The sequence below is a fragment of the Actinoplanes sp. NPDC049681 genome, assembly GCF_044465265.1.
Lineage (GTDB): Bacteria > Actinomycetota > Actinomycetes > Mycobacteriales > Micromonosporaceae > Actinoplanes.
Map to the genome: position 1 here is coordinate 718166 of NZ_JBITLP010000004.1, position 102870 is coordinate 821035.

At 71.7% G+C, this 102870-nt stretch carries 104 protein-coding genes, 1 pseudogene and 1 riboswitch; of the genes and pseudogenes, 76 read left to right on the forward strand and 29 right to left on the reverse strand.

Features of this window, described 5'->3' with window-relative positions; genetic code table 11:
* Positions 1-1382: 1382 nt before the first annotated feature.
* From ACIBO8_RS17765 to ACIBO8_RS17800, 8 genes are all read left to right on the forward strand, one after another.
* On the forward strand, positions 1383-1622 hold the full coding sequence (locus ACIBO8_RS17765) for a hypothetical protein (RefSeq protein ID WP_396116297.1): 240 nt from the start codon (positions 1383-1385) through the stop codon (positions 1620-1622).
* Positions 1623-2809: 1187 nt separating this feature from the next.
* Positions 2810-3709 carry a hypothetical protein gene (locus ACIBO8_RS17770; protein WP_396116298.1) on the forward strand — a complete coding sequence of 300 codons (900 nt, stop codon included), beginning with the start codon at positions 2810-2812 and terminating at the stop codon, positions 3707-3709.
* A gap of 76 nt (positions 3710-3785) precedes the next feature.
* Complete coding sequence (locus tag ACIBO8_RS17775) at positions 3786-4244, forward strand: DUF948 domain-containing protein (RefSeq protein WP_396116299.1); 459 nt, start codon at positions 3786-3788, stop codon at positions 4242-4244.
* A gap of 45 nt (positions 4245-4289) precedes the next feature.
* Positions 4290-4595: a hypothetical protein gene (locus tag ACIBO8_RS17780; protein ID WP_396116300.1), complete on the forward strand. Its 306-nt coding sequence runs from the start codon at positions 4290-4292 to the stop codon at positions 4593-4595.
* Positions 4592-7276 (forward strand): alanine--tRNA ligase, encoded by a 2685-nt coding sequence (gene alaS / locus ACIBO8_RS17785; RefSeq protein WP_396116301.1) that lies wholly within the window; start codon positions 4592-4594, stop codon positions 7274-7276. The genes ACIBO8_RS17780 and alaS overlap by 4 nt, the downstream gene beginning before the upstream one ends.
* A 16-nt stretch (positions 7277-7292) precedes the next feature.
* The gene (gene ruvX / locus ACIBO8_RS17790; RefSeq protein ID WP_396116302.1) at positions 7293-7754 is read left to right on the forward strand and encodes a Holliday junction resolvase RuvX; all 462 of its coding nucleotides are present in this window, start codon (positions 7293-7295) and stop codon (positions 7752-7754) included.
* Complete coding sequence (gene mltG, locus ACIBO8_RS17795; protein ID WP_396116303.1) at positions 7751-8932, forward strand: endolytic transglycosylase MltG; 1182 nt, start codon at positions 7751-7753, stop codon at positions 8930-8932. The genes ruvX and mltG overlap by 4 nt, the downstream gene beginning before the upstream one ends.
* Positions 8933-9016: 84 nt before the next feature.
* A complete protein-coding gene (locus tag ACIBO8_RS17800; RefSeq protein ID WP_396116304.1) occupies positions 9017-9847 on the forward strand; it encodes a shikimate dehydrogenase in 831 nt (276 codons plus the stop codon).
* On the opposite strand, the gene ACIBO8_RS17805 is transcribed toward ACIBO8_RS17800, so the two are convergent.
* Positions 9822-10973: a multidrug effflux MFS transporter gene (locus ACIBO8_RS17805; protein ID WP_396116401.1), complete on the reverse strand. Its 1152-nt coding sequence runs from the start codon at positions 10971-10973 to the stop codon at positions 9822-9824. The genes ACIBO8_RS17800 and ACIBO8_RS17805 overlap by 26 nt on opposite strands.
* Before the next feature lie 202 nt (positions 10974-11175).
* On the opposite strand from ACIBO8_RS17805, the gene aroC reads away from it, so the two are divergent.
* Both aroC and ACIBO8_RS17815 read left to right on the forward strand, forming a co-directional pair.
* On the forward strand, positions 11176-12354 hold the full coding sequence (gene aroC, locus ACIBO8_RS17810; protein ID WP_396116305.1) for a chorismate synthase: 1179 nt from the start codon (positions 11176-11178) through the stop codon (positions 12352-12354).
* Positions 12354-12860, forward strand: a complete 507-nt coding sequence (locus ACIBO8_RS17815; protein WP_396116306.1) for a shikimate kinase — start codon at positions 12354-12356, stop codon at positions 12858-12860. Before aroC ends, ACIBO8_RS17815 begins: the two co-directional genes overlap by 1 nt.
* Here ACIBO8_RS17815 and ACIBO8_RS17820 read toward each other — a convergent pair.
* Complete coding sequence (locus tag ACIBO8_RS17820) at positions 12847-12990, reverse strand: hypothetical protein (protein ID WP_396116307.1); 144 nt, start codon at positions 12988-12990, stop codon at positions 12847-12849. The two genes, ACIBO8_RS17815 and ACIBO8_RS17820, sit on opposite strands and share 14 nt — an antisense overlap.
* 20 nt (positions 12991-13010) lie before the next feature.
* On the opposite strand from ACIBO8_RS17820, the gene aroB reads away from it, so the two are divergent.
* The 4 genes from aroB to nusB all read left to right on the forward strand — a co-directional run bounded on the left by aroB (position 13011) and on the right by nusB (position 15597).
* Positions 13011-14087, forward strand: coding sequence for a 3-dehydroquinate synthase (gene aroB, locus ACIBO8_RS17825; protein WP_396116308.1), 1077 nt, complete (start codon positions 13011-13013; stop codon positions 14085-14087).
* Complete coding sequence (aroQ, locus tag ACIBO8_RS17830; RefSeq protein WP_396116309.1) at positions 14084-14515, forward strand: type II 3-dehydroquinate dehydratase; 432 nt, start codon at positions 14084-14086, stop codon at positions 14513-14515. The genes aroB and aroQ overlap by 4 nt, the downstream gene beginning before the upstream one ends.
* 90 nt (positions 14516-14605) lie before the next feature.
* Positions 14606-15163 carry an elongation factor P gene (efp, locus tag ACIBO8_RS17835; protein WP_249612403.1) on the forward strand — a complete coding sequence of 186 codons (558 nt, stop codon included), beginning with the start codon at positions 14606-14608 and terminating at the stop codon, positions 15161-15163.
* 23 nt (positions 15164-15186) lie between these two features.
* Positions 15187-15597 (forward strand): transcription antitermination factor NusB, encoded by a 411-nt coding sequence (gene nusB / locus ACIBO8_RS17840; protein WP_396116402.1) that lies wholly within the window; start codon positions 15187-15189, stop codon positions 15595-15597.
* A gap of 224 nt (positions 15598-15821) precedes the next feature.
* On the opposite strand, the gene ACIBO8_RS17845 is transcribed toward nusB, so the two are convergent.
* A complete protein-coding gene (locus tag ACIBO8_RS17845) occupies positions 15822-16310 on the reverse strand; it encodes a transcriptional regulator (RefSeq protein WP_071807762.1) in 489 nt (162 codons plus the stop codon).
* Positions 16311-16599: 289 nt separating this feature from the next.
* Here ACIBO8_RS17845 and pyrR point away from each other — a divergent pair, with 289 nt between their 5' ends.
* From pyrR to ACIBO8_RS17940, 19 genes and pseudogenes are all read left to right on the forward strand, one after another.
* A complete protein-coding gene (gene pyrR / locus ACIBO8_RS17850; RefSeq protein WP_396116310.1) occupies positions 16600-17166 on the forward strand; it encodes a bifunctional pyr operon transcriptional regulator/uracil phosphoribosyltransferase PyrR in 567 nt (188 codons plus the stop codon).
* Positions 17163-18125 (forward strand): aspartate carbamoyltransferase catalytic subunit, encoded by a 963-nt coding sequence (locus ACIBO8_RS17855; RefSeq protein WP_396116311.1) that lies wholly within the window; start codon positions 17163-17165, stop codon positions 18123-18125. Before pyrR ends, ACIBO8_RS17855 begins: the two co-directional genes overlap by 4 nt.
* Positions 18122-19402: a dihydroorotase gene (locus tag ACIBO8_RS17860; RefSeq protein WP_396116312.1), complete on the forward strand. Its 1281-nt coding sequence runs from the start codon at positions 18122-18124 to the stop codon at positions 19400-19402. The genes ACIBO8_RS17855 and ACIBO8_RS17860 overlap by 4 nt, the downstream gene beginning before the upstream one ends.
* Positions 19399-20508, forward strand: coding sequence for a glutamine-hydrolyzing carbamoyl-phosphate synthase small subunit (gene carA / locus ACIBO8_RS17865; protein WP_396116313.1), 1110 nt, complete (start codon positions 19399-19401; stop codon positions 20506-20508). The genes ACIBO8_RS17860 and carA overlap by 4 nt, the downstream gene beginning before the upstream one ends.
* A complete protein-coding gene (carB, locus tag ACIBO8_RS17870) occupies positions 20508-23816 on the forward strand; it encodes a carbamoyl-phosphate synthase large subunit (RefSeq protein ID WP_396116314.1) in 3309 nt (1102 codons plus the stop codon). Before carA ends, carB begins: the two co-directional genes overlap by 1 nt.
* Entirely contained in the window at positions 23813-24817 is a 1005-nt protein-coding gene (locus tag ACIBO8_RS17875; protein WP_396116315.1) for a quinone-dependent dihydroorotate dehydrogenase, read from the forward strand. Before carB ends, ACIBO8_RS17875 begins: the two co-directional genes overlap by 4 nt.
* On the forward strand, positions 24814-26073 hold the full coding sequence (locus ACIBO8_RS17880; RefSeq protein ID WP_396116316.1) for an adenosylmethionine--8-amino-7-oxononanoate transaminase: 1260 nt from the start codon (positions 24814-24816) through the stop codon (positions 26071-26073). Before ACIBO8_RS17875 ends, ACIBO8_RS17880 begins: the two co-directional genes overlap by 4 nt.
* A 20-nt stretch (positions 26074-26093) precedes the next feature.
* Positions 26094-26924 (forward strand): orotidine-5'-phosphate decarboxylase, encoded by an 831-nt coding sequence (gene pyrF / locus ACIBO8_RS17885; protein ID WP_396116317.1) that lies wholly within the window; start codon positions 26094-26096, stop codon positions 26922-26924.
* Positions 26925-27108: 184 nt separating this feature from the next.
* On the forward strand, positions 27109-27426 hold the full coding sequence (mihF, locus tag ACIBO8_RS17890; RefSeq protein ID WP_071807771.1) for an integration host factor, actinobacterial type: 318 nt from the start codon (positions 27109-27111) through the stop codon (positions 27424-27426).
* Positions 27427-27458: 32 nt separating this feature from the next.
* On the forward strand, positions 27459-28058 hold the full coding sequence (gmk, locus tag ACIBO8_RS17895; RefSeq protein WP_396116318.1) for a guanylate kinase: 600 nt from the start codon (positions 27459-27461) through the stop codon (positions 28056-28058).
* Between the two features lie 51 nt (positions 28059-28109).
* Positions 28110-28373, forward strand: a complete 264-nt coding sequence (rpoZ, locus tag ACIBO8_RS17900) for a DNA-directed RNA polymerase subunit omega (RefSeq protein WP_071807772.1) — start codon at positions 28110-28112, stop codon at positions 28371-28373.
* A 74-nt stretch (positions 28374-28447) separates the two neighbouring features.
* Positions 28448-29638 (forward strand): annotated as a pseudogene (coaBC, locus tag ACIBO8_RS17905) (bifunctional phosphopantothenoylcysteine decarboxylase/phosphopantothenate--cysteine ligase CoaBC); the annotation flags it as partial.
* A 110-nt stretch (positions 29639-29748) separates the two neighbouring features.
* A complete protein-coding gene (gene metK / locus ACIBO8_RS17910; protein WP_396116319.1) occupies positions 29749-30939 on the forward strand; it encodes a methionine adenosyltransferase in 1191 nt (396 codons plus the stop codon).
* 136 nt (positions 30940-31075) lie between these two features.
* Positions 31076-33553, forward strand: coding sequence for a primosomal protein N' (locus tag ACIBO8_RS17915; protein ID WP_396116320.1), 2478 nt, complete (start codon positions 31076-31078; stop codon positions 33551-33553).
* 131 nt (positions 33554-33684) lie between these two features.
* Positions 33685-34902 (forward strand): cytochrome P450, encoded by a 1218-nt coding sequence (locus tag ACIBO8_RS17920; protein ID WP_396116321.1) that lies wholly within the window; start codon positions 33685-33687, stop codon positions 34900-34902.
* Between the two features lie 40 nt (positions 34903-34942).
* Entirely contained in the window at positions 34943-35500 is a 558-nt protein-coding gene (def, locus tag ACIBO8_RS17925; RefSeq protein WP_396116322.1) for a peptide deformylase, read from the forward strand.
* A gap of 2 nt (positions 35501-35502) precedes the next feature.
* Positions 35503-36429, forward strand: a complete 927-nt coding sequence (gene fmt, locus ACIBO8_RS17930) for a methionyl-tRNA formyltransferase (RefSeq protein WP_396116323.1) — start codon at positions 35503-35505, stop codon at positions 36427-36429.
* Complete coding sequence (locus ACIBO8_RS17935) at positions 36426-37913, forward strand: RsmB/NOP family class I SAM-dependent RNA methyltransferase (protein ID WP_396116324.1); 1488 nt, start codon at positions 36426-36428, stop codon at positions 37911-37913. Before fmt ends, ACIBO8_RS17935 begins: the two co-directional genes overlap by 4 nt.
* Positions 37914-37956: 43 nt before the next feature.
* On the forward strand, positions 37957-38637 hold the full coding sequence (locus ACIBO8_RS17940; protein WP_396116325.1) for a sulfotransferase family protein: 681 nt from the start codon (positions 37957-37959) through the stop codon (positions 38635-38637).
* Here the strand turns inward: ACIBO8_RS17940 and ACIBO8_RS17945 are convergent.
* Positions 38568-39437, reverse strand: coding sequence for a septum formation family protein (locus ACIBO8_RS17945; protein ID WP_396116326.1), 870 nt, complete (start codon positions 39435-39437; stop codon positions 38568-38570). The genes ACIBO8_RS17940 and ACIBO8_RS17945 overlap by 70 nt on opposite strands.
* A gap of 66 nt (positions 39438-39503) precedes the next feature.
* On the opposite strand from ACIBO8_RS17945, the gene rpe reads away from it, so the two are divergent.
* The 6 genes from rpe (at position 39504) to ribH (ending at position 44944) form a co-directional block, all read left to right on the forward strand.
* On the forward strand, positions 39504-40181 hold the full coding sequence (gene rpe, locus ACIBO8_RS17950; RefSeq protein WP_396116327.1) for a ribulose-phosphate 3-epimerase: 678 nt from the start codon (positions 39504-39506) through the stop codon (positions 40179-40181).
* Positions 40178-41179: a response regulator gene (locus ACIBO8_RS17955; protein ID WP_396116328.1), complete on the forward strand. Its 1002-nt coding sequence runs from the start codon at positions 40178-40180 to the stop codon at positions 41177-41179. The genes rpe and ACIBO8_RS17955 overlap by 4 nt, the downstream gene beginning before the upstream one ends.
* A 74-nt stretch (positions 41180-41253) precedes the next feature.
* Positions 41254-41434: riboswitch (FMN riboswitch) on the forward strand.
* A 133-nt stretch (positions 41435-41567) separates the two neighbouring features.
* Positions 41568-42626, forward strand: a complete 1059-nt coding sequence (gene ribD, locus ACIBO8_RS17960; protein WP_396116329.1) for a bifunctional diaminohydroxyphosphoribosylaminopyrimidine deaminase/5-amino-6-(5-phosphoribosylamino)uracil reductase RibD — start codon at positions 41568-41570, stop codon at positions 42624-42626.
* Positions 42626-43228: a riboflavin synthase gene (locus tag ACIBO8_RS17965; protein ID WP_396116330.1), complete on the forward strand. Its 603-nt coding sequence runs from the start codon at positions 42626-42628 to the stop codon at positions 43226-43228. Before ribD ends, ACIBO8_RS17965 begins: the two co-directional genes overlap by 1 nt.
* The gene (locus ACIBO8_RS17970; protein ID WP_396116331.1) at positions 43218-44423 is read left to right on the forward strand and encodes a bifunctional 3,4-dihydroxy-2-butanone-4-phosphate synthase/GTP cyclohydrolase II; all 1206 of its coding nucleotides are present in this window, start codon (positions 43218-43220) and stop codon (positions 44421-44423) included. The genes ACIBO8_RS17965 and ACIBO8_RS17970 overlap by 11 nt, the downstream gene beginning before the upstream one ends.
* A 44-nt stretch (positions 44424-44467) precedes the next feature.
* Entirely contained in the window at positions 44468-44944 is a 477-nt protein-coding gene (gene ribH, locus ACIBO8_RS17975; RefSeq protein WP_396116332.1) for a 6,7-dimethyl-8-ribityllumazine synthase, read from the forward strand.
* A 4-nt stretch (positions 44945-44948) separates the two neighbouring features.
* Here the strand turns inward: ribH and ACIBO8_RS17980 are convergent, their stop codons facing one another.
* A complete protein-coding gene (locus ACIBO8_RS17980) occupies positions 44949-45830 on the reverse strand; it encodes an SMP-30/gluconolactonase/LRE family protein (protein WP_396116333.1) in 882 nt (293 codons plus the stop codon).
* A gap of 91 nt (positions 45831-45921) precedes the next feature.
* On the opposite strand from ACIBO8_RS17980, the gene ACIBO8_RS17985 reads away from it, so the two are divergent.
* Positions 45922-46392, forward strand: coding sequence for a hypothetical protein (locus ACIBO8_RS17985; protein WP_396116334.1), 471 nt, complete (start codon positions 45922-45924; stop codon positions 46390-46392).
* A gap of 3 nt (positions 46393-46395) precedes the next feature.
* Here ACIBO8_RS17985 and ACIBO8_RS17990 read toward each other — a convergent pair whose 3' ends face one another.
* Genes ACIBO8_RS17990 through ACIBO8_RS18000 form a run of 3 tightly spaced genes read right to left on the reverse strand, consistent with a single transcriptional unit; the run spans position 46396 to position 48858 of the window.
* Positions 46396-47136: an amino acid ABC transporter ATP-binding protein gene (locus tag ACIBO8_RS17990; protein ID WP_396116335.1), complete on the reverse strand. Its 741-nt coding sequence runs from the start codon at positions 47134-47136 to the stop codon at positions 46396-46398.
* A 1-nt stretch (position 47137) separates the two neighbouring features.
* Positions 47138-47986, reverse strand: coding sequence for an amino acid ABC transporter permease (locus tag ACIBO8_RS17995; RefSeq protein WP_396116336.1), 849 nt, complete (start codon positions 47984-47986; stop codon positions 47138-47140).
* Positions 47983-48858, reverse strand: a complete 876-nt coding sequence (locus tag ACIBO8_RS18000; RefSeq protein ID WP_396116337.1) for an ABC transporter substrate-binding protein — start codon at positions 48856-48858, stop codon at positions 47983-47985. Before ACIBO8_RS18000 ends, ACIBO8_RS17995 begins: the two co-directional genes overlap by 4 nt.
* A 78-nt stretch (positions 48859-48936) precedes the next feature.
* Here ACIBO8_RS18000 and ACIBO8_RS18005 point away from each other — a divergent pair, with 78 nt between their 5' ends.
* The 11 genes from ACIBO8_RS18005 to ACIBO8_RS18055 all read left to right on the forward strand — a co-directional run bounded on the left by ACIBO8_RS18005 (position 48937) and on the right by ACIBO8_RS18055 (position 57771).
* Complete coding sequence (locus ACIBO8_RS18005) at positions 48937-49200, forward strand: phosphoribosyl-ATP diphosphatase (RefSeq protein WP_366154246.1); 264 nt, start codon at positions 48937-48939, stop codon at positions 49198-49200.
* A gap of 44 nt (positions 49201-49244) precedes the next feature.
* Entirely contained in the window at positions 49245-50087 is an 843-nt protein-coding gene (gene hisG / locus ACIBO8_RS18010) for an ATP phosphoribosyltransferase (RefSeq protein ID WP_396116338.1), read from the forward strand.
* A gap of 8 nt (positions 50088-50095) precedes the next feature.
* Positions 50096-50557 carry a PH domain-containing protein gene (locus ACIBO8_RS18015; RefSeq protein ID WP_396116403.1) on the forward strand — a complete coding sequence of 154 codons (462 nt, stop codon included), beginning with the start codon at positions 50096-50098 and terminating at the stop codon, positions 50555-50557.
* A 343-nt stretch (positions 50558-50900) separates the two neighbouring features.
* Positions 50901-51530 carry a translation initiation factor IF-3 gene (gene infC, locus ACIBO8_RS18020; protein WP_396116404.1) on the forward strand — a complete coding sequence of 210 codons (630 nt, stop codon included), beginning with the start codon at positions 50901-50903 and terminating at the stop codon, positions 51528-51530.
* 43 nt (positions 51531-51573) lie between these two features.
* A complete protein-coding gene (gene rpmI, locus ACIBO8_RS18025) occupies positions 51574-51768 on the forward strand; it encodes a 50S ribosomal protein L35 (protein ID WP_071807036.1) in 195 nt (64 codons plus the stop codon).
* A gap of 39 nt (positions 51769-51807) precedes the next feature.
* A complete protein-coding gene (rplT, locus tag ACIBO8_RS18030; protein ID WP_015623965.1) occupies positions 51808-52200 on the forward strand; it encodes a 50S ribosomal protein L20 in 393 nt (130 codons plus the stop codon).
* Positions 52201-52263: 63 nt separating this feature from the next.
* Entirely contained in the window at positions 52264-53079 is an 816-nt protein-coding gene (locus ACIBO8_RS18035) for a TrmH family RNA methyltransferase (RefSeq protein WP_396116339.1), read from the forward strand.
* Between the two features lie 142 nt (positions 53080-53221).
* Positions 53222-54283 carry a phenylalanine--tRNA ligase subunit alpha gene (gene pheS, locus ACIBO8_RS18040; protein ID WP_396116340.1) on the forward strand — a complete coding sequence of 354 codons (1062 nt, stop codon included), beginning with the start codon at positions 53222-53224 and terminating at the stop codon, positions 54281-54283.
* A 2-nt stretch (positions 54284-54285) separates the two neighbouring features.
* Positions 54286-56763, forward strand: a complete 2478-nt coding sequence (pheT, locus tag ACIBO8_RS18045; protein WP_396116341.1) for a phenylalanine--tRNA ligase subunit beta — start codon at positions 54286-54288, stop codon at positions 56761-56763.
* Positions 56764-56926: 163 nt separating this feature from the next.
* Positions 56927-57538 (forward strand): FIMAH domain-containing protein, encoded by a 612-nt coding sequence (locus tag ACIBO8_RS18050; protein WP_396116342.1) that lies wholly within the window; start codon positions 56927-56929, stop codon positions 57536-57538.
* Positions 57535-57771, forward strand: a complete 237-nt coding sequence (locus ACIBO8_RS18055; protein ID WP_396116343.1) for a nuclear transport factor 2 family protein — start codon at positions 57535-57537, stop codon at positions 57769-57771. The genes ACIBO8_RS18050 and ACIBO8_RS18055 overlap by 4 nt, the downstream gene beginning before the upstream one ends.
* Here ACIBO8_RS18055 and ACIBO8_RS18060 read toward each other — a convergent pair.
* The 3 genes from ACIBO8_RS18060 to ACIBO8_RS18070 form a co-directional block, all read right to left on the reverse strand.
* Positions 57732-58502 carry a hypothetical protein gene (locus ACIBO8_RS18060; protein WP_396116344.1) on the reverse strand — a complete coding sequence of 257 codons (771 nt, stop codon included), beginning with the start codon at positions 58500-58502 and terminating at the stop codon, positions 57732-57734. The genes ACIBO8_RS18055 and ACIBO8_RS18060 overlap by 40 nt on opposite strands.
* A gap of 342 nt (positions 58503-58844) precedes the next feature.
* Positions 58845-60161, reverse strand: coding sequence for a M20/M25/M40 family metallo-hydrolase (locus ACIBO8_RS18065; RefSeq protein WP_396116405.1), 1317 nt, complete (start codon positions 60159-60161; stop codon positions 58845-58847).
* A 240-nt stretch (positions 60162-60401) separates the two neighbouring features.
* Positions 60402-61097, reverse strand: a complete 696-nt coding sequence (locus tag ACIBO8_RS18070) for a vancomycin high temperature exclusion protein (RefSeq protein WP_396116345.1) — start codon at positions 61095-61097, stop codon at positions 60402-60404.
* A gap of 17 nt (positions 61098-61114) precedes the next feature.
* On the opposite strand from ACIBO8_RS18070, the gene ACIBO8_RS18075 reads away from it, so the two are divergent.
* Positions 61115-61789: a GNAT family N-acetyltransferase gene (locus ACIBO8_RS18075; protein WP_396116346.1), complete on the forward strand. Its 675-nt coding sequence runs from the start codon at positions 61115-61117 to the stop codon at positions 61787-61789.
* Here the strand turns inward: ACIBO8_RS18075 and ACIBO8_RS18080 are convergent.
* Together ACIBO8_RS18080 and ACIBO8_RS18085 are read right to left on the reverse strand one after the other, a co-directional pair.
* Positions 61747-62664 (reverse strand): phosphotransferase family protein, encoded by a 918-nt coding sequence (locus ACIBO8_RS18080; protein ID WP_396116347.1) that lies wholly within the window; start codon positions 62662-62664, stop codon positions 61747-61749. The genes ACIBO8_RS18075 and ACIBO8_RS18080 overlap by 43 nt on opposite strands.
* A complete protein-coding gene (locus tag ACIBO8_RS18085) occupies positions 62658-64901 on the reverse strand; it encodes a glycoside hydrolase family 3 N-terminal domain-containing protein (RefSeq protein ID WP_396116348.1) in 2244 nt (747 codons plus the stop codon). Before ACIBO8_RS18085 ends, ACIBO8_RS18080 begins: the two co-directional genes overlap by 7 nt.
* Positions 64902-65246: 345 nt before the next feature.
* On the opposite strand from ACIBO8_RS18085, the gene ACIBO8_RS18090 reads away from it, so the two are divergent.
* Positions 65247-65528 (forward strand): hypothetical protein, encoded by a 282-nt coding sequence (locus tag ACIBO8_RS18090; RefSeq protein WP_396116349.1) that lies wholly within the window; start codon positions 65247-65249, stop codon positions 65526-65528.
* Between the two features lie 352 nt (positions 65529-65880).
* Here ACIBO8_RS18090 and ACIBO8_RS18095 read toward each other — a convergent pair whose 3' ends face one another.
* Both ACIBO8_RS18095 and ACIBO8_RS18100 read right to left on the reverse strand, forming a co-directional pair.
* The gene (locus tag ACIBO8_RS18095; protein WP_396116350.1) at positions 65881-66372 is read right to left on the reverse strand and encodes a hypothetical protein; all 492 of its coding nucleotides are present in this window, start codon (positions 66370-66372) and stop codon (positions 65881-65883) included.
* A gap of 16 nt (positions 66373-66388) precedes the next feature.
* The gene (locus tag ACIBO8_RS18100) at positions 66389-66751 is read right to left on the reverse strand and encodes a YciI family protein (protein WP_396116351.1); all 363 of its coding nucleotides are present in this window, start codon (positions 66749-66751) and stop codon (positions 66389-66391) included.
* A 183-nt stretch (positions 66752-66934) separates the two neighbouring features.
* Here ACIBO8_RS18100 and ACIBO8_RS18105 point away from each other — a divergent pair, with 183 nt between their 5' ends.
* Positions 66935-68197, forward strand: coding sequence for a M48 family metalloprotease (locus ACIBO8_RS18105; protein ID WP_396116352.1), 1263 nt, complete (start codon positions 66935-66937; stop codon positions 68195-68197).
* 6 nt (positions 68198-68203) lie between these two features.
* On the opposite strand, the gene ACIBO8_RS18110 is transcribed toward ACIBO8_RS18105, so the two are convergent.
* From ACIBO8_RS18110 to ACIBO8_RS18130, 5 genes are all read right to left on the reverse strand, one after another.
* Positions 68204-68743 carry a hypothetical protein gene (locus ACIBO8_RS18110; protein WP_396116353.1) on the reverse strand — a complete coding sequence of 180 codons (540 nt, stop codon included), beginning with the start codon at positions 68741-68743 and terminating at the stop codon, positions 68204-68206.
* Entirely contained in the window at positions 68740-69198 is a 459-nt protein-coding gene (locus ACIBO8_RS18115; protein ID WP_396116354.1) for a hypothetical protein, read from the reverse strand. Before ACIBO8_RS18115 ends, ACIBO8_RS18110 begins: the two co-directional genes overlap by 4 nt.
* A gap of 34 nt (positions 69199-69232) precedes the next feature.
* Entirely contained in the window at positions 69233-70186 is a 954-nt protein-coding gene (locus ACIBO8_RS18120; protein WP_396116406.1) for a beta-ketoacyl-ACP synthase 3, read from the reverse strand.
* A 141-nt stretch (positions 70187-70327) separates the two neighbouring features.
* Positions 70328-70561 carry a hypothetical protein gene (locus ACIBO8_RS18125; RefSeq protein WP_396116355.1) on the reverse strand — a complete coding sequence of 78 codons (234 nt, stop codon included), beginning with the start codon at positions 70559-70561 and terminating at the stop codon, positions 70328-70330.
* Between the two features lie 10 nt (positions 70562-70571).
* The gene (locus ACIBO8_RS18130; protein ID WP_396116356.1) at positions 70572-71090 is read right to left on the reverse strand and encodes a maleylpyruvate isomerase family mycothiol-dependent enzyme; all 519 of its coding nucleotides are present in this window, start codon (positions 71088-71090) and stop codon (positions 70572-70574) included.
* Between the two features lie 101 nt (positions 71091-71191).
* Between ACIBO8_RS18130 and argC the strand changes: the two genes are divergently transcribed.
* From argC to argG, 8 genes are read left to right on the forward strand one after another with little or no spacing between them, the layout of a single operon-like run.
* The gene (argC, locus tag ACIBO8_RS18135) at positions 71192-72193 is read left to right on the forward strand and encodes an N-acetyl-gamma-glutamyl-phosphate reductase (protein WP_396116357.1); all 1002 of its coding nucleotides are present in this window, start codon (positions 71192-71194) and stop codon (positions 72191-72193) included.
* A complete protein-coding gene (gene argJ / locus ACIBO8_RS18140) occupies positions 72190-73365 on the forward strand; it encodes a bifunctional glutamate N-acetyltransferase/amino-acid acetyltransferase ArgJ (protein WP_396116358.1) in 1176 nt (391 codons plus the stop codon). The genes argC and argJ overlap by 4 nt, the downstream gene beginning before the upstream one ends.
* Positions 73362-74228, forward strand: coding sequence for an acetylglutamate kinase (argB, locus tag ACIBO8_RS18145; RefSeq protein ID WP_396116359.1), 867 nt, complete (start codon positions 73362-73364; stop codon positions 74226-74228). The genes argJ and argB overlap by 4 nt, the downstream gene beginning before the upstream one ends.
* On the forward strand, positions 74225-75382 hold the full coding sequence (locus ACIBO8_RS18150) for an acetylornithine transaminase (protein WP_396116360.1): 1158 nt from the start codon (positions 74225-74227) through the stop codon (positions 75380-75382). Before argB ends, ACIBO8_RS18150 begins: the two co-directional genes overlap by 4 nt.
* Positions 75379-76308 (forward strand): ornithine carbamoyltransferase, encoded by a 930-nt coding sequence (gene argF, locus ACIBO8_RS18155; RefSeq protein WP_396116361.1) that lies wholly within the window; start codon positions 75379-75381, stop codon positions 76306-76308. The genes ACIBO8_RS18150 and argF overlap by 4 nt, the downstream gene beginning before the upstream one ends.
* A complete protein-coding gene (locus ACIBO8_RS18160; RefSeq protein ID WP_396116362.1) occupies positions 76305-76808 on the forward strand; it encodes an arginine repressor in 504 nt (167 codons plus the stop codon). Before argF ends, ACIBO8_RS18160 begins: the two co-directional genes overlap by 4 nt.
* Positions 76805-77707: a hypothetical protein gene (locus ACIBO8_RS18165; protein ID WP_396116363.1), complete on the forward strand. Its 903-nt coding sequence runs from the start codon at positions 76805-76807 to the stop codon at positions 77705-77707. Before ACIBO8_RS18160 ends, ACIBO8_RS18165 begins: the two co-directional genes overlap by 4 nt.
* Positions 77707-78939: an argininosuccinate synthase gene (gene argG / locus ACIBO8_RS18170; RefSeq protein WP_396116364.1), complete on the forward strand. Its 1233-nt coding sequence runs from the start codon at positions 77707-77709 to the stop codon at positions 78937-78939. The genes ACIBO8_RS18165 and argG overlap by 1 nt, the downstream gene beginning before the upstream one ends.
* 93 nt (positions 78940-79032) lie before the next feature.
* Here argG and dapE read toward each other — a convergent pair whose 3' ends face one another.
* Complete coding sequence (dapE, locus tag ACIBO8_RS18175) at positions 79033-80100, reverse strand: succinyl-diaminopimelate desuccinylase (RefSeq protein ID WP_396116365.1); 1068 nt, start codon at positions 80098-80100, stop codon at positions 79033-79035.
* Between the two features lie 52 nt (positions 80101-80152).
* On the opposite strand from dapE, the gene argH reads away from it, so the two are divergent.
* Complete coding sequence (gene argH, locus ACIBO8_RS18180) at positions 80153-81583, forward strand: argininosuccinate lyase (RefSeq protein WP_396116366.1); 1431 nt, start codon at positions 80153-80155, stop codon at positions 81581-81583.
* Between the two features lie 15 nt (positions 81584-81598).
* Here the strand turns inward: argH and ACIBO8_RS18185 are convergent, their stop codons facing one another.
* A complete protein-coding gene (locus ACIBO8_RS18185; protein WP_396116367.1) occupies positions 81599-82516 on the reverse strand; it encodes a sulfite exporter TauE/SafE family protein in 918 nt (305 codons plus the stop codon).
* A 134-nt stretch (positions 82517-82650) separates the two neighbouring features.
* Here ACIBO8_RS18185 and ACIBO8_RS18190 point away from each other — a divergent pair, with 134 nt between their 5' ends.
* The 4 genes from ACIBO8_RS18190 to ACIBO8_RS18205 all read left to right on the forward strand — a co-directional run bounded on the left by ACIBO8_RS18190 (position 82651) and on the right by ACIBO8_RS18205 (position 86412).
* Positions 82651-83379, forward strand: a complete 729-nt coding sequence (locus tag ACIBO8_RS18190; RefSeq protein ID WP_396116368.1) for a histidine phosphatase family protein — start codon at positions 82651-82653, stop codon at positions 83377-83379.
* On the forward strand, positions 83363-84232 hold the full coding sequence (locus tag ACIBO8_RS18195) for an NAD(P)H-hydrate dehydratase (RefSeq protein WP_396116369.1): 870 nt from the start codon (positions 83363-83365) through the stop codon (positions 84230-84232). Before ACIBO8_RS18190 ends, ACIBO8_RS18195 begins: the two co-directional genes overlap by 17 nt.
* Positions 84233-84276: 44 nt before the next feature.
* On the forward strand, positions 84277-84690 hold the full coding sequence (locus ACIBO8_RS18200; protein ID WP_396116370.1) for a CBS domain-containing protein: 414 nt from the start codon (positions 84277-84279) through the stop codon (positions 84688-84690).
* 75 nt (positions 84691-84765) lie between these two features.
* Complete coding sequence (locus tag ACIBO8_RS18205) at positions 84766-86412, forward strand: alkaline phosphatase D family protein (RefSeq protein WP_396116371.1); 1647 nt, start codon at positions 84766-84768, stop codon at positions 86410-86412.
* A gap of 56 nt (positions 86413-86468) precedes the next feature.
* Here the strand turns inward: ACIBO8_RS18205 and ACIBO8_RS18210 are convergent, their stop codons facing one another.
* From ACIBO8_RS18210 to ACIBO8_RS18230, 5 genes are all read right to left on the reverse strand, one after another.
* Positions 86469-89567 (reverse strand): GH92 family glycosyl hydrolase, encoded by a 3099-nt coding sequence (locus tag ACIBO8_RS18210; RefSeq protein WP_396116372.1) that lies wholly within the window; start codon positions 89565-89567, stop codon positions 86469-86471.
* A 91-nt stretch (positions 89568-89658) separates the two neighbouring features.
* Positions 89659-90087, reverse strand: a complete 429-nt coding sequence (locus ACIBO8_RS18215) for a hypothetical protein (protein ID WP_396116373.1) — start codon at positions 90085-90087, stop codon at positions 89659-89661.
* Between the two features lie 11 nt (positions 90088-90098).
* Positions 90099-90728 (reverse strand): DNA-3-methyladenine glycosylase, encoded by a 630-nt coding sequence (locus tag ACIBO8_RS18220; RefSeq protein WP_396116374.1) that lies wholly within the window; start codon positions 90726-90728, stop codon positions 90099-90101.
* A 166-nt stretch (positions 90729-90894) separates the two neighbouring features.
* On the reverse strand, positions 90895-91701 hold the full coding sequence (locus tag ACIBO8_RS18225) for a CAP domain-containing protein (protein WP_396116407.1): 807 nt from the start codon (positions 91699-91701) through the stop codon (positions 90895-90897).
* Positions 91702-92038: 337 nt separating this feature from the next.
* Positions 92039-93721, reverse strand: a complete 1683-nt coding sequence (locus tag ACIBO8_RS18230) for an ArnT family glycosyltransferase (protein ID WP_396116408.1) — start codon at positions 93719-93721, stop codon at positions 92039-92041.
* Between the two features lie 728 nt (positions 93722-94449).
* Here ACIBO8_RS18230 and ACIBO8_RS18235 point away from each other — a divergent pair.
* Entirely contained in the window at positions 94450-94920 is a 471-nt protein-coding gene (locus tag ACIBO8_RS18235) for an RICIN domain-containing protein (RefSeq protein ID WP_396116375.1), read from the forward strand.
* Positions 94921-95218: 298 nt separating this feature from the next.
* Positions 95219-95647 (forward strand): GNAT family N-acetyltransferase, encoded by a 429-nt coding sequence (locus tag ACIBO8_RS18240; protein WP_396116376.1) that lies wholly within the window; start codon positions 95219-95221, stop codon positions 95645-95647.
* Here ACIBO8_RS18240 and ACIBO8_RS18245 read toward each other — a convergent pair whose 3' ends face one another.
* Positions 95648-95884, reverse strand: a complete 237-nt coding sequence (locus ACIBO8_RS18245) for a hypothetical protein (protein WP_396116377.1) — start codon at positions 95882-95884, stop codon at positions 95648-95650.
* A gap of 194 nt (positions 95885-96078) precedes the next feature.
* On the opposite strand from ACIBO8_RS18245, the gene ACIBO8_RS18250 reads away from it, so the two are divergent.
* Genes ACIBO8_RS18250 through ACIBO8_RS18275 form a run of 6 tightly spaced genes read left to right on the forward strand, consistent with a single transcriptional unit; the run spans position 96079 to position 100188 of the window.
* The gene (locus ACIBO8_RS18250; RefSeq protein WP_396116378.1) at positions 96079-96957 is read left to right on the forward strand and encodes a helix-turn-helix domain-containing protein; all 879 of its coding nucleotides are present in this window, start codon (positions 96079-96081) and stop codon (positions 96955-96957) included.
* A complete protein-coding gene (locus ACIBO8_RS18255; RefSeq protein WP_396116379.1) occupies positions 96950-97141 on the forward strand; it encodes a DUF397 domain-containing protein in 192 nt (63 codons plus the stop codon). The genes ACIBO8_RS18250 and ACIBO8_RS18255 overlap by 8 nt, the downstream gene beginning before the upstream one ends.
* Positions 97142-97150: 9 nt before the next feature.
* Positions 97151-98350: a hypothetical protein gene (locus ACIBO8_RS18260; protein ID WP_396116380.1), complete on the forward strand. Its 1200-nt coding sequence runs from the start codon at positions 97151-97153 to the stop codon at positions 98348-98350.
* Between the two features lie 60 nt (positions 98351-98410).
* Positions 98411-98839, forward strand: coding sequence for a type II toxin-antitoxin system PemK/MazF family toxin (locus ACIBO8_RS18265; RefSeq protein WP_396116409.1), 429 nt, complete (start codon positions 98411-98413; stop codon positions 98837-98839).
* 38 nt (positions 98840-98877) lie between these two features.
* On the forward strand, positions 98878-99510 hold the full coding sequence (locus ACIBO8_RS18270; protein ID WP_396116381.1) for a hypothetical protein: 633 nt from the start codon (positions 98878-98880) through the stop codon (positions 99508-99510).
* 15 nt (positions 99511-99525) lie between these two features.
* Complete coding sequence (locus ACIBO8_RS18275) at positions 99526-100188, forward strand: adenylate kinase family protein (protein ID WP_396116382.1); 663 nt, start codon at positions 99526-99528, stop codon at positions 100186-100188.
* Here ACIBO8_RS18275 and ACIBO8_RS18280 read toward each other — a convergent pair.
* The gene (locus ACIBO8_RS18280) at positions 100164-100925 is read right to left on the reverse strand and encodes a polyphosphate kinase 2 family protein (RefSeq protein WP_396116383.1); all 762 of its coding nucleotides are present in this window, start codon (positions 100923-100925) and stop codon (positions 100164-100166) included. The genes ACIBO8_RS18275 and ACIBO8_RS18280 overlap by 25 nt on opposite strands.
* A 54-nt stretch (positions 100926-100979) precedes the next feature.
* On the opposite strand from ACIBO8_RS18280, the gene tyrS reads away from it, so the two are divergent.
* On the forward strand, positions 100980-102254 hold the full coding sequence (gene tyrS / locus ACIBO8_RS18285; RefSeq protein WP_396116384.1) for a tyrosine--tRNA ligase: 1275 nt from the start codon (positions 100980-100982) through the stop codon (positions 102252-102254).
* Positions 102255-102870: the final 616 nt, after the last annotated feature.

The following is a 102870-nucleotide window of genomic DNA, read 5'->3' on the forward strand; positions in this document are numbered from 1 at the left end:
TCCGTCCGTCGAGGGTTCGTCCGGCGGCTATCCGTCCGTGGGCGGTTCGTCTGGCGGGTTCCCGTCCGTCGAGGGCCCGCCTCGCGGCTACCCATCCGTTGACGGTCCGTCGGGCGGCCATCCGTCCGCGGGCCGGCCCTCCGGCGGCTTCTCACCCGTGCGCCCGGCGTCCGGGGTGCCGGCCTCGGGTAACGCCCCGCAGGTCCCCGCGGCGCGGCCCGTCTCGCCGGGCACGCCGCCACCGTCCGGCCGGCGCGGCATGTCGCCGGAGCCACCCTTGCCCGGCCGTCCCGTGTCGCCGCAGGCCCCCTTGCCCGGCCGTCCCGTGTCGCCGCCGGGGCGCGCCGCCCGTCACCAGCAGCCTTCCGGCCCCGGCTATCCCGAGCAGACCGGCCCGGGCGACCCCGCCATGCCCGGCCGGCCGGGTCCGGCTCAACCGCGTCACGGCGGCGGGGCACCGTCCGGTCCGGGACCAGCCCCCCGGCACGGTAGCCACGCCGTGCCCGACCGGACCGCCGCGCATGCCGCGCCCGATCGCCCCGGTGGTCACGCCGCGCCCGAGCCCGGTGATGCTTTCCCGCTCGCCGGCCGTCGCGGCGCGCCCGGGGAGCCGGGCTTTCCGTCCGGCGGTCGCCGTGGTGCCCCGGACGAGTCCGGGCTTGTGTCCGGCGGTCGCCGTGGTGCCCCGGACGAGTCCGGGCTTGTGTCCGGCGGTCGCCGGAGTGCGCCGGACGAGCGGGTCCAGCCCGGATTTGCGCCCGGCGGACCGGCCGGCCGGCACGAGGGCGGCGGCGCCGCGCGCCCGAGCAGCGGTGCCCCCCGGCCCGTCTCGGCCGTCCCCGGCGCGGACGGTCAGTCCTTCGGCTCCCGCAACACAGCCACGTCGGGGCGCGTACGACCCGGCAACCCGCCGGCTGAGCAAGGCGGCCGCCACGGACGCCCGGACGCGGACGAGACCTCCGGCCCGATGCCGATCGGCCGCGGCGGCACCGGAGCGATCCGGCCCCCCGGACAGCACGGCCCGGACGCCGGGAACGCCCCCACGGGCAGGCGCGGGCGTGGCGGCCCGGACGGCGGGCGCACGGGACCGGGCCAGCCGGCACGAGCGTCGGCGGCCGTGGTCCCGCCGGTGGTACCCGGCCGGGAAGGGGTCAGGACCCCTCCGGTGCCGGGTCGCGCCGGCGCCATGGCGGGCAGCACCTCCGGCGTCATCGGCACCACAGGACAGATCGCGCAGGCAGGCGGCCGGGCATCGGGCGCACAGGCGCGTGGCACCGGCCGGGTAGCGCGCCCGGGTCAGCAGGGGCGCGCCGTGCCGGGTCAGCAGCCGCCGGCGGGCCAGCCGGGTCCGGCCGGTCCGGGCTCCGCCCCCGGGCAGCCGGGTGTGGCGCGTCCGGGGCAGCCGGGTGCCGCCCGTCCGGGTCAGCCGGGTGCCGCGCGTCCGGGTCAGCCGGGTGCCGCGCGTCCGGGTCAGCCGGGTGTGGCGCGTCCGGGCCAGCCGGGTGCCGCGCGTCCGGGCCGGCCTGGCGCGGAGGGTCCGGGTCAACCGGGTGCGGCGCGGCCGGATCAGGGTCAGCCGGGCCAGGGCCGTCATCAGTCCGGTCCCGGAGGCCCGCCGGTGACCGGCCGAGCCCCGACGGGACCGGCCGGGACGGCGTCGGGCGGAATGCCGACAGACTTCGCAGGCCCGGGTGCAGTCCCCGGTCGCCCCAGCGCGCCGGGGCGGCCGTCCGACGCTCCCGGCCGAGCCGCGAACGCACCGGTCCGACCGCCGGCGACACCCGATGGCACCGGCCCGATCCCGCGCGGTACCGGCCCCGTCCCGCGTGGCACCGGCTCGGGTCCGGTCCCGCGTGGCACGGGCGCGGTTCCGGGAGGCACAGGTCCGATCCCGCGTGGCACGGGCGCGGTTCCGGGAGGCACGGGTCCGATCCCGCGTGGCACGGGCGTGGTTCCGGGAGGCGCGGGCGCAGTCTCGGGAGGCACGGGTCCCATCCCGCGTGGCACGGGTGCCGTTCCGCGTGGCACGGGTGCCGTTCCGCGTGGCACGGGTGCCGTTCCGCGTGGCACGGGTGCTGTCCCGCGTGGCACCGGCGCGGTTCCGCCCGGCACGGGCCGCCGCGGCACGGGTGCCGTCCAGGGCAGCCCGGCTGGTGCGATGCCGGGGACCGGTGGACCGGTTCCTGGCGCTCCGCGCCCTGTCTCAGGTGGCCCGCGCCCTGTATCGGGAGCTGCGGGCTCCGGTCCGGCCGCCCCTAGTCCGACTTCGGGTGGTCCACGCCCGGTCTCGGGAGGCGCACACCCGACGTCCGGCGCCCTGCGCCCGGCTGAAGGCGGCCTCCGTCCGACTTCTGGTGACCCGCGCGCGGTTGAGGGTGGCGTCCGCCCGACCTCGGGCGGTCCGGGCCCCGGTGAAGGCGGCCTCCGCCCCACTTCCGGCGGTCCGCGTCCGGGTGACGCTGGTCCGCGTCCGGGTGAGGGGGGTCCGCGCCATACCGCGGGTGCTTCGCGTCCCACGTCGGGTGCTCCCCGTCCGGGTGAAACCGGGCCACGACCGACCTCGGGCGGTCCGCGCCCGGTCTCCGGAGCGCCGGGTCCGGCGTCCGGTGCCCCCGATCTGCCCGGTCGCGGCGCGGCGGCCGTGCCGCCCGTCCGTGCCGCTGCGGCGGTGCAGACGGGCCGAGGCGCTGCTCAGGTACCCGGCGTAGGTGCCGCTCCCGTTCCCGCCCAGGACGCCGCTCAGCTGCCTGGCAGGGCTGCTCAGCCGGCGGTCGGCGCGGCCCAACCGCCGGGCAAGGGCGCTGCCCAGGTGCCCGGTGCCGGCGCCGCGAAGGTGGCGGGCAAGGGTGCGGCCCAGATGTCCGGGGTCGGTGCCGCGACGGTGCCCGGCCAAGGTGTTGCTCAAGGCCCCGGCCAGGGCACCGGAGGCGTCGCCGACGAGGGGCGTGCCGGCGGCCTGCGTGCTGCGGCCGGCACACGGGCGTCCGTACCGTCGGAGAACGGTGACGGTGACGTGCCCGGCGTGCTGGGCGGTCTGCGGGGTGCTCGGTCCGAGCTGCGCCGGCAGATGCGGGCCAAGCGGCGCCTGCGGGTGCTGACGCTCGTGTCGCTGAGCGTTCTGGTGCTGGGTCTGCTGCCGCTGTTCTTCGGGATCCGGTCCGCGACCCGCGACCCGGTCTTCAACTCCCTCGACGCGCTCGGTGTGCCGGCGTGGGCCGGTAAGGACACCGACGACCGGATCAGCGGGAGCCGGTGGTGCTTCATCGAGTGCCGGTTCCGGGAGCGGGTCGCCCAGTCGGACCGGCCGTTCGAGGAGACCAATCAGGCGTATTCGGCCGCGTTGCGGAAGGCCGGGTGGGCGCCGCGCGGCGGTGAGTGCACCGATCAGCCGACGACCGAGGGCAAGTACACCTGCTGGACGAGGGACGAGTTCACTCTGGACCTGTGGGTACGCCTGCCCGAGTGCGCCGTGGACGCGGTGGCGGCGCAGGATCCGGCGACCGTGCCGTCGACCGGGCCGGACGGGACCGTGCCGACGGTGGATCCGGCGAAGTGTGTCGGGTCGACCGTCACCATCAAGGTGCAGAACGCCGTGACCGACCCGCGGGGCAAGCCTCAGCCCGCCGTGGATCCCTCGTTGATCGGGGAGACGCCGGACCCCGTGCTGACGAATGATCCGGCGCTGGAGCCGACACCCTCGGCGTCGTGACGCGGACCGCGATGACGGACGGTAGGGTCTGCACGTTGTCACGCTTAGCGGCCCGTCGGTAGAGGAGACGCGTGTAATGAACGCCGGAGAAATCGCAGGCCTGATCGCGGCGGGCGCGTTCCTGATGCTCGTGCTGGTGCTGGCCGTGCCGATCCTCAAGCTGCGGCACACCGTGGACGCGGCCACGCAGGCCATCAACGACCTGAACGACCGCACCGGGCCGCTGCTCGGCGGTGTCACCGAGACGGTGGAGAACGTGAACACCGCGCTCGGCCAGGTGCAGGTCTCTTTGGACGGTGTGAACGTCCAGCTCGCGAAGATCGACACGATGACCGAGCACGCCCAGAACGTCACCGCGAACGTCGCGAACCTGGCCACCGTCGTGTCCGCGGCCGCCGCGAACCCGCTGGTCAAGGTGGCCTCGTTCGGGTACGGCCTGCGCAAGGCCGCCGCCGCCCGCCGGCACGCCGAGGACGAGCGCGAGGTCCGCGCCTCCCTCAAGCAGCGGCGCAAGGCGGCCCGCGCGGCCCGCTGACGCCCGAGCGCGTACGGAAGAGCCGAAGAACCGGAGAGAAGACTCATGAAGCGGTTGCTCTGGCTGGGCGTGGGCCTGGCCGTCGGCGCCATCGTCGTCCGCAAGGTCACCCGTAAGGCGAACGAGTTCACCCCGTCCGGCATCGCCACGTCGCTGTCGGAATCGGCTGGCGGTCTCGTCGAGTCCCTGCGTAGCTTCGTGGAGGACGTGCGCGAGGGGATGGCCGAGCGCGAGCAGGAGATCCACGCTGCCTTCGCGGCGGGGGAGCTCTACGAGGACAGGTTCGCCGACCTGCGCGACGACGCGCAGGACGGCTCACACGGGCGGCACGCCCAGGAGGGTCAGCGATGAAGACGGCGGAGATCAAGCGGCGCTATCTGGCGCATTTCGAGGCCAACGGGCACACGGTCGTGCCGAGTGCCCCGCTGCCCGCCATCGACGACCCGAACCTGCTGTTCATCAACGCCGGCATGGTGCAGTTCGTGCCGTTCTTCCTCGGTCAGCGGACCCCGCCGTACAAGCGGGCGGTCAGCGTGCAGAAGTGCATCCGTACGCCGGACATCGACGAGGTCGGCAAGACGTCGCGGCACGGCACGTTCTTCCAGATGAACGGCAACTTCTCGTTCGGCGACTACTTCAAGGAAGGCGCGATCAAGCTCGCCTGGGAGCTGTGCACCAGGCCGGTCGCCGACGGCGGCTACGGGCTGGACCCGGAGCGGATCTGGCCGACCGTCTACCTCGACGACGACGAGGCGTTCGGCTACTGGCGCGCGATCGGCGTGCCGGCCGAGCACATCGTGCGTCGCGGCAACAAGGACAACTTCTGGTCCATGGGCATCCCGGGACCGGCCGGTCCGTGCTCCGAGCTCTTCTACGACCGCGGCCCCGAGTACGGCCGTGAGGGCGGCCCGGAGGTCGACGAGGACCGGTACATGGAGTTCTGGAACCTCGTCTTCATGCAGTACGAGATCACCGACGTGAAGAGCAAAGAGGTGTTCAAGATCGTCGGTGATCTGCCGGCGCAGAACATCGACACCGGCATGGGGCTCGAGCGCATCGCGTCGATGCTCCAGGGCGTGGACAACCTCTACGAGATCGACGAGGTCCGGCCGATCCTGGCGCGGGCGGCCGAGCTGACCGGCAAGAAGTACGGCGTCGGCTCGGGCCACGCGGCCAGCGAGTCGAGCCCCGACGACGTGCGGCTGCGCGTGATCGCCGACCACGTCCGCACCTCGCTGATGCTGATCGGTGACGGTGTGACGCCGTCGAACGAGGGGCGCGGCTACGTGCTGCGCCGCATCATGCGCCGGGCGATCCGGGCCATGCGGTTGCTCGGCTGGCAGGAGCCGGCGCTGCCCGAGCTGCTGCCGGTGGCGCGGGACTGCATGTCTCCGTCGTACCCGGAGCTCGCGGAGGAGTTCGGCCGGATCTCCACGTACGCGTACGCGGAGGAGGAGGCGTTCCTGTCCACGCTGCGCGCGGGCACGACGATCCTCGACACGGCGATCACGGACACCAAGACCAAGGGCGGCAAGGCGCTGTCCGGCGACAAGGCGTTCCAGCTGCACGACACGTACGGCTTCCCGATCGACCTCACCCTGGAGATCGCCGCCGAGCAGGGGCTCAGCGTCGACCAGGAGGGCTTCCGCCGGCTGATGGCGGATCAGCGGTCCCGCGCGAAGGCGGACGCGGCCGCGCGCAAGACCGGTCACGCGGACATGTCGGCGTACCGGTCGGTGCTGGACGCCGGGGGCCCGGTGGAGTTCACCGGCTACGCGGAGGTCTCCCGGGAGTCGCGCGTGCGAGCGCTGCTGGGCAGCGGCGGCACGCGGGTCGAGGCGGCGGGCGAGGGCGACTACGTCGAGCTGGTCCTCGACAGCACCCCGTTCTACGCCGAGGGCGGTGGCCAGCAGGCGGACACCGGCCTGATCAACGTGGGTGGCGGCCAGGTCGAGGTCGTCGACGTGCAGCAGCCGCTTCCCGGCCTCATCGTGCACAAGGCCAAGGTGGTTCGCGGCGAGGTGCGCTCGGGTGAGACGAGCTTCGCCGAGATCGACGTGACCCGGCGCAAGGCGATCTCGCGGTCGCACACCGCGACGCACCTGATCCACCAGACGATGCGGGCGTTCCTCGGCGAGTCGGCGACCCAGGCGGGTTCGCTGAACGCGCCGGGCCGGCTGCGGTTCGACTTCAACACCCCGGGCGCGGTGCCGCCGAGCGTGCTGCACGACGTCGAGCAGCAGGTCAACGAGGTGCTGCTGCGTGACCTCGAGGTCCATGCGTTCATCACCTCGCAGGAGGAGGCGCGCCGGCTCGGCGCGATGGCCCTGTTCGGGGAGAAGTACGGCGACGAGGTCCGAGTGGTTGAAGTCGGCGACTATGCGCGTGAACTCTGTGGTGGCACGCACGTCGCCCGCTCGGGTCAGCTCGGCCTGGTGAAGATCCTCACGGAGTCGTCGATCGGCTCGGGCGTACGCCGGGTGGAGGCGCTCGTCGGCATCGACGCGTTCGGCTTCCTCGCCAAGGAGCACCTGCTGGTCACGCGCCTCGCGGAGATGTTCCGGGTGCCCGGCGACCAGGTGGCGGAGCGGGTGGAGCAGACCGTCACCGCGCTGCGCGACGCGGAGAAGGAACTCGAGAAGATGCGCGCCCAGATGGTGCTGGGTGGGGCCGGTGCGCTGGCTGCGCAGGCGAGGGATCTGCGGGGCGTGGCGTTCGTGGGCACCGAGGCACCTGAGGGCGCGGCGACCAACGATGTGCGTACCCTTGCCCAGGAGATCCGCGGAAAGATCGACGGTGGTCGACCCGCGGTGGTCGCGGTCGCGGCCCGGTCCAACGGCAAGGCATCACTGATCGTAGCGATCAACGCCACGGCGAAGAGTCGCGGCCTGTCCGCGGCCGATCTGGTGAAGGGCGCTCTGTCCGGCCGGGGCGGCGGCAACGCCGACCTCGCGCAGGGCGGCGGAGTGCCCGCTGACCAGGTCACGGCGCTGCTGGCGGCGGTGGAGAAGGCGGTCGGGGAGGCTGCCTGAGAGGAAGGGTGGCCCGATGACGGCACTGCCGCGGGGTAGGCGGCTGGGCGTCGATGTCGGTAAGGTGCGCGTCGGGGTCGCGCTGTGTGACCCCGACGGGATCCTGGCCACCCCCCTGGCCACGGTGCCCCGTGACATGACGGCGGCGCCCGGCGCCGTCCCTGGCGACATTGCCGAGCTCGTCCGCCTCGTGGGGGAGCACGAGGTGGTGCAGATCGTGGTGGGTCTCCCGGTGCGCCTCAACGGTGCCGAGGGGGATGCCGCCATCGACATTCGTGCGTACGCTGAGCGGCTGGAACGGGCGGTCGGGCCGGTCCCGATCGTCCTGGCGGACGAGAGGATGTCGACCGTGGTCGCAACCCGTAGGCTTGCCGAGCGAGGAGTCCGGGGTAAGCGGCAACGGGCGGTCGTCGACCAGGCGGCCGCGGTGGAGATCCTGCAGAGCTGGCTGGACGCACAGCGGAGGCAGACGAGATGATCGACGAGCTGGACCTGGCGTTCGACGAACAGATCGAACGCGGCAAACCCCGCCACCGGCGGGGCGCCCGCGGTGCGAAGGGCGGCAAGGGCAAGTCCGCCGTCGCGTTCCTCATGGCGTTCATCCTGCTCGGCGTCCTCGGCGTCGGCGGCTACCTCGGCTACGAGAAGGTCAAGGGCTTCTTCACCGCCGCCGACTACGACGGGCCGGGCACCGACCCGATCGAGGTGGCGCTCGGTGAGGGCTCACTGACGGAGATCGGCAACACGCTGGTCGACGCCGACGTGGTGAAGAGCACCGCCGCGTTCACGCAGGCCGCCGAGGACAACCCGCGGGGCAAGAACATCCAGCCGGGCACCTACAACCTGCGCAAGCAGATGTCCGCCAAGGACGCCGTGACGCTGCTGCTCGACCCGAAGGCCCGGGTGAACAAGGGCATCACGATTCCCGAGGGCAAGACCGCGCGGGAGATCTACGCGATTCTGTCGCAGAAGACCGGCGTACCGGTCAAGGACTTCGAGGCCGCCGCCAAGGATCCCAAGGCGCTCGGGGTGCCCGACTTCTGGTTCAACCGGCGCGACAACAAGAAGGCCTCGGGCACCATCGAGGGCTTCCTGTTCCCGGACACGTACGAGTTCAAGCCCAAGGCGACCGCTGCCGACATGCTGCAGGTCATGGTCGGCAAGTTCATCGCCACGACCACCGAGATGGGCTTCGTGAAAACGGTCGAGCAGAACCTGTCGGTCTCGCCGTACGAGGCGCTCATCGTGGCGTCGCTGTCGCAGGCCGAGGCGGGCATCGCCGAGGACCTGCCGAAGGTTTCCCGGGTCGCCTACAACCGGGCGTACAAGAAGAAGATGCCCCTGCAGTTCGACGTGACGACGAACTACTGGCTGGAGCTGCAGAACAAGGGCAAGAAGCATTCCGGCAAGATGACCGATGCCGAGCTGCAGGACCCGAAGAATCCCTACACCACGGAGCTGAAGGTCGGCCTGCCGCTGGGTCCGATCAACAATCCGGGCAAGTCCGCGCTGGAGGGTGCGGAGAAGCCGGCGACCGGGGACTGGCTGTTCTTCGTCGCGGTGGACAAGACGGGTAAGTCGGCGTTCGCCGTCACCAATGCCGAGCACGACGCGAACATTCAGAAAGCCTGCAAGAACGGCATTCCCCTCTGCTGAGTCCCGGGGTATCGCCCGTAGGCTGGAGCCTTCGGCGCGCCGGCCGGCGCGTACGTTCCCGTCACGCAGGGAAAGTGCCGCAGCATGACCGTCAACCGTCGGGCCGCCGTGTGCGGAAAGCCGATCGGGCACTCGCTGTCGCCCGTCATTCACGCGGCCGGATTCGCCGCCGTGGGACTCCTCGACTGGTCGTACACGGCCATCGAGTGCGCCGAGGCCGAGTTGCCGCAGCTCGTGGCCGGGCTCGGGCCGGAGTGGGCGGGCCTGTCGCTGACCATGCCGCTCAAGGAGACGGCCCTGACGCTGGCCGCGGAGGCGTCGCCCGTCGCGGTCGCGACCGGTGCCGCGAACACTTTGGTACGCCGTGACGACGGCACCTGGTTCGCGGACAACACCGACGTCCCGGGCATGGTCCGGGTGCTGAGCGACGCCGGCCTGTCCGGGTCCCCGTCCGTCACCGTGCTGGGCGGCGGTGGCACCGCGCGGGCGGCGCTGGCCGCGGCTGCCGCGCTCGGCGCCACCGGGGTGACGGTGGTGACCCGCCGCCCGGAGGCGCGCGCCGAGCTGGCCCCGGCCGCGGCGGCGCTCGGCCTCACGATCGCCGGTGTGGACTGGGCCGACGCGGCGAGCGTGTTCGACGCGGACGCCGTCATCTCGACCGTGCCCAAGGGTGCCGCGGACGGCCTCGCCCTGCGGGTCGCCTGGCGGCCGGGCACCGTGCTCTTCGACGCGATCTACGACCCGTGGCCGACGCCGCTGGCCGCCGCCGCCTCCGCGAACGGGGTGCGGGTGGTGTCCGGCCTCGACCTGTTGCTGGCTCAGGCGCTGGGGCAGTTCGAGCACTTCACCGGCGTACGGCCGGCTCCGGAGGCCGCCATGCGCGAGGCGCTCATCGCGGCCGCCGGCGTGCGGTGAGCAGCACCACCGACAGCAGCGCGACGGCCGCCGACGCCAGGATCGCCACCCCCATGGGCACGCCGCGGCCCGGGTCGCCGAAGCCCATCAGCGGCGCGGCGAGCGCGGCGATCACCGACTGGACGCCGCCCATCAGGGCCGCGGCCGTCCCGGCGCGTTCCGGGTGCCGGTCCAGGGCGAGGGCGGTCGCGTTCGGCGTCACCATGCCGATGGTGCCGACCAGCACGAACAGTCCGGCGATGAGCCCGGCCAGGCTGCCCGCCGAGGCCGCCGCGAGCACCACCGCGCCGGAGAACACCTGTGCGGCCAGCGTCGCCAGCAACAGCCTGCGGGGTGCGACCCGGTCCAGGAGTTTGCCGTTCGCCTGGCTCAGCACGATCAGCCCGCAGGCGTTGACGCCGAACAGGATGCTGAACACCGTGGGGGAGACGCCGTACCCGTCCTGGAGCACGAAGGACGAGCCGGAGATGTAGCTGAACAGGGCCGCGAAGGCGAACGACTGGGCCAGCGTGTAGCCGATGTAGACCCGGTCGGCGGCCAGCACGCGCGCGGTCCGGACGGTGTCGCGCAGGCCGCCGGGGCTGCGCCGCTCCTCGGGGAGGGTCTCCGGGATCCGCCACGCCAGCAGGGCGGTCAGCAGCGTCGCGATGACGCCCAGCGCGACGAAGATGCCGTGCCAGGACGTGACCTTCAGCACGGCGCTGCCGAGGCTCGGCGCGGCGATCGGCGCCACGCCGAAGATCAGCGTCAGGCGGGAGAAGAACTTCGCCGCGGCGACCCCGGAATACAGGTCGCGGACGATGGCGCGGGCCACGACGACGCCGGCGCCGCCGGCGAAGCCCTGCAGGAGCCGGATCGCCGCCAGCAGGGGCGCGCTCGGGGCCAGGGCGCAGAGCAGGGACAGGATCGCGTACGCCCCCACGCCGATCAGCACGGGCCGGCGCCGCCCCCACCGGTCGGTCAGCGGCCCGCACACGAGCTGCCCGAGCGCGAGCCCGATGAGGCAGGTGGTGAGCGACAGCTGCACCTCCGCGGCCGGGACGTGCAGGTCGGCGGCGACGGCCGGGAACGCGGGCAGGTACATGTCCAGCGACAGCGGCCCGATGGCGGTGACGAAGCCGAGCATGACGACCAGTAGCGGCCCGTGCGGCGCCTTGGCGCTCTTCTCGCCGGGGGCGGCGCTGGGCTGGGCGGACACCCGAGGACCATACCTCTGACGTTTGCGGCCGGCGGCGACGGCCGTCACCCGGGTTTCCCGGACGGTCCGGCTGGCGGGACGGCGGTGGCCTGGCGGCGGCCGCGACCGCCTGCATGCCAGACTGTGACTCGTGTTGCGCTGGCTTACCGCAGGTGAATCCCATGGTCCGGCGCTCGTCGCCCTGCTGGAGGGCGTGCCCGCCGGGGTGCGGGTGACGAGCGAGGACATCGGCCGTGATCTGGCCCGCCGCCGCCTGGGCTACGGCCGGGGCGCGCGGATGAAGTTCGAGCAGGACGTCGTCGAGATCATCGGCGGGGTCCGGCACGGGCTCACCCTCGGCAGCCCGGTCGCGATCCGGGTCGGCAACTCGGAGTGGCCCAAGTGGGAGACGGTCATGGCCGCCGACCCGGTCGATCCCGAGGAGCTGGCCGCGCAGGCCCGCAACGCGCCGCTGACCCGGCCCCGCCCCGGCCACGCCGACCTGGCCGGCATGCAGAAGTACGGCCACACCGACGCCCGGCCGATCCTCGAGCGCGCCAGCGCCCGGGAGACCGCGGCCCGCGTCGCCGTCGGCGTGGTGGCGAAGGCGCTGGTCAAGCAGGCGCTGGGCATCGACGTCGTCTCGCACGTCATCGAGCTGGGCTCGGTCGCGGCGAAGGCGGGTCTGATCCCGGCGCCCGAGGACGCGGAACGCATCGACGCCGACCCCCTGCGCTGCCTGGATCCCGAGGCGAGCGCGCGGATGGTGGCCGAGGTGGATGCGGCGAAGAAGGACGCGGACACCCTGGGTGGCATCGTGGAGGTGCTCGCTTACGGCGTACCCCCCGGTCTGGGGTCGCATGTGCAGTGGGACCGCAAGCTGGACGCCCGGCTGGCCACCGCCCTGATGTCCATCCAATCGGTGAAGGGCGTGGAGATCGGCGACGGCTTCACCCAGGCCCGATCGCGCGGCTCGGTCGCGCACGACGAGATCGTCCCGACGCCCGAGGGCGTCAAGCGGATCACCGACCGGGCGGGTGGCCTCGAGGGCGGCATCACCAACGGCGAGAACCTTCGGGTACGCGCGGCACTCAAGCCCATCTCGTCGCTGAACCGGGCACTGCAGACCGTGGACGTGACCACGGGCGAGCCGGCCACCGCGATCAACCAGCGCTCGGACGTCTGCGCGGTGCCCGCGGGTGCGGTGGTCGCCGAGGCGATGGTGGCGCTGGTGCTGGCCGAGGCGGCCACCGAGAAGTTCGGCGGCGACTCGGTGGCGGAGATCCGCCGCAACCTCGCCGGTTACCTCGACAGTCTGCCGATCCGCTGATGGCGCCGGCGGCCGTGTTCGTGGGCCCGCCCGGCGCCGGCAAGACGACGGTCGGTCAGGCCGTCGCGGCCCTGCTGGGCGTCCCGTTCGCCGACACCGACCACCTGATCGAGGAGCGGGCCGGCAAGCCCATCCCGGAGATCTTCTTCGATGACGGCGAGGACGAGTTCCGCCGCCTGGAGCGCGAGACGATCGCCGCGTCGCTCGAGTCCTTCGACGGCGTGCTCGCGCTGGGCGGCGGAGCCATTCTCGACCCCGGCACCCGCGACGCCCTGAGCGCGCACACGGTGGTGTTCCTGTCGGTGGAGCTGTCCGACGCGGTCAAGCGCGTGGGGCTGGGCGCCGGCCGGCCGCTGCTGAGCGTCAACCCTCGCGCGACGTTGAAGTACCTCATGGAGCAGCGCCGCCCGCTCTACGCGTCGGTGGCGACGCACACGGTGAAGACCGACGGGCGCGACCCCGGCGAGATCTCCGCCGAGCTCGTGGAGCTGCTCAAGGCGGGCTAGCCTCCAGCGCGGCGATGCGCTCGATCAGGGGCGCCGATTCCGGGCGTACGGGTCGCCCGCGCGTCGGCTCCCCGGTCCCGCAGCGCGCGGCGCCGGCGGCGCGGGCCCGGTCGGTGACCAGGGACAGCACGGCACTAGCATGCAGGGACGATGGACGACGTCACCCGAATCCCCGTGCCCGGTGAGCGGCCGTACGACGTACTGGTCGGCCGCGGCCTGCTCGGCGCCGTGCCCGGGCTGCTCGAGGGCGCGGTGCGCGCCGCGGTCCTGTATTCCCGGCCCCTCAAGCAGCGTGCCGAGGCGGTGGCCGAGGAGCTCACCGCCGCCGGCATGCGCCCCCTGCCGATCGAGCTGCCCGACGCCGAGGCCGGCAAGACGGCGGAGGTGGCCGCCCGCTGCTGGAACGAGCTGGGGGCGGCCGGCTTCACGCGTACGGACGCGGTCGTGGGCGTCGGCGGGGGAGCGGTCACCGACCTGGCCGGCTTCGTGGCGGCCAGCTGGCTGCGCGGGGTGCGCTGGGTGCCCGTGTCGTCGTCGCTGCTGGGCATGGTCGACGCCGCGGTGGGCGGCAAGACCGGCATCAACACCGCCGCGGGCAAGAACCTGGTGGGTGCGTTCCACCCGCCGGCCGGGGTGCTGTGCGACCTCGAGCTGCTCAGCACGTTGCCCCACGACGACCTGGTCGCCGGCCTCGCCGAGGTGGTCAAGTGCGGCTTCATCGCCGATCCCGCGATCCTCGACCTGGTCGAGCGCGACCCGGCGGCCGCCGCCGATCCCGCCGGTCCCGCGCTGCGTGAGCTGGTCGAGCGCGCCGTCCGGGTGAAGGCCCACGTCGTCGGCGAAGACCTGCGTGAGTCGGGGTTGCGCGAGATCCTCAACTACGGCCACACCCTGGGTCACGCCATCGAGAAGAACGAACGGTACGGCTGGAAGCACGGTCACGCCGTGGCGGTCGGCCTGATCTACGCCGCCGAGCTGGGCCGCCTCACCGGGCGCCTGGACGAGGAGACCGCCGCCCGGCACGCCTCCGTGCTGTCCCTGCTCGGGCTGCCGCGGTCGTACCGCGCCGATGCCTGGGACGACCTGCTGGCGGCGATGCGCGTCGACAAGAAGGCCCGGGCGGACACCCTTCGCTTCGTGGTCCTGGACGGCCTGGCGCGGCCCGGCATCCTCACCGTTTCCGACGAGTCCGTGCTCGCCCGTGCATACCAGGCGGTGGCTTCATGACCCGCGTCTACGTCCTCAACGGGCCCAATCTCGGGCGCCTCGGCACCCGCCAGGTCGACGTGTACGGCCTGACGTCGTACGCCGACCTGGTCAGCCTGTGCGAGGAGACCGGCAAGGACCTCGGGCTGGACGTGGTCGTCCGGCAGACCGACGCCGAGCACGAGATGCTGGGCTGGCTGCACGCGGCGGCCGACGAGCCGGCGCCGGTGGTGCTCAACCCGGGCGCGTGGTCGCACTACTCGTACGCGATCCGCGACGCCTGCGCGATCCTGCGGGCGCCCCTGGTCGAGGTGCACATCTCGAACATCCACGCCCGCGAGGAGTTCCGGCACCATTCGGTGATCTCGGCGGTGGCGACCGGGGTGATCGCGGGCCTCGGCGTCGACGGTTACCGCCTCGCCCTGCGTCACGTCGCGGGACGGCTCTGACCCGATTCGCCGGGTGACGCCGCGCGCCGGTAAACTCCAGCGGTCACCTCTACGTATCAAGATCTCCTCATTCCAAGATCAAGGCAGGACATGGCTTCCACCAACGACCTGAAGAACGGCCTCGTGCTCAACCTCGACGGCGAGCTGTGGGCCGTGGTCGAGTTCCAGCACGTCAAGCCGGGCAAGGGTGGGGCGTTCGTGCGCACCACGCTCAAGAACGTCCTCTCCGGCAAGGTCGTGGACAAGACCTTCAACGCCGGCACCAAGGTCGACACCGCGACGGTCGACAAGCGCACGATGCAGTACCTGTACCAGGACGGCGAGGACTTCGTCTTCATGGACCTGGACACCTTCGACCAGATCACGGTGCCCGGCGGCACGGTCGGCGAGGCGGCCAACTACCTGCTTCCCGAGGCCGAGGCCACGGTGGCGACCCACGAGGGCGTCCCGCTCTACATCGAGCTGCCCACCAGCGTCTTCCTCGAGGTGACCTACACCGAGCCGGGCCTGCAGGGCGACCGCTCGACCGGCGGCACCAAGCCGGCCACCGTCGAGACCGGCGCGACCGTGCAGGTCCCGCTCTTCATCACCACCGGCGAGAAGATCAAGGTCGACACCCGCGACGGCCGTTACCTCGGCCGCAGCTGATGGCCGAGGGCCCCAAGACGCAGATGCCTGCGCGCCGCAAGGCGCGCAAGCGCGCGCTCGACGTCCTCTACGAGGCCGACCTGCGCGACCTGCCGCCGAGCCAGGTGCTCGTCACCTACCTGGACCGGATCGCCAAGCCCCGGCCGGAGCACCTCGACTACACGGTCGGCCTGGTGGAAGGCGTGGCCAAGCACCTGGACCGGATCGACGAGCTGATCGCCAGCTACGCCGAGGGCTGGACCCTGGAGCGCATGCCGGTGGTGGACCGCAACCTGGCCCGCATCGCGGTGTACGAGTTGCTCTACCTGCCGGAGATCGACGACCCGGTCGCCATCACCGAGGCCGTCGAGCTGGCGAAGCAGATGTCCACGGACGACAGCCCCCGATTCCTCAACGGCATCCTCGGCCGCATCGCCGAGTTCGCCACCCGCTGACACTGAGCAGAGCACACAAAAAGCCCGCATCGCGATAGCGATGCGGGCTTCTGTTCGCCTGCTTAACCACCACCTGGTGTAACCGCAACCAGAGTCGGATCGCGCCCGTCGTTGTCGAGGGCGCCGAAACGGACCAGGCGCCTTTTGCCGTGGTCCCTTTCGGTGTCCTCGACAACGACCTCTCGGGCCGCGATCCCGCCGAGCGGCAGCGATGGCCGGCTGGCTCAGCTGGCGAAGAATGCCCGGGGGTCGGCGACCAGGACGCCGGCTTCCGTGAGGCGCTCGATCAAGCCCGACGGGGAGATGTCGTACACGATCGCGAGGGCGCGCAGGTCGTCCGCGCGGATCGAGAGGACGCGGCCGTTGTAGTCGCCGCGCTGCTGCTGGATGGCCCGGGCGTAGCGCGCGACGTAGGCCAGGTCCTCGCCGGCCGCGTCGTACAGCTTCTCCAGGTCCAGCACGATCTTGTTGGTGGCCTCGAGCCGGACACCGCTGCCGTCGGGCAGCAGCTCCGAGACGGGCACGCGGTAGAAGTCGGCCAGTTCGGCCAGACGCGAGACGGTGACGGCACGGTCGCCGCGCTCGTACGAGCCCACCACGACGGCCTTCCAGCGGCCGTTCGACTTCTCCTCCACGCCCTGCAGGGACAGTCCCTGCTGCTGGCGGATGGAGCGCAGGCGGGCACCCAACGACTTGGCGTACTCAGACGGCATTCGGACACTCCAGTACTGTGCTGGCCCGGAGGGTTCTTCCTCCGGATCGCTACGCTGCGTGACGGTACGGAGTTTGCAAGCCCTGGTCAAGTGTCGGTTACCGATGAGTCGCTGAGCCAGGGAGAGAGTTGCCCGCATTCGTCCGTCTGGTCCGTGGGTCGGCCACGTCACCATGGTCACCGCCGCGCTCACTGGTAACGTAGCGTCAGCCATCGGGCGGCCCTTGATCGGGGCCCCCGACCGACATCCTTTAACGACCCGTCCCGTGAGGCGGGGAAGGAGGTCAGCCGTGGCATACCCACGCGCCGACACAGGTTCCGTCAAGATCATTCTTTCGGGGTCCGACCTGCAGCGGGTCGTCGACCGGATCGCTCACCAGATCCTCGAGAAGACGTCCGGTGCCACCGACACCGTCCTGCTCGGCATCCCGACCCGCGGCGTCCCGCTGGCCCGCCGCCTCGCCTCCCGGATCCACGCCTTCGAAGGCATCGACATCCCGGTGGGCGCGCTCGACATCACGCTCTACCGCGACGACCTGAGGCTGCACGCCACCCGGGCGCTCGGCAAGACCGACATCCCCGGCGGCGGCCTCGACGGGCGCCGCGTGATCCTCGTCGACGACGTGCTCTTCTCCGGGCGCACCGTCCGGGCCGCGCTGGACGCGCTCGGCGACGTCGGCCGGCCCAGCTCGGTGCAGCTCGCGGTCCTCGTCGACCGGGGGCACCGCGAACTGCCCATCCGCGCCGACTACGTCGGCAAGAACATCCCCACCGCGCTGGCCGAGAAGGTGCGCGTCTCGCTCGCCGAGACCGACGACGGCGTCGACGAGGTCCGGCTGTCGGGAGAAGCCGCATGATCAAGCACCTGCGTTCCGCCGCGGACCTGGACGCGGACACCGCCACCCTGATCCTCGACACCGCCGCCGAGATGGCCGCCCTGGCCGGCCGTGAGGTCAAGAAGCTGCCGACGCTGCGCGGGCGTACGGTCGTGAACCTCTTCTACGAGGACTCCACGCGTACCCGGATCTCCTTCGAGGCCGCTGCCAAGCGGCTCTCCGCGGACGTCATCAACTTCTCGGCCAAGGGCTCCAGCGTCTCCAAGGGCGAGAGCCTCAAGGACACGGCGCTGACCCTGCAGGCGATGGGCGCCGACGCGGTCGTGATCCGTCATCCGGCCTCAGGCGCCCCGCACCGGCTCGCGTCCTGGGTGGACGGTTCCGTGATCAACGCCGGCGACGGCACCCACGAGCACCCGACGCAGGCGCTGCTGGACGCGTACACGATGCGCTCGCGGCTCGGGAAGATCGACGGCCTGAACGTCGCGATCGTGGGTGACGTCCTTCACAGCCGGGTCGCCCGCTCCAACGTTCTGCTGCTCACGACCCTCGGCGCCAAGGTCACGCTGGTCGGTCCGCCGACCCTCATCCCCGTCGACATCGCCGCCGCCCTCTCGCCCGAGACTGAGCTTGCCCGCGGCGGAAAACCGAAAGAAACCCGAGCAGAAGTGTCGTACGACCTCGATAGCGTCCTGCCCGAGATGGACGTCGTGATGATGCTGCGGGTGCAGACCGAGCGGATGCAGGACTCTTACTTCCCCTCCGCGCGGGAATACAGCCGCCGCTACGGCCTCGACGCTCCGCGCATGCGCAAGCTGCCGGAGCACGCGATCGTCATGCACCCCGGTCCGATGAACCGGGGCATGGAGATCGCGCCGGAGGTGGCCGACTCGTCGCGCTCCACGATCGTCGAACAGGTCGCCAACGGCGTCAGCGCGCGGATGGCGGTTCTCTACCTCTTGCTGGGAGGCAAGGCGTGACCTCGTACCTGATCAAGGGTGTCTCCGTCCTGGGCGGCGACCCGACCGACCTGCTGATCCGCGACGGGGTGGTCGCCGAGGGCCGCGGCAAGGCCGACGAGACGATCGACGCCGACGGGCTGGTCGCCCTGCCCGGCCTGGTCGACCTGCACACCCACCTGCGCGAGCCGGGCCGTGAGGACGCCGAGACGGTCGAGACCGGCTCCCGCGCGGCGGCCCTGGGCGGCTACACCGCGGTCTTCGCGATGGCGAACACCTCGCCGGTGGCCGACACCGCCGGCGTGGTCGAGCAGGTCTGGCGGCTCGGCCGCGAGGCCGGCCTGGTGGACGTGCAGCCGATCGGCGCGGTCACCGTGGGCCTGGCCGGCAAGCAGCTCGCCGAGCTGGGCGCGATGGCGACCTCCGCGGCGAACGTGCGGATCTTCTCCGACGACGGCCACTGCGTCGCCGACCCCCGGCTCATGCGCCGCGCGCTGGAGTACGTGAAGGCGTTCGACGGCATCATCGCGCAGCACGCCGAGGAGCCGCGGCTCACCGAGGGCGCGCAGATGCACGAGGGCGAGGTGTCGACCCGGCTCGGGCTGACCGGCTGGCCCGCGGTCGCCGAGGAGGCGATCATCGCCCGGGACGTGCTGCTCGCCGAGCACGTGGGCAGCCGCCTGCACGTCTGCCACGTCTCCACGGCGGGATCGGTCGAGGTGCTGCGGCACGCCAAGGCCCGGGGCGTCCGGGTGACCGCCGAGGTGACCCCGCACCACCTGCTGCTCACCGACGAGCTCGCCGCCAGCTACGACCCCGTCTACAAGGTCAACCCGCCGCTGCGCACCGAGGCCGACGTGCGGGCGCTGCGGCAGGCCCTCATCGACGGGGTCATCGACATCGTGGCCACCGACCACGCACCGCACGCCGTGGAGGACAAGGAGTGCGAGTGGGCGTACGCGCGCCCCGGCATGGTCGGCCTGGAGACCGCCCTGCCGGTCGTCCTCAGTGTCCTAAGCGATCTGAGCCCCGATCATCGATGGGAGCTGATCGCCGAGCGCATGTCCCGCGCCCCGGCCCGGATCGCGGGCCTCACCGGGCACGGCACCGACCTCACCGCCGGCTCGCCGGCCAACCTCACGCTGGTGGACCCGTCCGCCCGCCGGGTCGTGGACCCGGCCGAGCTGGCGAGCCGCAGCCGCAACACACCGTACGCGGGCACCACCCTGCCGGGTCGCATCGTCGCGACCTTCCTCCGGGGAGAGCCGACAGTCCTGGACGGGAAGGCCGTCAAGTGAAACCAGCCGTTCTTGTGCTCGAAGACGGGCGCACCTTCAGCGGAACCTCCTACGGCGCCGAAGGGGAGACCTTCGGTGAGGCCGTGTTCACCACCGGCATGACCGGTTACCAGGAAACCCTCACCGATCCCTCCTATCACCGCCAGGTGGTCATCCAGACCGCGCCGCAGATCGGCAACACCGGCGTCAACGACGAGGACGACGAGTCGAGCAGGATCTGGGTCGCCGGCTACGTCGTCCGTGACCCGGCGCGCCGGCCCTCCAACTGGCGTGCGACCGGCGACCTCGGCGAGCGCCTGGCGGCCGAGGGCGTGGTCGGCATCAGCGGCGTCGACACCCGGGCGCTGACCCGCCACCTGCGCTCGCGCGGCGCCATGCGGGTCGGCATCTCGACCGTCGACCTCGACCCGGCCTCGCTGCTGCAGCGGGTCCAGGCGGCGCCCGAGATGCTCGGCGCCGACCTGTCCGCGGAGGTCACCACCCCCGAGCGCTACACCGTCGAGGCCGTCGGCGAGCACCGGTACACGGTCGCCGCCCTCGACCTCGGCATCAAGCGCAACGTCTCGCGCCGGCTGGCCGAGCGTGGCGTGACCACGCACATCTTCCCGGCCACGTCGTCCATCGAGGACCTGCTGGCCGTCAGCCCCGACGCGGTCTTCCTCTCCCCGGGCCCGGGCGACCCGGCCACCGCGGACGGGCCGGTCGCGCTCGCCCGCGCGGTGCTGTCGCGGCGGGTGCCGCTGTTCGGCATCTGCTTCGGCAGCCAGATCCTGGGCCGGGCGCTCGGCTTCGGCACCTACAAGCTCGGGTACGGCCACCGCGGCATCAACCAGCCGGTGTTCGACAAGACCACCGGCAAGGTCGAGGTGACCAGTCACAACCACGGGTTCGCGGTCGACGCGCCGCTCAACACCGTGATCGACACCGACTTCGGCGGCGTCGAGGTCTCGCACGTCTGCCTCAACGACAACGTGGTCGAGGGCTTGCGGGCGCTCGAGGTGCCCGCTTTCACCGTCCAGTACCACCCCGAGGCGGCCGCAGGCCCGCACGATGCGGACTACCTGTTCGACCGGTTTGTGGAGCTCGTCGAGAAGGTGGATGCCTGATGCCGAAGCGCACCGATCTGCAGCACGTGATGGTGATCGGCTCCGGCCCGATCGTCATCGGCCAGGCCTGCGAGTTCGACTACTCGGGCACCCAGGCCTGCCGGGTCCTGCGCGCCGAGGGGCTGCGCGTCTCCCTGGTCAACTCCAACCCCGCGACGATCATGACGGACCCGGAGTTCGCCGACGCGACGTACGTCGAGCCGATCACCCCGGAGTTCGTCGAGCTGGTCATCGCCCGCGAGCGCCCCGACGCCATCCTGCCCACCCTGGGCGGCCAGACCGCGCTGAACACCGCGGTCGCCCTGCACGAGAACGGCGTGCTCGACAAGTACGGCGTCGAGCTGATCGGCGCCAACATCGACGCCATCCGCCGCGGCGAGGACCGGCAGCTGTTCAAGGACATCGTCGCCAAGGCCGGCGGCGAGACCCCGCGCAGCCGCGTGTGCCACTCGATGGACGAGGTCAAGGCCACCGTCGCCGAGCTGGGCCTGCCGGTCGTCATCCGGCCGTCGTTCACCATGGGCGGGCTCGGCTCCGGCATGGCGCACACCGACGAGGACCTCGAGCGCATCGCCGGCGCCGGCCTCGCCGCCTCCCCGGTGCACGAGGTGCTCATCGAGGAGAGCGTGCTCGGCTGGAAGGAGTACGAGCTCGAGCTGATGCGCGACAAGCACGACAACGTCGTGGTCGTCTGCTCGATCGAGAACCTCGACCCGATGGGCGTGCACACCGGCGACAGCGTCACCGTGGCCCCCGCCATGACCCTCACCGACCGCGAGTACCAGCGCCTGCGCGACCTGGGCATCGCGGTGCTGCGCGAGGTGGGCGTCGACACCGGCGGCTGCAACATCCAGTTCGCGATCAACCCGGACAACGGCCGGCTGGTCGTCATCGAGATGAACCCGCGGGTCTCGCGCTCGTCCGCGCTGGCCTCCAAGGCCACCGGCTTCCCGATCGCGAAGATCGCCGCGAAGCTGGCCATCGGCTACACCCTCGACGAGATCCCCAACGACATCACGCTCAAGACTCCGGCCGCCTTCGAGCCGGCGCTCGACTACGTGGTGGTGAAGATCCCGAGGTTCGCCTTCGAGAAGTTCCCCGCCGCCGACGGCGAGCTGACCACCACGATGAAGTCGGTCGGCGAGGCGATGAGCCTGGGCCGCAACTTCGCCGAGGCGCTCAACAAGGCGATGCGCTCGATGGAGACCAAGGCCGCCGGCTTCTGGACCGCACCGTCCTTCGAGGACCGCGACGAGGCGCTGGCGGCACTGCGCGTCCCGCACGACGGCCGCCTCTACACCGTGGAAGCCGCGCTGCGCCTGGGTGCGAGCGTCGAGCAGGTGCACGAGGCCAGCGGCCGCATCGACCCGTGGTTCCTCGACGAGATCAAGGCCCTGGTGGACCTGCGCGAGGAGATCCTCTCGGCGCCGGTGCTCGACGAGACGCTGCTGCGCCGCGCCAAGCGCAGCGGGCTGTCCGACCGCCAGCTCGCCGCGCTGCGTCCCGAGCTGGCCGGCGAGGACGGGGTACGCACGCTGCGCCACCGGCTCGGCGTCCGGCCCGTCTACAAGACCGTGGACACCTGCGCGGCCGAGTTCGAGGCGCAGACGCCGTACCACTACTCGACGTACGACGAGGAGACCGAGGTGGCGCCCTCGGACCGGCCCAAGGTGCTGATCCTCGGCTCCGGCCCGAACCGGATCGGCCAGGGCATCGAGTTCGACTACTCGTGCGTGCACGCGGTCATGGCGCTCAAGGGCCAGTACGAGACCGTCATGGTCAACTGCAACCCGGAGACCGTCTCCACCGACTACGACACCGCCGACCGGCTCTACTTCGAGCCGCTGACCTTCGAGGACGTGCTCGAGGTCTTCCACTCCGAGGACGCGTCCGGCAAGGCGGCGGGCGGTCCCGGCGTGGTCGGGGTGATCGTGCAGCTCGGCGGTCAGACGCCGCTCGGCCTCGCCCGGCGGCTCAAGGCGGCGGGCGTGCCCATCGTCGGCACCTCGCCCGAGTCCATCGACCTGGCCGAGGACCGGGGCGCCTTCGGCGCGGTGCTCGCCAAGGCCGGCCTGCGCTCGCCCGCGCACGGCACCGCCACCTCCTTCGAGGAGGCCAAGGCGATCGCCGACGAGATCGGCTACCCGGTGCTGGTCCGGCCGTCGTACGTGCTCGGCGGCCGCGGCATGGAGATCGTGTACGACGAGCCGACCCTCGCCGACTACATCGCCCGCGCCACCGAGATCTCGCCGGACCACCCGGTCCTCGTCGACAGCTTCCTCGACGACGCGATCGAGATCGACGTGGACGCGCTCTGCGACGCCACCGGCGAGGTCTACCTGGGCGGCGTCATGGAGCACATCGAGGAGGCCGGCATCCACTCCGGCGACTCCTCGTGCTCGCTGCCGCCGGTGACCCTGGCCGGATCGCACCTGGCCGAGGTCCGGCGCTACACCGAGGCGATCGCCCGCGGTGTCGGCGTGCGCGGGCTGCTCAACGTCCAGTACGCGCTCAAGGACGACGCCCTGTACGTGCTCGAGGCCAACCCGCGCGCGTCCCGGACGGTGCCGTTCGTCTCCAAGGCGACGGCGGTGCCACTGGCCAAGGCGGCGGCCCGGATCATGCTCGGTGCCACGGTCCAGGAGCTGCGCGAAGAAGGTCTGCTGCTGCGTACCCGCGACGGCGGCGAGACGCCGGCGAACGCACCCATCGCGGTCAAGGAGGCGGTGCTGCCGTTCAAGCGGTTCCGCACCCCGGCCGGCAAGGGCGTGGACAGCCTGCTCGGGCCCGAGATGAAGTCGACCGGCGAGGTCATGGGCATCGACCCCGGCTTCGGCCCGGCGTTCGCCAAGTCGCAGGCCGCGGCGTACGGGTCGCTGCCGACCAGCGGCAAGGTCTTCGTCTCGGTGGCCAACCGGGACAAGCGCTCGATGATCTTCCCGATCAAGCGCCTCGCCGACCTCGGCTTCGAGATCGTGACCACCGCGGGCACCGGCGAGGTGCTGCGCCGGCACGGCATCACGTGCGAGATCGTGCCGAAGCACTTCGAGAGTCCCGGCCGCAACGCGGTGGCGCTGATCGGGGCGGGTGAGATCGCCCTGATCATCAACACCCCGCAGGGCTCGGGGGCGAGTGCCCGCTCCGACGGCTACGAGATCCGCAGCGCCGCGGTCACGTACGACATCCCGAGCATCACGACGGTGCCGGGTGCGGCCGCCGCGGTGATGGGCATCGAGGCGCTCATGCGCGGCGACATGTCCGTACGCCCGCTCCAGGAGCTGCACGCCTCGCTGCGGGAGACCGAGTGACGATCTTCGAGACCGCCGTCCGCCCGGTGCTCTTCCGGGTGGGCGGCGGCGACGCGGAGACCGCGCACGAGTTCACCCTGCGGCGGCTGGCCGGGCTCGGCGCCGGCACCCGGGCCCTGCTGCGCCGCCGGTACGCCGTCAGCGCGCCGGTCGAGCTCTTCGGCGTGCGCTTCCCCAACCCCATCGGCCTCGCCGCCGGGATGGACAAGAACGGGGTGGCGCTGCCGGCGTGGCCCGCGCTCGGGTTCGGCTTCGTCGAGGTCGGCACGGTCACCGCCAAGGCGCAGCCGGGCAACGACAAGCCCCGGCTGTTCCGGCTGCGCGACAGCGAGGCCGTGATCAACCGGATGGGCTTCAACAACGCGGGTGCCGCGGCGCTCGCCGACCGGCTGAAGGCCCTGGGCCCGCTGGGCATCCCGCTCGGGGTGTCGCTCGGCAAGTCGAAGGTGACGCCGCTCGAGGAGGCGGTCCAGGACTACCTGACCTCCTACGAGCTGCTGCACCCGTACGCGGACTACATCGCGGTCAACGTCTCCTCGCCGAACACGCCTGGCCTGCGGACCTTGCAGGACAAGTCGGCTGTCGCCGCGCTGCTCGGTGCGCTGGTCGGCAAGACGCCGGTGCTGGTGAAGATCGCTCCGGACCTCGCCGAGCCCGCGATCGCGGAACTTCTGGAGGTCTGCCTCGCGTACGGCGCCGCCGGGGTGATCGCCACCAACACGACGCTGAGCCGCGACGGGGTGGCCGCCGCCGACCAGCCGCGGGCGGGGGAGGCCGGTGGGTTGTCCGGGCGGCCGCTCACCGAGCGGGCCCGCAAGATCGTCCACTTCGTTCACGAGGAGACCGGCGGCCGGCTGCCGATCATCGGCGTGGGCGGCATCGTGGAGCCCGACGACGCGACCCGGATGTTCGACGCGGGCGCGTCGCTCGTGCAGCTCTACACCGGCTTCATCTACCGGGGCCCGGCGCTGGTCAGGGCGGCGGCCAGGGCCCGCCGATGAACCTGCTCGCGCTCGACCGGGCCCATGTGTGGCATCCGTACGGGCCCATGCCCGGGCGGGCCGAGCCGTACGTCGTCGACAGCGCCGAGGGCGTCCGTCTGCGGCTGGCCGACGGCCGTGAGCTGATCGACGGCATGTCGTCGTGGTGGGCGGCGATCCACGGCTACCGCCACCCCGTGCTCGACGCCGCACTGGCCGGCCAGGCCGGCCGGATGAGCCACGTGATGTTCGGCGGCCTCACCCACGCGCCCGCGGTCGAGCTCTGCCGCACCCTGGTGGAGCTCACCCCGGACGGGCTGGAACACGTCTTCCTCGCCGACTCCGGCTCGGTCGGGGTCGAGGTGGCGATCAAGATGGCGCTCCAGGCCCAGCTGGGTGGCGGGCGTCCCGGCCGGCGCCGGCTGGCCACGTGGCGCGGCGGCTACCACGGCGACACGTTCCACCCGATGAGCGTCTGCGACCCGGTCGGCGGCATGCACTCGCTGTGGACCGGCGTGCTGCCCGCCCAGGTCTTCGCCGGGGCGCCGCCGGCCGGCTACGACGAGGCCTATGCCGCGGAGCTCGCCGGGATGGTCGAACGGCACGCCGACGAGCTCGCCGCGGTGATCGTCGAGCCGGTCGTGCAGGGCGCGGGCGGGATGCGGTTCCACCATCCGGAGTACCTGCGGGTGCTGCGGGAGGTGACGGCGGCCCACGGGGTGCTCCTGATCTTCGACGAGATCGCCACCGGCTTCGGGCGTACGGGTGAGCTGTTCGCCGCCGGCCACGCCGGGGTGACGCCCGACATCATGTGCCTGGGCAAGGCGCTGACCGGGGGTTACCTGACCCTCGCCGCGACGTTGTGCACGACCGCCGTCGCCCGTGCCGTCAGCGCGAGCAGCGCGGGCGGGCTGGCGCACGGGCCCACCTTCATGGGCAACCCGCTCGCGTGCGCCGTGGCGAACGCCTCCATCGGCCTGCTGACGGCCCAGGACTGGCGGGGCCGGGTGACGGGCATCGAGCGGGCCCTGCGCGCCGGTCTGGAGCCGCTGAGCCGCGCGCCCGGCGTTGCCGACGTGCGCGTCCTCGGCGCGATCGGTGTCGTGCAGCTCGACCACGACGTCGACATCCCCAAGGCCACCGCCGCCGCGGTCGAGGCCGGCGTCTGGCTGCGGCCGTTCCGGGACCTGATCTACACCATGCCGCCGTACGTGGCGAGCGACGCCGATGTCGCCTCTATTACCCGAGGAATCGCCGCCGCGGTGTCCGCCACCTGACACGAAAGGGAATCACCCCGATGGAGACCTTCGGACGTCGGCTGCGTGCCGCCATGGACGCCAGGGGCCCGCTGTGCGTCGGTATCGATCCCCACGCCGCCCTGCTGGCGCAGTGGGGCCTCTCGGACGACGTCGCCGGCCTGGAACGCTTCGCCTTTACGGTTGTCGAAGCACTGGCCGATCGGGTCGCTGTCCTGAAGCCGCAGTCGGCCTTTTTCGAGAGATTTGGATCACGTGGCGTCGCGATCCTTGAGTCAATTATCCGACAGTCACGGGAGGCCGGTGCGCTGGTCCTTCTCGACGTGAAACGGGGCGACATCGGGTCCACGATGGCCGCTTACGCGAGTGCGTATCTGGATCCGCACAGTTCTCTCTGTGCCGACGCGATTACTGTGAGTCCCTATCTCGGCGTCGGCTCTTTGCGGCCGGCATTCGACACGGCGGCCGCGAACGGGGCCGGTGTCTTCGTCCTCGCGCTGACCTCAAACCCGGAGGGGCCGGCCGTCCAACACGCGCGCGCGGCCGGCGGCCGGACCGTCGCGCAGACCGTGATCGACGAGATTTCCCAGCTCAACAGGGGTGCGACCGGCCTCGGAAGCTTCGGCCTCGTGGTCGGCGCGACGATCGGCGAGACCGGGCACGACCTCTCGGAGGTCAACGGTCCGCTGCTCGCTCCGGGCCTCGGGGCGCAGGGCGGCGACCCCGCGGGGCTCAAGGCGATCTTCGGCGAGAGCCTGCGGAACGTGCTGCCGTCGTACTCACGGGAGGTTCTGTCGGCGGGCCCCGATCCGGCCGCCCTGCGGGCCGCGGCGGACCGTGCGGAGGCCGCCTGCCGGGCCGTGATCGGGTGAAACGGCCTGCTTACCAGGCCCGGTGGCAGGCGGGTGGGGGGTACCCCCACGTTGCCGAAAGCGCCGTTGACCGCTAGTTTTCCCGGCGCCGGGAACCACATGCCCCTTTGGTTCCCTGGCACACCACGTTTCACAGAAGCGCCGGTATTGAACTACCAGCGCGATAGGGACCTGAGGAGAACTGGTGCCGCTCCCGTCACTGAGCCCCGAGCAGCGTGCAGCCGCGTTGGAGAAGGCCGCGGAGATTCGCAAGGCCCGGGCCGAGCTGAAGGATCAGCTCAAGTCTGGCAAGACCACCCTCGCCGCCGTGCTCGACCGGGCCGAGGGCGACGACGTCGTCGGCAAGCTGAAGGTCTCGGCCGTGCTCCAGGCGCTGCCGGGCATCGGCAAGATCCGGGCCACCCAGATCATGGAGAAGCTCAAGATCGCCGACAGCCGTCGCCTTCGTGGCCTCGGCGAGCAGCAGCGTAAGGCCCTCCTGGGGGAGTTCGCTGCGAACTGACTCACCGGCTCGTGTAGGAATGAGCCGTGAGCATGGATGACGACGCGCGCCCGGCAGCCCGACTCACCGTCCTGTCCGGCCCCTCGGGGGTGGGCAAGGACAGCGTGATCGAGCTGATCCGGGCGCGCTCGCCATGGATCAAGCTGTCGGTGTCGGTGACGACCCGCAAGAAACGCGACTACGAGACCGACGGTGAGCATTACCACTTCGTCACCCGTTCGGAGTTCCAGCGCCTGATCGACGGTGACCAGCTCCTCGAATGGGCGGAGTTCGCCGGAAACCTCTACGGCACCCCCCGCGCGCAGGTCGAGGGCTGGCTGTCGCAGGGCCGGCCGGTGCTGCTGAAGATCGATCTGAACGGTGCCCGGCAGGTGCGCGCCATGATGCCCGAGGCCCAGCTGGTGTTCCTGGCCCCGCCCAGCGTCGAGGAGCTCCGCCGCCGCCTGGTCGGCCGCGGCACCGACGACGAGGAGACCATCCGCCGCCGCCTCCAGCATGCGGACGAGGAGCTGGCCGCCGAGAAGGAGTTCGACCGTACGGTCGTCAACGACTTCGTCGAGCGGGCCGCCGACGAGCTGGTAGGATTGCTCGGTTCGTCCTTCCTGACCCCAGCGCAAGCTCCAGAATCTTGAGCTCCGGAGTCGTAGGACTGCTTCAGCTCTCCCAATCGTGAGGAATCATTCGTGGGAACCATCGCCAACCCCGAAGGCATCACCAACCCGCCGATCGACGAGCTGCTCGACAAGACCTCGTCGAAGTACTCCCTGGTGATCTTCGCGGCCAAGCGCGCCCGCCAGGTCAACGCCTACTACAGCCAGCTCGGTGAGGGCCTCCTCGAGTACGTCGGCCCCCTCGTGGAGACGACGCCGCAGGAGAAGCCGCTGTCGATCGCGATGCGCGAGATCAACGCGGGTCTGCTGACCGCCGAGGCCACCGACCAGCCCTGACATCTCCGCGATCAGACCCGCGTCCCGCCTGGCGGGCGCGGGTCTTCTCGTTCTCCTCCTCGACGGGAGTGGTCATGACCGAGGTCGTGCTCGGCGTGTGCGGCGGGATCGCCGCCTACAAGGCCTGTGAGCTGCTGCGCCTGTTCACCGAATCGGGGCACGGGGTACGCGTGGTCCCGACCGCCTCGGCGCTCAAGTTCGTCGGCGAGCCCACCTGGGCCGCGCTGTCCGGGCGCCCGGTCTCCACCGAGGTCTGGGACGACGTGCATGAGGTGCCGCACGTACGGATCGGCCGGCACGCCGACCTGGTGGTCGTCGCTCCCGCCACCGCCGACATGCTCGCCAAGGCCGCTCACGGCCTCGCCGACGATCTGCTGACCAACACCCTGCTCACCGCCACCTGCCCGGTGATCTTCGCGCCCGCGATGCACACCGAGATGTGGGAGAACGCCGCCACCCGCGCCAACGTGGCAACCCTGCGGGAGCGGGGCCACATCGTCATCGAGCCCGCGGTCGGCCGGCTCACCGGCGCCGACACCGGCAAGGGGCGGCTGCCCGACCCCGAGGCGATCTTCGCGACCGCGCTGCGGGTCCTGCGCCGGGGTGCCGTGGCCGAGGCCGACCTCGCCGGGCGGCACGTCGTGGTGACAGCGGGCGGCACGCGTGAGCCGCTGGACCCCGTGCGGTTCCTCGGCAACCGTTCGTCGGGCAAGCAGGGGTACGCCCTCGCCCGCGCCGCTGTCGCCCGTGGTGCCCGGGTCACCCTGATTGCGGCGAACGTCACTTTGCCCGCGCCCGCGGGGGCCGATGTGGTGAAGGTCGGCACGACCGAAGAGCTCCGCAAGGCCACCGTCGCGGCCGCCGCCGGCTCCGACGTCGTCGTCATGGCCGCCGCGCCGGCCGACTTCCGCCCCTCGGACGTCGCCGGACACAAGATCAAGAAATCGGACGACGGTACGGCGCCCACGATCGCGCTCGTCACCAACCCGGACATCGCCGCGGAGATCGGTGCCGCCAAACGCCCTGGTCAGCTGCTCGTCGCGTTCGCCGCCGAGACACGCGACGCGCTGGAGAACGCCCGCGGCAAGCTCACCCGGAAACGTGCCGACCTCATCGTCGTTAACGAGGTGGGCGCCGACCTGGTCTTCGGAGCCGACCACAACACGGTGACGATCCTGGGAGCCGACGGCACGACCGTTCAGCTCGGGGAACTCCCCAAAGACGATGTGGCGGATGCGATATGGGACGAGGTCGCCACCCGGCTCGAGCCGCAGGCCAGGCAGACTGGGACGCCCCTGGGCCGGGACTGCGACCCTGCCGCGTCGGTGACTACACTGCCGCGGAACGAACCTTCGACGAAATTCTGAGGAGCACCGTGGCACGCCGCCTGTTCACTTCCGAGTCGGTCACGGAAGGCCACCCGGACAAGATCGCTGACCAGATCAGCGACGGTATTCTCGACGCCCTGCTGACGCAGGACCCGCGCAGCCGCGTTGCGGTGGAGACCCTGATCACGACCGGCCAGGTGCACGTGGCCGGCGAGGTGACGACCCAGGCGTACGCCGACATCCCCAGCATCGTGCGGGAGACCATCCTCGGCATCGGCTACGACTCGTCGAAGAAGGGCTTCGACGGCGCGTCCTGCGGCGTGAGCGTGTCGATCGGCTCGCAGTCGCCCGACATCGCCCAGGGCGTCGACAGCGCGGTCGAGCTGCGCGAGGGCAACTCCGAGCACGTCCTGGACGCCCAGGGCGCCGGCGACCAGGGCATGATGTTCGGCTTCGCCTGCTCGGAGACTCCCGAGCTGATGCCGCTGCCGATCGCGCTCGCCCACCGCCTGGCCCGCCGCCTGTCCGCCGCGCGCAAGGACGGCACCATCCCCTACCTGCGCCCGGACGGCAAGACCCAGGTCACGATCGAGTACGACGGCCTGCGCCCGGTGCGCCTCGACACGGTCGTCGTGTCGTCGCAGCACGCCGCCGACATCTCGCTCGAGTCGCTGCTGACCCCGGACATCCGCGAGCACGTCATCGCCCCCGAGCTCGAGGGCCTCGGCCTCGACACCCAGGGCTACCGCCTGCTGGTCAACCCGACCGGCCGCTTCGAGATCGGCGGCCCCATGGGCGACGCCGGCCTCACCGGCCGCAAGATCATCGTCGACACGTACGGCGGCTACGCCCGCCACGGCGGCGGCGCCTTCTCCGGCAAGGACCCGTCCAAGGTGGACCGCTCCGCGGCGTACGCGATGCGCTGGGTCGCCAAGAACGTGGTCGCCGCCGGCCTCGCCGAGCGCTGCGAGACCCAGGTCGCGTACGCGATCGGCAAGGCCCACCCGGTCTCCCTGTTCGTGGAGACCTTCGGCACCGAGAACGTCCCGGTGGAGCGCATCGAGAAGGCCATCCACGAGGTGTTCGACCTCCGCCCGGCCGCGATCATCCGCGACCTGGACCTCCTGCGCCCGATCTACCAGCAGACCGCGGCATACGGCCACTTCGGCCGCGAGCTGCCGGAGCTGGTCTGGGAGAGCACGGACCGCGCCCAGGACCTGAAGAGCGCGGCGGCCTGAGGCTTCCCGTTCACGGCTCGGCAGCGGAAGAGCTGACGCTTTGACGCAGGAGACGGGTGCCACGGCTGCGGCCGGGGCACCCGCTCTGTTTGCCGAGCCCGCCGAGGATGTCGTACCCCGGCGCCAGAATGGCCGGGTGACGGCGAAGAGCAGGGACCGGGAACCGGCGGCGGCGCTGCCGGTCGCGCGGGTCTGCGTCGACGTGCCGCTGCCCCACCTCGACCGGCCGTTCGACTACCTGATCGCCGCCACCGACGACGCGGTGGCGCAGCCCGGCGTGCGGGTGAAGGTGCGCTTCGCCGGGCAGATGGTCAACGGTTTCCTCCTCGAACGGGTGGAGTCCAGCACCCACGCCAAGCTGGCCTATCTGGACAAAGTGATCTCGCCGGAGCGGGTGCTCGATCCGGAGATCGCCCGCCTGGCCCGGGCGATCGCGGACCGCTACGCCGGAAACCTCTCGGACGTGCTGAGGCTGGCGATCCCGCCTCGCCACGCCAGGGTGGAAGCGCAACCCGACCCGGTCGGCCGCGAGTCCGCCATCGCCGTCGCCGCCTCCGGCGATGCGCCTGCGGCCGTCGCCTCCCGCGATGCGCCCGCAGCGGGCACTGATGGCGATGCGCCAGCGGCCGTCGCCTCTCGCGATGCGCCCGCAGCGGGCACTGATGGCGATGCGCCAGCGGCCGTCGCCTCTCGCGATGCCCCCCCAGCGGGCACTGACGGCGATGCGACGACCGCAGCCGGCGACGCCACCGCCACCGCAGTGGGTGTCGCGAGCGCTGCCGACTCCGCAGGCACCACAGCCGGTGTCGTCAGCGATGCCAGCTCCGCTGACGCCGCGGCCGGCGTTCCTGGCGATGCCACCGCCGCTGCGGCCGCGGCCGCTTGGGATGCCCCCGCCGGAGTCGCCCGGGGTGGCCCCGATTCCGAACCTGACTCGGACGCCCGCGGCGGCGTGCTTGGTGACGGGATGGCGGCTGACAACGTCGGTGTCGACGGCCCACCTGTGGGTGAGGGCGGCGCCGCTACGGGGTCTGCTGCGGTGGGCGAGGCCCCGCATGCCGGGAGCAGCACCGGGTGGGACGACTATCCGGCCGGGCCGTCGTTTCTGCACGCGCTGGAGCAGGGGCGGGGTGCCCGGGCCGTGTGGTCGGCGTTGCCGGGGGAGGACTGGCCCGCGCGGATCGCCGAGGCCGCCGCCGCGACGGTCCGGGGTGGGCGGGGCGTCGTCGTGGTCGTCGCTGATGCGCGGGATCTCGACCGGGTGGACCGTGCCCTGAGCAAGGCTCTCGGCGACGGCCGGCATGTGGCTCTTCACGCCGCTGCCGGGCCTTCCGAGCGATATCGGCGGTTCCTTGCCGCGAGCCGGCACCGGGTCCGGGTCGTCGCCGGGACGCGGGCGGCCATGTTCGCGCCGGTCGCGGATCTGGGGCTTGTGGTGATCTGGGACGACGGCGACGATCTCCACGCCGAGCCGAGGGCTCCTTATCCGCATGCGCGGGAGGTGTTGCTCACCCGGGCTCAGCTGGCGGGGTGTGCTGCGCTTGTCGGGGGCTTCGCGCGTACGGGAGAAGCGCAGTTGCTCCTGGAAACCGGGTGGGCGAAGGAGATCGTCGCGGCGCGGGACACGCTGCGGGCGCGTTCTCCTGCGATTGCTCCGACGGGTGATGATTCGCAGCTCGCTCGGGATCCTGGGGCGGTCACCGCGCGGTTGCCGAGTCTGGCGTGGCAGACCGCGCGGCAGGCGTTGCAGGGCGGGGCGCCGGTGCTCGTGCAGGTGCCGCGGCGTGGGTACCTTCCGTCGGTGGCCTGCGCCGAGTGCCGGACGCCCGCTCGGTGCCCGCACTGTTCGGGGCCGCTCGGGCTGGCGGGGGCGCGGTCGGTGCCTACCTGCCATTGGTGCGGGCGTGCTGCCGCGGCGTACGCGTGTCCGGCGTGCGGGGGGCGGCGCCTGCGGGCGTCGGTGACCGGGGCGCGGCGGACGGCCGAGGAGCTGGGCCGGGCCTTCCCGGGCGTGCCCGTGCGGACGTCCGGGCGGGACGAGGTGTTGGACACCGTGCCCGGGGACGCCGCGGTGGTCGTCGCCACGCCGGGTGCCGAGCCGGTCGCCGAGGGCGGGTACGGGGCGGTGCTCCTGCTCGACACCTGGGCCCTGCTGACCCGCGCCGACCTGCGCGCGGCCGAGGAGACGATGCGGCGCTGGCTGTCCGCCGCCGCGCTGGCACGGCCGGGCGCCGCGGGTGGCCGGGTGGTGGTCGTCGCCGACGGCTCGCTGGCGCCCGTGCAGGCGCTGCTGCGCTGGGAGCCGGGGTGGTTCGCGGCCCGGGAACTGGCGGAGCGCCGGGAGCTCGGCTTTCCGCCCGCCGCCCGGTTCGCCAGCCTCACCGGCCGGGCCGAGGCGGTGGCCGAGCTGCTTGCCGCCACCCGGCTGCCGGAGGGGGCCGAGCTGCTCGGGCCGGTGCCGGCGCCGGAGGATCAGGAGCGGATGCTGGTCCGGGTGTCGCGAGGGCGCGCCGCCGAGCTGGCCCGCGCGCTGCACGAGGGCGCCGCGGTGCGGAGTGCGAAGAAGGCGGCCCTGCCCGTGCGGGTCCAGGTCGACCCGGCGGAGCTGCTGTGACGTCCGGCCCGGGACAGGCGAGCCCGGAAGGGTGAAGACGGGCCGGCCCGGCGGGAAGGCCGGCTCGGGGGACGCGCCGACGGCGAAGGGCTAGATCGACATCGGTGTGCCTCGGTCAGCACAATGGAGCGGTGGATGCCGCCGCGGCCGTCGAGCTGCTCCTTTCGCCCGGTGCCGGGATCGATCCCTATCCCGCGTACGCCGCGCTTCGGTCGAAGGGGCCGATCGTCGGGCAGGCCGGCGCGTACTTCGTCACGGGCTGGCACGCTGCTGATGCGGTGCTGCGGGATCCTGCCATGATCGTGTTCGACGCGGCGCTGCTCGATCAGCATTGGCCCGACTGGCGGCAGAACAAGGGCGTCGCGCTGTTCGCCGACTCGATGTTGAAGCAGAACCCGCCGAACCACACGCGGATGCGGCGGCTGGCGTCCGGCGTGTTCACCGCCCGGCGGGTGGGCCGGCTCCGGGCCGTCATCGAGGCGCAGGTGGAGGAGACCCTCGACGAGATGGTCGCGCTCGCCGGCGGCGGGGTGGCCGACTTCATGACCCACCTGGCGTACCCGTTGCCGATCAAGGTGATCTGTGCCCTGCTCGGCGTGCCGGCCGCCGATCGGGGCCGGTTCCGGCGGCTGGCCGAGGCGCTCACCGCGGTTCTCGAGGTGCAGCTCACCCCGGAGCAGGCCGCCGGCGCCCATGCGGCGGCCGAGGAGCTGGAGGACTACTTCGCGGCCCTGATCGAGGTGCGCCGCCGGGATCCGCAGGACGACCTCGTCACGGCCCTCGCGGCCGCGCACGATTCCGGTGGGGACAAGCTCACCGCCGGCGAGCTGATGGGGAATCTCGCGCTGCTGCTGGTGGCCGGGTTCGAGACCACCACCAATCTGCTCGGCAACGGCCTGCGGCTGCTTCTCGAACGGCCGGTGCTCGCGCAGCGGCTGCGCGACGACCCGGAGGCCGCGCCCGCCTACGTCGAGGAGATGCTGCGGTACGAGCCGCCGGTGCAGCTGACCGGCCGGTTCGCGGGCGAGGACACCCAGGTCGCCGGGCTGCCCGTCCCGGCGGGCAGCGAGATCATCGTGTTTCTCGGCGCCGCCAACCGGGATCCGGCCCGGTTCACCGACGCCGACCGCTTCGATCCGGACCGGGCGGACAACGCGCCGCTGTCGTTCGGGGCCGGCGTGCACTACTGCCTCGGGGCGCCGCTGGCCCGGTTGGAGGCTCAGGTCGCTCTGCCCGCCGTGCTGCGCCGGTTCCCGGGGCTTTCGCCGGCCGGTGAGCCGGAGCGCCGTGACCGGCTCACCCTGCGCGGATGGGCGACTCTGCCGGTCCGGGTGGGCTCCGTAGACTAGGGCCCGACAGCAGTCTTTCCCCAGTCAGGAGTGGCACCGCGTGACCGTTCAGCCCATCCGCCTGTTCGGCGACCCGGTGCTGCGTTCGCAGGCCGATCCGGTCACCGACTTCGACAAGGAACTGCGCACCCTGGTCCGGGATCTCACCGACACCATGCTCGACGAGGGCGGTGCCGGCCTGGCCGCCCCGCAGCTCGGGGTGGGACTGCGGGTGTTCACGTTCGACGTCGACGACGTGGTCGGGCACATCGTCAACCCGGTGCTCAGCTTCCCCGACGCCGAGGAGCAGGACGGCCCCGAGGGCTGCCTTTCCATCCCCGGGGTGTACGTCGACACCAAGCGCCGCCAGAACGTGGTGGCGGAGGGCTTCAACGAGTACGGCGATCCGGTCCGCCTGGTCGGCACCGGCCTGATGGCCCGCTGCGTGCAGCACGAGACCGACCACCTCGACGGCGTCCTGTTCCTGGACCGCCTCGACGCCGCCGCCCGGAAGGACGCGATGAAGCAGATCCGTGCCGCCGACTGGTACGACGCCGCCAAGCCGCCCGTGGTCAAGACCAGCCCGCACGGCCTCGGCCTTTTCGGCGCGGGGCGGTGAGCATGCGTCTCGTCTTCGCCGGTACGCCGGAAGTGACCCTGCCCTCCCTCGACGCCATCGCCGCCTCGTCGCACGAGCTGGTGGCCGTCGTGACCCGCCCCGACGCGCCGGCCGGCCGGGGGCGCCGCCTGGTCCGGTCGCCCGCTGGTGCGTGGGCCGACGAGCGGGGCATCGAGGTGCTCACCCCGCAGCGCCCGCGGGAGCCCGAGTTCCAGGAGCGGCTGCGGGAGATCGCGCCGGACTGCGTGCCGGTGGTCGCGTACGGCGCCCTGGTGCCGCCCGCGGCGCTGGAGATTCCCCGGCACGGGTGGGTGAACCTGCACTTCTCCCTGCTGCCCGCGTGGCGTGGCGCGGCGCCCGTGCAGCACGCCGTCCTGCACGGCGACGAGGTCACCGGCGCCAGCGTGTTCGAGCTGGAGGCCGGCATGGACACCGGCCCGGTGTACGGCACGCTGACCGAGCAGATCCGCCCGCACGACACTTCCGGCGACCTGCTGGGCCGGCTCGCCACCGAGGGGGCGGGGCTGCTGGTCGCCGTCCTCGACGCGATCGAGGCGGGCACGGCCCGGGCCCACCCGCAGCCCGCGGACGGGGTCAGCATGGCCCCGAAGATCACCGTCGAGGACGCCCGGGTGCGCTGGGAGGATCCCGCCTTCGCCGTCGACCGGCGGATCCGCGCGTGCACGCCGGCGCCCGGCGCCTGGACGACCCTGCGCGGGGAGCGGCTCAAGCTCGGACCGGTGCGCCCGGTCGCCAACGCGACGTCCCTCAAGCCCGGCGAACTGCTGGTCGAGCGCACCCAGGTGCTCGCCGGCACCGCCACCACCCCGGTGATCCTCGGCGAGGTCCGGGCCGCCGGCAAGAAGCCCATGTCCGCGAGCGACTGGGCGCGCGGCCTGCGGATCAACCCGGGAGAGCAGTTTCAGTGAGTTCCGAGCACCGCGCCGACCGCCCCCACAACTCCGGGCGGCCCCGGCGACCCGGCGGACCGGGATACGGCCGGACCGACGGCCGCGACGCGCGTACCGGGCGCGGACCGCGCGGCGGGCGGCCGCCGTCGGACCCGGCCCGGCAGGCGGCGTACGAGGCGATCGCCGCCGTGCACCGCGACGACGCGTACGCGAACCTGGTCCTCGGTGACATCCTGCGGGGCATGGGGCTGCACGGGCGCGACGCGGCCTTCGCCACCGAGCTGACGTACGGCACGCTGCGCGCCCTGGGCACCCTGGACCGGATCATCGCGGAGGCGGCCGGGCGTGACGTGGCCCGGATCGATCCGCCCGCCCGGGACGCGCTGCGGCTGGGGGCGTACCAATTGCTCTTCACCCGGGTCCCGGCGCACGCGGCGGTGAACCAGACCGTGGACCTGGTGCGGTCGGTCGCGCCCGGCGCGGCCGGCTTCGCCAACGCCGTCATGCGGGGGATCTCGGAGACCAGCCTCGAGGACTGGCTGGCCCGGGTCGCACCGGATTACGCGGAGGATCCGATCGGCAACCTGTCGGTGGTCCACCATCACCCGGAGTGGATCATCCGGTCGTTCTCGGAGGCGCTCGGCGGCGACCTGGAGGACACCGCGCGGCTGCTGATCGAGGACAACCAGCCCCCGGTCGTGCACCTGTGCGCCCGGCCGGGGCGGGCCGACGCGGTCGACCTCGCGGACGAGGTGGAGGGGGTGCCGGGCGCGTTCTCGCCGTACGCGGTCTATCTCAACGGTGGCTCGCCGGGCGACCTGGCCGCCATCCGTCAGGGCCGCGCCCACGTGCAGGACGAGGGCTCCCAGCTGGTCGCCGCCGCGTTGCTGGCCGCCCCGGTCGAGGGGCAGGACACGCGCTGGCTGGACCTGTGCGCCGGGCCGGGCGGCAAGGCGGGCCTGCTCGGCTCGATCGCCGCGCAGCGCGGCGCCGAGGTCACCGCCGTCGAGGTGGCCGACCACCGGGCTCGGCTGGTCGAGCAGGCCACCGCCGGGCTGCCGGTCACCGTGCTGCCGACCGACGGGCGTACGGTCGGCCGCGACCCCGATCTGCCGGAGGAGGCGTTCGACCGGGTGCTGGTCGACGCGCCGTGCACCGGCCTGGGCTCGCTGCGCCGGCGTCCCGAGGCGCGCTGGCGCCGTCAGCCGGCCGATCTGCCGCCGCTGACTCGGCTCCAGCGCGAGCTGCTCGTCGCCGCGCTGCGGGCCGTCCGCCCGGGCGGTGTGGTCGCGTACGTGACGTGCTCGCCGCACATGGTCGAGACCCAGGTGACGGTGACCGAGGGTTCGCGGCGCAGCGGGGTGGAGGTCGACTTCGTGGACGCGCGGCCGCTGCTGCCCCCGGGCATGCCGAAGCTCGGCCCTGGTCCGACGGTGCAGCTGTGGCCGCACCGGCACGGCACCGACGCCATGTTCCTGGCGGTCCTGCGCCGTACGAGCTGAAAGTTCACCTTTAGGGTCAACATTGTCCAGTACTGTCCCATCCATGGACGTCATCGGCGTGGGATTCGGGCGTACCGGCACACTGAGCCTGAAAGAGGCGTTGGAGCGGCTCGGCTTCGGCCCCTGCCTGCACATGGTGCCGTTGCTGGACGATCCGGGGCGGGCGGCGCTGTTCCGGCGGGCCGCCCAGGGTGATCCGGCCGGCCTCCGGAAGGCCTTCGAGGGCTACCGTTCCACGGTGGACTGGCCGGGCACCTATTTCTGGCGGGAGCTGATCGCGGAGCACCCCGGCGCCAAGGTCGTCCTGACCGTGCGGGACCCGGACGCCTGGTACGACAGCGCCTACCGGACGATCTACCAGGCGGCGCTGCGGGCCCCGCGCGGTGAGGGCTCACCCGTCAGCATGATCGAGACGGTGATCTGGGCCGGCACGTTCGGCGGCCGCTTCGCCGACCGGGAGCACGCGATCCGGGTGTTCGAGCAGCACAACGCGGCGGTGCGGCGCGAGGTCCCCGCCGACCGGTTGCTCGACTTCCGGGTGGCCGACGGCTGGGAGCCGCTCTGCGCGTTCCTCGGCGTGCCGGTGCCGGACGAGCCTTTCCCGCGCACCAACGACACCGCGGCGTTCCAGGAGCGCCTCGCCGCGCGCGTGAATCAGTCGACGGGCAGCACCGACGGGCCCGCGTCCTTCAGCGACCGGGTCAGGGAGCGCTCGGCGAAGTAGACGAAGCACCGCACGCGGCGCTCGCCCGCCAGCCATTCGCTGCGGGTGGGGTTGTAGGAGATCCAGCCGCTGCGGTACTGCATGTCCGCGTCGTCGGGCAGGGCGGCGAAGCGGGCGATCACGCTGCGGCAGCCCGCCGCGCTGCGGGCGACGCCGGCTTCCAGGTCCGCGTACGAGACGTCGGGCGCCTGCCACAGCCCGGCGAACTCGGCCCGGTGCTTCCGGCCGCACGGGACGGGACGCATCTCGGTCACCGTGCCGCCGTCCACCGTCGGCGCGAAGCAGCCCAGCCGCAGCGGGGACGGGCGGGTGAGCTCGCCCTCGAGCGTGCCGGTACGGCCGCTGCGGCCGTACCCGTCAAGGTCTGTCTGGGTCAGATCGCAGCGGAACCAGCGCGCGCCGCCGGACCACCCCTTCGCGGTCGGCCACACCACGTGGACCGCGAGCCGGGCGGTGCGCCAGGGCCCGCCGACGAAGTCCACCGCCGCCTGCGAACATTCCCTGTACGCGGCCCGGGCGCCGGCCGTGCCCTCCGCCGGCGGCACTTCGGCGTCGGGCGCCGTCCCCAGGTGGAAGGCCTCGCCGACGTGCACCTGGCCGCAGTCGACCGGCCGCTCGTCGGTGGCCGACGCCGTCTGCAGGAGCCGGGCGTGGCAGGCGTGCGCCGCCGGCTGGTACGCGGCGGGCGCCGGCAGCGGTGCCCAGTCGTCGGTGAGATCACCGTCCGCGCCGTCGGAGGGCGTCCCGGTGCACCCGGCGGCGAGCATCACCGTCACCAGCGCCGTCACCACCCGCCGCATGCCGGCCTCCCCTCCGCAACCCCATGAGTATCCCGGCCCGGCCCGCGGAGGCCATACACTTCTCCGGTGGAGTCATCGCCGATCATCGCCCCCAGCATCCTGGCCGCGGACTTCGCGCATCTCGCCGAAGCCGTGCACGACATCGAGGGGGCGGCCGACTGGGTGCACGTGGACGTCATGGACAACCATTTCGTCCCCAATCTGACCATCGGCCTGCCGGTCGTCCAGAGCCTGCGCAAGGCGACGACCATCCCGTTCGACGTGCACCTCATGATCGAGGACCCGGAGCGCTGGGCCCCGGGATACGCCGAGGCGGGCGCGTACAACGTCACGTTCCACGCCGAGGCCTGCGAGAACCCGGTGGCGCTGGCCAAGACGCTGCGCGCGGCCGGGGCCAAGGCCGGCCTGGCCATCGACCGCGACACGCCCGTGGAGCCGTACCTCGAGCTGCTGCCCTACGTGGACACGGTGCTCATCATGACCATCAAGGCGGGCTTCGGCGGTCAGAAGTTCCTGCCCGAGATGCTGGGCAAGGTCCGTGACGTGCGCCGGCGGATCACGGCGAAGAACCTCGAGGTGCGCCTGGAGGTGGACGGCGGCATCGCGGCCGACACCATCGAGCAGGCCGCCGAGGCCGGTGCCGACGCGTTCGTCGCGGGCACCGCCGTCTACGGCGCGGAGGACCCGGCCGAGGCGATCCGCAAGCTGCGGGCGCTCGCCGAGCGCACCACCGAGCGGGCATGAGCACCGGCGGACCCGGCGGTGAGCCCGAGGAACGGCCGGACCTCGTCCTGGTCGTCGACGACGACGACGACATCGCCGGGTTCGTCGCGTTCAACCTCAAGGTGCACGGCTTCGAGGTCATGCGGGCCCGCGACGGCCAGGAGGCGCTCGAGGTGATGGAGTCGCGCCGCCCCGACCTGGCGGTGGTCGACTGGATGATGCCGCGGATGGACGGCGTCGAGCTGACCCGCCGGCTGCGGGCCGAGCCGCTGACCTCCGCGCTGCCGGTGATCATGCTGACCGCCAAGGGTATGACCGTCGACAAGGTCGTGGGGCTGACCGCCGGCGTCGACGATTACCTGGTCAAGCCGTTCGACACCGCGGAGCTGATCGCCCGGGTGTCCTCGACGCTGCGGCGCAACAAGGAGTTCCGCGAGGTGTCGCCGCTGACCGGGCTGCCCGGCAACGCCCGCGTGACGCGCGAGATCGCCGACCGGATGAAGGCGGGCGGCGACTTCTCCGTCGGCTACGTCGACATCGACCGGTTCAAGCCGGTCAACGACGTGTACGGCTTCGACCGCGGCGACGACTTCATCACCACGCTGGCCCGCAGCCTGCACCGGGCCGCCACCGCCGCCGGGCGCCCGCCGGTGTTCCTGGGCCACATCGGCGGCGACGACTTCGTCTTCATCTGCCACCCCGACCAGGTGCTGCCGCTGACCAAGCACATGGTGACCGACTTCGAGGCCTCCGCCGACCAGCTGTACGACCCCGAGGACGCGCGCCGCGGCTACATCGAGGTGCCGGACCGGCGGGGCGGCAAGCAGCGGGCCGCGCTGGTCACCCTCTCCATCGGCGTCGCCCAGTCCACCGCCGGGGGCCGCGCCTACTCCGATCACCGGGCCGTGGTCGCGGTCGCCTCCGAGATGAAGAAGGTCGCGAAGAGCCAGCCCGGCTCGTACGTGGCCATCGACCGCCGCCGCAGTGACTCGGAGAACCTCGACGACCCGCCGCTGTGAGTCGGACTTGTGACGTGGGTCGCCCGGCGGATGGCAATTCGCCGATGACGTGCAAGACTGACCGGTAACCCACCACGCGCTGGCGGGACTCGGTGAAATTCCGAACCGGCGGTGATCCTTCCCTCGCGGAAGGTAAGCCCGCGACCCGGACGTCGTACCTGCGACGGCCGGTGGACCTGGTGAGAATCCGGGGCCGACGGTTGAGCGACCGGCACATGCCGATCGGTCAGACAGTCCGGATGGGAGACAGCGCGCGGATCAGGACCGAGGGCTCGTCGCGGCGTGCCTCGTCCAGGGCGGCGCGAAGCGTCCCCTGATGTCCTGTTCCTCGGCGTTTTCTCCCCTTCCCTGAGCGCGTGACCGCACCGCGTCAGGGAAAGGCAGGGAGATGGTCACCGAGCACGAGGCGATGGGGCGCGCGATTGCGCTGGCCGCCCGTGGCCTCGGCACCACCAGCCCCAATCCGGTCGTCGGATGCCTCCTGCTCGATCCCGACGGCAAGGTCGTCGGGGAGGGGTTCCACGCGTACGCGGGCGGCCCGCACGCCGAGATCGTCGCGCTCGCCCAGGCCGGCAAGCGCGCCCGGGGCGGCACCGCGGTGGTCACCCTCGAACCCTGCAACCACACCGGGCGGACCGGCCCGTGCGCCCAGGCGCTCATCGCGGCGGGCATCAAGCGGGTGGTCATCGCGGTCGACGACCCGACGCCGGTCGCGGCCGGGGGAGCCGCGACGCTGCGCGCCGCCGGGATCCAGATCGAGACGGGGGTACGCCGCGAGGAGGCCGAGGCGGGCAACCTGGCCTGGCTGACCGCCGTGCGCCGCTCCCGTCCGTACGTCACCTGGAAGTACGCGGCCACCCTCGACGGGCGCTCGGCGGCGGCCGACGGTACCAGCATGTGGATCACCTCGGAGCCGGCCCGCGCCGACGTGCACCGGCTGCGCAGCACGGTCGACGCCATCGTGGTCGGCGTGGGCACCGTGCTCGCCGACGACCCTCAACTCACCGTCCGCGACCTGCGCGACGGCAGCCTCGCGATCAAGCAGCCGCTGCGGGTGGTCGTCGACTCCTCCGGGCGTACGCCGGTGAAGGCCCGCATCCGCGACGCCGCCGCCGAGACCTGGATCGTGACCACCGCCGAGGTCGGCGCGGGCCCGGACGGCCACGTCGACCTGTCCGCCATGCTCACCGGCCTGTACGCCCGCGGCATCCGCGCGGTGCTGCTGGAGGGCGGCCCGACGCTGGCCGGGGCGTTCCTGGCCGCGGGGCTGGTCGACCGGGTGGTGGGTTACGTCGCGCCGAAGCTGCTCGGCGCCGGGCGCGCGGCGCTGGTCGACGCGGGCGTCACCACGATCGCCGAGGCCATCGACCTGGACCTCACCGACATCGCGCAGATCGGCTCCGACCTGCGCTTCACCGCAGTCCTGCGGCCCAAGAGGGAGTCCTGATGTTCACCGGAATCGTCGAGGAACTGGGTGAGGTCGTCCGCCTCACCGACGCGGGGGGCGACTCGGCGGTGCTCGCCGTACGCGGTCCTGTCGTCACGTCGGACGCGCGGCACGGCGACTCCATCGCGGTCAACGGGGTCTGTCTCACCGTCATCGACAACGAGGACGGCGTCTTCACCGCCGACGTCATGGGGGAGACCCTGCGCCGCTCGTCACTGGGCGCGCTGGCGGTGGGCAGCCCGGTGAACCTCGAGCGGGCCGCGACCGTGGGCAGCCGCCTCGGCGGGCACCTGGTCCAGGGCCATGTCGACGGGGTCGCGAAGCTCATCGCCCGCGAGCCCGCCGCCGAGTGGGAGGTGCTGACCTTCTCGCTGCCGCCGGAGCTGTCCCGCTACGTGGTGGAGAAGGGCTCGATCACCGTCGACGGCGTCTCGCTGACCGTCATGGCGGTCACCGCGGACTCGTTCAGCGTCGGGCTGATCCCGACCACGCTCAAGCTCACCGTCCTGGGTTCCAAGGGCGTCGGCGACCCGGTCAACCTCGAGGTCGACGTCATCGCGAAGTACGTCGAGAAGATGCTGGGGGATCGTCATGCTGGATGAGATCGAGCGGGCAGTCGCGGACATCGCCGCCGGCCGTCCGGTCATCGTCGTCGACGACGAGGACCGTGAGAACGAGGGCGACCTGATCTTCGCCGCCGAGCACGCCACCCCGGAGCTGCTCGCGTTCATGGTGCGCTACACCTCCGGCTACATCTGCGTGCCGCTGACCGAGGAGGAGGCCGACCGCCTCGACCTCCCCCCGATGTTCCACACCAACCAGGACCGGCGCGGCACGGCGTACGCGGTGACCGTCGACGCGCGCGAGGGCGTCAGCACCGGCATCTCGGCCGCCGACCGGGCCCACACGATCAAGCTGCTGGCCGGCGCCGACACCCAGCCGACCGATCTCACCCGCCCCGGGCACGTCGTGCCGCTGCGCGCCAAGCCCGGCGGCGTGCTGCGCCGGCCCGGGCACACGGAGGCGGCGATCGACCTGGCGGTGCTCGCCGGGCTGCGGCCGGCCGGCGTGCTCTGCGAGATGGTCAACGACGACGGCACCATGATGCGCCTGCCCGACCTGGAGAAGTTCGCGGTCGAGCACGACCTCGCGCTGATCAGCATCGCCGATCTGATCGCCTACCGGCGGCGGCAGGAGCGCCAGGTCGAGCGGGTCGTGGAGACCCGGCTGCCGACCGAGCACGGCGACTTCACCGCGGTCGGCTACCGGGCGCTGGTCGACGGCGCCGAGCATGTCGCCCTGGTCTACGGCGACCTCGGCGACGGCGAGGACGTGCTCGTGCGGGTGCACTCCGAGTGCCTGACCGGCGACGTCTTCGGCTCGGTGCGCTGCGACTGCGGGCCGCAGCTGGACGCCGCCCTCGAGCGGGTGGCTCAGGCCGGGCGGGGTGTCGTGCTCTACATGCGCGGGCACGAGGGCCGGGGGATCGGGCTGCTGCACAAGCTGCAGGCGTACCAGCTGCAGGACCGGGGCCTGGACACCGTCGACGCCAACCTGGAGCTGGGCCTGCCCGCCGACGCCCGCGACTACGGCACCGGCGCGCAGATCCTCGTCGACCTGGGCGTGCGATCGATGCAGCTGCTCACCAACAACCCGGCGAAGCGTGCCGGGCTGGAGGGGTACGGCCTGACGATCACCGGCCGGGCGGCGCTACCCGTGCGGCTGCACCCGGAGAACGTCCGCTACCTGCGGACCAAGCGGGATCGCATGGGCCACCTGTTCGAGGCGTTGGGCTGATCAAGGGCCTCCACATATGGGACCATTTTCGTAAAGGGGGCATCATGGCCGGTTTCGGGGATCCGCACCTGAACACCGTCGACGGGGCCGGGCTCAAGGTCGGCATCGTCGGCTCGCGCTGGCACGCCGACCTGGTCGACCACATGGTCGAACGGGCGCAGGCAGCCGCGAAGGCGTGCGGTGTGGACGACGTCATCGTGACCCGGGTGGCGGGTTCGGTGGAGCTGCCGATCGTCGCGCAGGCCCTGGCGAAGAAGTGCGACGCGGTGGTGGCGCTCGGCGTGGTCATCCGCGGCGAGACGGCCCACTTCGACTACGTCTGTGACGCCGTGACCGCCGGGCTGACCCGGGTGGCGCTGGACGAGCGCACGCCGGTGGCGCACGGCGTCCTGACCGTGGAGAGCCTGGGGCAGGCCAAGGACCGGGCGGGGCTCGAGGACTCGATCGAGGACAAGGGCTGGCAGAGCACGGTCGCCGTCCTCGACGCGGTCAACGCGATCCGCGAGGTCGAGAAGGCCTGACCCGTCAGAGGGTCAGCACGGCGACGGCCGGCTCGTGCAGGCTGCCCATCCAGACGCGGCCGTTGTGCTCCCGCACGCCGGTCACCATGTGGAACCGGGCGCTGTCGCCGGTGAGATCGTGGACCAGGCGGCCGTCGTTGTCGTACGCCTGGACCCGGACCGTCCGCTTCGGGGCCGGCTGCAGCGACTCGGGGATCCTCGTCACCCCGCGACGGATCCACCGCGGGCCGCGCTGGAGGCGTTCCACCATCGGATCCTTCGGGCTGGCGAGCGAGACCCAGATCAGCCCGTCGCTGCCGCGCGCGATGTTGTCCGGGTATCCGGGCAGGTCCTCGACCAGGAAGTCGTCGCGGCCGGTCAGCCAGTGGCGGGCGATGGTGCGTGCCGCCGTCTCGGCCACCGCCACGAACGACTCGTCGCTCGCCAGAGCCACCCCGTTGGCGAAGGCCAGGCCGTCGCGCAGGACGCTGACCGTGCCGTCCGGAGTGCGCCGAAGCAGCCGGCCGGTACGGGTCACCTCGACGACCTCCGCCCGCCACTCGTCGATCGGGTGGACCGTGGAGGAATCCGAGAAGTAGACGGTGCCGTCGGCGGCCACGGCGGCGTTGTTGCAGAACCGCATGCCGCCGGCCAGCTCCTCGACCGCCCCGCCGGCCACGTCGACGGCCAGCAGGCCGCGCCGGGCGTCGCAGACCAGCAACCGGCCGTCGGGCAGGAGCTCGATGCCCAGCGGCCGGCCGCCCGTGTCGGCGACGGCCTCCACCCGGCCGTCGGGGGCGATGCGATGGATCACGCCGTCCTCGGTGCCCGTGAAGACGGAACCGTCGGCCGCCACGACGACATCCTCGGCGCCATGGCCCGGGACCGCGATCACCTTGAAATCCATGGAGCGATCATTCACGTACGGGTGGCCGGTATCAATGGGCGCAAGCTCATCGAGGCGTTGCCCACTCGCATCGATACTTCAGAATGACGCCATGTCTGACACTTACACGGGGCTTCGACGGCAGGTTCTCGAGATCGTTCCGGCGGAGGTGGGCATCACCCCGACACCGGACCTGCCGCGGGTCTGGGGCCTGCTGATGGACACGACCTATGAGCAAGGCGGCTACTCACTCGTCGCGCTGGCCGACGGGACGACCAGTCTCTACACCACGACCGGCGGCGGCCTGATCGGCGGTGGCCAGCACGCTCAGGTGGTGGCCGCGACCCTCGCGGCGCTGCGGACCGTCGAGACTCACCTTGACCAGCTCCCGCCGTCCGTCGAGGACGCCCTTCCGCCGGTGGACGGCGTGGTCCTGCGAGCGCTGACCTATGACGGGCAGCGCGCGGTCCTGGCCGCCGAGCAGGATCTCGGTGAGGGTCGCCACCCGCAGGCGGAGATCTTCCACGCGGCGCACGGGGCGATCGCCGAGCTCCGCCTGATCAACGAGGCGCAGCAACGCTAGCGGTCAGAGCCGCCCCGCCTCGATGATCCGGGCGAGGAACTGCCGCGTCCGGGCCTCGACCGGGTCGCCGAGCACCTGTTCCGGCGGCCCGGCCTCGAGCACCCGCCCGCCGTCCAGGAACACCACCCGGTCGGCCACCTGCCGGGCGAAACCCATCTCGTGCGTCGCCAGCACCATGGTCATCCCGTCCTCCTTGAGACCGCGGATCATGGTGAGGACCTCGCCCACCAGCTCCGGGTCCAGCGCCGACGTGACTTCGTCCAGCAGCAGCAACCGCGGGCTGTTGACCAGGGCGCGCACGATCGCGACGCGCTGCTGCTGGCCGCCCGACAGCCGGTCCGGGTAGCTGTCCGCCTTGTCGGCCAGGCCGACCCGGTCGAGCCACTCCATCGCCTGGGCGCGGGTCTCGGCCGCCGCGCGGCCGTGGACCTTGTCGGGCGCCAGCGTGATGTTGCGCAGCACCGTCATGTGCGGGAAGAGGTTGTAGGACTGGAAGACCATCCCGATGCGGCGGCGGATCACGTCCGGGTTCACGCGGGGATCGGTGATGTCCTCGCCGTCGAGCCGGATCCTGCCGTCGTCGATCTCCGTGAGCAGGTTGATGCAGCGCAGCAGCGTGGACTTGCCGGATCCGGAGGCGCCGATCAGGGCGACCACCTGGTGCTCGTCCACGGTGAGCGACAGGTCGTCGAGGACCACTGCGGGCCCGAAGGATTTGCGGACGTTCTCGCAGGACAGCAGCATGTCAGGCGCCCGCGGACTGGCGGCGGGCGGCGCGCAGCGTCACCCAGTCGGTCACGCCGATCAGCGGCAGGGCGAGGAGCACGAACAACACCCCGGCCAGAATGTACGGGGTGAAGTTGGCGTCCTGCGCGGTGGCGATCTGGGCCGCGCGTACGGCGTCGATCGGGCCGGCGAGCGACACGAGGCCCACGTCCTTCTGCAGTGCGACGGTGTCGTTGAGCAGTGGCGGGGCGACCCGGCGTACCGCCTGTGGCAGCACCACGTGGCGCATCGTCTGCCGGTAGGTGAGCCCGAGCGAGCGCGCGGCGGCCAGCTGGCTGGGGTGCACCGACTCGATGCCGGCCCGGAACACCTCGGCCAGGTACGCCCCGTACGTGATCACGAGCGCCGCCCCGCCGAGGACCAGCACGCTCGGCATGCCTTGCAGGCGCAGACCGGGCACGCCGAGGGTGCACACGTACAGGACGATGATCAGCGGGAGGCCGCGGAACGCGTACGTGTAGCCCGTGGCCAGCGCGCGTACCGGGAAGAAGACCGGACCCCGCAGCGTGCGCAGCACCGCGACCAGCAGGCCGAGCGCCAGCGCGGCCGCGGCGCAGACGACCAGCAGCCGCACGTTGAGCCACAGCCCGTCGAGGACCTCCGGCAGGTACTTCTTCGCGATCTCCCAGTCGAAGAACGACGCCTTCACGCGCTCCCAGCCGGGCGCGCCGGTCACGGCGAGGGCCAGCGCGACGCCCACGACGGCGGTCGAGAGCGCAGCGAGCAGCACGGAGCGGATCGTCTGCCGGCGGCGGTAGGCGACCCGCCCGCGCTGGATCTCGCTGGGCCGGTAGAGCTGGGTGGTCACGAAAGCTCGGGAGCTCCGCCGGTGCTCGCCAGCCAGGTCTTCTCCAGCACCGCGAGCGTGCCGTCCTGGCGCAGCTGGTCCACCGCCGCACTGACGCACGGGGTCAGCTTCGAACCCAGGTCAAGAACCAGGCCGAACTGCTCCGGTACGCCCACCTGGGGCAGCTGCCCCACGATCACGCCGTCCTCGAGCTCGGCCGCGGTCATGTAGAACGCCGTGGGCAGGTCCACCACGATGCCGTCGACCTGCTTGTTCTCCAGGGCCTTCTTCGCGTCGTCGTTGTTGTTGAAGACCTGGGGCTTCGCCGCCGGCTTGATCAGCTCGTTGATCGCCTGGTAGCTGGTGGTGCCCACCTGGGCGCCCAGCTTGGCGTCCTTGAGCTCGGCGATGGTCTTCGCCCCGTCGATCTTCGAACCCTTCGTCGTGATCACGGTCTGCCGGACCAGGTAGTACGGCGACGAGAAGTCGACGGCCTTGCGGCGCTCCGGCGTGATCGAGAACTGGTTGATGTCGAAGTCGAAGGTCTTCGGGCCCGGCGCGATCGCGTTGTTGAAGGTGACCTGGGTCCAGACGACGTTCTGCGCCGGGTAGCCGAGCCGCTGGGCGACCTGATAGGCCACAGCGGACTCGAATCCCTTGCCGTTGGCCGGCTTGTTGTCGCTGAACCACGGCTCGTACGCCGGGTTGTCGGTGCCGATGGTGAGCTTGCCCGGCGTCATGGTGTCGAGGGCACCCTGGGCGCAGGCGGCGTTCGAGGCGGAGGCGGAGCCGCCGGCCGCGGGGGAGCCGTCCTCGTCCGCCGGGGCGCAGCCGCCCAGCGTGACGAGGAGCACAACGGCGCTTCCCAGCGCCGCGAGGGGGATTCTGACCATGTCCGGCAGGCTAACCCACGTCCCAAGGGATGGGGCCGTCCGTCGCCAGTCCGTGATGAGCTGCCACAATCGGCTCCCGTGAAGACGTTCGAAGAGTTGTTCGCCGAGCTCCAGACGAAGGCGGCGGAGCGGCCCGAGGGTTCGGGCACCGTCGCGGCGCTGGATGCCGGCGTGCACTTCATCGGGAAGAAGGTCGTCGAGGAAGCCGCCGAGTCCTGGATGGCCGCCGAGCACGAGGGGCCGCAGCGGGCCGCCGAGGAGATCTCGCAGCTGCTCTACCAGGCACAGGTCCTCATGATCGCCACCGGCCTCGAGCTCAAGGACGTCTACCGACATCTCTGACGTGCCCTCCGCCTGTGATCGAGTCTCATCGAAGGAGCACGTCCATGCTGCGCATCGCCGTACCGAACAAGGGAACCCTGTCCGCCCCGGCCGCCCAGATGCTGCGCGACGCCGGTTACCGCCAGCGCACCGACCCGAAGGACCTCGTCTGCCGTGACGAGGACAACACCGTCGAGTTCTTCTACCTCCGCCCCCGCGACATCGCCACGTACGTCGGCTCCGGTGACCTGGATCTCGGCATCACCGGGCGCGACCTGCTGGTCGACTCCGGGGTGCCGGCCGAGGAGCTGCTCGACCTCGGCTTCGGCGGGGCCACGTTCCGCTGGGCCTCCCCGTCCGGGACGCTCGGCTCGGAGTCGGAGATCGGGGGGCGGCGCATCGCCACGGCGTACCCGGGGGTGGTCGAGCGTTATCTCGCCGAGCGCGACCTGAAGGCCGACGTGGTCCGCCTGGACGGCGCGGTGGAGAACGCGGTGCGCCTCGGCGTCGCCGACCTGATCGCCGACGTCGTCGAGACCGGCCGGACGCTGCGCCAGGCCGGGCTGGAGACCTTCGGCGAGCCGCTGCTGCGCTCGTCGGCCATCCTGATCGGCCGCAACGACCGGTCGGAGGCCAGGACCGCGCAGCTCATCCGGCGGTTGCAGGGCGTGCTGGTCGCCCGCAGCTACGTGATGCTCGCGTACGACGTCCGCGCCGACCTGCTGGAGAACGCCACCGCGCTGACCCCGGGCATCGAGTCGCCGACGGTCTCCCCGCTGCACCGCGAGGGCTGGGTCGCGGTGCAGGCTATGGTCCGGCGGGCGGAGGCGCACCGGATCATGGACGAGCTGTACGAGCTGGGCGCCCGCGCCATTCTGGTAACCGACATCTCCAACTGCAGGCTGTGAGTGGCAGAGTGGTGGACGTGACTACTCCGACGCGTGAGGCGGTCGCCTACCGGCCGCGGCGCATCCGCTGGGTCGCCGGCATCTCGGCGGCGGCCGTGGTGATCCTCTTCACCGCGCTCAGCTTCGGCCTGCACGGGTCGACCGGCGACGGCCTCGGGCAGTTCGAGCGGGGCGACCAGGGCGCCATGATCGGTCTCGGGGTGCTCGCCGCCCTGGGCATCCTGGCCTTCACCCGGCCGCGGGTGCAGGCGGACGCCGATCACGTGCAGATCCGCAACGTCGTCGGCAATTTCGATCTGCCCTGGTCGGCGGTGCGCGCGGTGCGTTTCGACCGCAACTCCGCGTGGGCGATGCTGGAACTGCACGACGACGAGACGGTGCCGGTCCACGCGCTGCAGGCGGCCGACAAGGAGTACGCCGTCGAGGGCGTCCGCAGCCTGCGTGCCCTTCATTCGGCGTCGTCGTCCTGAACTGGTAGACTTCGCCGCAGTCGACCACGCCTGCACTCCCGCCAAGTCTTCTTGACAGGGGCCGCGGGCGCGAAAGAGGAGCCCGCTGGTTCCCACCCGAGTCGCTCTCGCAGCGGCCGGGTCCGGTCAACCGACCACGGGAATATCCCGGGGTGGGTGTGCGTCCTCATGGGCGCCGATGACCGGTCGAGCGGGCCCCGGCATGTGCCGGGGCCTTCTGCTTTCCTCCTCGCCCCGTGGCTCGCCGGGGGTGGGGACGAGGCCGACCGACATTGGCAGGGTCTTTTCCGCGGCCGAACCCGCGGATCGGCCCACGACATGACATTCGTTCTGAGGAGGCCCCATCAGCGTCGAACCGCGCGTTAACGAACAGATCCGGGCTCGAGAGGTCCGACTGGTCGGCCCCGAGGGTGAGCAGGTGGGCATCGTCCCGCTCGAGCGTGCCCTTCAGCTGGCCGCGGACGTGGACCTGGACCTGGTCGAGGTCGCGCCCATGGCCCGTCCGCCGGTGTGCAAGCTCATGGACTTCGGCAAGTTCAAGTACGAGAGTGCACTCAAGGCGCGCGAGGCACGGCGCAACCAGCAACAGACCGTCATCAAGGAAATGAAGCTGCGGCCGAAGATCGACCCGCACGACTACGAGACCAAGAAGGGTCACGTGGTGCGGTTCCTCAAGGCGGGCGACAAGGTCAAGGTGACGATCATGTTCCGTGGTCGTGAGCAGAGCCGCCCCGAGCTGGGTTTCCGGCTCCTGCGCCGGCTCAGCGAAGAGATCTCGGACCTGGGTTTCGTCGAGGCCAGTCCCAAGCAGGACGGCCGCAACATGATCATGGTGCTGGCCCCCCACCGGGCGACCAAGGCCGCCGCCGCGGCGACTGTCGCGGCCAACGCCCGCCCGCCGCGGGAGCCGCGCGAGGGCGATGGTGCCGAGGCACCGCCGGCGGCCGCTGCTGCCGACACCACCGCAGAGTAGGTACGTTCCCCGGACCGCCGGGGCAGAGAGAGTAGGCGTTCAAGTGCCGAAGATGAAGAGCCACACCGGCATGGGTAAGCGGGTGAAGGTCACCGGCAAGGGCAAGATCGTCCGCGAGCAGGCCGGCAAGCGCCACCTGCTGGAGGGCAAGTCCTCCCACGTCACGCGCCGGATGACCGGTACGGTCGTCGTGGCCAAGGCTGACACCAAGCGAGTGAAGAAGCTGCTGGGCCGCTGACGCGCGCGCCACAACCGTTCCCCTGTTAGGAGTACCGAAATGGCACGCGTCAAGCGGGCAGTGAACGCCCAGAAGAAGCGTCGCACGTTGCTGGAGACCGCCAGCGGTTACCGCGGTCAGCGCTCGCGCCTGTACCGCAAGGCCAAGGAGCAGGTGCTGCACTCGATGCAGTACTCGTACCGCGACCGCCGTGACCGCAAGGGCGACTTCCGCCAGCTGTGGATCACGCGCATCAACGCGGGCGCCCGGGCCAACGGCCTGACCTACAACCGCCTCATCCAGGGCCTGAAGCTGGCCGGCGTCGAGGTGGACCGCAAGATCCTGGCCGACCTGGCCGTCAACGACGCCGCCTCGTTCGCGGCGATCGTGGAGATCGCTCGCGCCGCCGTCGCGGCCGAGGGCACGGGTGGCGCCGCCGCCCAGGCCGCCTGAGCAAGTTCCTTTGACGCAAGTCGTCTTTCGGGGCGTCTTCCGGTTCTTCCGGTAGGCGCCCCGATGCATGTCCGGAGGACCAGCGTGACGTTCACCCCGCGTACCCCCAGGGTCGTCGCGGCCCGGCGGCTGCAGCGTCGCCGCGACCGCGACCGGACCGGCCGCTTCCTGGCGGAGGGCCCGCAGGCGGTGCGTTCGGCCCTGGCCGCGGGGGTCGTCCTGGAGCTTTTCGGCACGGACACCGCGCTCACCCGCCACGGCGACCTCGCGATCCAGGCGCCCGTGGTGTCCCCGGTCACCGAGGAGGGGCTGGCCGCGCTCGCCGAGACGGTGCAGCCGCAGGGCCTCGTGGCGGTCTGCGAACAGGTCGACGTGCCGCTGGGTGAGGCGCTGGCCAAGCAACCCCGGCTGGTCGCGGTCGCGGCGGAGATCCGCGATCCGGGCAACGCCGGTACGGTGCTGCGCACGGCCGACGCCGCCGGGGCCGGTGCGGTGGTGTTCGCCGGCGACGCCGTGGACCCGTACAACGGGAAATGTGTGCGGTCCTCCGCCGGGAGTCTGTTCAACGTGGACGTGGTGCGCGCGCCCCTGACGGTCGCCGGTGAGCTGCGTGCCGCCGGGCTGCAGGTGTTCGCGACCACCGGCTACGGCGACGCCGACCTGGACGACCTGCTCGACGACGGCTCGCTGACGCGGCCCACCGCCTGGCTGTTCGGTTCGGAGGCCCACGGGCTGCCCGAGGACGTCCTCAAGGCCGCCGACCAGCGGGTGCGCGTACCGATCTACGGCGGAGCCGAGAGCCTTAACCTGGCTGCCGCCGCGGCGGTCTGCTTGTATGCTTCGGCGAGAGCGCAGCGCTCCCCGAGGAGACCGTCATGAGTCGGATGTTTACCCAGCCCGCTGGTCGCGGGCGCGTGGGCTGACTCTTTCCTGCGAACTTCCCTGACCGGCGGGCTGCGGCCCAGCCGCGCCTCCGTACACTGCCCGATGGCTCATCCGGTGTGAGGGAGTTCGCCCGACCATGTCCTACCGCAACGATCCGTACGATCCGAAGCAGGCCGCCCTGCTCGCCCCCGAGGCCCTCGAGGCCGCGGTCGCCGAGGCCGAGAAGGCGTTCGCCGCGGCGGCCGACCTCGACGCGCTCGGCGCGCTCAAGCCCGCCCACCTGGGCGACCGCTCGCCCGTGTCGCTCGCGCGCCGGGAGATCGGCTCGCTGCCGCCGGCCGCGAAGTCCGACGCCGGCAAGCGCGTCAACGTGGCCCGCCAGTCCATCCAGGGGGCGTTCGACGCCCGCCTCGCCGAGCTGGAGCTCGAGCGGGCCGCCCGGGTGCTGGTCGAGGAGCGCGTCGACGTCACCCTGCCGTGGGACCGGCACCCGCGCGGCGCCCGGCACCCGCTGACCACGCTCATGGAGCACATGGCCGACCTCTTCGTCGGCATGGGCTACGACGTCGTCGACGGCCCCGAGCTCGAGCTGGAATGGGCCAACTTCGACGCGCTCAACATCGGCCCGGACCACCCCGCGCGCGGGCTCATGGACACGTTCTATGTGGACCTGCCCGGCCTGGTGATGCGCACCCACACGTCGCCCGGCCAGGTCCGCACGATGCTGGCGCACGAGCCGCCGATCGCCGTCGTCTGCCCGGGTCGCGTGTACCGCACCGACGACCTCGACGCCACGCACAGCCCGGTGTTCCACCAGCTCGAGGGCCTGGTCGTCGACGAGGGCATCACCATGGCCCACCTCAAGGGCACGCTCGACCACTTCGCCCGGGCGATGTTCGGGCCCGGCGCGCGCACCCGCTGGCGCCCGCACTACTTCCCGTTCACCGAGCCGTCCGCGGAATTCGACGTCTGGTTCGCCCAGCACCGCGACGGCCCGCGCTGGGTCGAGTGGGGCGGCTGCGGCATGGTCAACCCGCGGGTGCTGACCGCCTGCGGCATCGACCCCGAGCGCTACTCCGGCTTCGCGTTCGGCATGGGCGTCGAGCGGACGCTGATGTTCCGCAACGGCGTGAGCGACATGCACGACATGGTGGAGGGTGACGTCCGGTTCACCCGCAACTTCGGTATGGCGGTCTGATCATGAAGCTGTCCCTGTCCTGGCTGCGCGAGTACGTCGAGCTGCCGGCGGCCGTCGACGCCGCCGAGCTCGAGCGCAAGCTGGTCGACCTCGGCATCGAGGTCGAGTCCATCGTCGACCAGGCCGCCACGATCAAGGGCGACCTGGTCGTCGGGCGGGTGCTGGAGATCGAGGAGCTGACCGGCTTCAAGAAGCCGATCCGCTTCTGCCGCGTCGACGTCGGCAACCCGGCCCCGCAGGAGATCGTCTGCGGCGCGCGCAACTTCGCCGTGGGCGACCTCGTCGTGGTCATCCTGCCCGGCGGTGAGCTCCCCGGCGGCTTCACCATCGGCGCGCGCAAGACGTACGGGCGCCAGTCCAACGGCATGATCTGCTCCGCGGCCGAGCTCGGGCTCAGCGGCGACCACGACGGCATCATCGTCCTGCCGCCGGACTCCCACACGCCGGGTACGGACGCGCGCCCGGTGGTGGGGCTCGACGACGTCATCGTCGAGGTCGAGATCACCCCGGACCGCGGCTACCAGATGAGCGTGCGGGGCATCGCCCGTGAGCTCGCCTACGCGTACGCCACGGCGTACACCGACCCCGGCCGGGCGCCGTTCGCGGCCGTGACCGCCGAGCCGCCGTACGACGTCCGTATCGAGGACACGGTCGGCTGTGACCGGTTCGCGGCGCGGGTCGTGCGCGGCATCGACCCGTCGGCGCCGTCGCCGGAGTGGATGCAGCGGCGGCTCATCGCGGCCGGCGTCCGCACGATCTCGCTCGCCGTGGACATCACCAACTACGTGATGCTCGAGCTGGGCCAGCCCATGCACGTGTTCGACCTCAACCTGCTGCGCGGCGGTCTGGTCGTCCGCCGCGCCCGCCCGGGGGAGAAGCTGACCACCCTGGACGGCGTCGCGCGCGTGCTCGACGCCGAGGACATGGTGATCTGCGACGACTCCGGCCCGATCTCACTCGCCGCGGTCATGGGCGGCGAGACCAGCGAGGTGCAGCCGGGCACGGTGGACGTGCTGCTCGAGGCCGCACACTGGGACCCGGTCATGGTCGGGCGCACGGCCCGCCGGCACAAGCTGTTCAGCGAGGCGGCCAAGCGCTGGGAGCGTGGCGTCGACCCGCAGCTGCCGCTGGTCGCGTTGCAGCGGGCGGTCGAACTGCTCACCGCCCACGCGGGCGGCACCGTCGACCCTCGGGTGCTCGACATCGACCACGTCGTGCCGCCGGTGCCGGTGCACCTGCCGTCCGACCTGGCCGCCCGCCGCATCGGCGTGCCGTACGAGGCGGAGCGGGTGACCGAGCTGCTCGGCCAGGTGGGCTGCACGGTCACCGGCGCCGAACCGCTCGAGGTGACGCCGCCGACCTGGCGCCCGGACCTGGTGGCCGGCATCGACCTGGTCGAGGAGGTGGCCCGGCTCGGCGGCTACGACGCGATCCCGAGCGTCCTGCCCCCGGCCCGCGGTGGTCGCGGCCTCACCGAGCAGCAGGTACGCCGCCGCACGGTGGGCCGCGCCCTGGCCGAGAACGGGTACGTCGAGGTGCTGTCGTACCCGTTCGTCGCCCCGGCGTCGGCGGACCAGCTGGGCCTGCCGGCGGACGACCCCCGCCGCAGCGCGGTCAAGCTGACCAACCCGCTGTCGGAACAGGAGCCGCTGCTGCGCACGTCGCTGCTGCCGCCCCTGCTCGCCACCCTGAAGCGCAACCTGGGGCGCGGCGAGCGCGACCTGGCGCTCTACGAGACGGGTACGGTGTTCCTGCCGCACCTGGCCACCACGGCCCCGCCGCCCCTGGGCGTGGACCACGGCCCCTCCGACGAGGACTGGACCGCGGCGAACGCCATCGTCCCGGACCAGCCGTGGCACCTCGCGGCGGCGCTCACCGGCGACGTGAGCCCGGCCGGCTGGTGGGGCGCGGGCCGGCCCGCCACCTGGTCGGACGCCATCGAGGCGGCCCGCATCGCCCTCGCGGCGGCGGGCCTGACCCCGGACCGCATCACGATCGAGGCGGCCGACCACGCCCCGTGGCACCCGGGCCGCTGCGCCGCGATCTCGGTCGACGGCACGCTCGTCGGCCACGCGGGCGAGCTGCACCCGGCCGTCCTGTCCGCCCTCGATCTCCCCAAGCGCACCTGCGCGATGGAACTCGACCTGGACGCCCTGCCGGCCCGCCCGGTCACCCAGGCGACGAAGATCTCCACCTTCCCGCCGGCGCTCATCGACGTGGCGCTGGTGGTGGAATCCACGGTCCCGGCAGCGAAGGTCGAGGCAGCACTGGTCGCGGGGGCGGGAGACCTGCTCGAGTCCGTGCGGCTGTTCGACGTGTACGCGTCTGCGCAGCTCGGCGAGGGGCTGAAGAGCCTGGCGTACAAGCTGACGTTCCGGGCACCGGACCGCACGCTGACGGTCGAGGAGGCCGTGGCGGCCCGGGACGCGGCGGTGGCGTCGGCGGCGGAGCGTACGGGGGCAGCACTGCGCGGCGCCTGACCGTTCCCATTCCGCCGGCCGGCGGCCGTTCCCTAGGGGGCGCCCGCCGGCCGGCGCCGTTCTTCCGGGAGCCGGCCGCCGCGCCGCGGCCGATCAGCCGTTCCACCTCTCGTCCGCCGTTCCGCCGGTTCGGCCGGCCGGTTGAGCTGGCATGATGTCCGCCATGTCAGCCACGCGCCCGCCGCACTGGACCGGCCCCTATGCTCCGACGGCCGCGCTGCCGACCGTCGGGGAAGGGACGCGCCACCAGAATCCGGACGAATCAGGCGTCGGACCGGACCGCTCCCGGCGCTTCATGTGGGCCGCTGTGACGGGCGCGATCGTCATGACCGTTTTCGCTGCCTTCACGGTGTGGCGCGTCTCGTCCGGGTCCGAGCCGGCCGACCCACCGGCGGCTCAGGCGCCGGCACCGGCGGTCGCGAGCTCCGCACCCGCCGATGTCGAGACGCCGTCGCCCTCACCGTCGGCCAGTCCTTCGCCGTCGCGAACCCCCGTACGGCAGAGCCGCAACCCGGCCGAGCTGATCGCCGGCATGCGGACCACCATCCAGGAGTCGGTCCGGTCCGGGCAGTTGTCTCGCGACGGCGGCCGGGAACTGAACCGGCGCCTGGACGAGGCCGTCGAACGGCTCGGGCGGGGTAAACCGGGCAAGAGCCGCCAGAAGCTTCGTGAGTTCACCCGTAAGCTGCTCGACCTCCGGAAAGAGGGCGAGATCTCCGAGCCCGTGTTCCAGTCACTGGCCACCCAGCTGTCAGCCCTCGCCGACACGTGGTGAACACCCCTGCCGAGCAGGTTCTCGACGCCGTCGAGCGGCACGACGAGGTCGCGCTCAAGGCGCTGCTGCACCCGTACCTTCATTGGCAGGAGCCCGGACTGACCCTGCGCGGACGGGTGAAGGTGCTGGCCCGCCTCGCTGCCGCGCCGCCGCCCGGGCTGTCCGACTCGTGGGAGCTGCGCGACGGGCAGATCTACCGGTGGACCTCGACCGCAGCTCCGGACGCCGGGTAGCCGAAGATCTCCGCCGCGTTGCCGCCGCGGGCGAACAGCTCGTAGCAGGCCCGGTGCCCCGACCCGCTCGGCCAGCCGGAGCTTCCGGGAGCGAAGGAGATCGTGCCGGCGGGCACGGTGAACACCCCGTCGCTGACCATCGCCTCGGCCTCGGCGTCGCCGATGCGTACGCGAACCTTGGTGCCGGTTTCCGCGGGCGCGTCGTACCAGCTGGTCTTGAGGTTGCCGTATCCGTCGGTGTAGACCACCGCGCGCTCGGGCGGCGCGTCCACGGTGACCGCGTCGCCGAGCAGGCTGTCGTCACCGCGAACCAGACCTGCGACCGCCGCGGGGAAGACGTCACGCGAGCGGAACTGCGAACCGGCGTCGGCCACGTTGACCGCCCGCAACGGAACGCCCTCCGCGGCCAGGAACGACAGGCTCGCACCGGCCGCGACCCCGACCACCAGTACGCCGGAGTCCAGCCGGGCCGCCACCAACCGCTCCCCGGCGTTGTCCTCCCGCGGCTCGTCCTCGTCCTGCCGGGGCGCGACGTTCGCATAGACCACCCGGTCGCCCGGGCCCTCACCGAACGCCAGCTGGGCCACGCAGAATCCGGCGCTGACGGTGTCGAAGGGCGGCACCGGAATGGCCGCGACGTCGGCGTCCGGCAGGAGCAGGGCGAACCGTTGCCGCACCTCCGCGAAGGCGAGATCACCGGTCCCGTAGTCGGCAACGACGGTCAGTAGCATGTCTCCAACCTACGGAGCTTCACGGCGGTCCGCTCGGAATGCGCCCGACGTGCCGGCCCCGGCGCGCCGCGTCGAGCCGCATCGCCTCGCGCGGCACCGTCCCGCGCGGTGCCGCCCAACGGTGCCGCCCTTGCGGCGCCGTCCCGCGCGGCGCCGTCCCGCGCGGCGCCGTCCCGCGCGGCGCCGTCCCGCGCGGCGCCGTCCCGCGCGGCGCCGTCCCGCGCGGCGCCGCCCAACGGTCGCCGCCCTTGCGGCACCACCGCCGGCGCAGCGGGCCGAGCCCGCCCGCGACCCATCCGATCGGTCCGGGATTCCGCACGCCGACGGTAGGGCGCGCCCCACTCAGCCGGGTGTGGGAGCCGCTACCGGACTACGGTGGCCATCCCGGTCGACGGCGCGGACGCCGAAGAATACGTTGTCCTTCGAGAGGTCGATGGTCACCGCCGTCACGTTGCCCACCGGCAAGACGTGCTGCCAGTCCGCGGCCGTCGTCTCGCGCCAGACCACCTCGTAGGAGGCGAGGTCGGCCGAGGTCGACGGCTGCCAGCGCAGCGTCGTGTCGTTGGTGAGCCGGGTGGTGTCGATGATCACGCCTTTCGGGGTGCCCGGCGCCTGGGCGAGCGACCACAGTGCGGCGGCGTTCACGCGGGCGACGCGAGCGATGTAGTAGAAGTCGCAGAACTCGACGAGGTCGCCGTACTGGACGCCGTTCTCCACCCGGACGTTCTGGTGTTCGTGGGCGAAGTTCTCCCGGGGTTCGGTGAGGCGGGCCGCAGGATAGCCGCGGAGCAGGAAGGAGATGTGGTCACTGCCACGCAGGTAACGGTCGCGGCGCCAGATCACGCGGACCTTCATGCCGGTCTGCGGGTTCTCCGCCACGTCCTGGACGAAGCGGCCGAGCTGACGCGAGGGCCCGTCGTTCTCGCCCCCGACCGACTGCCGGGTCGCGGTCTGCGCGGGTGTCTCGGACGTGGGCACTCCCTCCACGAACAACCGGACCGTACGGGGATCAGCCACGGTCCCGTCGTGCGCGTCGCCGGTGCCGACGATGTCGTTGCTGAACATCGCCTGCACGTCCACCCCGGCGTCCTTGTACTGCTGGGCGAGGTGGTCGGAGCCGAAGAGGCCCTGTTCCTCGCCGGCTACCGCGGCGAAGACGAGGGTGGCCTCGGTGCGCCGGGTCGCCATCACGCGGGCGAGCTCCATGACGACGGCCACTCCGGACGCGTCGTCGTCCGCGCCGGGTGCGTCGCTGGTCGCGTCCAGGACGTCGGTGGCCCGGGAGTCGTAGTGGCCGGTGACGACGTACACCCGCCCGGGTTCGCCGTCGCCGCGCAGGGTGGCGACGATGTTGGTGATCCGGGTCGGCGTGGGGATGCGCGGGCCGGGCGGCTGGATGAACGACTGCAGCTCGACGGTCATCCGGCCACCGGACGCGGCGGCGTGCCGCCGGAGCTGCTCGTAGATCCAGTCCCGGGCGGCGCCGATGCCCCGCTCCGGATCGTCCTGGCTGGACAGCGTGTGCCGGGTGCCGAAGGCGGCCAGGCGGGTGACGGTGGCGCCGATCCGGTGCGGGTCGATCTCCCGCAGCAGCTCCTTGAGCTGCCGGTCGGGCGGCTGCCGATGCAGTCCGGAAGCGTGCGCGGCGCGCCCGAGCATCGGGGTCGCGGCGACGGCCGCGGAGGCCGACAGGAACGCGCGCCGGGAGGACTGGGGCTTTTCGCGCTGATCTGTCATACCTCAGCATGCTTGTCCACCACCGGCGTGATGTCCACGCTCATCGATGTCAGATCTTTTGCCTTGACCACGGCCGCCGACGACAAGCCGGCCGCGGCTGCCGGCGGTGAGCCGGCCGCCGTTACCCCGGCTGCCGGCCGGGACGCCGGCCACGGTGATCGCTCACCCCACCGCGGCCTCGACACCGGGCTCGTGGGGGCCGAGGAACACCGGATCGCGCCCCGATGCGACGTCGAAGAGCGCCTTGACGACGGCGCCCCGTTCCCGGGCGGCGCTGTGGAGCCAGGGCTCGGCGTAGATGCGTACGCTGTCGTCGGCCACTCCGGAGGCGTCGATGCCGAGCTTGCGGCACAGGGTCACCGCCCGGTCGATGTGGTACGACTGCGTCACCACGATCGCCGCGCCGACGCCGAACACGCGCTTCGCCCGGGCGCACGAGTCGTACGTGTCGAAGCCCGCGTGGTCGAGCACGATCCGCTCTTCGGGCACCCCGTGCGTGATCAGCCAGGTGAACATCGCGCCCGGCTCGTTGTACGCCCATTCGCGGTGGTCGCCGGAGACCAGGATGGCCCGGACCTTGCCGTCGGCGAGCAGCTGCCGGGCGATCTCGAGCCGCGCGGCGAGGAACGGCGACGGGCTGCCGTCGTCGTAGACCTCGGCGCCGAGCACCAGGGCGACGGGCGCGGCGGGCGCGTCCGCCACGGCGTACACGTGACCGTGGGCGGCGGCTCGCACCCAGAGATCGCCCGCGGCCATGGCCAGCACCGAGGCGGCCATCGCGAGCGCGCCCGTGACCAGGGCCTTCCGGAGGAGTTTTCGCACCCGGGTGAGGGTGCCAGGCGTGGTCAACCCGCGCATCGGCATGATGGTCGGTGATGACCGACGATGATCCTTTGCTGGCGTGGGCCGCGCAGGGCATGCGTACGGGGGTCCGCACCTGGACGCTGGGCGACGCCGCCGCGGTGGCCTGTCCCGGCCTCTCCCGCTTCGACCGCCTCGCCGTGCGTGGCAGCGTCGCCGACGTGACCGAGCTGGTCCGCCGGATCCGCCCCGAGGTCGAGGGCTACCGGCCGGTGGGCGACGAGGCGCTCATCACCCGGCTCCCCGGTTTGCGCACTCCCGTCCCGTTCGGGTGGATGGACGCCACCGCGCCCACGGGGAGCCGCGGCGGAAGAGCCCGGTGGCTGGACGACGACGCCGAGGTCGCGGCCTTCCTCGACACCCACCACCCGCATTCGTACGCCCGCCCCGGCGATCCCGGCGTGACGCGGTGGGCGGGCATCCGCGATGACGAGGGCGCGCTGCTCGGCGTGGCGGCCGACGCCTGCTCGGCGCCCGGGATCGGCTTTCTGGGCGGGGTGGCGACCCGCGTCGACGCGCGCGGCCGGGGCGTGGCCACCGAGCTGTGCGCCTTCATGACGGACGAGCTGATCGCGGCGTACGGCCGGGTCGCGCTCATGGTCGACCACGGCAACACGGCGGCTGTGCGTACCTACGAGAAGCTGGGTTACACGATGCGGCGGATCGCGGCGGCGAGCTTCGCGGCGTGAGTCACGTTGGCCCGCAGCAGCTCCCAGGACTCCTCATCGTCGGGGGTGCCGCTGTGCGGGCGGCGGAACCGGTCCGAGTCCACGCAGAGGTCGTTGAGCAGCCAGCGCAGGCGGTAGAGCTCGAGCATCTCCGGCCGCACGGCGATGCCGGTGGCGGCGGTGTAGGCGGTGTGGTCGCCGCCCAGCAGCCACAGGTCGCGTTCGGGTGGCGCCAGCAGCGCGGTGTCCCAGTCGATGAGCTTCCAGCCGTCGGCGGTGCGCATCGTGTTGCCGGGGTGCGGTTCGCCGTGGGTCAGCACGAACCGGGCGGGGTCGGCGGACGCCGCCAATGAGTCGTGACGGTCCAGCAGCCGCTGGATCGGCTCGGCATGGTCCGCGACGAGACGGGCCGCGCGCTCCGCGAAAGGACCGGCGTTCCCGCCGGAAGCGGAAAGAGCCTGCCGGTGGGGGATGACGAAATCTTCGCGGTTCGCCGCCTGCGCAGCGGTGTGCACCTGCACGAGCATTTCCCGTACGGCGTCCCGATGCGCTTCCGTCGGGTAGTCGCCCCACGAGAAGCTCTCGCCCGGCACGTACCGATACAGCGCCGCCGCATACCGCGCGGTGAGCCGCACCAGGGGCCGGACCGGCGCGACCACGAACGGCAGGCGCAGCCCGGACGCGGCGTCGAGCGCCTGGCGCAGCCGCTCGTACGGTAGGTCCAGATCCTCGTCGTCGTGGAGCCGCTTGACCGTCAGGTCGTCCACCGTGAGGAAGTAGCGGTCGCCGGCCGTCCAGTGATGGCTGCCCCAGCCCACCGGGCGATAGTCGAGCGACTCCACGCCGAACGCGTCCCGGAGCAGGCTCTCGGGCAGGTCGGCCGGGGGAGTCAGCATATGCGGAAGCCGGCCCGCAGCAGGTTCCTCGTCCGTGAATCCGGCCCGACCAGCAGGTCGAAGTCGCCGGGCTCGACCACACGCCGCCCGTCGGCGGTGACCAGCGAGCAGTCGCGCGCCGGCACCTCGATCTCGACCGTGACGCTCGCGCCGGCCGGCACCGCGACCTGCCGGTACGCCTTCAGCTCCCTCGCCGCCCACGTCACGCTGGTGACGAGGTCGCTGATGTACGCCTGGACGGTCTCCAGCGCCGGCCGGGTGCCGGTGTTGGTCAGCCGTACGGTGGCCCGGACCGCGCCGTCCACGGTCACGTCGGGCTCGGCGATGGTCAGGTCCGCGTACTCGATCGTGGTGTAGCTCAGGCCCTCACCGAAGGCGAACAGCGGGTCCTGGGTCAGGTCGGCGTACCGGTTGCCGTGCTGGCCGCGGATCTGGTTGTAGTAGACCGGCTGCTGGCCGACGTGCCGGGCCGCCGAGACGGGCATCCGCCCGCTGGGCTCGATCAGGCCGAGCACCAGTTCGGCCAGCGCCCGCCCGCCGCGCATGCCGGGATTGAACGCCTGGACGATGGCGTTGGCGCCCAGCGCGGACGCCGGCAGCACCGCGGGCTTCGAATTCAGCAGCACGACCACAGTCGGGGTGCCGACGGTCGCGAGCGCGTCCAGTAGCGCGATCTGGCCGCCCTGCAGCTCCAGGGTGGCCGTCGACTTGCTCTCGCCGGTCAGCGCCACGGTGTCGCCCACGACCACCACCGCGTAGTCCGCGGCCCGGGCACAGGCGACCGCCTCGGCGATCATCGCCGGGTCCGGCTCGGCGGGCTGGGAGATCGGCGGCCGCGGCTGACCGTCCTTGTAGAACTCACCGGCCGGATCGGGCACGAGGCGCTCGATGTCGGCGCCACGGGCGGTGGTGACGGTCCACCCGGCCGGGGCGACCAGCCGGAACCCGTCGAGCACGGTCTCGATCAGCTCGCGCGGCTGACCGTCGGGCATCCAGTCGACCTGACCGGATGCACCCGCCCAATCGCCGAGCTGGGACTGCGGATCGTCGGCATTGGGGCCGATGACGGCGACGGTCTTCGGCGCGTCGGCCGGCAACGGCAGGGTGCCGTCGTTGCGCAGCAGCACCAGCGACCGGCGAGCCACCTCCAGGTTGAGCGCCGCGTGGTCCGGGTGCCCGATGACCGCGGCCTGCCGCCGGGCGTCCGGGGCGCGCGGGTTCTCGAACAGGCCGAGCTCGAACTTCAGCCGCAGGATCCGGCGTACCGCAGCATCGATCTCCTCCTCGCCCAGCAGGCCGCGCTCCACCGCTGCCTGAGCACCCTCGAAGAACGCGGGGGTCGTCATGACCAGGTCGTTGCCGGCGCGGACGGCAACGGCCGCGGCCTCCACGTCGTCGGCGCAGACCTTCTGCTCCCACACCATGCGCCCGACGTTGTCCCAGTCGGTGACGAGCGTGCCGGTGAATCCCCACTCGCCCTTCAGCACATCGTTGAGCAGCCACTTGTTGGCGGTGATCGGCACCCCGTCGATCGACTGGTAGCCGAGCATGAAGGTCCGGCAGCCCGCACGCGCCGCCCGCTCGAACGGAGGCAGGAACCAGGCCCGCAGCTTGCGCGGGCTCAGATCGGCCTCGCTGGCGTCCCGGCCGCCCTGGGTCTCGGAATACCCGGCGAAGTGCTTCGCGGAGGCGAGCACCGCGGTCGGGTCGGTGAGGCCCTCGCCCTGATATCCGCGGACCATGGCGGCACCGAGCTCGCCGATCAGGAAGGGATCCTCGCCGAACGTCTCGTCCAGCCGCCCCCACCGCAGATCCCGCGCGATGCACAACACCGGCGAGAACGTCCAATGGATGCCGGTCGCCGAAACCTCGATCGCGGTGACCCGGGCGACCCGCTCGACCAGCCCGGCGTCCCAGCTCGCCGCCATCGCCAGCTGGGAGGGGAAGACCGTCGCCCCGGGCCAGAAGCCGTGCCCGTGGATGCAGTCCTCGGCGGTGATCAGCGGAATGCCGAGCCGCGTGTTCGCCGCCATGTCGATCGCCTCGAGCATCCGCTCCGGCGAGGCGTGCAGAATCGAGCCGGCCAGCCGCGTGGTCACCGCGTCCTTGAGATCGCGCCGGGCATCGAGCTGCAGCATCTGCCCGACCTTCTCGGGCAGCGTCATCCGGCGCAGAAGATCCTCGACCCGCTCCTCGACACCGAGGGCGGGATCACGGTACGGGTCGGCAGCGGCCACGACTCTCCTCCGATCCGACCGCGCGACACGGTCCGCGAACTGCAACACATCGGCAAGCGTCGGAAGTGTCGCACGCCCGGAACCGGTACCGGCGTCCGCGGGGATCGGCTTTTCGGTCAATCGGTACCGGAACCGGAACTATCCGCTCACGACGCGCGGCCTGGCCGCCCCGGCAGCCGAAAACGATGCGCGCACAACCGCCTGTCGATGTTTCGTGACCACCCGAAACTGCACGATCTGCGGAACTAGTGTGCGGGTGTGTACGAACCGCGACCACGTCTCTTCGCGGGAGGCGACCCGCGCGACAGGCAGACCGGTGGGGACAGCTGGGCGGCCGCGGCAGTTGTGATCCTTGCGTTCACAGGCGGCGCCGCCTCTCTGTTCAGCCTGTTCGTCCTGCCGTACGCCAGCGACCAGTGCGGTGACCCGGACCGGTACCTGGTCTGTACCGCCATCGGTCAGAACTTCGTCGTCGGCGGTCCTGTGGTGGCGATGATGCTGGGCACGGTGATCGCCGCCATCTCGTTGACATTGCATCCGCGATACCGAGCGCTGGGAATCGCCCTCGGCTACCTGATCTGCTTCGGCACGTTCCTCGCGGCTCTCATCATCGCTTTCGCGCCGTAACGGAGACGCCACCGTCATGAAACCGGTCAGGGCCACGGGCGACGGCGACGAGGAACGCATGGGCGGGCTCTGGGGTCGCCGGGACACGCATTGATCCGGCATGTGTGCAGGATCAGAATGCCCGCGTAGACCCGATGCTCGCACTTGGGACGATCACCGTCGCCGGCCCGCGGTCCATCCTCGCCGACCTGCCGGACGAAGCCGTCGTCGTCGCGAGCGACGGAGCAGTCCACGAGCCCGGATCCTCAGACCTGTATGCAGTGTTGCTACGTCCTGCTGGCCGCCGCTGTGGGGGTGCGCTCGCGCCTATTGTCAGCGGCATGAGAGTGAAGACGTCGTTGCGCCGCCGACGTCAGCTGACGGTGCGACCTTCGGTGGTGTCGACCACGAAGCAGGCGCATTGCAGGATCTCCAGGAGCGCGGCTCGGACCCGCCGGATCGCGTCGTCGTCCACGTCGAGATATACCCGGCAGTCGCGGGGTAAGCCGAGGGTTTCGGCTGCTTGTGAGCTGAACTCGAGGGACAGCTCGTGGTCGATGAGGGTCCACGCGCCTGGCCCGTGTCCAGTTGATCCCGCGCTGCTGATGACCTCGTCCACCCAGCCGTCGTAGCGCAGCCGGATCAGCATGAGGCGGACGCCCCCGGCGCCGAGGATCAGCGTGAGTTCATCATCGGTCTGCCGGACATCGACCCGGTCGACGCGCAGCCGTGTGTTATCCACGGCGCGACCGTACAGCGGTGTCGCGTGTCGTGCGATGGCAATTCGATTGCGCTCGACAAGATCGTCGATCAATGAGAAGTGGTCGACGATGCTCGCCAGACAGTCCCTGACGAGCTGCAACATGCCCTCGCTGTGACGATCATTCCCGGACTTCGCGCCAGGCCTTGAAGCGCCGAACCTCCTGGGGCCAGCCGCATGCTTCCGCGATCTTCCCGGCCCACATTCTGGCCGTCTCCTCGTCGGGCACGTCCACGATGGTCAGCCCGCCCAGGAACTCCTTGGTCTCGACGTAGGGCCCGTCGGTAAATATCACCGCACCGCTCGTGGCGTCGGCGCTGAAGACCGGGCCGTCCTCTTCCTCCAGCCCTCCGGCGAAGACATAGGCACCAGCGGCCTTGATCTCATCGACAACCGCCCGGGAGAGGGGACCGCGCCCGCGGAACCATTCCTCGGTGTGGTCACCCACCCATTGCTGGTTGAAGTAGATGAGGTACTCGGGCATGTCCGCTCCCTCTGGTCGTCCGGACCCGGTGTCCGTCACTACATACGCTACGAACGGCATCCGACAGATCCGACGCCTTCCGACCGGAAATCTCCCCGAGCAGCCGCTGCGGCCCGTCGCGCTCACCTCGGCAGTTCGGGACGGGTCGCCGGGACGGGCATCGATCCGGCATGATCCACGGCCGTGACCGCTTCGACTGCCCTGCCCTCCTCCGCGTGCCCCCGGTGCGCAGGATCCACCGTCACCACGGGGCTTCCCCGGCCATGGTGCCCGTCCTGCGACTGGAACCTGGACCAGGCGACGCCCGTCCTGTTCGGCTGGCGATGGGTCGACCGCCGGTTGCACCGGGTCGCGGCCCGCCTGACCGACGCGCAGTTCGCCGCGCTCGCCGAAGGCCCGTTGTCGCCCCGGACGGTCACGGCAGCCCGGGTGACCACGCTGGTGGCAGCGGCCGTTCTGCTCGCCGGGGTGCTGGCCATCGCGGTACTCGGCGTCTGGCTGATCTTCTTCGATTTCTTCAGCCTGTCCACCGTGCTCGGTGCGGTGTTGGTCGGCGTGGCCTACCTGGTGCGCCCGCGCCTGGGCCGGATGTCCGACCTCGCCGGGAAGGGCATCGTCCTGGGACCGGATCGGGCTCCTCGGCTGTTCGCGCTGGTCGAGCGCGTCGCCACCGCGGTCGGCGCGCCGCTGCCGCAGGTTCTGATGATCGGGTACGACCTGAATGCGTTCACGACTGCCGTCGGCGTGCGCCGTACCCGGGTTCTCTGCGTGGGGTTGCCGTTGTGGGCGACGCTCGAACCGCAGGAGCGGGTGGCGTTGCTGGGCCACGAGCTGAGTCACTTCGTGAACGGTGACGTCCGCCGGGGCCCGTTGACGCAGGTCGCCGAGACGACCCTCGGCCGGGTCGCGCACCTGTTCGGCGACGACGTGCCTGTGGGTAACGGGCTCGTCGCGTACGTCACGGCGGTCCTCACCCGGGCGCTGGGCCGGCTCGTCTCCGGTACGGCTCGGGCGTTGCAGTTGCTGCTCGTGTGGACGAGCCTGCGTGACTCGCAACGCGCGGAGTACCTCGCCGACGAGATGGCCGCCCGGGCCGCCGGCACCAGGGCAGTGGTCGGCCTGGCGGACTATCTGGTGACGAGGGAGTCGATCGGCACCGTGATCCGCCGGGAGGTGCGCAGCGGCAACGGCATGTCGGCCTGGCATGCCGCCACCCGCGTCGCGCGGGCCAACCTGGCCGCGAACCTGCCGTTGCTCCGCCGGCTCACGCGGCAGACCGAGGTGTCGCTGTACGCCTCGCACCCGCCGGCCGGGCTGCGCGCCGAGATGCTCGAGCGGCGCCCCGGGCAGGCGGCCGCGGTGACGCTCACCGAGAGCGAGGCCGCCCACATCGACGACGAGCTCGCCGTGCACCAGAAGAGGGTCCTTCGCGAGCTCGCCGCGTGAGACCGCTCATCGCTGACCTTCAGGCCAGCGTGGGTCTCGCGCGTAGGCGTCCAGGGTCTGCGCGATCAGCCGGTCGACGGAGACCTCGTCGGTGAACTCGTAGCCCCAGCCGGCGACGCTCACCGAGGCGGTCAGTGGGCCGCCGGGCGGCCCGGCGAAGGCGATGCCGTTCCCCGGCCAGCTCAGGAACTTGACGCCTGGACCGTGGCCGGCGAGCAGGCGGGTAGGCCGGTGCGGCAGAGGCGGTACACCGGTCTCGAGCAGCGAGGACTGCCACAACTCGCCGCCGGAGCTCACCGCGAGTGTCTCGGAGGTGTCGTCACTACGGGCGAGCCATGCCCGCCGGTGGACTCGCCGGTAGGGCAGCGGCCGGTCGCCGATCTCGCCGTCCAGGCCCCTGCGCCGGTGGTGCCACCGCAAGGCGCCGACCGGGAGTGGGGCGACACCGCGCTCCTCGAGCGCGGCTGCCAGGGCACGCAGTTGCGCTCGGGCTCGGCGGGCTTCTTGCGAGGGGACCAGTGCGCGAACCCAATCCGACGCGCTCATCGGGAGCGTGCGGCACGCCTGGCGAGCTGGCGGAGCCGGCGTTCGACGACCTGCTCGACGTGCAAGGCGATCCAGCCGCAGACAACGGCAAGGGGCAATTCGATGAGTACGGCCGAAAGGATCGCGGCGGGTACGTCGACGCGGCGTGACGTGGTCACGTCGAACCAGGCGTCGAGGACGAGCATGGTCGCGGTGGCCGCGGCGAGGAGCCCCACGATCGGCCGGCCTCGCCAGGCGGCGTACGCGGTGAGGAGCAGCAGCACGATGAGCATCACGTCGAAGCCCACCCAGGCCGTCCGGTAATTGTGGGTACGCGCCTGCTCCGGAAGTGACATCGCGAGGTACGCGGTCCATGGGACCGTAGCCGCACCGAGCACCGCGAAGACCGGTGCGACCCATCGGGGTGCCGGGTCCAGCCGGGCGGCATCGCCCGTTGAATGGTCCGTACCTGTCATGGCGTACAGGATGCCATTCCATGATCCGAGCGGGTCAGGGCAAGGTGACGACCTGCGCCGCGTACGAGAGGCCGGCGCCGAAGCCCACGAGCAGTGCGGGACCCGTCGTGTCGGGCAGGGCGGCCATCGCCTGGGGAATGGAGGCCGCGCCGGTGTTGCCGTTGGTGGTGATGTCGGTGGCCACCCGGACGTGCGGGCCGAGCCCCAGGGCCTTGGCCGCGACCGAGGTGATGCGCAGATTGGCCTGGTGGGGGATGAAGGCCGCGAGGTCGGCGGCGGAGATGCCCGCCGCGTCCAGCGCGCGCCTGGCCACGTCCGGGATGACGGCGGTCGCCCAGCGGAAGACCTCGGGGCCCGCCATGCGCAGAATGCCCGCCTCGTCGTAGCGCAGCAGCTCGCTTCCGGAGCCGTCGGCGCCCCACGCCACCGGGCCGATGCCGCACGCCTGCGCCGGGCCGACGACCACCGCGCCCGCGCCGTCGCCGAAGAGGAACGCCGTGCCGCGGTCGCGTTCGTCGATGATGTCGGTCATGCGCTCGGCGCCGACCAGGACCACGTAGCCGGCCGCGCCGCTGCGGACGAGCGCGTCGGCGGTCGCAAGGGCGTACGGGAACCCGGCACACGCCGCTCCCAGATCCATCGCGGCGGCCGCGGTGGCGCCCAGTGCGTTGGCCACCAGGGGTGCAGCGGTCGTCGCGCGGCCGCGGTGGGACATCGTCGCCACCAGGACGGCCGAGACTTCCTGGGGATCGACGCCGGCGCCCGCAAGGGCCTTGGAGGCCGCCGCCGCGGCCATCGTGACCAGGTCCTCGTCGGGTGCGGCGCGCCGGCGCGACTCGATGCCGCAGCGGCGGCGGATCCATTCGTCGCTCGAGTCGATCAGGGCGGCGATCGGCTCGTTACCCACCTCCGTCCGGGGGCGGTAGGCGGCGACGCTCAGGATGCGCGACCCGGGGTGACCGGCGCGGCGCTGCAAAGAGTGGGCCATGGCCACCGATCCAAGCATGCCCGGCTGGGCGCACTCTGAGTGCTTGATTCCTCGCCGGTAACCAAGCGTTCGCGAGCGCAGGGGCAGCGAACCCGCACCGGGCCCCCGGGCCTTGGCTAACGCAGCGTAGCGGGCGCCCGGTCAGGCCCCGGCTTCGCTGTTGTCCACGCTGGGCACCTCGATCCCGGCGGCGGTCAGCGCGTCCAGCCGGTCGCTCGCGGCCCGCTTCTCCTGCTCGGCGAGGGTCGCGTACTCCACCTGCACGGACGGGTCCGCGAGGTCCTCCACCCGGTCGAAGAAGCGCTGGGTCGCCCGGACCGCCTCGGCGTACGCCTGTGCGGTCGAGCGGATGCGGAGCAGATCCTGGTCAGCCATGCCCGGCCACTTACCCCGCCCGGCCCTGCATTATCAGCCGGTCGGCGCGCTGACTTCGCAGCGGCTCGGGCAGCGACAGGCCGGCGTAGAACGGCGACCAGTCGGCGGAGGTGTACCCGAGCCCGAGGTCCGCGTGGTGCGCCTCGAGCTCGTGCAGCCGGCGTACCGGAAGCTCGCTCCTGGGAAACGGCGGGTAGTTCGGCGTGATGACCTGCTCGTCCCACCGCTCGGCGGGAAAGCCGGCCACCGCGGCGCGAAACGCGTCCGCGGTGGCGGTGATGTCCGCGAGGACATCCGCGGCCGGCCGCCGGGCGCCGGCCTCGATGTCCGCGTCGCGGGCCTCCTGGCTCGGGTACGGCGGCTGTCCGTGCAGGGCCCGGCGCAGCGCCTCCCCGCCGCGGGCGACGTGGGTGAGCACGTGGCCGCGGGTCCAGCCGGGCAGCAGCGAGGGCTGCCGGATCTCGTCGTCGGTGAGCCGCCGCACGGTGCCCAGCAGCTTCGCGGTCGCCTCGTCGATCGCTTCCAGCATGCGACCGACCTTAGCCCCGGGAAGGTGACCGGAGGCATACGCGCTTGCCGCCCGGATGTCCTCCGTTATACGGTTCTCTGCATAGTCATGCGGAGGTAAGTATGGGAATCCGGGTCGCTGTCGCCGGTGCGAGTGGGTACGCCGGGGGTGAGCTGCTGCGCCTGATCGCCGGGCACCCCGAGCTCGACCTCGTCGCCGCCACGGCGCACACGCAGGCGGGTATGCCCGCCTCGGCCGTACACCCGCAGCTCGTGGGTTTTGACATGCCGCTCGCCGCCACCGATGCGACCGCGCTGAGCGACGCGGATCTGGTTTTCCTGGCGCTGCCGCACGGGCAGTCGGCGGCGCTCGCCGCACAGGTGCCCGACAGCGTGAAGATCGTCGACCTGGGTGCCGACTTCCGGCTGGCCGACGCCGCGGCCTGGGAGCGGTATTACGGCGGTGCGCATGCCGGGACGTGGACGTACGGGCTGCCCGAGCTGCCCGGGCAGCGCGCCGCCATCGCCGCGAGTCACCGGGTCGCCAACACCGGCTGCTACGCGGCCACCATCACGCTGGCGCTCGCGCCGCTCATCGCCGCCGGCGTGGCCGATCCCGCCGACGTCGTGGTCGTCGCCGCCTCCGGCACCTCGGGGGCCGGGCGCTCGGCGAAGGTGAACCTGCTGGGCAGCGAGGTGATGGGGGACCTGAGCCCCTACAAGGTCGGCGCCCACCAGCACGTGCCCGAGATCAAGCAGGCGACCGGCGCCGATTCGCTGTCGATGACGCCGGTGCTCGCCCCGATGCCGCGCGGCATTCTCGCCACCGTCACGGCCAAGCCGATCGGGCGTACGCACCCCCGCGACGTGCTGGAAGCCGCGTACGCCCAGGAGCCGTTCGTCCACGTGCTGCCCGAGGGCGCCTGGCCGCACACCGCCGCCACGCTCGGTTCCAACTCCTGCCACCTGCAGGCGACGCTGGACGCCGACTCGGGGCGCATCGTCGTGGTGAGTGCGCTCGACAATCTCGGCAAGGGTGCCGCCTCGCAGGCCGTGCAGTGCGCCAACCTCATGCTCGGTCTGCCCGAGACGGCCGGCCTCTCGGCGTACGGGGTGACGCCGTGACCGTCACCTCGCCCAAGGGTTTCCGCGCCTCCGGTGTCGCCGCCGGGCTGAAGGCCAGCGGCGGCGCCGACGTCGCCGTCGTGGTCAACGACGGCCCGGACGCCACCGTCGCCGGTGTCTTCACCGCCAACCGGGTCAAGGCCGCGCCCGTGCTCTGGAGCCAGCAGGTCCTCAAGGGCGGCGTGGTACGCGCGGTCGTGCTCAACTCCGGCGGAGCCAACGCGTGCACCGGTACGCAGGGGTTCCGTGACACCCACGCCACGGCCGAGCACACCGCCGCGGTGCTGCGTAACGGGTCGAAGAAGCCGCTGCTCATCGGCGCGGGCGACGTCGCCGTGTGCTCCACCGGGCTCATCGGTGAGCTGCTGCCGATGGACAAGCTGCTGCCCGGCGTGACCGCCGCGGTGAAGGGGCTGGACGCCGCCGGCGGCGAGCGGGCCGCCGAGGCGATCATGACCACCGACACGGTCGCGAAGAACGTGCACGTCGAACGGGACGGCTGGTCCGTCGGGGGGATCGCCAAGGGTGCCGGGATGCTGGCGCCCGCGCTGGCCACGATGCTGGTGGTGCTGACCACGGACGCCGTGGCCGGCTCGGAGGCCCTGGACACCGCGCTGCGCGAGGCGACCCGGCTCACCTTCGACCGGATCGACGCGGACGGGTGCATGTCCACGAACGACACCGTGCTGTTGCTGGCCAGCGGCGCCTCCGACGTGCAGCCCGACCAGGACGAGCTGACCGCCGCGGTGACCGAGGCCTGCCACACCCTCGCCCAGCAGCTCATCGCCGACGCGGAGGGCGCCACCAAGCACATCGCCATCGAGGTGCTCGGCGCGGCGAGCGAGGCGGACGCGGTCGAGGTCGGGCGTACGGTCGCCGGCAACAACCTGGTCAAGACCGCGATGTTCGGCAACGACCCGAACTGGGGCCGGATCCTCGCCGCGGTCGGCACGACCAAGGCGGCGTTCGCGCCCGACCGGGTCGACGTCGGCGTCAACGGCGTGTGGGTGTGCAAGGGCGGCGCCGCCGCGGAGGATCGCTCCAAGGTGGACCTCAGTGGTCACGACGTCACCATCCAGGTGCACCTGCACGAGGGGGAGATGGACGCGACGATCTGGACCACGGACCTGTCGCACGCGTACGTCCACGAGAACTCGGCGTACAGCACGTGACCCCGCAGGAGAAGGCGGCCGTCCTCATCGAGTCCCTGCCGTGGCTCGAGCGCTTCCACGGCGCGACGGTGGTCATCAAGTACGGCGGCAACGCGATGATCAAACCCGAGCTGCAGCGGGCCTTCGCGGCCGACATGGTCTTCCTCCGGTACGCCGGCATCAAGCCGGTCGTGGTGCACGGCGGCGGCCCGCAGATCTCGGCGATGCTGACGAAGCTCGGCATCGAGACCGAGTTCCGGGGCGGCCTGCGCGTCACCACGCCCGAGGCGATGGACGTTGTCCGGATGGTGCTGGTCGGCCAGGTCGGGCGCGAGCTCGTCGGGCTGATCAACGAGCACGGCCCGTTCGCGGTCGGGCTCTCCGGCGAGGACGCCCGGCTGTTCACGGCCGTCCGCCGTGGCGCGGTGGTCGACGGTGAGCCGGTCGACATCGGCCAGGTCGGCGACGTGGCCGCGGTGGACACGTCGGCGGTCGACGACCTCATCGCCGCCGGGCGCATCCCGGTGGTCGCCACCGTCGCCCCCGACGTCGACGGCGTGGTGCACAACGTCAACGCCGACACCGCCGCATCCGCGCTCGCCGTCGCGCTCGGCGCCCGCAAGCTGGTCGTGCTCACCGACGTGCCGGGCCTCTACACCGACTGGCCGGACACGTCGTCGCTCACCTCGCAGATCGACGCGGACGCGCTGGAGAAGCTGCTGCCGGGCCTGGAGGCGGGGATGGCGCCCAAGATGGAGGCCTGCCTGCGGGCCGTGCGGGGCGGCGTACCCGCGGCGCACGTCGTCGACGGCCGGGTCCCGCACTCGACGCTGCTCGAAGTTTTCACCTCGGAAGGATTCGGGACGATGGTGGTGCCCTCATGAGCGGGCTGATCGAACGCTGGCAGCAGAGCCTGATGAACAACTACGGCACCCCGTCGCTGGGCCTGGTGAGCGGCTCGGGCGCGGTCCTCACGGACGAGGACGGCAACGAGTACGTCGACATGCTCGGCGGCATCGCGGTCAACGCGCTCGGCCACGCCCACCCGGCGGTCGTCCAGGCGGTCACCCAGCAGATCTCCACGCTCGGGCACGTCTCCAACTTCTACGTCGCCGAGCCGCCGGTCGCCCTCGCCGAGCTGCTGCTGGCGCTCGCCGGCCGGCCCGGGCGGGTGATCTTCGGCAACTCGGGCGCCGAGGCCAACGAGGCCGCGTTCAAGCTGTCCCGCCTCACCGGGCGCACCCACGTGGTCGCGACCGAGGGCGGGTTCCACGGCCGCACGATGGGCGCGCTCGCCCTGACCGGGCAGCCGGCCAAGGCAGACCCGTTCCGGCCGCTGCCGGGAGACGTCACCCATGTTCCGTACGGGGACAGCGAAGCACTCGCGGCCGCGGTGACCGACCGGACCGCCATGCTCATCCTCGAGCCGATCCAGGGCGAGATGGGTGTGGTCGTGCCGCCGCCCGGCTACCTCGCCGCGGCCCGAGAGATCTGCACGCGTACCGGCGCGCTGCTGGTGCTCGACGAGGTGCAGACCGGCATCGGGCGTACCGGGCACTGGTTCCACCACCAGAGCGAGGGCGTCGAGCCGGACGTCGTCACGCTCGCCAAGGGCCTCGGCGGCGGCCTGCCCATCGGCGCCTGCCTCGCCTTCGGCCGGGCGGCTGAGCTGTTCACCCCCGGCTCGCACGGCACCACGTTCGGCGGCAACCCGGTGAGCTGCGCGGCCGGCCTCGCGGTCATCCGTACGATCGCGGGCGAGGGGCTGCTCGACCACGTCAAGCGGGTCGGCGAGCTGATCCGCCACGGGGTGGAGGGCCTGCACCACCCGCTGGTCGCCGGCGTCCGGGGCGCCGGCCTGCTGCTCGGCATCGTCCTCACCGAGCAGGTCTCCGCCGAGCTGGCCGGGCGGCTCAGGGACAAGGGTTTCCTGGTCAACGCCGTCCAGCCGGACGCGATCCGGCTCGCTCCGCCGCTGGTGCTCACCACCGAGCAGGCCGAGGCGTTCGTCGCCGCCTTCCGGGAGGTCCTTCCGTGATACGCCACTTCCTGCGGGACGACGATCTGAGCCCGGCCGAGCAGAGCGCCGTGCTCGACCTCGCCGCCGCGATGAAGGCGGACCGGTTCGGTTTCCGGCCGCTGGCGGGACCGCGGTCGGTCGCCGTCTTCTTCGACAAGGTGAGCCTGCGGACCCGGCTCTCGTTCGAGACCGGCATCTCGGAGCTGGGCGGCAACGCGATGATCGTGGACACTCAGGCCACCCACTTCGGGCGCGGGGAGTCGCTGGCCGACGCCGGCCGGGTCGTCTCGCGTTACGTGTCGGCGATGGTGTTCCGCACCTCCGGCGACGAGCGGCTCGCCGAGCTCGCCTCCGACGTGCAGGTGCCGGTGGTCAACGCGCTGACCGACGGCTTCCACCCCTGTCAGCTGCTCGCCGACCTGCAGACGATCCGGGAGCGGCTCGGTGCGACGGCCGGGCGGACGCTGACGTACGTCGGGGACGCGGCGAACAACATGGCGCACTCGTACCTGCTGGCCGGCGCCACCGCGGGCATGCACGTGCGGGTCGCCGGCCCGGCCGGGTTCGACCCCGATCCGGCGGTCGTGGCGGAGGCGAGCGAGATCGCCGTCGGCACCGGCGGGTCGATCAGCGTGCTGCGGGATCCGTACGAGGCCGCGAAGGGCGCCGAGGTGCTGGCCACCGACGCGTGGACCTCGATGGGCCAGGAGGACGACGGGATCGACCGGCTCACCCCGTTCCGGCCGTACCAGGTCAACCAGGACCTGCTCGCCGTGGCCGCACCGGGCGCGATCGTCCTGCACTGCCTGCCGGCGCACCGCGGCGAGGAGATCACCGACGAGGTGATGGACGGCCCGCAGAGCGCGGTCTTCGACCAGGCCGAGAACCGCCTGCACGCGCAGAAGGCGCTGCTGGCCTGGCTGCTGGAGAACAGTTCGTCATGACCGGTCCGGGCACCCGCGCCGCGCGGCACGCGCGCATCGTCGACCTCGTCCGGGACAAGGCCGTGCGCTCGCAGACGGAACTCGCCGAGCTGCTCGCCCTGGACGGCGTCCAGGTCACCCAGGCGACGCTCTCGCGCGACCTCGAGGAGCTGCGCGCCGTCAAGGTCGGCGGCGTGTACGTCATCCCCGAGGACGGGCTGCCCGCGCTGCGCCCGGCCGAGCAGGCGCCGGCCCGCCTCATCCGGCTGCTGCGCGAGTTGCTGAACTCGGTCGACGTCAGCGGCAACCTGGTCGTGCTGCGGGTGCCGCCCGGCGCCGCGCAGTTCCTGGCCAGCGCCCTCGACCGGTCCGGGCTGCCGGACGTGGTCGGCACGATCGCCGGCGACGACACCATCCTCGTGGTGGCCCGCGAGCCGGCCCCCGACACCGGGTCGGGCGCCCGGCTCGCCGAGAAGCTCACGGCGTGGAGCCGTACGGACAACGAAGGGATCCTGCCGTGATCGCGCAGCAGCCCGCCGTCGAGGCCCACTTCCCGGGCTTCGCCGACAACATGCAGAAGCTCCAGGGGCACGGGCTCGAGTTCTACCTCGCCTCCAACGACACGCTGCGCCCGTTCCTCAACGAGGCGCCGTACGGCCACAAGCTCGCCTGGCTCGACTTCACCGACACGAGCGCGGACAAGGGCTGGGACACCGGCGAGTTCCTCAACCTCTTCAACGTGATCAACGGCATCGCGTTCGGCGACCGGGGCATCCCGATGCCGCAGTGGGTGATGGTCGACCTGATCCTCATGCCGTCGGCCGCGGTGATCGCCGCCCTGCCCCAGGCCCAGTTCACCGAGACGCTGGAGACCAGCGCCTTCGACGACGACGCCAAGCGGCACCTGCGTGCGGTCTTCGAGAAGGTCAAGCAGAGCGACTACAACGGGCCCATCCCGATCGGCGGCTACTGCGCGGCGCCCAGCGCGGCGCCCGGCACCTGGGTCGGCTGGTCACTGTGGTCGGTGATGACCAACGTCGGCCTGGGCCGGGCGCTCAAGGCCCTCGCGTTGTCGGTCTACCAGGCCAAGAAGCTCGACGGCGTGACCCAGTACGACAACACCGCCCTGCGGGTGCACACCCGGTTCGGCCGCATGCAGATCCTGGTGGCGACCGTGCCTTTCCACACCTCGCCCGGATCGTTCGTCTACGAGAACGACTTCACCGTCCCGCCGGCCGAGTCCGAGCCGGAGCCGACGTTCCTGCTCGACCCGTTCGACTACGAGCGGCAGCGGGCCATGCAGAAGGCCATCGAGGCCCGGGAGCACACCTACTACGTGCTTAAGCCCGGCCACCTCGTGCAGGACGGGACGTCGTACGTGCCGATCCTGGAACTCCCGTACCCGTCCGAAGGAATCTGATGTCCAAGCGCAAGATCGTCCTCGCGTTCTCCGGCGGCCTCGACACGTCGTACGCCCTGGTCTCCCTGCGGGAGCAGGGCTGGGAGGTGCTGACCGCCAACATCGACACCGGCGGCCTGCACAGCGGCGAGGCGGATGTGGTCCGCAAGCGCGCGGAGGAGCTCGGCGCGGCGCAGCACTTCGTCATCGACGCCCGCGAGGAGCTCTACTCCCGCGTCATCACGTACGCGATCAAGGCCAACTACCTGCGCAACGGCGGCTATCCCTCCTGCGTGGGGGCCGAGCGGCTGGTGCAGGCCGAGAAGGTCGTGCAGGCCGCCATCGACAACGGCGCGGACGCGGTGGCGCACGGCTCGACGGGCGCGGGCGCCGACCACGTGCGCTACGACTCGGTCATCCGCGCGCTGGCCCCGCAGATGGAGATCATCACCCCGATCCGCGACGAGCGGCTCACCCGCGAGTACGAGCGCGACTACCTGCGCGAGCGCGGCTTCGAGACGCCGGAGAAGGTCACCACGTACTCGATCAACGAGGGGCTGATCGGCACCTCGATCGGCGGCAAGGAGACCTACGGGTCGTGGGACTACCTGCCCGAGGACGCATGGACGTACACGAAATCCATCGCCGACGCACCCGAGGCGGGCATCGAACTGATCCTGTCGTTCGACAAGGGTGAGGTCGTCTCGGCGACCACGGCCGACGGCACGGCCATCGAGGGTACGGGCCCCGGCGCGCCCAACTACGCGATCCTGCGCGCCCTCAACGTCCTGGCCGCCGAGCACGGCGTCGGCCGCGGCATCCACATGGGTTCGACGATGGTCGGGAACCTGGCCCGGGTCGGCTTCGAGGCGCCGGGCATGCTGACGCTGATCGCCGCGCACCGCGAGCTGGAGCGGCTGGTGCTCAGCAACCGGCAGCAGGCCACCAAGGCGCAGCTCGGCAACGCGTACGGCGATCTGCTGCACGAGGCCGTCTACTACGACCCGATCCTCGACGACTTCCGGGCGTTCCTGGACAGCAGCCAGCAGCGGGTCACCGGCGACGTCCGCGTCAAGCTGATCAAGGGCAACGTGATCCCGCTGGGCAGCCGCAGCCCGCACAGCCTGCTGGACGCGGCCACCCGGCAGGGCGTCGTCTACGGCTACGGCTCCTCACTGTGGACCGGCGAGCAGGCCCGCGCCTTCGCCCACATGTACGCCATCCCCGGCGCCATCGCCAAGAACGCTGTGTAGATGGCCTCGCCCCGCTCGGCGGGCACTGCGCCCCGGGAAGCCGTTGTCGGGGGCAGTGCGACTCCGGTTGCGCTTCGGCCCGAGGGGAGCTTGTCAGCTCAACCAGGTGGTCAGCACGCGTTCGCATTCGCGGATCTGCGCGACGGGCACGTGCTCGTTGTCGGTGTGGGCCAGCAGCGGGTCGCCGGGTGCGTAGTTGACGGCCGGGATGCCGAGTTCGGCGAAGCGCGCCACGTCCGTCCAGCCGTACTTGGCCACCGGCTCGCGGCCCACCACGGCCACGAACTCCGCGGCGGCCGGCAGGTCGAGGCCCGGGCGCGCGGCCGGCGCCTTGTCGCGCAGCTCCAGCTCGTAACCGGCGAAGAACTCCTGGAGGTGGGCGAAGGCGTCGTCGATGCTGCGGTCCGGTGCGAACCGGTGGTTGATGTCGATGACGCACTCGTCCGGAATGACGTTGCCGGCGATGCCGCCCTGGACGTTGACCGCGTTGAGGCCCTCGCGGTATTCGAGGCCGTCGACCACCACCCGACGCGGCTCGTAGGCGTTGAGGATCGCCAGCACGGGCGCGGCGGCGTGGATCGCGTTGACGCCCGCCCATGCCCGGGCCGAGTGCGCGGCCTTGCCCTTCAGCGTGATCCGCACGCGCATGGTGCCCTGGCAGCCGCCCTCGACGCCGGCGTTCGACGGTTCGCCGAGGATCGCGAAGTCGCCGGCCAGCCAGTCGGGGTGGTTGCGCACCAGGCGGCCGAGCCCGCTCTTGACCGAGGCGACCTCCTCGTTGTCGTAGCAGACGAACGTGAGGTCGTGCCGCGGGTCCGTGACCGTCGCGGCGATGCGCAGCTGGGTGGCCAGGCCGGCCTTCATGTCGCAGGTGCCGCGGCCGTAGAGCAGCTCGGCGTCGCCCTCGCCGGTGGTCCAGGTGGGCAGGTTGTCCTTGATGGGCACCGTGTCCAGGTGCCCGGCGAGCACGATGCGCCGGTCCCGCCCGAGCTGCGTACGGGCCACCACGGCGTCGCCGTCGCGCAGCACCTCGAGGTGCCCGAGCTTGCGCAGGGCGCCCTCGACGGCGTCGGCGATGGCGGCCTCCGTGCCGCTGACGGAGGGTATGTCGCACAGCGCGCGGGTCAATGAGACAACATCATCGTGCAGGTCGAGCGTCATGGGGTCGACCCTATCGTCGGACCCCCAACCGATTTGGAGAAGGAGTGAGCCCGTGCCGGAGACCGAGGGTCCGACCAGGCTGTGGGGTGGCCGGTTCGCCGGTGGGCCGGCCGACGCGCTGGCCCGCCTGAGCGTCAGCGTGCACTTCGACTGGCGGCTGGCGCCGTACGACATCGCCGCCTCCCGGGCGCACGCGCGGGTGCTGGCCGGCGCCGGGCTGCTCGACGCCGACGAGCTCGGCAAGATGCTGGCCGCCCTCGACGACCTCGAGTCGGCGTGCGCGGCGGGGGAGTTCCGCCCGACCGTCGAGGACGAGGACGTGCACACCGCGCTGGAACGCGGCCTGCTGGAGCGCCTCGGCGCGCTCGGCGGCAAGCTGCGCGCGGGCCGCTCCCGCAACGACCAGGTCGCCACGGACCTGCGCCTCTACCTGCGCGACCACGCCCGCGGGGTGGCCGCCGCCGTGGTCGAGCTCGCCGACGCGCTGATGGAACAGGCCGGCCGCCACGTCGACACCCCGGCGCCGGGGCTCACCCACGTGCAGCACGCCCAGCCGGTGAGCTTCGGGCACTGGCTGCTCGCCCACGTCCAGCCGCTGCTGCGCGACCTCGAGCGGCTGCGGGACTGGGACGAGCGTACGGCCATCTCCCCGCTCGGCTCCGGCGCGCTGGCCGGTTCCTCCCTGCCGCTGGACCCGGCAGCGGTCGCCAAGGAACTCGGCTTCAAGGCGCCGGTGCAGAACTCCATGGACGGCGTCGCCGACCGAGACTTCGTGGCCGAGTTCCTCTTCATCACCAGCCTCATCGGTGTGCACCTGTCCCGCCTCGGCGAGGAGGTGGTGCTCTGGACCTCCACCGAGTTCGGCTGGGTGATCCTCGACGACGCGTTCGCCACCGGCTCGTCGATCATGCCGCAGAAGAAGAACGCCGACATCGCCGAGCTGGCGCGGGGCAAGGCCGGACGGCTCATCGGCGGCCTGGTCGCGGTCCTCACCATGCTCAAGGGCCTGCCGCTCACCTACGACCGCGACATGCAGGAGGACAAGGAGCCGGCCTTCGACGCGGTCGACACCCTTCAGCTCCTGCTGCCGGCGCTGGCGGGGATGATCTCGACGATGACCGTACGGGTGGACAAGCTCGCGGCGGCGGCGCCGGTCGGCTTCTCCCTCGCCACGGAGGTGGCGGACTGGCTGGTCCGCAAGGGTGTCGCGTTCCGCGACGCGCACGAGATCACCGGCCGCCTGGTGGCCCTGTGCGCGGCGCGTGAGTGCGAGCTCGAGGACGTGACCGACGACGACCTCAAGACGGTCAGCGAGCACCTCGACCCTTCGGTGCGCGAGGTGCTGTCGGTACGCAGTGCGCTGGCCGCGCGGACCACGCCGGGCTCGACCGGGCCCGGACCGGTCGCCGACCAGCTCCAGACGGCCTCCGACAAGCTCGACGGCTGGCGCGAGTGGGCGATCGAGCGGGTCGTGCCGCGCTGACGCCCGCCCTCCGGGTCAGACGGGGATCTTGTCGTTCTCGTCTGACCGGCGGGCCTGGCCGGGGATCTCGGCCGCGGCCCGGGGCGTCCGGACCCGGCGCACGACCGCCAGCGTCAGCGCGACGACGACGGCCGCCCCGGTGACCGCACCGACCGTGGCGGTCGGCACGTCCAGGAGCTTCAGCGAGCTGGCGAGCAGCACCACGACGAGCGCGGTCCGCACGATCCCGCCCGGCGCGCGGGACGAGATGCGGGCGCCGATGAGCACGCCCGGGATCGAGCCGAGCAGGACCGCGCCGGCCAGGTCCAGCTTGAGGTCGCCGAAGAACGCGTGCCCCACGGCCGCCGACAGCACCAGGGGAATCGCCTGCACCAGGTCCGTGCCGACGAGGTCGTTCGCGCGCAGCTTCGGGTAGAGGGCGAGCAGCGCCACGATGATCAGCGAGCCGGAGCCGACGCTGGTCAGCCCGACGATGAGACCGCCCCCGACGCCGATCAGCAGCGTCGGCAGCGGGCGTACCGTGATCGGCTCGGCCGGCCCGTCGCCCGTCCGGCGGCGGCCCGCCCAGGCCTTGAGCAGCATGCCGCCGGCGGCGAGCAGCAGCGCCACCCCGAGCGAGATCTTGATCGTGTGCTGCACGGTCTCGTCGTCGCCGAGCAGTCGCAGCAGCAGGACCCCGCAGAAGGCGCTGGGCACGCTGCCCGCGCACAACCAGCCGACGAGCTTCCAGTTCACCGTGCCGCGCCGGGCGTGCACGAACCCGCCGAACGGCTTCATCACGGCGCTGGCGGCGAGGTCGCTGGAGACGGCGGCCACCGGCGGGATGCCGAAGACCAGCACGAGGATCGGCGTCATCAGGGCGCCGCCGCCCATGCCGGTGAGCCCGACCACGATGCCGACGCCGAGTCCGGCGAGCGCCAGGGTGAGATCCATGGCCCGAGTCTCGGTGAGAATCCCTGCCTTGTCTACTAACTGGGTCGACTTTATGGAGTTTTCTCGCCGGTCTCCCAAAGGTTGGAACGACCGGGGCCCGCGTAGCGTCCGCCGGAAGGGGTAAAGAGCCCGCCATGGAGCAACTGCAGTGGCTGGCGGTCGTCCGGCACGGCCTGAGCACAGGCAACGTGATCGCCGAGAAGGCGGAGACCGGCGGCCTGGAGGCGATCGACATCCCCGAGCGGGACGCGGACGTCCCGCTGTCCGGCACCGGGCGCGAGCAGGCGGAAGCGGTCGGCAAGTGGCTCGCCGGGCTGCCGGCGGACGAGCGGCCCGGCATCGCCGTGGTGTCGCCGTACCTGCGGACCCGGCAGACCGCGGAGATCGCGCTCGGCGACAGCGGGATTCCGTCCGTGGTCGACGAGCGCCTGCGCGACCGGGAGCTCGGCATCCTGGACCTGCTCACCGGGCGGGGCGTACAGGCGCGGCTGCCGCAGGAGTACGCCCGCCGCGCCCGGCTCGGCAAGTTCTACTACCGGCCGCCCGGCGGTGAGTCGTGGGCGGACGTGCTGCTGCGGCTGCGGTCGCTGCTGCGCGAACTGCGGGAGGACCACCCGGGCGGGCGGGTGCTGCTGTTCGCCCACGAGGCGACCCATCTGCTCGTACGGTATCTGGCGGAACAGCTCAGCGAGGCCGAGCTCATGAAGATCGCGCACGCGACCACGGTGGCGAACTGTGCGATCAGCTCGTGGCGGCGCGACGGTGAGACGCTGCGCGCGGAGATGTTCAACGAGGTGGTGCACCTGCACGAGGAGGGCGCACCGGCCACGAAGCAGGAGGACGTCGATGCCGAGCCGGTCTGACGAGGAGGTCATCACCCCGCGGCTGCTGCGGGACTGGCCGCTGCCGGATCCGCAGGGCGACAAGGAGTCCCGCGGCACCGTACTCGTGGTCGGCGGTTCCCGGTTCACGCCCGGCGGCGTCCTGCTCGCCGGGGTGGCCGCGCTGCGGGCCGGCGCCGGGCGGCTGCAGCTGGCCGTGACCGGGTCGACGGCGACCGCGCTCAGCATCGCCGTGCCCGAGGCGAAGGTCGTCGGCCTGCCCGAGACGGACGGCGGGTCGGTCTCCGGCGACGTGCCCGGGCACCTGCTGGAGCTCGCCGCGGGTGCGGACGTGCTGGCGATCGGGCCGGGCCTGGACGACGTCGAGGAGACCGGCCGGTTGCTGCACCGTCTCCTGGACGCGGCCGGCAAGGACGCGGCGGTGGTGCTGGACGCGTACGCCCTGGGCGCCCTCAGCAAGGAGCCGGACCTGCTCGCCGGGCGCTCCCAGCGGGTCGTCCTCACCCCCAACGTGACCGAGGCCGGTCACCTGCTCGGCCGCGACCCCGGCGACGACCTGGCCGCCGAGGCGGGGGAGCTGGCGCGCCGCTACGAGTGCGTCGTCTCCCTGTACGGCCACATCGCCGCCCCCGGCGGCCGCGCCTGGCGCGAGGAGAGCGGCGACGCCGGCCTCGGCACCTCGGGCAGTGGCGACGTACGGGCCGGAATCGTCGCCGGGCTGCTCGGCCGGGGTGCCGAACCCGCACAGGCGGCCTGCTGGGGTGCGTTCGCCCACGCGGTCAGCGGTCAGCGGCTCGCCCCGCGCTACGGCCGTACCGGGTTTCTCGCCCGCGAACTTGTGGACGAGGTCGCATACACGATTGCCACCGTCTGAAGCGGGTACGGGTTCGACATACGTCAGAGAAGGGAGAGATTCTCATGCCCACCGCACGCGAGATCATGACCCCCGACGTCACCTGCATCGGCGAGAAGGAGTCCCTGGCCGAGGCCGCCCACAAGATGGCCGACCTGGGCGTCGGTTCGCTGCCGATCTGCGGCGAGGACAACCGGCTCAAGGGCATGGTGACCGACCGCGACATCGTGGTGAAGGCGCTGGCCCAGGACCGCAACCCGGGCGACATCACCGCCGGCGAGCTCGGGCAGGGCAAGCCCGTGACGATCGGCGCGGACGACGACGCCGCCGAGATCCTGCGCACCATGGCGCAGCACAAGGTGCGGCGGCTCCCGGTCATCGACGGTCACCAGCTGGTCGGCATCGTCGCGGTCGCCGACGTGGCACGCGCCCTGCCGGACCGCCCGGTCGGCGACCTCATCGACGCGATCTCCGAATGATCGTTTTCTGAACCTGGTTCGAATATCTGTCTCATCGGGGCCCTGACAGTCCTACTCTCTGGTAGATAGAGGTTCATGACTGTCATTCCCAGCGCTGAGGGTGCGGTCGACCGCCGCACCCTCCTGCGTCTCGCCGGCCTCTCCGCCGGCGCCGGCCTCGTCGCCGCCGCCACCCTGCCCGGCGAGGCCCATGCCGCCGCCGGCGTCTTCCAGCACGGTGTCGCCTCCGGCGATCCGCTGCCCGGAGGCATCCTGCTCTGGACCCGGGTCACCCCGACCGCCGACTCCGTGCCCGGCTCGGGCGCGGGCCCGGACGTCACCGTGACCTGGCAGATCGCCGCCGACGCCGGCTTCTCGAGCGTCGTGCAGTCCGGCGAGGTGCGTACCGGTCCCGCCCGCGACCACACCGTCAAGGTCGACGTGGCCGGGCTGAGGCCGGCCACGACGTACTGGTTCCGTTTCGGCTACGAGGGCGCCTGGTCGCCGGTGGGCCGGACGATGACCGCGCCTAGTGCCGACGCCGCGATCAGCCGGTTGCGGATGGGTGTCGTCTCGTGCGCCAGCTGGGAAGCCGGCTACTTCTCCGCCTATCGGCACCTCGCCGAGCGCGGGGATCTCAACCTGGTCGTGCACCTGGGTGACTACATCTACGAGTACGGCACCGGGGAGTTCGGCGCCCGGGGCGTGGTCGTGCGCCCCACCAAGCCGGAGCACGAGACCGTGAGCCTGGCCGACTACCGGATCCGGCACGCCCTGCACAAGACGGACCCGGATCTGCAGGCGCTGCACGCCTCGGTGCCGTGGATCATCACCTGGGACGACCACGAGGTCGCCAACGACATGTGGAGCGACGGCGCCGAGAACCACACGCCGGCCACCGAGGGCGACTTCGGGGCCCGCAAGGCGGCGTCGCGGCAGGCCTATGCGGAGTGGATGCCCGTACGTCTCGGCGCCGACGGTCACATCTACCGGCGGCTGCGCTACGGCAACCTCGTGGAGCTGTCCATGCTGGACCTGCGGACGTACCGTTCGAAGCAGGTCAGCGGCATCGACGGCGGCGACATCGACGATCCGGCCCGCACGATCGCCGGCGGCGACCAGCTGGAGTGGCTCACCGACGGGCTGGTCGGCAGCACCGCGAAGTGGAAGCTCGTCGGCAACCCGGTGATGATCTCGCGGCTCGACCTGGCCACCCTGCCGGCCTGGCTGCTCGGCCCGCTGGGTGACCTGCTCGGGATCCCCGACAACGGCGTGATCGTCAACCCCGACCAGTGGGACGGCTACAACGCCGACCGCGAGCGGCTCGTGGACGCCCTGCGCGCGGCACACACCCGCGACGTCGTCTTCATCACCGGCGACATCCACACCTCGTGGGCGAACGAGCTGACGACCAAGGACACCGGTACGCGCAACCCGGCCGCCGCCGAGTTCGTGGTGCCGTCGGTGACCAGCGACAACATCGACGACTACCTGGGCACCTCGCCGGGCGGCCCGCTGAGCGTGCTGGCCGCCGACCTGATCAAGGCGACGAACCAGCACGTCAAGTGGGTGGAGACCGACGGGCACGGCTACGGCGTCCTGGAGGTCACCACCGATCGCTGCCGGATGGACTGGTACCACCTCGTCGACCGGACGAAGAAGGACACGGCCGCGCGCTGGGTGACCGGCTGGTCGGTCGGCACGGGCTCCTCGAAGATCCGCAAGGAGTCCGCGCCGCGCTGACCGGGCCCGGGGTGGGGATCGCGGGACCCGACCCCCACCCCGGGGACTGTCGCCCCCTAGTTCACGAGCACCTCATAGATCCGCGCCGCGGTGTTCCCGTCGGAGGCGGGCGTCACCACGGATATACGAAGATAGCGGGCATCGACGTTCACCGTTGTGGACGTCGAATCCGCCGTGTTGCCGCGTACCTGGGCCCGGGTGGTCCACGAGGAACCGTCGTCCGAGGTCTGGACGTCGAAGTCGCGCGTGTTCCATGCCGGGTTCTCGCCGCCGGCGCCGGCGTGTCGCACGATCACCGTGGAGATCCGTTGCCGGCTGCCCAGATCGGCCTGCACCCACTTGGTGGCGCCCTGCGAGCACCACTTGTCGGACCAGCCGCCGAGCCAGCTGCCGTTGAACGCCTTGTCCGGACCCTCGGTCGCCCCGCAGGACGAGTCGGCGGCGGCCGGACGGCGCAGGGCGAGGTCCGTGGGTGCGCTGCTGCTGCCGTACACCTCGAGCTCGTAGATCCGCGCCGTGCCGCTGCCGTCGTTGGCCGGCTGGCTCGTCTCGAACCGTACGTAGCGGGCGGTGCGGGCCGGGATCGGCGTGTAGGTCCGGCTGGCCTTCGAGCCGGTCACCGTGACCGCGGCGTTCCAGGTGGTGCCGTCCGTGCTGGTCGAGATCGTGTACGCGCCGGTGTTCCATCCGGTCTGCTCGCCGCCGAGCCCCGCGTGCTTGACGACGAAGGAGCTGACCGTACGCGCCGAGCCGAGGTCGACCTGAAGCTGCTGCGGCGCCGTACCCGAGCAGAACTTGCTGTTGCCCGCGATCGCGCCGTCGACGGCCTTGGCCGGGGACTCCGCGCTGTTGCAGGCGGCCGAGCCGGTCACCGGCCGGCCCAGGGCCAGGTTCGCGCCCAGGTCGGGTTCGGCCGGCGGCTGGGCGCGGCCGTCACCGAAACTCGGGGGTACGTCGCCCGCGCCCGTGCCCCACGCCGACGGGCTGCCGCCCTGCGTGAAGGCGATGGTGCCGCCGCCGGCGATGTCCCCGTACCGGAAGTAGCTGTGACTGGTCGAGCTGCCGTTCACCGAGAGGCTCTGTACGTAGCGGTCGGCGGAGCTGCCGCCGGTGATCGTGATGTTGCCCGGCGCGCGCTGGATCAGCACGTCCGGGAACAGCGCGCCGTGCACCGCCAGGGTGTCGGCGCCCGGGGTGACCGGGTAGAAGCCCAGCGCGGACCAGACGTACCAGGCCGAGGTGGCGCCCAGGTCGTCGTTGCCGGGCAGGCCGCCGGCGCCGGTCGTGAACGACTCGCTCATCACCCGGCGGACCGCGTCGCTGGTCCCGGCGGGCTTGCGGGCGGCGTTGTACGCCCACGGCACGTTGTGCTCGGGCTCGTTGCCGATGTAGAAGTACGGCCGCACGAGTCCGCCGTTGAGCTCGGTGAAGTGGTGGTCGAGGCGCTGCACGGCGGTGGCCGGGCCGCCCATCAGGGTGACGAGCGCGCCGAGGTTGTGCGGGACCATCCACGTGTACTGGGCGGCGTTGCCCTCGACGTACGGGCTCTCCTGCGCCGGGTTCAGCGGCTGCCGCCAGCCCCCGCCGCTGTCGCGGGTGTGGATGTACGACGACTCGCCGTTGAACAGGCTGCGCCAGTACTGCGAGCGGGCGCTGTACGTGTTGTACGCCGCGGTGTCGCCCGTCGCCTTGGCGAACTGCGCGATGGCGAAGTCGGAGGACGCGTACTCGAGGGTCTCCGACGGGTTGCCGGGGATGAACTGGTTCGCCTCGTACGCGGCCTCGTTGCCCCGCAGGACGGCGCCCTGGGTGCTGCCGCCGGTGGCGCTCTTCTTCATCAGCGCGAGCGCGGCCGCGGTGTCGAACCCGCGGACGCCGAACGCGTAAGCGCTGCCCACGATGATCGGCCCGGGGTCGCCGGGCATGACGAAGTCCTCCACCGTCTGGTGCGACCACTTGGGCAGCAGTCCGCCCTGCTGTCCGTCGAGGACCATCGACTTGACGATGTCGCTCATGACGTCCGGGGCGATGAGCGCGACCAGCGACGCCCAGGAGCGGTAGATGTCCCAGCCGGAGTAGTTCTGGTACACCGGGTGCGACGCGGTGTGCACGGCGCCGTCGAAGCCGCGGTACTGACCGTTGGTGTCGCTGGAGACGTTCGGGTTCTGCAGCACGTGGTACAGCGCTGTGTAGAACTTCTGCAGGTCGGTGGCGCTGCCGCCGCCGGTGACCTGGATGCGGTTCAGCGCGGTGTTCCAGGCGCTGTTCGCGTTGGCGCGTACGGTCGCGAAGCTCGCGGCCTCGGCGGTGGCGTTGGTCTGCGCGTTGGCCACGCTGACGAACGAGATGCCGACGGTGGCGTTGACGACCGCGTTCGAGGTGGTGTCGAAGGTGACGTACGCGCCGGTCTGCGTGCCGCTGGTGGTCGTGGACCCGGCCGTGACCGTGCCGCCCTTGAACGTTCCGTAGCCGGTGGGGGTGCGGTCGAACTGGATCGAGTAGTACATCGTGAACGTCTTGCCGCCGCAGAAGCCGCCCGCGGTGTGCTGCCCGGAGACGCGGTTCCCGCTGATGGTGACGGTGCCGTCGCGGTCACCGGTGGCGGAGCGGCTCGCGTTGATCAGGACCCGCGCGGTGGTGCTCGCCGGGTACGCGAGCCGCAGCGCGCCGGTGCGCGTGGTGGCGCTCAGCTCGGCGTCCACGCCGTACTTGTCGAGCCGGTTCTTGTAGTAGCCGGGCGAGGCGACCTCGTTGGACTTCGTGTACGCCGATGCGTAGCTGGTCCAGGCCGAGCCGGGGGAGGAGCCGAGGTTGCCGGTGACCGGGAGGATCGGGATGTCCTCGTTGTTGGGGCAGCCGGCGCCGTTGAAGTGGGTCAGGCTGAACGACTCGATGGTGCGGTCGCGGTCGCGGTAGCCCGACGGGGATCCGGTGGGCGTGTCCGGGCTGAACTGCACCATCCCGAACGGCACGGTGGCGCCGGGGAAGGTGCTGCCGCCGGCGCCGCCGGGGACCGGGTTGGGGGAGCTGCTGTCGTCGGTGCCGACGAACGGGTTGACGTACTGGGTGAGATTCAGGTCGGCGGCGGCCGCCGCCTGCGGAACGGAGAGGGCTGCGGCGGTGAGGACAACCGCCGCGGCGAGGGTACGGAGCATCGGGGTGCCGTCCCTTCCTGCGGAACAGGCGTGACAACGTTGTCACGAGATGGCACCAATAGAAACACGGCTATATAAGTGCTTGTCAATATCAGGGGCGCCGGCGCACCAGGGTGGCGGCGGCCATCGCCGTGCCCCCGGTGCCGACGCCGCCGAGCACTCCCAGCGCGAACCGCTGTTCATCGGCGGCGCGGTCGCCGGCCAGCGCGCTGATTCCGGCGATCCAGAAGGCCAGCAGGACGATCCCGGCGGCCACCAGCGCCCAGCGCGGCAGATCCACCGGGGGCGCCCACACCTCGCGGATGAACCAGCTCTGCGGCCGCCTGCCTCGCAGCGCCCGCCGGTTGGTGACGATGCCGGCGGTGAAGCCGGGCAGCACGAGCAGAGCGGCGACCGTCACGGCGAGCCCGGTCGCGACGATCGTCCCGCCGCGCAGCAGGCCGGCGATCAGCACGGCGCACCACAGGACGCCGGCCAGGCACAGGACGTCCAGCAGCAGCAACAACCGACGAGAGATCACCGATCCGGACGTTAGCGCTCGGATCCCTCCCGTACGGGCCGTTCCGGCTTTTTCCGCGGAACGTGCCGCCGGTACGCGCTCACGGTCGGGTCCCCGCCGATCCAGAACCGCCAGGGCACGTCGTGCGCGGACGTCACCCCGACCCGCGGACCCGCCTCCACGGGACCGACCGGCCCGTCGGGCTCGTGCAGCGTCGCCGGGCCGCTGCCGTCCACCACCGACGTCCCGTTGGCCCGGCGGTCGATCGCCAGGACCTGCATGAGCTTCGCCGGGCCGGAGGCGAGGTCACGGTCCCGGCGGGTACGCCGGCGCTCCCGCGCGACCTCCACCCCGCCGACGACCTCCCCGGCGCGCAGGAGCACCGCCGATGCCACGCCGGGCTCACCGCACACCACGTTGGCGCAGAAGTGCATGCCGTAGATCTGGTAGACGTACAGCATGCCGGCGGGGCCGAACATGACCTCGTTGCGGTTCGTCACCCCGCGGTGCGCGTGGCTGGCCGGATCCTTGCCCAGCCCGCTGTACGCCTCGACCTCGGTCAGCCGTACGGTCACGCCGTTCGCCGTCAGGCGCCAGCCGAGCAGCTGCCGCGCCGCCTCGTCGACCTTGTCCGCGGGGAGTTCGAGCCAGGGATACGTCACGGCACCAGCGAAGCACAGCGTCAGCTGGTGGGCCGCGTCGGCCCTTTCGGGCGGCGCCGCTTCACCGGCCCGCACGTGCCGCCCGGGCGGTACGGCCCGAACGGCCGGGTCGGCCCGAACTCGAGGCGGCGGCGTCGCCGGCGCCTCGCGGGTCCGCTCGCGCCCGTCATCCCACGAAGTCCTGGGTCATCCACACGACTCCCTTGCTGTCGCGGACCACGCTCAGGCCGATGCGCTTGAAGCTCTTGCTGAGCAGGTTCTTACGGTGGCCGTCGTTCGGCGGAACCTCGGCGAGCATGCTGTCGGTGAGCCCGTCGGCGGCCTCGACGATCTGGGAGTCGCTGCCGCCCGCGGAGCCGAAGCCGATGTTCTCGCCCGCCGAGCGCCAGCTCACGCCCTGCGCGCTGAACCGGTCGCCGATCCCGGACTCGCCCGGGCACTGATGGTTCAGGCCGCAGCCGTCGATCATCAGCTGGTTGTGCAGCGCCGAGGCCTTCGACAGCGACTCGTCCAGCGTGAGCGCCGGCAGACCCTCGTCGTTGCGGGCGGCGTTGATGTGGGCGAGCACGCGGTCGAGGATCGAACCGCTCGTCGCCGGCGGGTTACCGGTGCTGGGCCGGCCGGGCGGCCGGGTGGCCGGGCGCCGGGCCGCGGTGGCCTTCGGCTTCGGCTTCGCCTTGGGCTTCGGGGGCGTCGTGGTGGCGGCCGGTGCGGGCTTGCCCGCGGTGGCTGACGGCGCCGCCGAGGGCGGCAATGAAGCGGCCGCCGCCTCGTCGAGCTGCAGGTCGGTCCCGGTGCCCGTGTCGTCGACGTCGGCGGGCGGCTGGGTGACCAGGGGCGCGTCGGCGGACGTCCGCTCGGCGGCCGGTCCGGCGTCGTGCCGGTGGAGCCCGACGACCGTGAACCCGACGCCGATCACCACGGCGGTGGCACCCGCCGCCAGCGTGTACCGGAACTGATGGGCAGCGGACATAGGCACGGACTCGGTCACCTCGGGCTCTCGTCGGACGGCCGCGGGGTGCACGGCTCGGCGGCCGCGGGCACGGCGCCTGACGACTATGGCCGCCGTGACCGGGCGGCGGGCCGTACCTCAGGAGCCCTTAAGGATCGACACACGAAGACCTAAGATCACCCGTCGAGCCCGAATACGGCGAGTGACGCGAGCGCCACTACAGCGTCCTCCACCCCAGCGGTACAAGACCCCCGGGTCCTTGAGGGGTGCCCAGCGCGGGCGCCGCCGTCGAGGCGAGCGGGCCGGCGCACCGGCGTCGGTTCGGCCTCCCTGCAGGGCCCCGAATTCGGGGCACGCGTCACCGACCGTGTTCGGCGGGGATGGGGCAGCGTTGGGCTGGTTGCCACACGTGGTAGCCGTTGAGGTTCCAGTGTTTCTGCCATTGGCAGGTGGAGTGGGCCAGGACGGTGTTGCGGGTGTCGGTGGTGCGGAATACGTAGGTGGCGTGGGGGTCGGCTTGCACGGCGGTGCGGTAGGGCTGGTAGCGGTCGAGTCCGGGGTGCAGGCCGTCGGTGGGGCTGCCGAAGAGTACGGCGCAGGTGATGTGTTCGTTGCTGAGGAAGGTGAGCCGGTTGCATTCGAGGTAGCCGCTGTAGATGTGGGTGATGCCTTCGTGGTGCAGGGCGTTGATGAGTTGTCGGCGGGGTGTTTCGGTGGGGCCTTGGCCGGCGTCGCGGTAGGCCTGCACGGTGCCGAGGGTGAGGGTGATCGCGGTGAGGGTGAGCACGGCGGTTCGCAGCAGGGCACCGGCTCGGGGTGGGATGGCGGGTAGGGCCCAGAGGGGGGCTATGACGGCGGGGGTGGCGATGAGCACGCCGATGATGTAGCGGAAGTTGTTGGCGGGGGCGACGCCGGGGGTGGGGCTGGCGGCGAAGGCGAGCACGGTCAGGGCGGCGGCGGTCAGCATCGCTAATCTTGCCCAGGTTTGGGCTTGGGTGGGCATGTCCGCGGTGGGTTGTTGCGCTGTGGTGGCGCGGTGGTGGCGGAGCAGGCGGATGCCGGTGACGAGTCCGATGCTCCACAGCACGATGAGGGCGATGCCCCACAGCGTGGAGACGAGGTCGTCGGTGGGTGGGTGCCAGCTTCCGGACATGCCGAAGAACCAGGCGGGTGGGGAGTTCGGGTGTGCGAGTGCCGAGCCGCCGGTGACGTAGGACAGGCTGGTGGTGACGGTGTTGATGACCTGGGTGGTCAGGCCGGGTGATGCGGCGCCGTTGAGGCCGGTGCCGCCGTGCAGGTACATGTTGATCACGGCGAGGATCCCGCTGTCGTGCCAGGGGCGGCTGAGGTCGTGCAGGATCCAGGGGATGGCGCCGGTGAGCAGGCCGGCGGCCAGGGCCGGCCAGCTGCCGGGAATGGGGGTGGTGCGCCGGCGCAGGCTCATCCAGACCAGTACGGCGGAGGTGAGCACGAACGGGGCGATCAGGACGGTGCTCCACAGGCCGAGGGTGGCGGTGGCGCCCCAGCCGGCGAGCCGCCACCGGTGTGCGTGGGGGTGGCTGGTGTCGTGGGTGGTGTCCAGCAGCCGGTGGGCGAGCAGGAGCAGCAGGGTGCCGGCGAGCAGTGTTTCGGGGATGGCGCCTTGGGCGACCAGCTGGTGGCCGTACAACTCGCGGGAGCCCAGGGTGAGCAGCGCTACTGATACCAGGGCGATCGTGGTGCCGTACAGGCGGCGGGCCAGGACGTACATGGTGGCCAGGAACAGTAGGTACATCAGCAGCATGGCGGTGCGCAGCGCGATCAGCGAGGCACCGAACACCCGGAAGATGAGGGCGGCGAGGTAGGCCTCGGCGGTGCCCATGTAGGACTGGCCGTACATGAAGCTGGGGAAATCGCGGCCCTGGGCGATGTGCATCGCCATCAGCCCCATCGTGCCCTCGTCGCTGTTACTCGCCGGCCACTCCGCGACCAGCAGGCCGAAACGCACACCAGCCGCGACACACAGCAACAACACCAGCAACAACGACGGCGACCAACGCACCCTCAACCAGGACACCGCACCGACACCCGCTCCCGGCCTCGTCACAGCGTGGGCCGGCCGCCCGGTGGGTGCGCCCGGACGGCGCCCGGACGGAGCGGATTCGGCATCCGATCCCACTCTTCGGTCAACGTCGCCTCCCAGGCTTCACGGTACGTCATCGACGATCGACGGGTTCGACGACCGAGGCGATGGCAGGGCGCCTTCACATCCGCACGGCTTGCTACGCATCCGCACGCCGCTGTCGGACGCCGCCGAAGCCCTGCCGGGCAGCCTGACCGGGGTGCTATCCGTCGGCGATGCCCTGCACAGCCGGATCGGCCACGGGTTCATCTACCGGCGATAACCACGGCACTGAGAGCGGGATGCTTTCTCGCAGGGTCGACCTGCACATTCGTTGAGGAGATCCTACGCAGGATTCGCCATTAAAGAAGGCGATGGTATCTGTCAGGTAACGGGTTCCTGAATGGGTCGCCGGACGTAACTATCCGTGTGCGTTGGGTGACTAGTCGGAGTTTGCCCGATGGTGCCGTACCGAGCCTTTTCCCGCTTCTCTTGCAGGCCACGGCAGGTGAGTCCGGCCAATACCCCGGCTCGGCCGAATCCGACGACAATACAGAATGACGCTTTGACCCTGATGAGTGGGGTCCATCGCTCGCGATACGAGTTGACAATCGCTTATCCCGTGACGTTGACTGTCTCGCCGATGCACGTTTGAGCAAGGAGATCGGATGCGTAAGAAGAAGTTCGCCGGTGCGGCAGTGGCAGCGGCGATGGTCGGGGCACTGCTCACGGTCTTCACCCCCAGCGCCGCGCAGGCATCGACCTGCTGCTTCAAGTACAAGAACGGGAATGGCAAGTACCTGGCGGCCAGTGGCTCGTACATTGTTGTCAACAGCACCGGCCTCGCCTGGACGGAGGTTGGTGACTCGGGTTACCTGACCCTCTGGAACCAGACGGCCAACAAGAACCTGGGCCTCAGCGGGAACAGCACCGCGAACGGCACCCGCGCCGTCCTCGCGAGTGGTTCCAGCAGTCACACCCAGGACTGGTCGCCCAAGTTCGTCAACGACTTCCAGTTCCAGCTGAAGAACCGCGCCGACCCGAGCAAGTGCCTCGGAATTTCGGGTGGCAGCAGCGGCACCGACGTCGCCATCTTCACCTGCCAGGTCGCCACGAACCAGCTGTGGTCGCGCGTCTGATCAGGTTTGATCGGGTCTGATCGGACCTGGAGTCGGCGAGAATAAGAAAGTTGCCGGCGGGCGAGCCTGCGGCGGGCACAGAAATCACTGATAATGGGAGCCACATCACTCATTCATCATTGAGATCTGTGCCCGCTGTCCGTTACGCCCCGGGTTCCATTGCACCGCTATGCGGGCGCTGCTGGAGAGCGCCCCGAGCTTCGCCGTTGACCCCTGCCCGGCAAGCTGGCGGCGCGCGATCGCGTCCAGCTCGTCATAATCGCGTACGAGACAGCGCTGATCTCGGCGAGGAGCTGACGTGGTGGACCTGCCGGAGGGGTATCGCCTGCTCGACGGGCCGCCGCCCGTCGACGAGTACCTTGCGCTGCGCCGCGCGGCGGGGCTGTCGCCGAGATCCCGGGCGCAGGCCGTCGCCGCGCTGCCCGGAAGCTGGTACGCCTGCCACGTCCTGCACGCGGAGAGCGGCCTGGCCGTGGCCATGGGCCGGGTCATCGGCGACGGCGGCTGGTACTTCCACGTCGCCGACATGGCGGTGCTGCCCGAGCACCAACGCCGCGGCCTCGGCGACGCGGTGCTGACCGTCCTGCTCGACCGCATCCGGGCCAAGGCGCCGCCCGGGGCGTACGTGAACCTCCTCGCCGATCCGCCCGGCCGCCGCCTGTACGCCCGGCACGGCTTCACCGAGACGGCCCCGGACTCGATCGGCATGGCGCTGAAGCTGCCCTGATCAGACCCACGACAGGAACCGTTCGTAGAGGTCGGCCGGGGTGGGCCGGCCCCGCGCGGCGAGGTCCTCGACGGCGTCGTACATGGTCGACGCCATGTAGATCGCGAGGCCGGACGGGAAGCGGGCGTACTGCGCCGCCAGCTCGGCCTTGGCGTCGGCGCACGGCCACGGCGTCGCGCACACGAGGCACTCCCAGGACGGGCGGGCCGGCAGGTGGTCGGTCCGCGGCACGAGCATCCTGCACCCTCTCGTCGGACCCCTTCATCACGGTGGGCGATGCGGGGGCTACACACAGGAGCGTGCGTGACATAGTCTCAGGCATCAATGGATCAGGGCGAGATTCCCGAGATCGAATTCTCAGTGTCTCGCCACGGGCGATCCGGTCGTCTCGTTCGGCACACCTGCACAATTCCCGACACTGGAGGCGGCCCGTGAACGCGGAAACCGGGTCCACCGTCCCCCGGCGCCAGGCCGGCCGGCTCATGAAGCAGCTGCGTGAGCAGGCGGGCATCTCGCTCATGGCGGCGGCCGAGGAGCTCGAGTTCTCCCGCGCCCGGATGTACCGCATCGAGAACGGCGAGGTGTCGCTGCGCAAACACGACGTGCTGGCCATGTGCGCGTTCTACGGCGCCAACGACCAGATCACCGAGGTGCTGGTCGGGCTCGCGCGCGAGTCCAAGGCCAAGGGCTGGTGGCACGCGTACGGCGACGTCGTCCCGGGCTGGTTCGAGCTCTACGTCGGCATGGAGACGGCAGCCGAGCGGCTGCGGCACTACGCGCCCAGCGTCATCCCGGGACTCCTGCAGAACCGGGAGTACGCCGAGTGGGTGTTCCGCAAGCGCGCCGACCTCGACGAGGCCGGGGTGCAGAACGCGGTGGCCGTACGGCTGGAGCGCCAGGAGCTGCTGCGCCGGCACAGCCCCCGCCCGCCGCAGCTCGAGGTGATCGTCGACGAGGGCGTGCTGCGCCGCAGCATCGCCGACACGCTCGGCATGCAGAAACAGCTGGCACACCTGGTCAACATCTCGCAGCGGCCCGGGGTGAGCGTGCGCGTGCTGCCCTTCTCGGCCGGCCCGCACAGCGCGTCCAGCGCCGGTTCGTTCACCATTCTCGACTTCCCCACCGTCGGGGCGGCCGCGCCGGAGCCGACCACGATCTACAGCGAGAATCTGACCGGCGCCCTCTACCTCGACAAGCCCCGTGAAGTGGAGACTTATAGCGGCATCTGGCGTGAGCTGGAACGCGCGGCCCTCGACCAGCGTGCCTCCGACGATTTCATCGGCACGATCATCAAGGAGAGCGATGGCTGACCTGACCGGTGCCCGATGGCACAAGAGCACCCGCAGCGGCAGCAACGGGGGCGACTGCGTCGAGGTCGCCGACAACCTGCCGGACATCATCGCCGTCCGCGACAGCAAGGACCCGCACGGGCCGGCGCTCGTCTTTCCCCGCGAAACATGGCGGGCGTTCATCGAATCGCTCAAGGACCAATAGCCTGGGGCGGTGATCACCACCGTCGACCTGCCCGCACCCGGCCCGCTCTGGCGCCGGTGGAGCATCCTGGCCGCGGCACTGACCGCGCTCGGCCACGAGGACACCTGGACCGTAGGACCCGCCGGCGCCCACCACGACGACGGCGGCGGCAGCTGGAGCCACCTCGCGCTCGTCGAGGGCGGCCGGGCGGTCCTGTACGGCTACGACCGTGACTACAGCGAGACCGCGGACATCGAGCCGCCGCTGGACCTGCTAGCCGGCGCCCCGGCCTGGCTGCCCTGGGACGAGCTCACCCGGTTCGCCGCGCAGGACCAGCTCGGGTACGTGCTCTGGTGCGACGGCACGGCAGCCTGGCAGCGCGTCTCCTATCCGGACGACGTGGAGGACGGGCTGGACTCGACCGCCGGCCCGGTCCTCGACGAGCGCGCCACCCACCGCGAGCTCGTCGATTTCGTGTACGTGCGGGGCGGGCACGGCATCGACACCCCGGCGGAGCGCGCCGCTGTCGCCGAGGCGGCGGACCGGCTGCTCGCCGGCTTCGGCCCCGAGGCCCTGCACGAGCTGGTGGGCCGGCTGACCGAGGTGCAGGTCGACCTGCCCGCCGCTCTGGCCGTGGCCGCCCGCGGCGGACTGATGCCGGGCACCGCCGTACCGATGGTGCCGCCCGGCAGTCCTCCTGCCCGGCGCCGGATCCGCAAGCTCAGCGACGCCGAGCACGACCGGCTCATCTGGGCCGCGATGCGCGAGGAGACCGAGCGCACCCGCCCGGTGCCGGTGCCGACCGGCGAACTGGGCGCGATGGTGACCTGGCTGCGCGGCCGCGCCCCGGCGGGTGACGGCCGATGTTCCCTGCTGGTGTACGCCGACGACGCCAGCGTCACCGCCCAGCCGGGCGAACACCCGCCCGCGGACCTCCCCGGCGAGGGCCGCTTCGGGGCCTTCCGCGAGCTCACCGACCTCGTGCGCCGGCTGCGGGAGGCCGAGGCGGACGACGCCGGCGGGCGCTGGTTCTTCCTGCGCATCGAGACGACCGCCGGAACGGTCTCCGTGGACCGCCGCTACGACGCCTGGCCGTCCTGGTGGAGGGACAACGGCATCTCCGGCCCGTGGCGCGGCAACCTCCTTCGCGAGGTCGAGGCCCGCGCGGCGGCGTGGCGTCCGTCCTGGACGGCATTGCTGAGCCCCGAGGTCGCCTACCGCCCGGCATAGGCCGCTACAGTGCCGGGCGTGAGCAGACTCCTCAAGGGCATCGCCGGATCGTTGCGCCGGATGGCGGGCAGCCGCGTCCCCGCGCCCCGGCAGGCACCGCGCCAGGTCCCGACCGCCAGCCGCGGCCGCCACCTGGAGTACGCGCCGAACCTCGACGGCGACGCCGACCCGGGCGAGATCGTCTGGACCTGGGTCGAGTACGAGGAGGACGCCAGCCGGGGCAAGGACCGCCCGGTGCTGGTGGTGGGCCGCGACGGCCGTACCCTCCTCGGCCTGATGCTCTCCAGCCAGAGCGAGCGGGACGGCCAGCGCAATTGGCTGGCGCTGGGCCCCGGCGCCTGGGACCGGGAGTCGCGGCCCAGCTGGGTCCGCCTCGACCGGGTGCTGGAGGTCGACGAGGACGGCATCCGCCGCGAGGGAGCGATCCTCGACCGGGGCCGCTTCGATCAGGTCGCGGCGGTGCTGCGGGACGACTACGGCTGGGCATAACCCGCTCCCGGCGGGAGTTGACCACTACCGTGGGTGCCATGGATACGGACGTAATGGTCGGTTTCGGCGGCAAGCAGGCGTGGCTGGCCGTCCGCGACGGCGACCCGGGCGAGGTGCTCGCCGCCCTGGGCCTGCGCGACCTCGGTGAGGTGCGCTGGCGCGACGGCATCGACCTGGCGCACCTCACCGACGACCGCGTCGCGGTGACCCCGCCGCTGCGCGGTGTCGCCGGCAGCCGGTGGGTGCTCGCGGCGGGCCGTCACCTCATGCGCCCCGACGTCGTCCTCGACCTCGCCGCGCTGTCCAAGCAGCTGCACACCCAGATTCAGTTCTTCGCCACCCACCGCGTGACCGAGACCCACCGCTGGCAGCGCGCCGACGACGGCACGCTGATCCGCGCCTTCGGATACGTGGGACAGACCGGCGACGTCACCTCGTGGTTCGGCGACCCCGACCCGGTGGAACTCGCGGCCGGGCTGCCCGCGTCGTTCGCTGAGTCCCTGGACGACGAGCTGGTGCGCCTGCTGGAGGAGGGCGACAGCTTCGCCTCCACGACGGTGCTGGTCTCCGAGCACGACGTGCTCCGCGTGGCCGAGGGCTGGAGCCTCGACCCGACCGGGCTCGACGGCCGCGCGGCACCGGGTCCGCTGCGTGTCGGCGCCGCGGCCTGAGGGAAGGACGAGACCATGCGCAAGTACGTGATCATGGGTGTGCAGGGCAGCGGCAAGGGCACCCAGAGCGAGCTGCTCGAGAACGACCTCGACCTGGTCCACATCAGCGTCGGCGACATCTTCCGCTGGCACGTGCAGCACCACACCAAGCTCGGCGCCCAGGTCCGGCGCACGATGAACGCGGGCGAGCTCGTCGGCGACGACCTCGTCGAGAAGGTGGTCCGCGACCGCCTCGACCAGCACGACTGGAACTTCGGCTTCGTCATCGACGGCTTCCCGCGCAACGGGCGCCAGGCCGAGTTCTTCATGGAGACCTACGACCTGGACGGCGTCATCCACCTCGAGCTGCCGGACGACGAGGTACGCCGCCGTGTGCTCAGCCGCCGCCTCTGCCCGGGTTGCGGCATGGACTACAACCTCATCGCCGACCGGCCCAAGGTCGAGGGCCGCTGCGACATCTGCGGCACGGAACTGATCGTCCGCGAGGACGACACCCCGGAGGCCCTCGCCGCCCGGCTGCGCGACTACCACGAGAAGACCCGGCCGGTCCTCGAACTCTTCCGGCGCAAGGAGGTCGTGCACGACGTGGACGCCCGTCCCGCGCCGGAGAAGGTGCAGCAGGAGATCCGCCGCGTGCTCGACCTCCCCGAATATCAGCCGGCTTCGGTGATGTCGTAGCCCCGCGCGGTCAGCTCCTCCTCGACGAGGTGGCAGACGTGCTCCACCACGGCGAGGCGCGCGTAGTGCTTGCTGTCGCCCGGCACGACCTGCCACCTCGCCCGCGCCCGGTCGGTCCGCTCCAGCATGTCCTCGACGGCCGCCTCGTAGTCACTGCGGCGTTCCCGGTTGCGCCAGTCCTCGTCGGTCAGCTTCCATGCGCGCAACGGGTCGCCCGCCCGGCTCTCGAAGCGGCGCAGCTGCTCCTCGTCGGAAACGTGCATCCAGAACTTGATCAGGATCATGCCCTCGGCGGTCAGGGTGCGTTCGAACTCCACGATCTCGTCGTACGCCCGTGACCACTGGTCCCTGGTCGCGAAGCCCTCGACCCGCTCCACCAGCACCCGGCCGTACCAGGAGCGGTCGAGCACCGTCATCCCGCCCCAGCCCGGCAGCACCGCCCAGAACCGCTGCAGGAAGTGGTGCCGCTTCTCGTCGTACGTCGGGGCGGCGAACTGCGAGACGCGGACGTGCCGCGGATCGAGCGGCGAGACCAGCCGCTTGATCGCACCGCCCTTGCCGGAGGCGTCCCAGCCCTCGAACAGCACGCACAGCGGCGGCCCGATCTTGTGCCCGCCCAGCTGGCCGCCGAGCAGCAGCCGGAGCCGCAGCAGCCGCTGCTGAGCCGCCTCCAGCTTGTCGGCGGCCTTCTTCTTCGACATCTCGACGGGGGGTACGGCGGATCCGAGACGGCTCATCACCACAGCGTGCCACGCCCGTACGACGAAACCCGATGTCACAGCCCCCGGGGCATGCAGGACAATCGCAGGGTGACTCTCGTTGACGACATGCAGTGGCGCGGACTCATCCAGGACTCGACCGACCCCGACGAGCTGCGCAAGCACCTCGACGGCGGCTCGATGACGTTCTATGTGGGCTTCGACCCCACCGCGCCGTCCCTGCACGTCGGCAACCTCATGCAGGTCGTGACCGCCCGGCGGCTCCAGCTCGCCGGTCACAAGCCGCTGCTGCTGGTCGGCGGTGCCACCGGGCAGATCGGCGACCCCAGCGGCAAGGCCTCCGAGCGGGTCCTGAACTCGAGCGAGGTGACCGCCGGCTGGGTGGCGCGCATCCGCGACCAGCTCGCCCCCTTCGTGACGTACGAGGGCGACAACGCCGCCGTGCTGGTCAACAACCTGGACTGGACCGGCGAGCTGTCGGTGATCGACTTCCTGAGAGACGTGGGAAAGCACTTCCCGATCAACAAGATGCTCGCCCGCGACGTGGTGCGCAACCGCCTCGAGAGCGGCATCAGCTACACCGAGTTCAGCTACCAGCTGCTGCAGGCTAACGACTTCTACGAGCTGCACACGCGGCACGGCTGCGTGCTGCAGTTCGGGGGCTCCGACCAGTGGGGCAACATCACCGCGGGCGTCGACTTCGTCCGCCGGCGTGGTGCCGGCCCGGTCCAGGCCTTCACCACCCCGCTGGTCCTCAAGGCCGACGGCACGAAGTTCGGCAAGAGCGAAGGTGGAGCGGTCTGGCTCGACCCCGCGATGACCTCGCCGTACGCGTTCTACCAGTTCTGGGTCAACGCCGACGACCGCGACGTCTCCCAGTACCTGCGGTACTTCAGCTTCAAGACCCGCGAGGAGCTCGAGGAGCTGGACAAGGCGACCGCCGAGCGGCCCCAGGCCCGGCTCGCGCAACGCGAACTCGCCTTCGAGATCACCGCCCTCGTGCACGGCGAGGAGGAGGCGCACCAGGCCGTGGCCGCCAGTCAGGCGCTGTTCGGCAGAGGATCCCTGGCGGAGCTCTCGGCGGAAACGCTGCGGGCCGCCCTTTCCGAGGCCGGTCTCACACAGGTACGCGGTGAGCTGCCGACTGCCACCGTGCTCCTGCAGCAGGCGGGCCTCGTGAAGAGCGGCGGAGAGGCGCGCCGGACGATCGCCGAGGGTGGCGCGTACGTCAACAACGAGCGCGTGACCGATCCCGAGGCCGTGGTTCCGGAGTCGGCGCTGCTGCAGGGGCGCTTCCTCGTCCTGCGCAAGGGCAAGCGGACGTTCGCCGGTGTCGAACGGGTGTGACCCAGGTCTACTTCCGGGGATTTGACGGTCGTTAGACCCTCGACGTACCTTTCTTCCTGCCCGCGGGAGTGTTCCTCGGGCAGGAAGAGCCCAGCGCCGGCATGGTTCGCCATTCGGTCTGCTGGACCGGGTGGTGCGGACCGGACCCCTTCGGGGGCCGCGGAACCCCTTCGGGGGGCCGATTTGGAGCCGCGAAGCCGACCGGGTAAGGTTCTTCGAGCCGGCAGGGAAACGGACGCGGTAAGCGGACGTCCTGCCAAACCCCAGGAAAGAGCATCCGGTGGAGTCGTGCGCGGCTCCGGATAACCGGTGCGCCGGAATGGGACTCGAGCGAAATCCTTCGCCGAAACCGGGAAAACCCCGGATTTGACGGTGGGAAACAGCGAGAGTAAAGTTGAGCGAGTGCCCCGGAGAACGGGCCGCGGAAATGCGGTTCTTCAACGGTGTGTGGTTGTTCTTTGAGAACTCAACAGGGTGCTTGATAAGCCAGTGCCAATTTGATTTACCCTGGCCAGGCTTTATGTCTGGTGGGATTCCTTTGGCAGCATTTTTTGTTGCCGGGATGGATTCACAACAAAGGTTTTTGTTGGAGAGTTTGATCCTGGCTCAGGACGAA

Excerpts from the sequence above, each read along its gene's own strand:
- ACIBO8_RS17970 (WP_396116331.1), top strand. The coding sequence starts at position 43,218 with ATGCTGGATGAGATCGAGCGGGCAGTCGCGGACATCGCCGCCGGCCGT.
- ACIBO8_RS18235 (WP_396116375.1), top strand. The coding sequence starts at position 94,450 with ATGCGTAAGAAGAAGTTCGCCGGTGCGGCAGTGGCAGCGGCGATGGTC.
- ACIBO8_RS17780 (WP_396116300.1), top strand. The coding sequence starts at position 4,290 with ATGAAGCGGTTGCTCTGGCTGGGCGTGGGCCTGGCCGTCGGCGCCATC.
- ACIBO8_RS18060 (WP_396116344.1), bottom strand. The coding sequence starts at position 58,502 with ATGCTACTGACCGTCGTTGCCGACTACGGGACCGGTGATCTCGCCTTC.
- nusB (WP_396116402.1), top strand. The coding sequence starts at position 15,187 with ATGCCTGCGCGCCGCAAGGCGCGCAAGCGCGCGCTCGACGTCCTCTAC.
- carB (WP_396116314.1), top strand. The coding sequence starts at position 20,508 with ATGCCGAAGCGCACCGATCTGCAGCACGTGATGGTGATCGGCTCCGGC.
- ACIBO8_RS18270 (WP_396116381.1), top strand. The coding sequence starts at position 98,878 with ATGGATACGGACGTAATGGTCGGTTTCGGCGGCAAGCAGGCGTGGCTG.
- ACIBO8_RS18185 (WP_396116367.1), bottom strand. The coding sequence starts at position 82,516 with ATGGATCTCACCCTGGCGCTCGCCGGACTCGGCGTCGGCATCGTGGTC.
- alaS (WP_396116301.1), top strand. The coding sequence starts at position 4,592 with ATGAAGACGGCGGAGATCAAGCGGCGCTATCTGGCGCATTTCGAGGCC.
- ruvX (WP_396116302.1), top strand. The coding sequence starts at position 7,293 with ATGACGGCACTGCCGCGGGGTAGGCGGCTGGGCGTCGATGTCGGTAAG.
- ACIBO8_RS18280 (WP_396116383.1), bottom strand. The coding sequence starts at position 100,925 with ATGAGCCGTCTCGGATCCGCCGTACCCCCCGTCGAGATGTCGAAGAAG.
- ACIBO8_RS17990 (WP_396116335.1), bottom strand. The coding sequence starts at position 47,136 with ATGCTGCTGTCCTGCGAGAACGTCCGCAAATCCTTCGGGCCCGCAGTG.
- ACIBO8_RS17805 (WP_396116401.1), bottom strand. The coding sequence starts at position 10,973 with ATGCTCGGCTTCGTCACCGCCATCGGGCCGCTGTCGCTGGACATGTAC.
- ACIBO8_RS18265 (WP_396116409.1), top strand. The coding sequence starts at position 98,411 with ATGGCGGGCAGCCGCGTCCCCGCGCCCCGGCAGGCACCGCGCCAGGTC.
- mltG (WP_396116303.1), top strand. The coding sequence starts at position 7,751 with ATGATCGACGAGCTGGACCTGGCGTTCGACGAACAGATCGAACGCGGC.
- ACIBO8_RS18100 (WP_396116351.1), bottom strand. The coding sequence starts at position 66,751 with ATGCCCGAGTACCTCATCTACTTCAACCAGCAATGGGTGGGTGACCAC.
- rplT (WP_015623965.1), top strand. The coding sequence starts at position 51,808 with ATGGCACGCGTCAAGCGGGCAGTGAACGCCCAGAAGAAGCGTCGCACG.
- ACIBO8_RS17880 (WP_396116316.1), top strand. The coding sequence starts at position 24,814 with ATGAACCTGCTCGCGCTCGACCGGGCCCATGTGTGGCATCCGTACGGG.
- pheS (WP_396116340.1), top strand. The coding sequence starts at position 53,222 with ATGTCCTACCGCAACGATCCGTACGATCCGAAGCAGGCCGCCCTGCTC.
- ACIBO8_RS17775 (WP_396116299.1), top strand. The coding sequence starts at position 3,786 with ATGAACGCCGGAGAAATCGCAGGCCTGATCGCGGCGGGCGCGTTCCTG.
- ACIBO8_RS18035 (WP_396116339.1), top strand. The coding sequence starts at position 52,264 with ATGCATGTCCGGAGGACCAGCGTGACGTTCACCCCGCGTACCCCCAGG.
- ribH (WP_396116332.1), top strand. The coding sequence starts at position 44,468 with ATGGCCGGTTTCGGGGATCCGCACCTGAACACCGTCGACGGGGCCGGG.
- pheT (WP_396116341.1), top strand. The coding sequence starts at position 54,286 with ATGAAGCTGTCCCTGTCCTGGCTGCGCGAGTACGTCGAGCTGCCGGCG.
- ACIBO8_RS18245 (WP_396116377.1), bottom strand. The coding sequence starts at position 95,884 with ATGCTCGTGCCGCGGACCGACCACCTGCCGGCCCGCCCGTCCTGGGAG.
- ACIBO8_RS17940 (WP_396116325.1), top strand. The coding sequence starts at position 37,957 with ATGGACGTCATCGGCGTGGGATTCGGGCGTACCGGCACACTGAGCCTG.
- fmt (WP_396116323.1), top strand. The coding sequence starts at position 35,503 with ATGCGTCTCGTCTTCGCCGGTACGCCGGAAGTGACCCTGCCCTCCCTC.
- ACIBO8_RS17980 (WP_396116333.1), bottom strand. The coding sequence starts at position 45,830 with ATGGATTTCAAGGTGATCGCGGTCCCGGGCCATGGCGCCGAGGATGTC.
- ACIBO8_RS17800 (WP_396116304.1), top strand. The coding sequence starts at position 9,017 with ATGACCGTCAACCGTCGGGCCGCCGTGTGCGGAAAGCCGATCGGGCAC.
- ACIBO8_RS18120 (WP_396116406.1), bottom strand. The coding sequence starts at position 70,186 with ATGGCCCACTCTTTGCAGCGCCGCGCCGGTCACCCCGGGTCGCGCATC.
- ACIBO8_RS18225 (WP_396116407.1), bottom strand. The coding sequence starts at position 91,701 with ATGTCCGCTGCCCATCAGTTCCGGTACACGCTGGCGGCGGGTGCCACC.
- hisG (WP_396116338.1), top strand. The coding sequence starts at position 49,245 with ATGCTGCGCATCGCCGTACCGAACAAGGGAACCCTGTCCGCCCCGGCC.
- ACIBO8_RS18110 (WP_396116353.1), bottom strand. The coding sequence starts at position 68,743 with ATGAGCGCGTCGGATTGGGTTCGCGCACTGGTCCCCTCGCAAGAAGCC.
- aroB (WP_396116308.1), top strand. The coding sequence starts at position 13,011 with ATGGACGACGTCACCCGAATCCCCGTGCCCGGTGAGCGGCCGTACGAC.
- ACIBO8_RS17855 (WP_396116311.1), top strand. The coding sequence starts at position 17,163 with ATGATCAAGCACCTGCGTTCCGCCGCGGACCTGGACGCGGACACCGCC.
- ribD (WP_396116329.1), top strand. The coding sequence starts at position 41,568 with ATGGTCACCGAGCACGAGGCGATGGGGCGCGCGATTGCGCTGGCCGCC.
- aroQ (WP_396116309.1), top strand. The coding sequence starts at position 14,084 with ATGACCCGCGTCTACGTCCTCAACGGGCCCAATCTCGGGCGCCTCGGC.
- ACIBO8_RS18125 (WP_396116355.1), bottom strand. The coding sequence starts at position 70,561 with ATGGCTGACCAGGATCTGCTCCGCATCCGCTCGACCGCACAGGCGTAC.
- ACIBO8_RS18000 (WP_396116337.1), bottom strand. The coding sequence starts at position 48,858 with ATGGTCAGAATCCCCCTCGCGGCGCTGGGAAGCGCCGTTGTGCTCCTC.
- argC (WP_396116357.1), top strand. The coding sequence starts at position 71,192 with ATGGGAATCCGGGTCGCTGTCGCCGGTGCGAGTGGGTACGCCGGGGGT.
- ACIBO8_RS18275 (WP_396116382.1), top strand. The coding sequence starts at position 99,526 with ATGCGCAAGTACGTGATCATGGGTGTGCAGGGCAGCGGCAAGGGCACC.
- efp (WP_249612403.1), top strand. The coding sequence starts at position 14,606 with ATGGCTTCCACCAACGACCTGAAGAACGGCCTCGTGCTCAACCTCGAC.
- ACIBO8_RS17985 (WP_396116334.1), top strand. The coding sequence starts at position 45,922 with ATGTCTGACACTTACACGGGGCTTCGACGGCAGGTTCTCGAGATCGTT.
- ACIBO8_RS18210 (WP_396116372.1), bottom strand. The coding sequence starts at position 89,567 with ATGCTCCGTACCCTCGCCGCGGCGGTTGTCCTCACCGCCGCAGCCCTC.
- ACIBO8_RS17815 (WP_396116306.1), top strand. The coding sequence starts at position 12,354 with ATGGCGCCGGCGGCCGTGTTCGTGGGCCCGCCCGGCGCCGGCAAGACG.
- gmk (WP_396116318.1), top strand. The coding sequence starts at position 27,459 with ATGGATGACGACGCGCGCCCGGCAGCCCGACTCACCGTCCTGTCCGGC.
- ACIBO8_RS18075 (WP_396116346.1), top strand. The coding sequence starts at position 61,115 with ATGACCGACGATGATCCTTTGCTGGCGTGGGCCGCGCAGGGCATGCGT.
- ACIBO8_RS18150 (WP_396116360.1), top strand. The coding sequence starts at position 74,225 with ATGAGCGGGCTGATCGAACGCTGGCAGCAGAGCCTGATGAACAACTAC.
- ACIBO8_RS18195 (WP_396116369.1), top strand. The coding sequence starts at position 83,363 with ATGCCGAGCCGGTCTGACGAGGAGGTCATCACCCCGCGGCTGCTGCGG.
- pyrF (WP_396116317.1), top strand. The coding sequence starts at position 26,094 with ATGGAGACCTTCGGACGTCGGCTGCGTGCCGCCATGGACGCCAGGGGC.
- ACIBO8_RS17945 (WP_396116326.1), bottom strand. The coding sequence starts at position 39,437 with ATGCGGCGGGTGGTGACGGCGCTGGTGACGGTGATGCTCGCCGCCGGG.
- ACIBO8_RS17955 (WP_396116328.1), top strand. The coding sequence starts at position 40,178 with ATGAGCACCGGCGGACCCGGCGGTGAGCCCGAGGAACGGCCGGACCTC.
- ACIBO8_RS18065 (WP_396116405.1), bottom strand. The coding sequence starts at position 60,161 with ATGCTCGGGCGCGCCGCGCACGCTTCCGGACTGCATCGGCAGCCGCCC.
- argG (WP_396116364.1), top strand. The coding sequence starts at position 77,707 with ATGTCCAAGCGCAAGATCGTCCTCGCGTTCTCCGGCGGCCTCGACACG.
- tyrS (WP_396116384.1), top strand. The coding sequence starts at position 100,980 with ATGCAGGACAATCGCAGGGTGACTCTCGTTGACGACATGCAGTGGCGC.
- ACIBO8_RS18200 (WP_396116370.1), top strand. The coding sequence starts at position 84,277 with ATGCCCACCGCACGCGAGATCATGACCCCCGACGTCACCTGCATCGGC.
- ACIBO8_RS18205 (WP_396116371.1), top strand. The coding sequence starts at position 84,766 with ATGACTGTCATTCCCAGCGCTGAGGGTGCGGTCGACCGCCGCACCCTC.
- ACIBO8_RS18255 (WP_396116379.1), top strand. The coding sequence starts at position 96,950 with ATGGCTGACCTGACCGGTGCCCGATGGCACAAGAGCACCCGCAGCGGC.
- ACIBO8_RS18160 (WP_396116362.1), top strand. The coding sequence starts at position 76,305 with ATGACCGGTCCGGGCACCCGCGCCGCGCGGCACGCGCGCATCGTCGAC.
- ACIBO8_RS17845 (WP_071807762.1), bottom strand. The coding sequence starts at position 16,310 with ATGCCGTCTGAGTACGCCAAGTCGTTGGGTGCCCGCCTGCGCTCCATC.
- ACIBO8_RS17965 (WP_396116330.1), top strand. The coding sequence starts at position 42,626 with ATGTTCACCGGAATCGTCGAGGAACTGGGTGAGGTCGTCCGCCTCACC.
- ACIBO8_RS18095 (WP_396116350.1), bottom strand. The coding sequence starts at position 66,372 with ATGTTGCAGCTCGTCAGGGACTGTCTGGCGAGCATCGTCGACCACTTC.
- ACIBO8_RS18070 (WP_396116345.1), bottom strand. The coding sequence starts at position 61,097 with ATGCGCGGGTTGACCACGCCTGGCACCCTCACCCGGGTGCGAAAACTC.
- ACIBO8_RS18190 (WP_396116368.1), top strand. The coding sequence starts at position 82,651 with ATGGAGCAACTGCAGTGGCTGGCGGTCGTCCGGCACGGCCTGAGCACA.
- ACIBO8_RS18050 (WP_396116342.1), top strand. The coding sequence starts at position 56,927 with ATGTCAGCCACGCGCCCGCCGCACTGGACCGGCCCCTATGCTCCGACG.
- ACIBO8_RS18130 (WP_396116356.1), bottom strand. The coding sequence starts at position 71,090 with ATGCTGGAAGCGATCGACGAGGCGACCGCGAAGCTGCTGGGCACCGTG.
- ACIBO8_RS18115 (WP_396116354.1), bottom strand. The coding sequence starts at position 69,198 with ATGACAGGTACGGACCATTCAACGGGCGATGCCGCCCGGCTGGACCCG.
- dapE (WP_396116365.1), bottom strand. The coding sequence starts at position 80,100 with ATGACGCTCGACCTGCACGATGATGTTGTCTCATTGACCCGCGCGCTG.
- ACIBO8_RS18080 (WP_396116347.1), bottom strand. The coding sequence starts at position 62,664 with ATGCTGACTCCCCCGGCCGACCTGCCCGAGAGCCTGCTCCGGGACGCG.